The sequence below is a fragment of the Bacillus sp. CH_48 genome (assembly GCF_038008465.1).
Taxonomy (GTDB): domain Bacteria; phylum Bacillota; class Bacilli; order Bacillales; family Bacillaceae_G; genus Bacillus_A; species Bacillus_A thuringiensis_S.
The window spans coordinates 2,741,733-2,856,432 of the sequence record NZ_JBBOZF010000001.1; the positions used below are offsets into that span (position 1 = coordinate 2,741,733).

The following is a 114,700-nucleotide window of genomic DNA, read 5'->3' on the forward strand; positions in this document are numbered from 1 at the left end:
CTTTTGAACGTTTTCTACAGTCAGAGGAAGGTCATTCTCATAAGCATTGATTACCTTATGCTCTGCACCGTGATACTGAAATACCCGCTTAATAAGTGGGGTTAAAGAAATAAAGTATATATAGCTCAATAATAGCATGAGCTTAATGACACTTTCGACAATGATTTGCCCAGTATGAGATGGGAAAATCGGTCTTGTTAATTCAGCTAATAGTGCAGGAACTGCTGTGAAAATGACTTTACCGAATATGAAAGATAAAACGCCAACAGCTGCAACTCCTAATACCATCGTTAATTTTGATTGTTCTTCTTTTTTATTAGCAATTTGTTCATCATCTTCTGGGTGGACGTCAAATCGTTCAGAAGCGAAGTTTAAATGCTTTGCTCCATTCGCACTTGCATCCACAATAGCGGCAATCCCTCGTAAAAATGGAATTTTTTTTAGGATAGATAATACTTTATTACGAACGCGTGGTAATCGATAAAATTCAATCGATTTATCTTTACGACGAACCGCTGTAACAGTATATTCTCTACCGCCAAACATAACTCCTTCTATGACCGCTTGCCCGCCATATATTTGTTTTGACTCTTCTGCCATGTTAACACCAACCTGTATTTGTTTCTCTCTTATGTAGAAAAAGAGGCAATTGTCATACTGGGTTCTGTCGTTTTGAAATAAGACAATCACCGAGTTTCCTTTATTTTATCGGCAAATACAAGTAGATGACAAGGGAAAATATTATGAGAGTCGGACATTTCTTATTCTTTTTATAGACAAATTTCGCAGGATTTAAACATGCTTCAAAATAGTTTCGGGCATACTATTGAGCGGAGGTGTCGATGTGAGTCAAGAACAATTAGGAACAAGGAATTTTGTGCAGATCGGTTTGTTTGGTGGAATCTTTTGGGGCGGGATATGGTATTTCCTTCATATATTTTCATTCACGGAGGCGGGACCGAATTATTTCCTTTTACCATTTGCGTTTGGAAGTTGGAAAGAGGGGGTATGGGGCAATGTGTCCGGAATAGTGTGTATGGGACTTCTTTCAATTTTGATTGCCTTTTTATATAAAGCATTTTTTGCAAAGTTTGAAGGGATTATTGCGGGAATTATTTATGGGCTATTTTGGTGGGCATTACTGTTTTTGGGGATGGGTTTAATGGCTCCTGTTATTAAAAGTGCGCTCCATTTGCCAAAAGAGACAATTGTAACGACAATATGTATTTTTATATTATATGGTGTGTTTATAGCATATTCTGTTTCTTATGCAGTAAATAGCAATAAAGTAGAACAAGAAGGGCAAGAGAAGACGAACTATTCAAATAAGTAACTCCTATGTTAAAATATTGTATAGATATTAATATTAAGGAGTTTTAAGAATATGAAAAAGTTACTCCTCGTAAACGGTCCTAACCTAAATCGCCTCGGTGTTCGTGAGGTAAATGTATATGGAAAGGGCACGCTAGCGACACTTGAAGCAGATATGAAGCAAGAAGCAGAAACAATGGGAGTGGAGTTAGAATGTTTCCAATCGAATCATGAAGGTGCCATTATCGACATTATTCATGAAGCGGAAGATATATATGAAGGGATCATTTTAAATCCGGGAGCATTTACGCATTATAGCTATGCGATTCGTGATGCCATTGCGAGCATTTCGATTCCTGTTATTGAAGTACATATTTCTAACATTCATCAGCGTGAATCATTCCGTCATGAATCTGTGACGGCAGCTGTTTGTGCAGGTCAAATTGTAGGATTTGGTTTTTATGGCTATAAGTTAGCGTTATTTGCATTAATGGAGAAATTGAGGGGGGCATAGAGTAATGGAGAAAATTGAAGGATTACGAAGTGCATTTGATGAGGCTGGCATTGACGGTATTTTGTTAACAAATGAACATAGTCGTAGATATATGGCTAACTTCACAGGAACAGCAGGCGTTGTTCTTATTTCAAAAGATCGTGCTCAATTTATTACAGATTTCCGTTACGTCGAGCAGGCAAGTAAACAAGCGGTTGGATATGAGGTTGTACAGCACGCAGGATTGATCATTGATGAAGTGGCAAAGCAAGTGAAAGAGCTTGGAATTCAAAAACTTGGTTTTGAGCAAGATACTCTTACATATAGTTCTTATTCAGTGCATAAGGAAGCGATTGATGCTGAATTTATCCCGACTTCTGGACTTGTAGAAAAGTTACGCTTGATAAAGACTGATTCAGAGATTAAGATATTAAAGGAAGCTGCACAGATTGCAGATGCTGCCTTTGAGCATATTCTATCATTCATTCGCCCGGGAGTATCTGAAATTGAAGTGTCAAATGAACTTGAATTTTTCATGAGAAAACAAGGAGCAACATCTTCTTCGTTTGATATTATCGTTGCTTCAGGTCTTCGTTCGGCATTACCGCACGGCGTGGCATCTGAAAAAGTGATAGAAACAGGAGATTTCGTTACATTAGACTTCGGCGCTTATTACAAAGGATATTGCTCTGATATTACTCGTACGATTGCAGTCGGTGAACCATCTGATAAATTAAAAGAAATTTATAATATCGTTTTAGAAGCACAACTACGTGGTGTGAACGGTATTAAAGCTGGTTTAACAGGTCGCGAGGCTGATGCGCTAACGCGTGACTACATAACGGAAAAAGGATATGGTGAATACTTTGGACACACTACTGGTCATGGAATAGGTCTTGAACTCCATGAAGCACCAGGTTTAGCGTTCCGTTCTGATACAGTACTTGAACCAGGTATGGCTGTAACAGTAGAGCCAGGTATTTATATTCCAGGTATTGGCGGCGTACGTATTGAAGATGATATCATTGTGACAAGTGAAGGTAATGAAGTAATTACGAAATCACCAAAAGAACTTATTATTTTGTAATACACAGGAGGATTTTTTTACATGATTTCAGTAAACGATTTTCGTACAGGTTTAACAATTTCAGTGGACAATGCCCTTTGGCAAGTACTTGATTTCCAACACGTAAAGCCAGGTAAAGGTGCTGCATTCGTTCGTTCTAAACTACGTAACATTCGCACAGGTTCTGTTCAAGAGAAAACATTCCGTGCAGGTGAGAAAGTAGAAAAAGCACACATCGAAAACCGTCGTATGCAATACTTATACGCAAGCGGTGAGGCTCACGTATTTATGGATAACGGAACTTATGAGCAAATCGAACTTGGTGAAAAACAAATCGAGCGTGAGCTTAAATTCCTAAAAGAAAACATGGAAGTAGCAATTATGACTTACCAAGGCGAAGTACTTGGTGTTGAACTTCCAAACACAGTTGAATTACAAGTTACAGAAACAGAGCCTGGTATTAAAGGTGATACTGCTTCTAACGTAACAAAACCAGCTACATTAGAAACTGGTCTTGTTGTACAAGTACCAATCTTCATTAACGAAGGCGAAATGCTTATCATCAACACTGGTGAAGGTAAATACGTTTCTCGTGCATAGTAAAAAAGCACTCGTGATAATTCACGAGTGCTTTTTTTATAGGAAATAGGGTAGATAGTAAATAACTGTTATTATAAAACTGACTAAAACAAGTGAAAGAGTACCCATAATAGATGGAGTCAAAACAATTTGAAATGGTTTTATTTCGCCAGTCTCAACGCCAGTTAATGTTTTACTTATTGCGTGATCTGTAATGTTATTTCTATGGTTACTCATAATAATTAACCACATAATTGCAAATATTGCTAAACTACCAAGGAAAAAGGTCTCTATAAATGACCAACCGACCAATAATGAAAAAAGATAAATAAGAGCTAATTCTACTACAACGGTTAAACTAACTTTCAATACCTTCATATTTTGCCACCTCATTCTGTAATTTCAACCAATTTAAAAAATTTTCACGTGACACGACATGCAGAGAGCAAGGTGACTTTACTTCTTTCTCTAGTGCAGCGTGTTCGTCTGGAAACTTGTTTTCCACATGCAATGAAATATAAGGTAGTTTTTCTTGTGCTTTTAAAGAGCGGATATTATTCGTTTTAGCACCAGCAAATACGTAGGAAAGTTGTAAGTCTAAAAAGGCGATTTTAAAGATTTCTTTTTTAGCAGCCTCGTTATAGCCTTTTCTCCAGTACGGATAGCCGAGCCAACTACCAATGTGAGATTGCTTTTTCTCATTATTAATATGTTTAAGTGTGGTGAGGCCAATTATTTCATTTTATTCATTCACAATCATTCTCGATAAGGATTTCTTTTGACGCTCTTCTTCTATTGCGAAAAGAAGAAATGTTTTCGTGTCTTCGATGTTTTCTACCGTTATCCCCAATGCATTTTTTATATGTGGATCACTTGATAGCTCGAAAATCACATTTGTATAGCATAAATCTAGTGGTAATAAAGTGACGTGCTGCATGGTTTAACCCCCTTTTAAACTAAATATACCATAATATACCATGAAATAATATGAATATTCAGATTGTAATTCAGACTTTAGAGAAAAATTATGTTTTTACTTCTGAAATAGACAACCTCTGCATATGGTTGTACAAATATATTCTTTTTTAGAATACGAAGTTAGTAACTGTTACGGGAGAAGGTGGAAGAATGAAACAGTGGCTAGCGGCAATGGAAACATCCGTGCTTGTTATGGGGGCACTTCGATTATTTTCAGGTAGTGCGGAGATATTTGCTGCTTTGCTTATGCTTTATGTGAATGATGCGAAGAAAGCGTTGTTTATAAATGGTATGTTGGCGTTTGTTGGACCTACCGTATTAATTTTAACAATGACAATTGGGATAGCGAGTGTAGCAAGTGAAATTTCTTTCTTGAAGCTCTTTTTTCTAGCGCTTGGAATTTGCTGTATTTTTATCGCATTACTGAAATAGTAAGTCGAGTATAGTGGGGAGAAGCCGATGAAAGAGGTATTAGAAGTTTTACCAAAAACGATGAAGTACTTAATTGAAGAATGTGAGCAATACGATGCTTTAGAGGAAATTCGTGTTCGAATTGGAAGACCGCTAGAGTGTATTGCACACGGAAAGGTGTTTTTTTATGACTATATCACTACTGCAGAGGATGCTATTTACTTATTGAATAAGTTAAGTCAATTCTCAATTTATACGATGGAAGAGGAATTAAAACGTGGGTATGTGACGCTTCGCGGGGGGCATAGAATCGGGTTAGCGGGAAAAGTCATTACAGAAAAAAGCGCAGTGAAAATGATTCGTGATGTCTCTTCCTTTAATATTCGTATTGCTCGTCAAAAAATAGGGATTGCTGAACCGCTTTTGCCATATTTGTATGAAAAAAGATGGTTAAACACGATGGTAATTGGCCCTCCGCAAACGGGAAAAACGACGCTTTTAAGAGATGTAGCACGTTGCATGAGTCAAGGGGTAAGTGCTTCGGAAATTCCTTCCTGTAAAGTGGGGATCGTTGATGAACGGTCAGAAATTGCCGGCTGTGTGAAAGGGATCCCGCAATATGATTTTGGTACCCGAGTCGATGTGTTAGACGCATGTCCAAAGGCAGAAGGAATGATGATGATGATTCGTTCTATGAGTCCTGATATTTTGATCGTAGATGAAATTGGTCGTAAAGAAGATAGTGAAGCAATTATGGAGGCAGTGCATGCAGGTGTTCAGCTTTTTATAAGCGCACACGGATTTTCCTATGAGGATGTTGTGAGACGTCCATCGCTCAAGGCAGTGCTAGAGCTTCGTATATTTGATAGGTTTGTGGAGTTGTCAAAAGCGAGGGGTCCAGGAACGGTTATGCAGGTGAAAGATAAATATGGAAAACCAGTGTTATCAAATAGAAAGGCTGAGGGCGTATGGTGAAAATATTTGGTGCAGTGTTAATCGTTGCGGTCAGCACCTTTTTCGGGTTTTCATACGCTAAAAGATACAGTGAAAGGCCGAGGCAACTTAGATTATTAAAATCAGCACTTCAATCATTAGAGGCAGAAATTATGTATGGACACACACCTTTATCAGAGGCTGCCGAGCGATTAGTTAAACAAATGCCGAAGCCATTAAATTGGATATTTCAAAGTTTCGCTAAAAAACTAGAAAGTGGAGAACAAACAGTAAGGGAAGCTTGGATAGATAGTTTGAAAGAGAATTGGAAGTTGACGGCGTTTCAACAAACCGAGTTTGAAATACTGCAGCAATTTGGTGAAACGCTCGGGCAACATGATCGTGAATCACAACAAAAACATATTCGCTTATGTATTACACATTTGGAGAGAGAAGAAGAGGAAGCAAAAGCTTTACAACTGCAATACGAGAAAATGATCAAGAGCTTAGGGGTACTAGCAGGGCTACTTATTGTAATTTTACTGCTATAGGGGGGAGAAAGGCGATGTCCATTGATGTTGGATTAATATTTCAAATCGCCGGAATCGGCATTGTTTTAGCTTTCATTCATACTGTACTAAAAGAATTGAAGCGTGAGGATATTGCAAATTGGGTTATCCTTGTCGGTTTTGTCGTCATTTTATTTCATGTCGCATTTTTAATTAATACGCTATTCGACAAGATTAAAAGTGTCTTTCTCTTCCAGTAAAGGAGGCGGTTCGAATCGAAATTATACAAATTGTCGGATTAGGCCTCGTTGCTACGTTTTTAGCTGCTGTTTTGAACCAGCATAAATCTAGCATTACATCTTTATTTATTGTGTTCGTAGGTAGCGTGATGTTTCTTATTTTAATTGATCAAATTCATGCTATTTTACAAATGATTGAGAGAGTAGCGAGTGAAGCGAAAGTTAGTAACGTCTATGTGGAAACGTTACTAAAGATTATTGGAATTGCTTATATTGCTGAGTTTGGAGCCCAAATTACAAAAGATGCTGGTCAAGGTGCCATCGCTTCGAAAATTGAACTTGCTGGGAAAATCCTCATTCTCGTTATGGCAATTCCTATTTTGACGGTTGTAATTGAAACTATTCTCGGATTTTTACCGACGGGATAAGGGGGAGTGAATGTTGAGGAGGTTTGGAGCTAAGCTGCTATTTGCTTGCTTCCTTTTCTTTTCTTTACCGGTTGTTGTACAAGCTTCTCCTGTAGAAACAAACGTCGTTGATCAACAATTGGATAAGCTCGGAATTGAAGATGTGAAGCAATTTTGGGACGGGCTTGTTATAAAATATGGAGGCTATTTGCCAGAGAGTCAAAAAGGGAGTTTTATGGAGTTTGTAAAGGGAGAAAAAGAATTCTCTCTAAAAGAGTGGATGATAGGGTTATTAAAATATTTATTTCATGAGCTTGCAGCTAATGGAAAACTGCTTGGCACACTTATTATGCTCACAATCTTTAGTGCATTGTTGCAATCACTGCAATCCGCTTTTTCAAAAAGTAGCGTAAGTAAAATTGCTGATGCTGTTGTATATATGGTACTTATTATTTTTGCTTTAAATAGTTTTTATGTCGTTATGACATATGCAAGAGAAACGATACAAACAATGATAGATTTTATATTAGCATTATTGCCAATTTTGCTGGCGCTTATAGCAACTGGCGGGGGGGTTGTATCTGTATCGTTTTTTCATCCGGTTATCATTTTCTTAATGAATACGAGTGGGCTTCTTATGAATTATATCGTTCTACCACTTTTATTACTGGCAACGATATTAAGTATTGTAAGTACAATGAGTGATCAATATAAAGTGACGAAATTGTCCAAGCTTCTGCAAAATGTTAGCGTTAGGATTATCGGTATTTTTTTAACGATTTTTTTAGGAGTATTATCTGTACAAGGAACAGCAACAGCTGTTGCTGATGGAATAGCTGTGAAAACTGCTAAATTTGTAACAGGAAACTTCATTCCAGTAGTTGGAAGGATGTTTACAGAAGCGGCAGATACTGTTATTAGCGCATCAGGATTATTGAAAAACACAGTCGGAATTATTGGGCTCGTCATTTTATGCTTAATTGTTGCCTTTCCAGCGATTCAAATTTTCTGTATCGCATTTATTTATAAATTCGCAGCAGCAGTATTGCAACCGGTTGGCAGCGGAGCAATTATTCAATGCTTAGACATTATTGGACGAAGCATCATTTACGTATTTGCTTGCTTAGCTATCGTATCATTTATGTTCTTTTTAAGTATTACAATTATTATTGCTGCGGGGAATATTACACTTATGATGCGGTAGGAGGTGAAGAGTATGCAATTTGTTACAGAGTGGATTAGAAATATTATCGTTTTTTTGCTCTTAGCGACAATGCTTCATCTTATTCTTCCAAATTCGAATTTGCAAAAATACGTTAAATTTGTTGTAAGTCTTTTGTTAGTTGTATTAATTTTAACGCCTCTTTTTAAATTATTGCAGACAGATGTAAATGAAGTAATTGCAAATTTTAATGAAGAAAAGTACGTAGCAGAAGGATCTGTAAAAAATTCAATAGATTCGAAGAAAAAAGAAATACAAGCTCTAACACGTGCATATAGTTTAGAAGAGATGGCTACCAAAATGAAAAAAGAAGTAGGAAAAGAGTTTGAGAAAAAGTATGGTATGACTGTCTCTGAAATACAAATAGTCGCAGCAGAAAATACAGAAGAAGTAAAGTCGGCGAAAGATATTCAATCTGTTGTTGTGACGTTGAAAGAAAAAGAACGCAGTAAAAATGATGCAATCGAAACAGTAAAGCCAATTGAAATTAATACGAAAGAGCCTCCAAAAAAAGTGGAAGAAACGAATGTGGAAATGAAAGATTTCTTTTCAAGCAGGTGGCAACTAGAGGGTAAACAAATCCAAGTTCAAATGGAAGGGAGGACAGGTAGAGTAAATGGACAATAAAGATAAAAATTCGAAGTTCTCATTTTTTCGAAACTTATTGAATGGGGATCAAAAAGAAAGCAACGAGAAGGGTAAAAAGGTAACACCTAAGTTTTTACTTGTCCTACTCATACTTGGAATTTTGCTTATGTTTTCTAGTAGTCTATTTTCAAGTGAAAAAGAAGAAGTACCTGTATTTAAAGAACAAAAAACTCAAAACCAAGAAAAAGACGTACCAACTTTCGGACAAAAAAATAATGATAGTATGTCAAATGTAGAAAAATATGAAAAAGCGTATGAACAAGAATTAAAAGCTGCTTTAGAAGAAATAGCAGGAGTAAAAGACGTAACGATTAAAGTGAATTTAGATTCATCTGAAGAAAAAATTTTAGAAAAAAATACAGTGAAACGCTCACAAACAACAGGTGAAACAGATAAAACAGGCGGTAAGAGAGAAGTAGAGGACGAGTCTCTTGATGAAAAGACTGTCATTATACGTGAAGGGGATAAAGAAACTCCTGTTGTTTTACGAACAGAGAAGCCGAAAGTACGTGGTGTTCTTGTCGTAGCAAAGGGAGTGGATAATATACAAGTTAAAGCAATGGTAAAAGAAGCTGTGATAAGGCTGCTAGATGTACCAGCCCATCGCGTTTCAGTTTCACCGAAAAATTGATAGGGAGGAAATAAAGTGTTAAAAAAACAAACAGTTTGGCTATTAACGATGTTAAGTTTAGTTGTTGTACTATCTGTGTATTACGTGACAACTCCTGACAAAATGAATACAGCATCGCCGGCAACAGGTGAAAAGATTGGACAAGAAAAACAAGGTACTGATAAAGCAGTAACAAACGAAGCACCTAAAGAAAACCCGAAAAAAGAAAATACAAGCAAGGAAACAACAAATAAAGAAACAGACAAAAAAGAAAATACTAAAAAAGAAACAAGTAAAAAAGAGGGTAATGTATCAGTTCAATCAAGTGATGAGAATTTCACAGCCTTACGTATGCAAATGGAAGATCAACGTAGTGAAGCGAAAGCAAAATTACAAGAAGTGATGAATTCTTCGAAATCTTCAGCAACAGAAAAGAGTAAAGCGAAAGATAACTTTGATGCAATCACTACAATGGAAACGAAGCAAGAATTACTTGAGACAGTAATTAAATCTCAAGGAGGATATCCAGATGCTCTTGTAAGAGCTGATGGTACAGATATTAGAGTAACGGTTAAAGCGGCAAAACATTCACAGAAAGAAGCAAATAAAATTATTCAACTTGTAAGAAGTGAAGGCGGATCAAAAGATGTAGGTGTGAAATTTGATCCACCAGCGAAATAAGTGAAACTTTAATCCGTAGGGGGTTTCCCTGCGGATTATTACCTTTTACTAAGCAAAGGGTATGCAAATAGTGGAATAGAGTATGTAAGTACGTGTGAATAGAAAAAAGCTATCATTTTCGATAGCTTTTTTCTATTTTGTCTTTGTAGTTATTTTTACTATGTTCAACTCGGAATGGAGAAACACGTTGTGAGTAAAAGATTAATGGTTCATGGTACTGATGATTACTTTTTCCGGATTTGACGTGGATGCAAAGAACACATGCCCAAACGATTACGGCAGGTAAAAAGAGGATGAGCCATATCATATTTCCACACCTCAGCACAATATATTTTCTACACTTTGAACATACTATTCTTATATGAAGGAATGATGAACGGCGTGTAAACAAAAATTAATATTTGGTAAAAATATGTTATTGACTATAGATGTGGTGAAGAGTGGAGAGGGAATGGCGTGTTTGCTATGTAACGTTTTGCAAAAATAGTGAATGTTTTTTTGAAGTGGTCTTGCCAATTTCGTGTGAAACTTGGTATTATTACTAGGTAATAATTTTTTTATTGGAATAATATTTTTTACAGGAGTTTCGATTTATTATAAAGAAATATAAATTGGAATGTTTAAAAAATTTATCGTAAAATGGAAATAGTAAATATTTCTATTAGTTAATGAAATATATTTTCTAATAGAATACATCGTATTTTTACAGTCAATCTAGTTTTGTGACGAGAATCTGTAAAAACGGGACAAACAAGAGTATGGGAGTGGATTTTACATGTTTAAAATTCAAGAAGTTCGTGAATTAATTAAATTAATTGATAGCTCTAATATTGATGAATTTGAATACAAAAAAGACGGTACAACAATCAAAATGAAAAAGCGTGGTAATGAAGTTGTTGCTGTGCAAGCACCTGCAGCAAAACAAGCTATGCAACCAGTAGCGCCTGTTGAAGTTGAAACGACAGTAGCAGCAGCGCAAGCAGAAGCACCAAAGCAAGAAGAGAAGAAAACTGTTCAAGATGAAAACCTACATAAGATTACCTCACCAATGGTAGGTACATTCTATTCTTCATCTTCACCTGATACACCTCCATATGTAAGTATTGGGGATAGAGTATCGAAAGATTCTATCGTATGTATTGTCGAGGCTATGAAGTTATTTAACGAAATTGATGCTGATGTAGAGGGCGAAATTGTTGAAATTCTTGTTAATAACGGACAGCTTGTTGAGTATGGACAACCGCTATTTCTTGTAAAAGCGTAATAAGGGAGTCTTTGTGATGATAAAAAAAGTATTAATAGCCAATCGTGGGGAAATTGCTGTACGAATTATTCGTGCTTGTAAAGAAATGGACATTGAAACAGTTGCAATTTATTCAGAAGCAGATAAAGAGTCACTTCACGTACAGATTGCAGATGAGGCGTATTGTGTAGGACCAACGATTTCGAAAGAAAGCTATTTAAATTTGACGAATATTATTAGCGTTGCGAAGTTAACAGGCTGCGATGCTATTCATCCGGGATACGGATTTTTAGCAGAGAATGCAGATTTCGCAGAGTTATGCCGTGAATGTAACTTGATTTTTATCGGTCCAAGTCCAGAAGCTATTTCAAAGATGGGCACAAAAGACGTTGCTCGTGATACAATGAAAGAAGCAGGGGTTCCGATTGTACCAGGTTCACAAGGGATTATTAAAAATACCGAAGAAGCGATCGAGCTTGCTAATCAAATTGGATATCCAGTCATTATTAAAGCGACTGCAGGTGGCGGCGGAAAAGGTATTCGTGTTGCACGCCATGAAGAAGAGCTTATAAAAGGAATTCAAATTACACAGCAAGAAGCTAGTACCGCTTTTGGGAACCCTGGTGTATACTTAGAAAAGTACGTTGAAGATTTCCGCCATGTTGAGATTCAAATAATGGCAGATACACACGGAAATGCCATTCATTTAGGAGAGCGTGATTGTACAATTCAGCGCCGTTTGCAAAAACTATTAGAAGAAAGTCCATCACCTGCACTTGATGAAGATATTCGCAAGCAGATGGGTGAAGCGGCAGTTAAAGCGGCGGTAGCGGTTGATTATACAGGTGCTGGTACGGTTGAGTTTATTTATGAATATAAAACGAAAACCTTTTATTTCATGGAGATGAATACGAGAATTCAGGTTGAGCATCCAGTTACTGAAATGGTAACGGGAATGGACTTAATTAAAGAACAAATTCTTGTTGCTTCAGGAGAAAAGTTATCGTTACAGCAAGAAGAAGTACAATTTAATGGTTGGGCAATTGAATGTCGAATTAATGCGGAAAACCCTGCCAAAAAATTCATGCCATCTCCAGGTAAAGTAGAAATGTACTTACCACCAGGAGGATTTGGTATTCGCGTCGATTCAGCTGTATATCCGGGATATTCAATCCCACCTTTCTATGATTCGATGGTTGCTAAATTAATTGTTCACGGAAAAACACGTGAAGAGGCAATTGCAAAAATGAAGCGCGCACTTAGTGAATTTGTCATTGAAGGCGTACATACAACAATCCCGTTCCATTTGCAATTGCTAGATCATCCTGATTTTGTAAAAGGTGAGTTTAATACGAAATTTTTGGAAGAGCATGAACTTGTGACGCAGTGATACATTAAAGGAGGTTTTTTTCATGGCTGAACATATGTTAGATATGGGTCAAGATACAACTCTTGGTAAAGTAGAAATTGCACCAGAAGTAATTGAAGTAATTGCAGGTATTGCAGCTGCTGAAGTAGAAGGTGTAGCGGCAATGCGCGGTAATTTTGCTACAGATGTTGTTGAGAAGTTAGGTAAGAAAAATCATGGTAAAGGTGTAAAGGTTGAATTAGCAAACGAAGATATTATCGTTGACCTTTATGTTGTAATGTATTTTGGTGTAGCAATTCCAGTTGTTGCTCAAAAGATTCAAGACAATATTCGCCAAGCGCTCTTTACAATGACAGGACTTGAGCCAAAAGAAGTGAATGTTCACATCGTTGGCGTAACATTCGAAACACAAAAAACAGAAATCGAACCAGTGTAAGAATGAAAAGGTGCCTAGTAACATAGGCATCTTTTTTATCGTTTCATTTCTTCACAAATTACAATCCTCTAATTATTATACTATTTCAAAAAATAAGAAATAAAAAAGAAAATGTGTCGTTTTTCCAAAAAACGTACATTGTGATAAGATATGGAACTTGAAGTTAATCTTTTTATTATTTTTCAGCCTTGTAACCCGTGTGTGAAACGATAAATTGTGTTATTATCATTGTATTATAAGGTTGGAAAATCAATGAAAACTGTAAGAGTAAGTGAATTGACGGCTTATAAATTATAATAATATAACAAAGTATAAGGAAAGACTTGAAGCATAAAGGAGAGTTACAATGAAACGTAGGACGGCTAGAGAAAGAGCAATGCAAGCATTATACCAAATGGATATTACAGGTGAATTAGAACCGAAAGTAGCAGTGGAAAACACGCTAGATGAAGGCGAAGAAACAAATGAGTTTCTAGAGTCACTTGTAGTAGGTTTTGTAGAAAATAAAGAAGCAATCGATGAAGCGATTCGTCAAAACTTAAAAAAGTGGAAGCTTGAGCGTATTAGTATTGTTGATCGCAGTATTTTACGTGTAGCTGTGTATGAAATGAAATACATGGAAGAAATTCCACACAACGTAACAATTAACGAAGCAATTGAAATTGCTAAAACATTTGGGGATGAGGAATCTCGTCGTTTTATTAACGGCGTTTTATCTAATATAAAAGATACACTGTAAATTCTTTAAGGGGGAATCTTAAAATGGTAGCAGTAATCATCAAAGGAAATGAAGTTGCGGAGAAAAAACGAGCACAATTAACAGAAGAAGTTGTGAAGTTGAAAGAGCAAGGGATTGTACCAGGATTAGCAGTTATTTTAGTTGGAGAAGATCCAGCATCTCGTTCTTATGTAAAAGGAAAAGAAAAAGGCTGTGAACAAGTAGGGATTTACTCAGAGCTAATTGAACTTCCTGAAACAATTACTGAGGAACGCTTGCTTGCTGAAATCGATCGCTTAAATGGCGATGACCGTATTAATGGCATATTAGTGCAATTACCTTTACCGAAACATATTGAAGAAAAAGCTATCATTGAAAGAATTTCACCAGAAAAGGATGTAGATGGATTTCACCCAATTAGCGTGGGACGTATGATGACGGGACAAGATACATTCCTTCCATGTACACCGCACGGTATTGTAGAATTAGTAAAAGAAACGAATCTTGATATTTCTGGAAAACATGTAGTAGTAATTGGAAGAAGTAATATTGTCGGTAAACCAGTGGGACAATTGTTCTTAAATGAAAATGCAACTGTCACATATTGTCATTCTAAGACGCAAAATATGAAAGAGTTATCGAAGTTAGCGGATATTTTAATCGTAGCTGTTGGACGACCTAAAATGATAACAGCGGATTATATTAAAGAAGGAGCGGTTGTAATTGACGTTGGTGTAAACCGTTTAGAAACAGGGAAACTTTGTGGTGATGTTGATTTTGACAACGTGTTAAATGTTGCGGGTTACATTACACCTGTGCCAAAGGGTGTTGGTCCAATGACAATCACAATGCTTCTTCATAATACTGTTGAATCTGCCAAACGTGCAGGTGTCGTTTGTAAATAATTTGAGTCGGCTATGAGGAGAGAGAAATGGAGAAGCAATATTTAACCGTTACAGCGTTAACACGCTATATAAAAACAAAAATAGAATATGATCCGCATTTGCAGTCTGTTTGGTTAAAAGGTGAAATTTCCAACTTTAAAAATCATAGCCGTGGCCACATGTATTTTACATTGAAAGATGAAAATGCAAGAATCGCAGCGGTTATGTTTGCGGGTCATAATCGTAATATTAAATTCAAACCTGAAAATGGGATGAAGGTACTCGTGAAAGGGAAAATCTCTGTTTACGAGGCGAGTGGTTCTTATCAAATTTATATTCAAGACATGCAGCCTGACGGAGTCGGAAATTTACATTTAGCGTACGAACAGTTAAAAGTTCGTTTAGAAGAAGAAGGACTTTTTTCTCAAGTTTATAAAAAAGCAATTCCTCCTTACGCTAAAACAATAGGTGTGATTACGTCGCCAACAGGAGCAGCGATTCGTGATATTATAACAACGATTAAACGTCGTTATCCAATTGGGAATGTTATTGTATTTCCGGTACTTGTACAAGGGGAGTCAGCGGCTCCCTCGATTGTACAAGCGATTCGTACAGCGAATGAAATGGGAGAGATAGATGTACTAATCGTTGGCCGTGGTGGAGGTTCTATTGAGGAATTATGGGCTTTCAATGAGGAAATGGTTGCAAGAGCAATCTTTAAGAGTGAAATTCCTATTATTTCGGCAGTAGGCCATGAAACGGATTTTACAATCGCAGATTTTGTTGCAGATTTACGCGCGCCAACACCGACTGCAGCAGCTGAGCTGGCAGCACCTAACATTATAGAGTTACAAGAAAAGGTATTGCAAAGAACTCTGAGATTGCAAAGAGCGATGAGAGAGTTAGTACATAAAAAAGAAGAAAAACTACAAGTGTTGCAAAAATCGTATGCGTTCCGTTATCCAAGACAAGTATATGAGCAAAAGGAAGAGCAATTAGATAGAGCGCTAGAACAGCTTGTTTTAGCGAAAGAGCGCTATATTGATAAAAAGGTGAATCAGTTAAAGCAACTTTCATTTTATTTAGAGAAGCACCACCCATCTCAAAAAATTATGCAAACAAAGGTAGCTGTTGAAACGTTGCAAAAGCAATTACAACGTGAAATGCAAACGTTACTTCAAACGAAAGAATTTGCCTTTGTAAGAGCTGCTCAAAAACTTGAAGCGTTAAGTCCGCTTAAAGTAATGATGAGAGGGTACGGGCTTGTATATGATGAAGAGAAGCAAGTGTTAAAAAGTGTGAAAGATGTAAGCCTTGGAGATGCTGTTTCAGTTCAATTACAAGATGGAATACTAGATTGTAGCGTATCAGGCATAGAGGAGCGTGAATTGAATAATGGAAAATAAATTAAGCTTTGAAGAGGCAATTTCGCAACTTGAGCATCTTGTTTCTAAGCTAGAACAAGGTGACGTACCGTTAGAAGAAGCGATTTCTTATTTTAAAGAGGGCATGGAATTATCTAAGCTTTGTGATGAGAAGTTGAAGAATGTACAAGAACAAATGGCAGTTATTCTTGGGGAAGATGGAGAGCTTGAACCGTTTACTGCTGTAGGAGATGAAGCATAGTGACGATTGCTTTTGATACTTTTTTGAAAGAAAGTAAAACTTTCGTAGAAGAGAAACTTGTAAGCTATGCAAATGAATTACAATGTCCAAATGTACTTCGTGAAGCGATGGCATATTCTTTGGAAGCGGGTGGAAAACGTCTCCGCCCGTTACTTTTGTTTGCAACATTACAAGCGTTTGGGAAAGAAAGAAATCTTGGAGTAGGTGCAGCTTGTGCTCTTGAAATGATTCATACATATTCTTTAGTTCATGATGATTTACCTTGTATGGATGATGATGATTTAAGAAGAGGAAAACCCACAAATCACAAAGTATTTGGTGAAGCGATGGCAGTTTTAGCAGGAGATGGCTTATTGACGTATGCTTTTCAAGTAATTATGGCATATGAGCAAAAAGAAATTTCTGCCGAAAAAAAAGTAAGACTTGTACTTGAACTTGCAAAAGCAGCAGGACCAGAAGGAATGGTTGGCGGACAAGTGGCAGATATGGAAGCTGAAGGGAAACGCCTTACGATTGATGAATTGGAGTACATCCATAAACATAAGACGGGAAAACTGCTTGAATTTGCTGTGCTTGCGGGTGCGATACTTTCTGATGCGACAGAAGAGCAAGAAGAAAAGTTGCTTACGTTTGCCAAATATATCGGTCTAGCTTTCCAAATTCGAGATGATATTTTAGATGTCGAAGGAACCGAAGAAGAGATTGGGAAACCGATTGGTAGTGATCTTTCTAACGAAAAGAGTACATATACGACGTTGTTTACTGTAGATAGAGCAAAGGATATTTTAGAAGAAACAATTGCAGAAGCAAAAGGTGCGATTAGCTCCTTGCAATTACAAGATGAATATTTACTATCTATTTGCGATTTAATTGCAAAACGTAATAACTAATATAACAGCGTTTTCATTTGTTGAGTCATTTATCATTTTATGATATAACTGTAGGAAAAGGTTTTTCTTTTCTTGTTATTGGCAAAAATATATGTAGATTACATTGCCGTTATCACTTCGTGTTAGCGGCTATTTTTTTCATCGCCTAAAGAAATATGGTTTATAATAGGATTAGGGCGCAATAGACTGGTTAATAGCGGGACAAGACGAAAAATAGAAAAGAGAATTTCTTGTTTTGTGTAAATGTTTTTTATAATATTTGACATGTTGACAGATTATGAAATGAAAGTGAGTGATCCATGTGGATCTAACGCAAATTCAAAACCCTAGTTTTTTGAAAGATATGTCTATCAGTGAACTAGAGGGATTGAGTGAGGATATTCGTAAGTTTTTAATTGAAGAGCTCTCTCAAACAGGTGGACATATTGCGCCTAATTTAGGTGTAGTAGAACTCACAATTGCTCTGCATAAATTATTTGATAGCCCGCAAGATAAATTTTTATGGGATGTAGGACATCAATCCTATGTACATAAAATTTTAACTGGACGCGCGAAAGAGTTTGGTACATTAAGGCAATATCAAGGCCTATGTGGTTTTCCGAAACGTTGTGAGAGTGAGCACGACGTATGGGAAACTGGTCATAGCTCGACATCGTTATCGGCTGCAATGGGAATGGCTCTGGCACGTGATTTAAAGAAAACGAAAGAATATGTTATACCAATTATTGGAGATGGTGCTTTAACAGGCGGAATGGCTTTAGAGGCATTGAACCATATTGGACATGAAAAGACAGATATGATTGTTATTTTGAATGATAATGAAATGTCAATTGCACCAAACGTTGGTGCGCTCCATAATGTACTTGGTCGTTTACGTACCGCAGGAAAATATCACTGGGTAAAAGATGAATTAGAGTATATATTAAAGAAAATCCCAGCAGTTGGCGGGAAAGTGGCTGCGACAGCAGAGAAAATAAAAGATAGTCTTAAATATTTACTAGTATCTGGTGTCTTTTTCGAAGAGTTAGGCTTTACATATTTAGGTCCAGTCGATGGGCATGATTATGAAAAGCTATTCGAAACGTTGCAATATGCAAAGAAAACAAAAGGCCCAGTGCTTGTTCACGTTATTACGAAAAAAGGAAAAGGTTATAAACCGGCCGAGAGTGACGTTATTGGAACTTGGCATGGAACAGGACCTTATAAAATTGAATCAGGTGACTTTGTTAAGCCGAAAGAAGTTGCACCAGCATGGAGTGCTGTTGTTAGTGAAACAGTACTTAAGCTAGCGAGAGCGGATGAGCGTATCGTAGCAATTACACCTGCAATGCCTGTTGGATCAAAACTTGAGAAATTCCAAAAAGAATTCCCAAATCGTATGATTGATGTAGGTATTGCAGAACAGCATGCTACAACGATGGCAGCAGGTATGGCAACGCAAGGAATGAAGCCATTCTTAGCAATTTATTCGACATTTCTACAAAGAGCATATGACCAAGTTGTTCATGATATATGCCGCCAAAATTTAAATGTTTTCATTGGAATAGATCGCTCAGGATTAGTAGGAGCAGATGGTGAAACGCATCAAGGCGTATTTGATATCTCATTCTTACGTCACTTGCCAAATATGGTGCTTATGATGCCGAAAGATGAAAATGAAGGGCAACATTTAGTTTATACGGCGATGCAATATGAAGATGGACCAATCGCATTGCGTTATGCGCGCGGTAATGGACTTGGCGTTCATATGGATGAAGAATTAAAGGCGATTCCGATCGGTACGTGGGAGACGTTAAAAGAGGGTACACAAGCAGCTATTTTAACGTTTGGTACGACAATACCAATGGCGATGGAAGCCGCTGAGCGTCTTGAAAAAGCTGGAGTTTCAGTGAAAGTAGTGAATGCTCGCTTTATTAAACCAATGGATGAAGCATATTTACATGATCTTCTAGGAAAGAATATACCGATTTTAACGATTGAAGAAGCTTGTTTAATTGGTGGTTTTGGAACAGGAGTAGTTGAATTTGCATCTGAAAATGGTTACCATAGTGCATTAGTTGAACGAATGGGTATTCCAGACCGCTTCATAGAGCACGGAAGTGTAACAAAATTATTAGAAGAAATTGGTTTAACGACAGATGCTGTCGTAGACCGTATTCATACAATGATTCCATCAAAACAAAAAAGGGCGTAACAAATGAGCGTAAAAAAAGAAAGAGTAGATGTACTATTAGTAGAGCGAGGACTTATAGAAACGCGTGAGAAAGCAAAGCGCGCCATTATGGCGGGACTCGTATATGCAAATGAAATGAGACTTGATAAGCCAGGAGAGAAAATCTCGCAAGATACTGAGATTACGGTGAAGGGACAAGTTATGCCGTATGTAAGTCGTGGTGGTTATAAACTTGAAAAGGCATTAGAGACATTTCATCTTGATTTACAAGATAAAGTTATGATAGATATTGGTTCATCAACTGGTGGCTTTACAGATTGTGCGCTTCAAAATGGAGCGAAATTATCTTATGCATTAGATGTAGGATACAATCAACTAGCGTGGAAATTACGTCAAGATGAGCGTGTTGTTGTAATGGAACGAACAAATTTCCGTTACGTGACACCAGCAGACTTAGAACGTGGTTTACCTCAATTTGCAAGTATTGATGTTTCATTTATATCATTAAAGCTTATACTGCCAGTTTTAAAAACAATGCTTATGCCTAACGGAGATGTAGCGGCGTTAATTAAACCACAGTTTGAAGCTGGAAGAGAGCAAGTTGGGAAAAAAGGTATCGTTCGTGATAGAAAAGTACATGAAGCTGTTGTAGAAATGATTGTCGAGTTTGCTTTAAAAGAAGGCTATGATGTGGAAGGTTTAACATTTTCACCAATTACGGGTGGAGACGGTAATATTGAATTTTTAATTCATCTGAAATGGCATGGTGAACGTGAGAATGGCGAAAATCATTCTCCGATTTCTATAGAGCAAGTTGTTACAGAAGCGCATGACGTTCTAAAACAAAAAGGGAAAGGGGAATAACATATGTTGTTCCTCTTTTTGCTGTAATTGTATAATGATTGTAAAAACAATTGTGTACAAGAAACGAATTATAAGTTAACATAAATAAGTGAAGTATACCAATGTTTAAACTATGGTAAGAGATAGTGTGAGGTGCAAATGTATGAATAAAGGTCAGCGCCATATTAAAATCAGGGAAATTATTGCAAACAAAGAAATTGAAACACAAGATGAATTAGTTGATATTTTACGTAATGAGGGATTTAATGTAACGCAAGCAACAGTATCGCGCGATATTAAAGAACTGCACTTAGTGAAGGTGCCATTACATGATGGGCGCTATAAATATAGCTTGCCAGCAGATCAACGATTTAACCCGTTACAAAAATTAAAACGAAATCTAGTGGATTCATTTGTAAAATTAGACACGGCAGGACATATGCTTGTGCTAAAAACATTGCCTGGTAACGCTCATTCACTTGGAGCACTTATTGATCATTTAGAGTGGGATGAGATCATCGGAACCATCTGTGGTGATGATACTTGCTTAATTATTTGCCGTACACCTGACGATACAGGTGTTGTCTCTGATCGTTTCTTAAATATGTTGTAACAAAAAATCTTGTTTGCTTTCCATCGTAAAGTGGAAAGTGAACAAGATATTTTTATTGGTTAAAAATATGAATTTTCAATTGTAATATAATATTTTGTTTGCATAAAGTTAGAAAATAGATGGATTGACCCGTAAAACAAATGTTTGGTACAATGAAGCGGGTTAGAAGAGTATATACATACAAATATATAACATGATTATTTGAATGAAGAACTGAGAAAATCCTTTAGTAAGGGATTATTTTATAACGAGGTGAATGGGGCATTGTTATCGGAATTATCGATTAGAAACTTTGCTATTATTGAAGCATTAAATATTTCTTTTCAAAAAGGTTTAACGGTTTTAAGCGGTGAAACAGGGGCCGGAAAATCGATTATTATTGATGCGATTAGTTTACTTGTAGGTGGCCGTGGATCAGCAGAATTTGTTCGATATGGAACAGAAAAGGCTGAGATTGAAGGGCTATTTTATGTTGAAGATGAGAAGCATCCATGTATTGAAAAGGCAGAAGAGTTAGATATAGAAATAGAAGATGGCATGATTATTTTAAAGCGTGATATTGCTGCGAACGGAAAGAGTGTATGTCGTGTAAATGGGAAGCTTGTTACACTTAGCATATTAAAAGAAATTGGGAAATCACTTGTTGATATTCATGGACAGCACGAAACGCAAGATTTAATGAATGAAGAACGACATCTGTTTATGCTTGATCACTTTGATGGGGATCGAATCGTTAAACAATTAGACATATATCAAAATGTATACGCTGACTATGAAAAATTAAAAAAACAATTGAAATCGTTAAGTGAAAATGAACAACAAATGGCACATCGCTTAGATTTAATTCAATTTCAGCATGAAGAAATTCGCAAGGCAGATTTAAAGATGGATGAAGAAAATGAATTAACTGAGGAACGATTGCAAATTTCTAATTTTGAAAAGATTTATAAAGCGTTAGGTGATGCATATCGTTCGTTAAGTGCCGACGGACAAGGGTTAGATAATGTAAGAAGTGCAATGGGACAAATGGAAAGTATTACACATTTAGATGAAATGTATCAAGAGAATTATGATTCAATTGCAAATAGCTATTACTTATTAGAAGAGGTTGCCTATCAACTGAGAGAAAAGCTCGATATGATGGAATATGATCCAAATCGTTTAGATGAAATCGAAACACGTTTGAATGAAATTCGTATGCTAAAGAGAAAATATGGAAATACTGTAGAAGAGATTTTAGCGTATGCAGATAAAATTGAACAGGAAATTTTTACAATTGAAAATAAAGACGTTCATATTGAAACGACGAAGAAACAGTTGAAGGAATTAGAGAGTGTTATTCTGAAAGAAGCAACGTTGTTAAGTAATATGCGTCATGAGCTTGCAGAACATCTTACAAATGCAATTCATCAGGAATTAAAAGAATTATATATGGAAAAAACGAAATTTGAAGTGCGAATTATGAAGAGAGCAGGAAATGCAGAAGAACCCCTTGTGGAAGGTGCACCGGTAAGACTTACGGTGGATGGTTACGATCATGTGGAATTTTATATTTCAACGAACCCAGGAGAGCCGCTAAAACCACTTTCAAAGGTTGCTTCTGGCGGAGAGTTATCTCGTATTATTTTAGCTTTAAAAAGCATTTTTTCTAAGCATCAAGGGGTTGCATCTGTTATTTTTGATGAAGTGGATACGGGTGTAAGTGGCCGAGTCGCACAGGCTATTGCGGAAAAAATTTATCGAGTATCAGTAAACTCGCAAGTACTTTGTATTACGCACTTACCTCAAGTAGCTTCAATGGCGGATTCACATTTATTTATTCGAAAACAAGTAGCGAATGATCGGACAATTACATCAGTTACTGTTTTAACTATGGAGGATAAAGTAACAGAAATAGCTCGAATGATTTCTGGTGTAGAAATCACAGATTTAACGACAGAGCATGCGAAAGAATTACTTACGCAAGCGCATCATTTTAAACAGACAGCAGAGGCTATCCAGTAATGGATAGCTTTTTTTCTCAAATGACGATTTCTTAATTCTTCCGGTTATAAATAATGCACTGCAAGGAGAGATTAAAAAGTGAAGCCAAGAGGCTGAATGTGGGGTAGGAGCGAGGAGAGTGAACAAGTTGAAATTAGAAAAATTTCGAAAAATAATAGGTCTTTGTCTCCTTGTTTCTTTAGTTTTTATTGGATGTTTTAAACCGCTTCGAACGTTTATTTCATCACCGAAACAACTTGTTGTTTTTGAAGGACAACAATCAGAAATATCATCATTACCAGTTTTCAAAGCTTCATCCACAAATCGTCATGTATTTACAGTGAGTTCGAATGAACAAAAACAAGGACTTATGGTAAATTCTCATCAAAATGGTGAAGCTGATATGGTATTTCAGCTTGCTGGTTTTCCAGTGAAAAAAGTAAATGTGAAAGTGTTAAAAGATTTTAAAGTAATTCCAGGTGGACAATCAATTGGTGTGAAATTAAATACAAAAGGTGTACTTGTTGTAGGCCATCATTTAATTCAAACTGAAAAGGGTAAAATATCTCCTGGTGAAACAGCAGGTGTACAAATTGGAGATATGATTACTGAAATTAATGGTAAAACAATTGAAAGAATGAGTGATGTAGCACCGTTTATTCATAATAGTGGAGAAACAGGTGAACCGCTTAATCTTGTATTGTTAAGAGATGGAAAATATATTCGTACGAAGCTAACTCCACAAAAAGACAACGGTGAATCGTCTTATCGAATTGGCTTGTATATCCGTGATTCGGCAGCTGGAATTGGAACGATGACATTTGTTCATCCAGATTCTATGAAATACGGGGCACTTGGTCATGTTATTTCTGATAATGATACGAAAAAGCCGATTCAAGTCGAAGATGGACAAATTATGCGCTCGACAGTCACATCAATTGAAAGAGGTAGTCATGGGAATCCAGGGGAGAAATTAGCAAGATTCTCACCAGATCGTGAAGTGATTGGCAATATTACAATTAATAGTCCATATGGTATTTTTGGCAAATTAAATACGAATATGAAAAACGGTATAATGGATAAAGCGATGCCTATCGCATTATCTCATCAAGTAAAAGAAGGACCGGCAAAAATATTAACAGTTATTGATCAAGATAAAGTAGAAGCGTTTGATATTGAAGTTGTTAGTACAGTGCAACAAAAATTCCCAGCCACAAAGGGTATGGTAATAAAAGTAACAGATAAACGTCTATTAGCGAAAACGGGCGGTATCGTACAAGGGATGAGCGGAAGTCCAATTGTACAAAATGGAAAAGTAATTGGTGCTGTTACGCATGTATTTGTAAATGATCCAACATCAGGATATGGTGTTCATATTGAATGGATGTTACATCAAGCTGGAATTAATATTTATGATCAAGAGAAAAAAGCGAGCTAATATATATATTAGCTCGCTTTTTCTGTTGAAAAATTCGTTGAAATTTTGTAAAAGCTCCGCAAGAGGTGTTTTTTGTTGTAAAATAAAAGAAAAGGGTTGAACGTTTCGTTGTATTTCTATGATGGAATGTGTTGCGAAAGGGAATAAATGAACGATAAACATATTTTTTTGTGATTTTATCGGAAAGTAAGAAACTTTAAAAGGGAATTTTCACACAATTGTCGAACAATTCATGTAGCCTAGAAGGATACACATGTCGGAGAATCGATTCGGTAAGGGAGGAAAAGCTGTGGAGAAAATTAAAGTATGTCTTGTGGATGATAATAAAGAACTAGTATCAATGTTAGAGAGCTATGTAGCTGCTCAAGATGATATGGAAGTAATCGGTACTGCTTATAATGGTCAAGAGTGTTTAAACTTATTAGCAGATAAGCAACCTGATGTACTCGTTTTAGACATTATTATGCCACACTTAGATGGTTTAGCTGTATTGGAAAAAATGCGACATATTGAAAGGTTAAAACAGCCTAGCGTAATTATGTTGACAGCATTCGGGCAAGAAGATGTGACGAAAAAAGCAGTTGACTTAGGTGCCTCATATTTCATATTAAAACCATTTGATATGGAGAATTTAACGAGTCATATTCGTCAAGTGAGTGGTAAAGCAAACGCTATGATTAAACGTCCACTACCATCATTCCGATCAGCAACAACAGTAGATGGAAAACCGAAAAACTTAGATGCGAGTATTACGAGTATCATTCATGAAATTGGTGTACCCGCTCATATTAAAGGATATATGTATTTACGAGAAGCAATCTCCATGGTATACAACGATATCGAATTATTAGGATCGATTACGAAAGTATTGTATCCAGATATCGCAAAGAAATATAATACAACAGCAAGCCGTGTGGAGCGCGCAATTCGTCACGCGATTGAAGTAGCGTGGAGCCGTGGGAATATTGATTCTATTTCGTCCTTATTCGGTTATACAGTATCCATGTCAAAAGCAAAACCTACGAATTCTGAGTTTATCGCAATGGTTGCGGATAAGCTGAGACTTGAACATAAAGCTAGCTGAGAGTAGAAGTAGAAAAGGGTTTTTGTTTTAGTAAAACCGATGCATGCTGGAACTCTATACTCGACAGTAATTTTAAAACTAATAAACTTTTTAATGAAAGACCAATGAATGTTATAATTCGTTGGTTTTTTTATTTTGTTTAGAAAAAGAGATTATTTGATATTATGGAAAATAAAACCTATTTTTAGTAATATTACATGTAAGTGAGTTTTTTTATAAGACAATTAAATAGATATAGATAGGGGGAAGGGGAATGAAAAATAAAATTTCAACTTGGCTAGGAATAGTAGCAGCTATGGGAGTTCTTGCTATTGCAGTTACATTTGGGATGTTAGAACTTGCCGATAATCCAGTAGATAAAGAAGTGAGCGCTCAAATAGATAAAAAAGAAGACCAAACAATAGTAGGTAGAGAGGTAGATGGGGTCTTTGTTGATGTGTATGTTACTGAAAATTCTACTGAAAGAGAAGTCATTACAGCGATGCATCGCATGACTCATCAAAAAGTGGTGGCAGAACGAAAATCGGGCTCTATCCCAATGATTCAAAATAATGCTAAAAAATTAAAAGAAATCATAAATAAGAGTAGCTTTTCGAAGAAAAATGAGCTATTAGCAATTGCTAATAGATGGGCACAAAAAGATTTTAGTAAAATTGTAGAAGATCACAATTATTTCTCGGATGTTCAAGAAGATAACGTTTGTAAAGCAACTAGAGCGATGGATGCGGTAGAAGAGCAACATTATATTTTAACTACATTCGGGGAGGAAAAAGCGAAAGAACTATACGAATCAGGGGATGCTCCGCACGTTCAATAAAAAATAATATAAAGGGCTTCTAGTTTTTTATGATCGTGTTTAAGGACGCAATGGGGGCTTATAAATAAATAGTCTGCTTTCTTTATGATTTGTAACAAAAATAATAAAGGAACGGCTAAATCGCATCGTAGCACATCTGTTAAAGGATTTTAGCAGGGAAGTCATCCGTGATATAATAGAAAATAATAAAAAGCCCTGCAAAACAGGACTGTATTATTCTTCGTCTTTATTTTGTTTTTCTAATTCAACTAGCTTTTGAATTAAAATGTGTTGCGGCATATGCATGAGTTGTTCAAGTGGAACACCTAGTGCTTTTGATAAGCGGACTGCAGTATCTGGAGAAATTTGCAATGGTCTCATAGAAGTACCTCCTTTTTCGTATAGTATAGCATAAGATTGGGGGAGTGAGGATGACTCTTATATTTGCGCATCGTGGTGCGGCTGGAACGTACCCAGAAAATACAATGCTTTCATTTGAAGCGGCTGAGTCTTTTAGAGCGGATGGAATTGAACTTGATGTTCAATTAACGAAAGATGGAAAAGTTGTCGTCATTCATGATGAAACGGTGGACCGGACTACAAATGGAAAAGGTGCGGTTCGGAATTATGTATATGAGGACTTATGTAAGTTAGATGCAAGTTATAAATTTGGTGATAAAGTAGGTTTTTGTAAAATACCACTTTTAGAAGAGGTATTAGAGTGGCTTGAACAAACGAGTTTGCTACTTAATATTGAACTTAAAAATAATAAAATTCCATATAGAGGTTTAGAGGAAGAAGTTATAACGCTTGTACGGAAATTTAGTTTAGAGGATCGCGTTGTATTTTCTTCGTTTAATCACTACAGTATGAAACGGTGCCATATGATGGCTCCTGATATTCAAACTGCAATTTTATATCGCGAAGGTTTGCATAGTCCGTGGGCATACGCGAAAAAAATGGGGGCTACAGCAGTACATCCGAATTATCGTTACCTTCAAGATGCTATTGCTGAACTAACGATGGAAAGTGGTGTAGAGGTTCGCCCTTATACAATTAATGAAGAAACGCTTATGCGTAAATATTTTGATATGAATATATCGGCGATTATTACTGATTACCCTGAAACGGCAAGAACGTTATTGCCGATAAAAAAATGAGACCGCGTGTAACGGTCTCATTTTTTTATTTATAAATAGTGGGGCATTCCTATCTTCTGAAGCGAGCTTGTACTTTATTTCGTTTACGATCTCGGTGTACGACGAAGCCACCAAAAATATAAAACCCGAGCCCGAAGCAGAGAGCGCCGATTAAAAATTGTAACCACAGTATAGAGATTGGTGGAAATAGAATCCCGAATACAGTATCTCTCATTAACTTTATACCAAACACAGCTAATGAAATAGGGATGAGTGCTAATGATAGAGCAAGGTAACGCTGCATATAAACGCTCCTTTTCAGATTATTTTGTTTATTTTAATGATGTTATATGAAAAGGGGGTTTGTCAAGAGGGGGTTGAACGAGTAAGATAAGGGTGTGAAAAAATTTGCAGAGTTACTTCGAGAGGAAGTGTAATATATGAAACAAAAAGTATTAATTGTTGGTGCAGGTGAAGGCGGGAGCGCACTGCTGAATCTGTTATATAGTTCGAATATATTTCAAATTATAGGGATTATTGATATAAATCCGTTGGCAAAAGGATTACAAATTGCTAAGGAATATGGAATTGCAATTGGAGAAAGTGTAACTCCATTTCTTTCTATGCATATCGATGTAATATTTGATATGACAGGTGAAGATGATGTACATAAAGTTTTATTGGAAAAAAAGAAAAAAGACACTCTTCTTATACCAGGTGATATTGCAAAAATTGTTACAGGATTAGCGCATGAGAAGGAAGGGTTAATTGGGCGGTTAGAGGAACAAACGCAACAAGGAGAATTAATTTTAAATTCTACGCATGACGGCATGATCGTAATTGATCAAGAGGGACAAGTTCGTCTTTTTAATAAAAGTGCAGAGCGTATTATCGGATATAAAAAAGAAGAGGCGATAGGAAAATATATTTTAGAAGTTATTCCGACTAGTAAATTACTTCGCATTATACGTACGAAACAAATAGAAGTAAATTATGAACTAACATTAGAGAATGGAAAGAAAATTATTACAACGCGTATACCGATATTAAAAGAGGGCGGAGAGGTACAAGGGGCATTTGCAATTTTTAAAGATATAACAGAAGTTGTAGATTTAGCGGAAGAAGTTACAGACTTAAAAGAAATTCAAACACTATTAGAGGCGATTATTAACTCATCTGAAGAAGCGATTTCGGTTGTGGATGAAAAAGGAAGAGGTTTAGTCATTAACCCGGCATATACGAAATTAACGGGTTTAACAGAAGAAGATATTATTGGGAAGCCTGCTACAACTGATATTGTAGAAGGCGAAAGTATGCATATGAAAGTACTTCGAACGCGTCGTGCGGTGCGCGGAATACATATGAAGATTGGGCAAAAAAAGCGCGATGTAATTGTAAACGTAGCGCCAGTTATTGTGGATGGAATATTGAAAGGAAGCGTCGGCGTTATCCGTGACGTGTCGGAAATTCAAAAGTTAACAAATGAATTGAATAGAGCGAGGCAAATCATTCGCACATTAGAAGCGAAATATTCTTTTGATGATATTGTCGGAAATTCAGATGAAACAACTGCAGCTATCGAACAGGCGAAGCTAGGAGCGAATACACCGGCAACGGTACTGTTACGCGGTGAATCTGGGACTGGTAAAGAATTGTTTGCCCATGCAATCCATAATGGAAGTAATCGAAAATACAATAAGTTCGTCCGTGTAAACTGTGCGGCCATTTCGGAGACGTTGTTAGAAAGTGAATTATTTGGTTATGAGGAAGGGGCGTTTTCTGGAGCGAAAAGAGGCGGGAAACGTGGGTTCTTTGAGGAAGCGAATAACGGTAGTATTTTTTTAGATGAAATAGGGGAGTTATCTGCAAATACACAAGCGAAACTCCTTCGTGTATTGCAGGAAAAAGAAATTGTAAAAGTTGGTGGAACGAAAGCGATACCTATTAATGTTCGAGTAATTGCAGCGACACATGTGAATTTAGAAAAGGCTATTCTAGAAGGGAAGTTTAGGGAGGATTTATATTATCGATTAAATAAAATTCCAATTCAAATTCCATCTCTTCGTCAACGTAAAGGAGATATACCGAAAATTGCGGACAGGTTGATTCAAAAAATTAATCAAGATTATGGTCGTAATGTAGAAGGGCTCACTGATTCAGCTATTTTATATTTACAATCATACGAATGGCCAGGGAATGTGAGAGAACTTGAAAATATTTTAGGACGAGCGATTATTTTTATGAATTATAACGAGATATATATTGATGTACAACATTTACCACCATTACATAACGAAGAGCAGGTGGAGTCAAAGCAATCTCATTTATTACCTGAATTAGAAGAAAAGCCACTTGAACATTTAGTGACAGAGTTTGAAGGGAATATTATTCATGAATATTTGGAGAGATTTGATGGGAATAAAACACAAACTGCAAAAGCGTTAGGAATTTCCGTACGAAATTTATATTATAAGCTAGAAAAGTATGACCATGCAAAAAATAGCATGCAATAAATTGCGTACTGTGCAATTTATTGCATGGTATACAAAAAGCGACAAAATAAGACAGAATCTTTTGTTATTTTCCAAAGTATTGATTTTACTGCATTTTGAATGCGTTTTCATTATTGGTAAGACCACTTTTAAAAGTTGGCACGGTATTTGCTTTATAAATAGACGAGGGACGACGGAAAGGGTTGATTACAAAATATGAAGTTAGAATACTTAATTGATCAAGCAGCGGGACAGCCTAAAAAAACTGTAGCTGTAGCAGTAGCTGAAGATCATGAAGTAATTGAAGCTGTAGCGAAAGCAATTAAATTACAGCTAGCTCAATTTCGTCTATATGGAAATCAAGAAAAAATAATGGGGATGCTACAAGAACATGGTTTACAAACTTCAGAACATGTTGAAGTGATTGCAGCAATGTCTAATGCAGAGGCTGCAGAACTTTCTGTTAAAGCTGTGAGAAATGGTGAGGCAGACGTGCTTATGAAGGGGAACATCCCAACAGCGAATATTTTGAAGGCTGTGTTAAACAAAGAGTGGGGCCTACGTAAAGGTAGCGTACTTTCACATGTAGCAGCATTTGAAGTTCCAAATTATGATCGTCTTATTTTCGTTACAGATGCAGCGATGAACATCGCACCTGATGTAACACAAAAAGCTGCTATTATACAAAATACTGTAGAAGTTGCCCAGGCAATAGGAATCGACTTGCCAAAAGTGGCACCAATTGCAGCAGTAGAAGTTGTGAATCCAGCGATGCAGGCGACAATTGATGCAGCGATGTTAACACAAATGAATCGCCGCGGACAAATTAAAGATTGTATCGTTGATGGACCACTTGCTTTAGATAATGCAGTATCACAAATTGCAGCAGAGCATAAAGGCATAGTAAGTGATGTAGCAGGTAAGGCAGATATTTTACTCGTCCCAACGATTGAAGCTGGAAATGTGCTATATAAATCACTCGTATACTTTGCGGATGCAAAAGTAGGAGCAATGATTGCTGGCGCAAAAGCACCGGTTGTTTTAACATCTCGTGCTGATTCAGCAGAAACAAAAGTATATTCATTAGCATTGGCAGTTGCGACTGCTTCAAAATAAACCAAAAAGGGTAAAACATTAGGGGGAAACGACAATGACATTAGAAATCTTCGAATACTTAGAAAAATATGATTATGAGCAAGTGGTATTTTGTCAAGATAAAGAATCTGGTTTAAAAGCAATTATTGCAATTCATGATACAACACTTGGACCGGCTCTTGGTGGAACAAGAATGTGGACATATGATTCTGAAGAAGCGGCGATTGAAGATGCATTGCGTCTTGCAAAAGGGATGACATACAAAAACGCAGCAGCTGGTTTAAACTTAGGTGGTGCGAAAACAGTAATTATCGGTGATCCTCGTAAAGATAAGAGTGAAGCAATGTTCCGTGCACTAGGACGTTATATCCAAGGACTAAACGGACGATACATTACAGCTGAAGATGTTGGTACAACAGTAGATGATATGGATATTATCCACGAAGAAACTGACTTTGTAACAGGTATCTCACCATCATTCGGTTCTTCTGGTAACCCATCTCCAGTAACTGCATACGGTGTTTATCGTGGTATGAAAGCAGCTGCAAAAGAAGCTTTCGGTACTGACAATTTAGAAGGAAAAGTAATTGCTGTTCAAGGCGTTGGTAACGTAGCATATCATCTATGCAAACATTTACACGCTGAAGGAGCAAAATTAATCGTTACAGATATTAATAAAGAAGCTGTACAACGTGCTGTAGAAGAATTCGGTGCATCAGCAGTTGAACCAAATGAAATTTACGGTGTTGAATGCGATATTTACGCACCATGTGCATTAGGCGCAACAGTTAATGATGAAACTATTCCACAACTTAAAGCAAAAGTAATCGCAGGTTCTGCAAATAACCAATTAAAAGAAGATCGTCACGGTGACATCATTCATGAAATGGGTATTGTATACGCACCAGATTATGTAATTAATGCAGGTGGCGTAATTAACGTAGCAGACGAATTATATGGATACAATAGAGAACGTGCACTAAAACGTGTTGAGTCTATTTATGACACGATTGCAAAAGTAATCGAAATTTCAAAACGCGATGGCATAGCAACTTATGTAGCGGCAGATCGTCTAGCTGAAGAGCGCATTGCAAGCTTGAAAAATTCTCGTAGCACTTACTTACGCAACGGTCACGATATTATTAGCCGTCGCTAATCATTCATATATAACTTTTACAAAAGGTGTGGTTACCTCTTATGAGGTTTCCGCTTCCTTTTGAATTTATTAGTGGAGGTAGCAACATTGTCTGTAAATCGAATTCTTGTTATTAACCCAGGTAGTACATCCACAAAAATTGGTGTTTTTGATAATGAAAGACCCGTTCTAGAAGAAACGATTCGTCATGACGTAGAACAGATTGGAAAATATAAGCGAATTATCGACCAATATGAGTTTCGAAAAGAAACGATTTTAGAAGTTCTACATTCTCATGGTATTAACATTTCAAAATTAAACGCTGTTTGTGGACGTGGTGGATTACTTCGTCCAATCGAAGGCGGTACTTATACAGTAAACGATGCGATGTTAGAAGATTTGAAAAATGGCTTTAGCGGTCATCACGCTTCAAACCTTGGAGGCATTTTGGCATATGAAATTGCTTCTGGATTAAATATCCCTGCATTCATTGTGGATCCTGTCGTTGTAGATGAGATGGAGCCGGTTGCTCGTATAAGTGGCATTGCTGGTATGGAACGCAAAAGTATCTTCCATGCATTAAATCAAAAAGCAGTTGCTCGTAAAGTAGCTGAACAGTTAAATCACAAATACGAGGATTTAAATTTATTAGTTACACATATGGGCGGTGGCATTACAGTTGGTGCTCATAAAAAAGGAAGAGTAGTCGATGTGAATAACGGTTTAAACGGAGAAGGACCATTTAGTCCAGAGCGCGCTGGTACAGTACCAGTAGGGCAACTAGTAGAAATGTGTTTCTCTGGTGAGTATTACCGTGATGAAATGATTAAAAAACTTGTCGGACAAGGTGGACTTGTAAGTTTAATCGGTACAAATGATGCGATTAAAGTAGAGAAAATGGTTGAAAAAGGTGATCCTGAAGCAACTCTTATTTATAAGGCAATGGCATATCAAGTTGCAAAAGAGATTGGCGGAGCTAGCGCTGTACTTCACGGGAAAATCGATGCAATCGTATTAACTGGTGGACTGGCATACAGTAAAATTCTTGTCGATGAAATAAAAGAGCGAGTGGACTGGATTGCAGATGTTATCGTACATCCAGGCGAAGATGAGTTAGAAGCGTTAGCAGAAGGAGCACTTCGTGTGTTACGTGAAGAAGAAGCTCCAAAAGAATACGTTGTACGTGAAAAAGAAACGGTAGCTAGGGGTTGAGATAATGGCAAAAGAATATGATTTAGTCATCGTTGGCGGCGGTACTGGTGGATATGTTGCTGCAATTCGTGCATCACAATTAGGATTAAAAACAGCACTAGTCGAAAAAGAAAATCTTGGTGGTACTTGTTTACACAAAGGATGTATTCCTAGTAAAGCTCTTTTACGTAGTGCGGAAGTATATGCAACTGCTAAAAAAAGCGAAGAGTTCGGAGTTATTGCAAGCAATGTAGAACTAAACTTTGCGAAAGTACAAGAGCGTAAAGAGAAGATTGTAACGCAGCTTCATAAAGGCGTTCAACATTTAATGAAACAAGGTAAAATTGATGTGTTTGAAGGTATTGGTCGTATTCTTGGCCCGTCTATTTTCTCTCCTATGCCAGGGACAATTTCAGTTGAACTTGCAAGTGGAGAAGAGAATGAAATGTTAATTCCAAAAAATGTACTTGTTGCAACAGGTTCTCGTCCAAATTCATTACCAGGTTTAGAATTAGATGGAGAATACGTAATGTCTTCGGATCATGCCCTAAAAATGGAAACGCTTCCTAGTTCGATTATTATCGTTGGTGGCGGTGTAATCGGTATTGAGTGGGCATCTATGCTTGCTGACTTCGGTGTAGAAGTTACAGTATTAGAGTATGCAAAAACGATATTACCACTAGAAGATCAAGACGTTTCAAAAGAAATGCAACGTCTATTCAAGAAAAAAGGTATTAAAGTGGTAACTGGTGCAAAAGTATTACCAGAAACATTGGTAAAAGATAATGGAGTAACAATCCAAGCTGAACATAACGGTGAGAATAAAGAATTTAAAGCTGAAAAAATGCTTGTATCTGTTGGAAGACAAGCGAATACGCAAAATATTGGCTTAGAGAACACAGATATCGTTGTGGAAAAAGGATACATTCAAACAAATGAGTTTTATCAAACGAAAGAATCGCATATTTACGCAATTGGAGATGTAATCGGTGGTTTGCAACTTGCTCACGTTGCTTCTCATGAAGGAATTGCTGCAGTAGAACATATTGCAGGGAAAGAAGTTACACCAATTGATTACTCTATGGTATCAAAATGCGTATATAGCAGTCCAGAAGTTGCTTCTGTTGGCTTAACAGAACAAGAAGCGAAAGAAAAAGGCTATAAGTTAAAAGTAGGTAAGTTCTCATTCCGCGCAATCGGAAAAGCACTTGTATACGGAGAATCAGATGGTTTCGTAAAACTTGTAGTTGATGAAGAGACAAATGACATTCTTGGTGTTCATATGATTGGACCACATGTAACAGATATGATTTCTGAAGCTGGTCTTGCAAGAGTACTTGATGCAACACCTTGGGAAGTAGCACATACAATTCATCCGCATCCATCATTATCTGAGGCGATTGGTGAAGCAGCACTTGCTGTAGATGGAAGAGCGTTACACGCATAAAAATGTGGATTTAGGAGGTTATGAAAAATGGCAGAAGTAAAAGAAAAGCGCCATGAAGAGCTTGGCTTAAGTGATGAGCAAGTATTAGAAATGTTCCGTACGATGTTACTTGCACGTAAAATCGACGAACGTATGTGGTTATTAAACCGCGCTGGTAAAATTCCATTCGTAATTTCTTGTCAAGGACAAGAGGCTGCACAAGTTGGAGCGGCGTTCGCTCTTGATAGAGAGAAAGATTATGCATTACCATACTATCGTGATATGGGGGTTGTACTAGCATTTGGTATGACAGCTAAAGAGCTTATGTTGTCTGCTTTCGCGAAAGCTGGAGATCCAAACTCTGGTGGTCGTCAAATGCCTGGTCACTTCGGTCAAAAGAAAAATCGTATTGTTACAGGTTCATCTCCAGTAACAACGCAAGTACCACATGCAGTTGGTATTGCACTAGCTGGAAAAATGGAGAAGAAAGATTTAGTAACGTTCGTTACATTTGGAGAAGGTTCTTCAAACCAAGGTGACTTCCATGAAGGGGCAAACTTTGCTGGTGTACACAAACTACCTGTTATTTTTATGTGTGAAAATAACAAATATGCAATCTCTATTCCGGTTGAAAAACAATTAGCATGTAAAAACGTATCAGATCGTGCAATTGGTTATGGTATGCCTGGATATACAATAGACGGAAACGATCCGCTTGCAGTATATAAAGCTGTAAAAGAAGCAGCAGATCGCGGTCGTCGTGGTGAAGGCCCAACTTTAATTGAAACAGTATCATATCGTTTAACAGCACATTCTAGTGACGATGATGATCGTGTTTATCGTGATAAAGAAGAAGTAGAAGAAGCAAAGAAAAAAGATTCAATTATAACATTCGCGGCTTATTTAAAAGAAGCTGGTGTGTTAACTGAGGAATCGGAAAAACAAATGTTAGACGAAATTATGCATATCGTAAATGAAGCAACAGAATATGCAGAAAATGCTCCGTATGCAGCACCTGAAGATGCATTGAAGCACGTATACGCAGAATAGGGGGGAACGTTTCATGGCTGTAATGTCTTATATTGATGCTATTACATTAGCAATGCGCGAAGAAATGGAACGCGATGAGAAAGTATTCGTTTTAGGAGAAGATGTTGGTAAAAAAGGTGGCGTGTTTAAAGCGACACACGGTTTGTATGATCAATTTGGTGAAGATCGTGCGCTTGATGCACCGCTTGCAGAATCTGCAATTGCTGGGGTAGCAATTGGTGCAGCAATGTATGGTATGCGTCCAATCGCTGAAATGCAGTTTGCTGATTTCATCATGCCAGCAGTAAACCAAATTGTTTCTGAGGCAGCAAAAATTCGTTATCGTTCTAATAATGATTGGACTTGTCCAGTTACAATCCGTGCACCATTTGGCGGGGGGGTTCACGGTGCATTGTATCATTCACAATCTGTAGAAGCGATGTTTGCAAACCAACCAGGTTTAAAAATCGTTATCCCTTCTACACCATATGATGCAAAAGGCTTATTAAAAGCAGCCATTCGTGATGAAGATCCAGTATTATTCTTCGAACATAAACGTGCATATCGTTTAATTAAAGGTGAAGTGCCGGAGGATGACTACGTATTACCAATCGGAAAAGCAGATGTAAAACGTGAAGGTGATGATATTACAGTTATCACGTACGGATTATGTGTTCATTTTGCTCTTCAAGCAGCTGAAAAGTTAGCACAAGATGGCATCTCTGCACACATTCTTGATTTACGTACTGTATATCCATTAGATAAAGAAGCAATCATTGAAGCAGCTTCTAAAACAGGTAAAGTTCTTCTTGTAACAGAAGACAATAAAGAAGGAAGCATTATGAGTGAAGTGGCAGCAATTATTGCTGAAAACTGTCTATTTGATTTAGATGCGCCAATCGCACGTCTTGCAGGTCCAGACGTTCCAGCAATGCCATATGCACCAACAATGGAAAAATTCTTTATGGTAAATCCAGATAAAGTTGAAAAAGCAATGCGTGAACTTGCGGAATTTTAATCGGGGGGACTATACATGGCTGTAGAAAATATTACAATGCCTCAGCTCGGGGAGAGCGTTACAGAGGGCACAATTAGTAAATGGCTCGTTAATGTTGGCGATCACGTAAACAAGTATGATCCGCTTGCAGAAGTAATGACTGATAAAGTAAATGCTGAAGTACCATCTTCTTTCACTGGTATTGTGAAAGAGTTAATCGCTGGTGAAGGTGATACGTTAGCTGTAGGTGAAGTAGTTTGTGTGATTCAAGTAGAAGGCGCAGACGAAGTAGCAGCAACAGCTGTTGAGGAAAAAACGAAAGAAGAACCAAAGGCAGCAGCAATTACGCCTGAAAAAGCACCGAAAGTAAAACAACCAACTGATGGAAAACCACGTTTTTCACCAGCTGTGTTAAAACTTGCGGGTGAGCATAACGTTGATTTAGATTTAGTAGAGGGTACGGGAGCAAACGGCCGTATCACTCGTAAAGATATTTTAAAGCTAGTGGAATCTGGAAATATTCCACAAGCAGGTGCGAAGAAAGAGGAAGCTGTAGCGGTAGTAGTAGAAGCTCGCCCAGAAGCACCAAAAGCAGCACCAGTAGCGCAAAAAGTAGAAGCTGCGAAACCAGTTTCTGTACCTACAATGCCTGGAGATATTGAAATTCCAGTAACAGGTGTGCGTAAAGCAATCGCAGCAAACATGTTACGCAGTAAACACGAAGCACCACACGCTTGGATGATGATTGAAGTAGATGTGACAAACCTTGTGTCATACCGTAACTCAATTAAAGGTGACTTTAAGAAGCGTGAAGGCTTTAACTTAACGTTCTTTGCTTTCTTCGTAAAAGCAGTGGCACAAGCGTTAAAAGAGTATCCTCAAATTAATTCAATGTGGGCTGGCGATAAAATTGTTCAGAAGAAAGATATTAACCTTTCTATCGCTGTTGCAACAGAGGAAGAATTATTTGTACCAGTAATTAAGCAAGCGGACGAGAAAACAATTAAAGGTATCGCTCGTGAAATTACAGAACTTGCAGGAAAAGTACGCACGAAATCGCTAAAAGCAGACGAAATGCAAGGTGGAACATTTACAATTAATAACACAGGATCATTCGGTTCTGTTCAATCTATGGGTATTATTAATTACCCACAAGCGGCTATTTTACAAGTTGAATCAATTGTAAAACGCCCAGTAATTATGGATAATGGTATGTTCGGTGCTCGTGACATGGTTAACTTATGTTTATCACTTGATCACCGCGTACTTGATGGTTTAATCTGTGGTAAGTTCTTAGGACGTGTTAAAGAAATTTTAGAAAACATGTCAGAAAACAATACATCTGTATATTAATAAAAAGCTCGCTTATGCGAGCTTTTTATCGTCTTATTTCTTCATCTACATCCTACTATATGTATAAATACCTTTCCCAGTAATCTTACAATAAACGATTATGTATTAGGAATTTACGAAAATACATTGCTGATATATGGTATATGGATATAAAATAAGAAAAGAATAATTTTTTTGGCAAATCTTACTGATGAAACTGTAGTATAATATATTGTATTGTATGAAAAAGAGAGTTATTCTATATAAGTGTTTTATAGATAATGTGTAATCAGTCGTCAAAACATGAAGAATGTTGACTCCTGGTTTTTTATTTTGCTGTAACAATGTTTCAGGAGGATGTCATGAAAAGAAGTACCGAGTTTCTAAAAAGTTTAGATGTAAAATTAATTTTAATTTTGTGTGCACTATGTGTGACGAGTATAGCTGCTATATATAGCAGTCAGCAAACGGGACAGTATGGAGCTGCAAACTTTGCTATGAAGCAGGGGATTAACTACATAATTGGGGTTATATTGTTACTTCTTATTGCTAGCATTGACTTAGATCAGTTGCAAAAATTGTCTTGGCCGCTTTATATTGCTGGGTTTGCTTCACTTATTCTTTTGAAAGTATTACCACCATCAGGTTTTACACCTGAAAAATTAGGTGCAAAAAGATGGTTTGTTTTCCCAGTATTTGGACAAATTCAGCCGTCCGAGTTTTTCAAAATTGCATTGCTTCTTGTAGTAGCGAGTATAGCAGTGAAACATAATGCACAGTATATGGCAAGGACATTCCAAACAGATTTAAAGCTAGTAGGTAAAATTATGCTAGTGTCACTTCCGCCTATGGCGGTTGTATATAGTCAACCGGATACAGGTATGGTGTTCTTATATGCTGCTGCAATTGCATGTATTTTATTTATGTCAGGTATACAAAAGAAATTGATAGCATTATGTACAGTTATTCCGTTGACCATATTATCTGCTTTAATATTTATTTTCTTTAAGTATCAAGATTTTTTCTATAATAATTTAGTTACTTTACTAAAACCTCACCAACAGTCGCGTATTGTAGGTTGGTTAAATCCATTTGAAAATGCAGATCAAGGTTACCAAACGCAACAATCGATTTTAGCTGTAGGTAGTGGAGGAATGGAAGGTAAAGGGTTTGGGGGAGGAAGCGTCTATATCCCAGAGAAGCATACTGACTTTATTTTCGCTACAATTGCCGAAGAAGGTGGGTTTATCGTAGCAGCGTTAGTTGTCTTCTTGTTCCTATTACTACTATATCGAACAATTATTATTGGTTATTCCGCTGATAATTTATTTGGTACATTATTATGCGCTGGATCGATTGGTATATTAACAGTTCAAATATTCCAAAACATCGGTATGATCGTTGGATTAATGCCTGTAAAAGGTATTGCATTACCTTTCTTATCGTATGGGGGAAGTTCCTTATTCTCGAATATGATTATGATGGGGCTCATACTATCGGTACGGAAAACTTATAAAAAATATATGTTTTCAGTTAAGTAAAAAAAGCTGGTTCGTTTTTAAACGAATCAGCTTTTTTACATATATGCTCATAAACGTTGCAAACTAAAACAGGATAGCAGTTTGAGACGGGTAAGGAGTGCAAATTGATGCATATGCATATTTTTGAAGGAGCACGGCATCTTTCTAATAGTGAATGGGTTATTCGGGCTATTATAGCATACATATTTTTAATATTAGTTGCGAAAGCGATGGGGCAAAGGTCTATCGCACAACTTCGTTTTTTAGATGTTGTATTAGTGTTATTGCTTGGTGGGAATATTTCTAACGCATTGTCTGATGAAAAAGTAGGGTTACTGGGCTCGATGATTACAACGTTCATACTCGTTGTACTTCATATTATAAGCTCAGTTTTAATGCTGAAATGGGATAGATGGAGACGCTTTTTAGAGCCAGCACCTATCATTCTTATACACAATGGTTCCATTGATTTTAGCAATTTGAAAAAGGCGAGAATTACGGCGGAATATTTATTTTCGGAACTTCGCATGCGAAATGTGAGCGATATTCAAACGGTTAAATTAGCATTATGGGAAGCGAGTGGCGTTGTTTCTATATTTCAGTATCCAGAATATGAAGCAGCTTCACGGCGGGATCTAAAAGTGGCGGGGAGAAGGTCTCCAGTTTCTTTCATTTTAGTGAAAAATGGAAGGATTCAACAGGACGTTCTCGCTTTAATAGGAAAAACAGAAGAGTGGGCAAAAGAGTTTTTAGAGAAGAGTGCGGAAATTGAATCCATTATGTTAGCTACAGTAGATGAATCACATAAAATAAATATTTTGTTAAAAAAATGAAAAATATACGCATTTTGTCGTTTTGTACATATGATACAATAGTGTGGACAATGAAAAAGGAGGCGATACGGTGGGATATGTAGAAGAATTACGAAAAATAGTTGGTCATCGCCCTTTAATTTTAGTTGGTGCTGTTGTACTCGTTATAAATGAAAATGGTTATGTTTTATTGCAGCAGCGGACAGAGCCGTACGGAAAATGGGGGCTACCTGGCGGACTAATGGAGCTTAGTGAATCACCAGAAGAAACAGCTTATCGTGAAGTATATGAAGAGACAGGAATAAAAGTGAAGAACTTGCGACTAATCAATGTATTTTCTGGAGCGAACTACTTTACAAAATTAGCAAACGGTGATGAATTTCAATCTGTAACAACCGCCTATTATACGGATGAATACGAAGGGGATTTTGTTATGAATAAAGAAGAAGCAGTTCAGCTTAAATTCTTTTCAGTAACAGAACTACCTGACTATATTGTGGGATCGCATAAAAAAATGATTGCTGAATATATGAATATTATGGAAAAAAAGATATAATAAAAGTGAAAGAAATACAAAAACACAGCTCTGGTTGGTAGTCCAGACGCATGATTTCATGTCAGTAACCTTCCCCTCCGGGATGTCCCGTATTTCTAATTTTTTAAAGGAGGGGCTGTCAATGGAGTTGACAGTATATCATGATGGCCAATTTTTTGTTGGAATTATTACATGCAAAGAACAAGGGAAATTGTATGGAGCGAGGTATATTTTTGGAGCGGAACCGTCAGATGAAGAAGTGCTTATGTTTGTGAATGGTTCACTTTTAGAGCATTTTCAGCATTTTGCAAAATGTGGTGTAGAAGTTAAAGAAAAACAGCGTCCTAAAAATATAAAGCGTATCATACGACAAACAGCAAAAGAAACAAATGTTAAACGTTTTACTAAGGCGCAAGAGGCGATTAGTTTATCTTATGAATTGCATAAACAAGAAAAGAAAGTGCAGTCTAAGGAGAAGCGAGAAGCTGAAAAAGAAAGAAGACGTTTAATTAAAGTACAAAAAGCAAAGCAAAAACATCGTGGTCATTAAAGAAAAGGTGTTAGAGCAAGTGCTCTAACACCTTTTCTATACTTAAATACAAGTAAACTTACTTGTATTTCATAAACATTAACTGGTAAGATACAAATAGGTAGTTTTAGAGGAGGGAAAAGAGTGATTAATTTTAACTTTTTTATGAATGATGTTGTCCGCCAAGCGCGTGAAGAGATTGTCTCTGCTGGATATACAGAATTGACGACGCCGGAAGCGGTAGAAGAAGCGTTTAAAAGAAATGGAACAACACTTGTAATGGTAAACTCTGTATGTGGTTGTGCAGGTGGTATCGCTCGTCCTGCTGCTGCGCATTCCGTACATTATGATAAACGTCCTAACCACCTTGTAACGGTGTTTGCAGGTCAAGATAAAGAAGCGACAGCAAGAGCGCGTGAATATTTCGAAGGGTACCCACCTTCTTCTCCATCATTTGCTTTATTAAAAGATGGAAAAATTGTAACGATGGTAGAGCGTCATGAAATTGAAGGTCATGAACCGATGCAAGTTATTGCAAAACTACAATCGTATTTCGAAGAGAATTGTGAAGAACTATAAAAAATAATAAAAAAGGCGGCACGTCCACAATCAAGTGGATGTGCCGCCTTTTTTATTTATTATTTTAATTTCTGAGATATGCATAGTTATGTTATTTTATGCATTATTTTATACACGACAAAAAGCGTTTATATTGTTATTTTATTTATTTTTATTTTATATATTGCATAAAAATAAAAGTGCTGATACAATACAAACATCGAATAAATATTCTATTAAACTTTTAAATATACATTATTAGGGGGAAGAAAGATGAAGAAGTTATTATCAATATCGTTTGCACTTATTTTAATTGTAAGTATATTCAGCGCTTGTAGTAATGGGGAATCGAAAGAAACAAAAGGAAATAAGAAAGTACTCGTAATGGGGACTTCAGCAGATTATAAACCATATGAATACGTGGAAGCTTCAAAAAGTGATGAAATTATTGGTTTTGATGTTGATGTTGCTAAATATATCGGAAAAGAACTTGGGTATGAAGTGAAAGTGAAAGATATGGACTTTGGTGGTTTATTAGCATCTCTTAGTTCAGGAAAAGTTGATTTCGTAATGGCAGGTATGACGCCAACTGCAGAGCGTAAAAATAATGTTGATTTTACAGATATTTATTTTGTTGCGAAAAATATGGTCGTTTCTAAAAAGGATTCTAATATTAAATCTGTAGAGGATTTAAAAGGGAAAAAAGTAGGAGTACAAACAGGATCTATTCAAGAAGAGAAAGCAGCAGAATTTAAAAAACAAGTAGATTTCCAAGTTGAGGGACGTGACCGTATACCAGAAATCGTACAAGAAATTAAAGCTGGTCGTTTTGACGCTGCAATTATAGAAGACACAGTTGCTAAAAATTATTTAGAGAAAATGAAAGATTTAAAAGGAATTGAAATTAAAGAAGCGCCAGAAGAAGTTGGCGCAGCAATTGCCCTTCCGAAAAATAGTGATAAAACAGCTGAATTTAATAAAGTAATTAAAAAAATGCAAGAAAATGGAGAAATGGATAAATTAGTGAAGAAATGGTTTGGCAGCGAAAAATAAGCTGCCTTTCACTTTTCTTTGAGGGGAATGAAAAGGATGAACTTAGATTTTTCGGCGATTACGCCTTCGATACCATATATACTAAAAGGTTTAGAAGTTACTTTGAAAATTGTAGCAGTATCAGCTTTAGCAGGATTTATTTTAGGAACATTATTAGCACTTTGTAAAATTGCTAGAATACGAGCGTTAAATATAGCAGCAGATTTTTATACATCAATTTTTCGTGGTACACCACTTGTATTGCAATTAATGATTATTTATTTCGGCGTCCCGCAAATAATTGGTTATGAAATACCAGCATTCTTAGCAGCTGTACTTGCATTTAGCTTGAATTCAGGTGCATACATGTCAGAAGTGATTCGTGCTGGTATTCAAGCAGTTGATAAAGGACAAACAGAAGCAGCGATGGCTTTAGGGATACCGTACGGAAAAATGATGAGAAATATTATTTTCCCTCAAGCATTAAAAAATATATTACCAGCTCTTGTGAACGAATTTGCGACACTTACGAAAGAATCGGCTGTAGTAACAGTAATAGGCGCGACTGATTTAATGCGTCGTGCTTACATCGTAGGCGGTGAGACATTTAAATATCTTGAACCATTACTTTTTGTTGGACTCATTTATTATATGTTAGTCATTATTCTTACATTAGTCGGGAAGGCAATTGAAGGGAGAATGAAGAAAAGTGATTAAAATTGAAAACCTTCATAAATCATTTGGTAAAAACGAAGTATTAAAAGGAATTACAACAACGATTGAAAAAGGGGAAGTAGTTGCAATTATAGGACCTTCTGGATCAGGAAAATCAACATTTTTACGTTGTATGAATATGTTAGAAGCACCAACGGATGGTCACATTTGGATTGGAACGGAAGAAGTAACGAATTCGAAAACGAATGTTATGCATGTTCGTGAAAATGTCGGTATGGTATTTCAGCATTTTCACTTATTTCCTCATATGACTGTATTAGAAAATATTACGTATGCTCCTATCAATGTAAAAGGGGTAACGAAGCAAGAAGCTGAAAAGAAAGCGGAGAAACTTTTAGAAAAGGTTGGATTAGTAGATAAAAAAGATACGTATCCGAATCGTCTTTCGGGAGGACAAAAGCAACGTGTAGCAATTGCAAGAGCGTTAGCGATGGAACCGGAAGTTATGTTATTTGATGAACCGACATCGGCGCTAGATCCAGAGATGGTGAAAGAAGTGTTAGAAGTTATGAAATCGTTAGTTACGACAGGAATGACGATGGCTATCGTTACACATGAAATGGGCTTTGCAAAAGAAGTGGCAGATCGTGTTCTTTTCTTGGACGGAGGAAAGCTTGTAGAAGATAGTGTGCCAGAAGAATTTTTTGCAGCGCCGAAAAGTGAACGTGCGCAACAATTTTTACAAAAAATATTGTAATATGAAAAGGTTATGTGAATAATAAGTAGAAAAGGATGACATTGTGTCATCCTTTTTTTATACTAACTGTAAATACGTTTATACATATAGGAGTAATGATATGTTTAAAATTGGATATCGTACAGTAAAAACGGCAATTGGGACAGGCGCGGCAGTTTTTATTGCTCAGTTATTAGGATTAGAATTTTATAGTTCAGCGGGTATTTTAGTTATATTGTGTGTACAAAATACGAAACGTAAATCACTGCAAGTATCAATACATCGTTTTTTAGCTTGTATATTATCAATGGTGTTCGCGTTTTGCATTTTTGAAACAATTGGATATACACCACTAGCAATTAGTGTATTATTACTTACATTTATTCCGACTGCAGTTATGCTCAAAATTCAAGAGGGTATTGTCACGAGCTCAGTTATTGTTATGCACCTGTATTCATTGAAGCAAATTACATGGCTTATAGTTGGAAATGAAATTGCTATATTAACGATAGGGATTAGCGTGGCTCTATTAGTGAATATGTATATGCCGAGTAGTGAAAATAAGCTAAAAGAGTATCAAGATAAAATAGAGAGTAATTTTAAAACGATTTTGTTTGAAATGGTTGTGTATTTACGAAATCGAGAAAGTAGTTGGAGTGGAGCAGAACTCATTGAAACCGAGAATATGTTAAATGAGGCAAGAGATTTATCGTTTAAAAAACTTGAGAATGCATTTATGCGAGAAGATGATTATTACTATCGTTATTTTAATATGCGTATGCAACAATTCGAAATTTTAGAGCGAATGATACCACTAGCAGCTTCTTTATCGTGGACATATGAACAAGCTGACATGATTGCAGATGTTGTTGAAAACATTGGTAATGCTATTAGCCCTGAGAGTACTGGCGTTATTTCCTTAAGGCAGCTTCAAGAAATGAGGGAATTATTTAGAGACATGCCATTGCCAGCTACACGCGAAGAATTTGAGATACGTGCGAAACTTGTTCAACTTGTGTATGAAATGGAACAATATTTACTCATTAAAAGTCGCTTTAAGGGAAAGGATAATATAAAAGAACTTATATAGAAGGTAGGAATTATCTATGCCGTATCTTCTCTCTATCATATTATGTCTTTCTTTATCGCCGCTTTGGCCTCTTGGGGAGAATCCACGTGCCGGAGATCCTTTTATTATTGTAAATAAAGCAACGAATAAATTAGCTTACATTGACGATGGAAAGATTCAAAAGGTTTTTCCAGTAGCGACAGGGAAAACGAATGAATTAACTCCAGAAGGAACTTTTGATGTTGTAATGAAAGCGAAGGATCCATATTACATTGCGAAGGATATTCCAGGTGGATCGCCAAAAAATCCACTTGGATCAAGGTGGATTGGATTTAATGCAAGAGGAACTGATGGAAGTAAATATGGAATACATGGAACAAACCAACCGAGTTCAATTGGAAAGTATATTTCACAAGGATGTATAAGAATGAAGAAAAACGATGTGGAATATTTGTTTGATCGTATTCCAATTGGAACGAAAGTATGGATTGTGAAATCGAAAAAATCATTTCAGCAATTGGCAAAAGAAAAAGGAGCCGTTGCATATGAAAAAGCCAACGAAAAGGTTGGCTTTTTCTATTGTAATAAGTTGTCTTGACATGTGTACATAACCATGCGTTAATGAAAGTATAGAAAGATAAAATTAGATAAAGGGGTTGCTCATATGTACTTGAATCCAAAACTTTCGTATATGCAGTTTTTTATGGGATTTCTATTTGTTATTACATTCATATTGGCAACTTTTAATATATGTTCTTATCTTGTAGCGATTGTATGTATGGCATTACTTAATCTCACTTTTGTTATTGGAGCATTTCAGCAGAAACAATATACAAGTTTTGTAATAGCACTTGTAATGTCATTTTCCTTTAGTATTGTAGCGATTGTGTTTTATATAAAATAAACCATCTCGATGTCGAGATGGTTTATTTTTTCATGTGTAAAAAGTAAAAAAAGGACGAACACATCGCCCTTTTTACCAAAACATACTCGCGCCAGCAAGTAATGTTGTTACAAGCATAGAAATTAGCATCACATAAACCATAATTTTTTGAGCTTTTTTATGCATCGTTATACCTCCTTGCAAATCAGTACAATTTCATTGTAACGAGAAATGAAATTATGGACAAGGGGAGAGTGAGGACAAAATTCGGGAGGGGATTGCAAAATATAACAGGAAATTTGAGTGTGTATAGAGAATATAGTTAAAGGATATATTGTTAATTTTTAGTTGGGCAAGCTGAAGAATGGAGATACGATGATGAAAATATACGAAACAGATCGTTTATACTTAAGGGAAATAGATGAGTCGTATGCTGAAACAGTTCTTCAATATTACGACAGAAATCGTGAATTTTTAAAAGCTTGGGAAGAGTATAGACCGGATGATTTTTTTACGCTAGATTATCAAAAGAAAAAGTTGCAAAAGGATAGAAAAGAGTTCGAAGACGGGAAAATCATCAGACTATGGATTTTTAAAAAGGGTGATGATACAAAAATAATTGGGTGTATTTCATTTAATTTAATCGTTCGTGGCATTTATCAATCTTGTGTACTCGGTTATAAATTAGATAAAGCAGAGTTAAACAAAGGGTATACGACAGAAGCACTTAGAAAAGCAATTCAAGTTGCTTTTGAGGAATTTCAGTTACATCGTATAGAAGCTCCGATTATGCCTCGTAATTTAGCATCTATACAAGTGGTGACGAAGATAGGTTTTCAATATGAAGGCGTGTCTAGGAAGATGTTAATGGTAAATGGCGTGTGGGAGGATCATATGCGCTGGGTATTGTTAAATGAGTAATAGAAAGCAGATGGTTATCTAGACATGTAAACCATCTGTTTTTTGTCTTGTATTTCGAAACTTTTGCGAAATTCTGTTATAATTAGTAGTGTTACATACATAATGGTAGTGCAGGAGGCGCAGTCTTATGATTAATCAAGAACGTTTAGTAAATGAATTTATGGAATTAGTACAAGTAGATTCTGAAACGAAATTTGAAGCAGAAATCTGCAAAGTATTAACGAAGAAATTTACAGATTTAGGTGTAGAAGTATTTGAAGATGACACAATGGCTGTAACTGGTCATGGTGCAGGCAACTTAATTTGTACTTTACCAGCAACAAAAGATGGTGTTGATACAATTTACTTTACTTCTCATATGGATACAGTAGTTCCTGGTAATGGAATTAAGCCTTCTATTAAAGATGGATATATCGTATCAGATGGTACAACAATTTTAGGTGCGGATGATAAAGCTGGATTAGCATCAATGTTCGAAGCAATCCGTGTTTTAAAAGAGAAAAATATCCCTCACGGTAAAATTGAATTTATTATTACAGTCGGAGAAGAATCAGGTCTTGTTGGTGCAAAAGCTTTAGATCGTGAGCGTATTACAGCGAAATATGGCTACGCATTAGATAGCGATGGAAAAGTTGGTGAAATCGTTGTTGCAGCTCCAACACAAGCGAAAGTGAACGCAATTATTCGCGGGAAAACAGCTCACGCTGGTGTAGCGCCGGAGAAAGGTGTATCTGCAATTACTATCGCAGCGAAAGCAATTGCGAAGATGCCACTTGGTCGCATTGACTCTGAAACGACTGCAAATATTGGACGTTTTGAAGGTGGTACACAAACGAATATCGTTTGCGATCATGTACAAATCTTTGCAGAAGCTCGTTCGTTAATCAATGAGAAAATGGAAGCACAAGTTGCGAAAATGAAAGAAGCATTTGAAACAACTGCAAAAGAAATGGGCGGTCATGCAGACGTTGAAGTAAACGTTATGTACCCAGGATTTAAATTTGCTGATGGCGATCACGTTGTAGAAGTTGCAAAACGTGCAGCTGAAAAAATTGGTCGTACACCTTCTCTTCACCAAAGTGGTGGCGGAAGTGATGCAAACGTAATTGCAGGACACGGTATTCCAACAGTTAACTTGGCAGTTGGTTATGAAGAAATTCATACAACAAACGAGAAAATTCCTGTTGAAGAGTTAGCAAAAACAGCAGAATTAGTTGTTGCAATTATTGAAGAAGTAGCGAAGTAATGGAATAGAAAAAGCGTGTAAATCAATTGTGATTTACACGCTTTTTATTTTGACTCGATTGCTTTGACAAGACGTATAAGCCAATATAAGAAAAACTATGGAAGTATATACGTTGTTGCTATATGTACTAGACGAGGGAATAATCCTAACGTATTCATATTGAAAATCGGAAGTAGTAAATAATTAATTGCAATGATTAATATAACTACAAGGAATGTATAGTTGAGTTTGGCCCGCTATTTGCCGGGCAGTAAGCCCCCCACCTCAAAATTCAGCGAAAGCAAAGAAGTTAGGTGGGGATCGGGCTGCTTGTAAAAGTCCAATTGGTGAGGGCTAATAATCAGTGGGGGATGAATAACCCCCCCACTGATTAAAGTTTCACTTTATTAGTTGATTTCATCATAATCAGCCCCTTTCACATATATATCCTCTTTATATCGATTATAAAAAAGAACAAGTAATTATTATAACTATTGTGCAAAATTTGATATAATAAAAGAACGAACGTTCTGATCAGGGGGTGAGTACTATGCGAGAAATGTATCCGAAAAATGGTCGTGTTATTTTACATGTAGATATGAATTGCTTTTTCGCATCTGTTGAAATTGCTCATGATCCATCATTACAAGGAAAGCCATTAGCGGTTGCTGGAAATGAAAAAGAGAGAAAAGGAATTATAATAACATGTAGTTATGAGGCGAGAGAATACGGAATACGTACGACGATGCCCCTTTGGGAAGCGAAAAGATTATGCCCGCAATTAGTTGTAAGGCGTCCTAATTTCACATTATATCGCGAAGCTTCATTTCAAATGTTTCAAGTCCTTTCCCGTTTTACAGAAAAGATACAACCAGTCTCAATAGATGAAGGATATTTAGATATTACAGATTGCTATGCACTTGGTTCGCCTCTTGAAATAGCAAAGATGATGCAACAAGCACTATTAACAGAGTTACAGCTTCCGTGTAGTATCGGAATCGCTCCAAATCTTTTCCTAGCAAAAACAGCTTCTGATATGAAAAAACCTCTCGGTATTACCGTGCTTCGAAAACGTGATATTCCAGAAATGATTTGGCCACTTCCAGTTGAAGCAATGCATGGGATTGGAGAAAAAACAGCTGAAAAATTAAATGAAATTCATATACATACAATTGAACAGTTAGCGAAGGGAGACGAGCATATCATTCGCGCTAAAATTGGCAAGCACGGTATTGATTTACAAAAGCGTGCAAAAGGTACGGATGATAGGGAAGTGGATCCGAGTCAAATGGGCCAACATAAAAGTGTCGGTAACTCGATGACTTTTTCAAAGGATATGGATGAAGAGAAAGAATTACTTGATATGTTAGAACGGTTATCAAAATCAGTGAGTAAAAGATTACAAAAGCGAACCCTTGTCAGCTATAATATTCAAATTATGATTAAATACCATGATAGGCGAACAGTAACACGGAGTAAGCAATTGAAAAATGCGATTTGGGAAGAACGTGATATTTTTCAAGCAGCATCCCGTTTATGGAAGCAACATTGGGATGGTGATTCCGTTCGTTTACTAGGTGTTACAGCTACTGAAATAGAGTGGAAGACAGAATCGGTGAAACAATTAGATTTGTTTTCATTTGAAGAGGATGCGAAAAAAGAACCACTACTTGCTGTCATTGATCAAATTAATGATAAGTATGGAACACCAATTTTACAACGAGGTAGTCAACTACTACGTAAGCAAGAGAAGTCGTTTCAACAAAAGTTAGAAAATAAGTTTATGTAGAAGGTGTCATGAAGTAGTAAAATCATGACACCTTTCATTTTTAACTTGCTTCTAAATCTAATGAAGTTTTCCAACCAGCTGCAGTAACGCCAGATTCTAATAGCATTCTACTTACTATTTTTTCAATTAAGATAGCCGCATTTGTCTTGCAATGTAATGTAGCCTGTATACACACCTTTCGATTAGAATCTACGTCTTCGCTATACAACTCTTTTAAACCGAGCCCTTCTGTACTTACCATATGCATAAGTAAAAAACGAATATGTGCTTCATTTTCTTCTGAACAAGTAAGGGAAAGTAAGTAGTTTGTTTGTTCTGGTGATTCTTTTTTTGATTTTTTATTCATAAAAAGAGCAATTGGGCGAAGGAGTATATTTGCTAGTAACACGCCGGCTGTACCTAATATAGCTGCAACGAGGAAACCGGCGCCTGTAAGAGTACCGACAGCAGCTGCACACCATAAAGTAGCTGCCGTATTTAGCCCTCTAATACTAAAACCATCGCGGATAATAACGCCAGCCCCTAAAAAGCCAATGCCACTAACGACTTGAGCAGCAATGCGGGATGGGCTAGCATCATGATCAAGCATGACGGATAATAAAACAAATATACAGGCACCAAGTGATACGAGAGCATTTGTCCGTAACCCAGCCATTCTGTGTCTCCATTGTCTTTCCATTCCAATGCAAGCTCCTACAATACTTGCTATAACTAATCTGAATACAATGTCGTACCATACCATCATGGTCACCTCCATATATAAATATGTGTTATGTCTTTTAGAATGAGCGGGGAATATCCACTCATTCTTATTTTTACAACCAGCTACGAAACTTTTTAATATAAAGCTTTTTTAGGAATTGTGTTAAAAAAGCGTAGCCTAATAGTATTCCTACTAACCAAGGAAAGTAGTTAAGTGGCAATGCTTGTAAACCAACGGCTGCACCAAGTGGTGAGAATGGAATATAAATCCCGATTGCCATAATAAGAGCGGTTAATAAAACGACTGGTGTTGATGCAGTGCTTTGAATAAATGGAATCTTTTGTGTTCTTATCATGTGAACAATTAAAGTTTGTGTTAACAATCCAACGACAAACCAACCGGACTGGAATAATGATTGCTCGCTCGGTGTATTTGCACCAAATACATTCCACATGACTACGTATGTGATAATATCAAATACGGAACTAATTGGGCCGATACAAATAATGAAGTTTCGTAAGTTTGCAGTATCCCATTTTCGTGGTTTTTCTAGAAACTCTTTATCCATTTTGTCCCATGGAATAGAAAGTTGTGAAATATCATAAAGTAAGTTTTGAATTAAAAGGTGAATGGCAAGCATCGGTAAAAAAGGAATGAAAGCACTTGCTACTAACACGCTAAACACATTACCGAAGTTAGAGCTAGCTGTCATCTTAATATATTTTAAAATATTTCCGAATGTAGTACGTCCTTCTACAATCCCGGCTTCTAATATAGTTAAACTTTTTTCGAGTAGAATAATATCAGAAGCTTCTTTCGCAATATCAGTAGCAGTATCAACAGATATTCCGACATCAGCTTCACGTAATGCTACAGCATCGTTAATGCCGTCTCCCATGTAACCTACAGTGTGTCTGTTTCCTTGTAATGCGTGTATAATGCGAGATTTTTGCATTGGATTAAGCTTCGCAAATACAGTCGTTTCTTCAGCAAGTTTTGCTAATGCTTTATCTGGTAAAGAATCAATCTCGTAACCGAGGATTGGTTCGCCGATATCTAATCCAACTTCTTTACAAACTTTTCGTGTAACAATTTCGTTATCGCCAGTTAAAATTTTTACTTGTACACCATGCTTTTGTAATGCTTGAATTGCAGCTGCTGCAGATGGTTTCGGTGGATCTAAAAAGCCGATATATCCAGCGAGAATCATATCAGTTTCGTCTTTTACTGCGTACTCTTTATCATTTATGTTTCTATCTTTTTTATAAGCCACAGCAATAACCCGCATACCTTCACTATTCAATGTCTCGCTTAGTTTTTTGACATTTGAGCGTATTTCCTCAGTGAGTGTAACGATTTTTTTATCCACTTCAGTGTAGTTGCAAATTGATAAAATTTCTTCTACGGCACCTTTACAAACCATTGTATGTTCACCTGAAATATCTTTTACGATGACTGACATACGCCGGCGGGCGAAATCGAATGGAATTTCATCTAGCTTTTGAAAAGCTGATGGGTCAAATGTATTGTTTTCCTCTGTATGCTTAATAACAGCTTTATCTATTAAGTTTTTCAATCCAGTTTGATAGAAACTATTTAAATAGGCAAATTGCAAGACACGATTGCATTTATTTCCATTAGAATCTAAGTGACGAACAAGGACAACTTTATCTTCTGTTAAAGTTCCGGTTTTATCTGTACAAAGAATGTTCATAGCACCTAAGTTTTGAATAGAATTTAGCTGTTTTACAATTACTTTTTGTTTAGACATGTTAACGGCACCTTTAGCTAAATTAGCAGTTACAATCATTGGTAACATTTCAGGTGTAAGACCAACAGCAACGGCAATAGCGAAGAAGAAAGCTTCTTGCCAATCTCCCTTTGTGAATCCGTTAATGAGAAGGACGATAGGCGCCATAATAAGCATGAATGTAATTAAGAGCCAGCTTACTTTGTTTACACCTTTATCAAAGCTTGTTTCTACACGCTTTCCGATTACCTTATTTGCTAAAGAGCCGAAATACGTATCGGTACTTGTTGAGATGACAACAGCTTTTGCGCTACCACTTACAATATTTGTTCCCATGAAGCAAAGGTTTTCCATATCGAGTGGATTGTAATTTTTTTTCATGTTTTTCGGTAAGATATGCTTATTTTCTGTATGGTAGCAGTGTTCGTATTTTTCTATAGGAAGTGCTTCCCCTGTCAAAGAAGATTGATTAACAAATAAATCTTTAGCGGATACAACACGCACATCAGCTGGAACGATATCACCAGCTGAAAGGGAAATAATATCGCCAGGTACAAGCTCTTCAATTGGAATTTCTGTTGTGTAATTTCGATTTAAATTCGTTACATTTTTTGTTTCATGTACAAATCCATTTATTCTAAATACGCTCGCAGTTGTTCGAACCATAGCCTTTAAATTATCGGCAGCTTTTTGAGAACGAAATTCTTGGGAAAACCGAATCGTTGCACTAAGTAGTACCATTGCAGATACGACAATTGTTCCTTGTATGTCATCTGTGAAAAAGGAGAGTGCCCCAAGAGCTAATAAAACGAAAATAAATGGATTTTTAAATGCCAGCAGAAATTGAATGTACCACGGCGCCATTTTATTATGAGCTATTTCGTTCGGACCGTATAAAGAAAGTCTACGAGCCACTTCTTGTTTAGATAATCCATCTTGTGTTGTTTCTAGAAGTTTTAACGCAGAGATTACATCTTGTGTTGCAACCTCCACTAATAATTCGTTATTTGTTTTCATGCTATCTTGCTCATAAGCATGCTTTGTTTCTTGTCTTTGTAAATTAAACATCGGTAGTTCCTCCTCTGTCATGAAGGAGGAAACAATCTGTTACCTAACTAACTATTTGAAATGGTGAGGAACAGTTTCTTTCCTACCTACATGATGAAATATGAATGTAAAACGTATGGGTATCTGGGCCGAATCATCAATTGCCAACTGTTCCTCACCTCCGTACAATTTAGTAGTTTCTGAATATGCTATGTTTGTTTCATAGTAAGGTGCATATAGACGTAAAAAGACCTTTACTCAAAACGAGTAAAGGTCTGAATTCGCAGTTAAAAGAGTCCACAACAAAGACTGCTAGTAGACATAAATAAAAACAGTTTTTGTGTATGACAAAATACATGCACCTCTCCCTCGTTGAGTTTTAGCACTGTATAGCATAGGTACTGAAACCAGCTACGTTAAAAAAGGCCTTCATTCCGACCTTTCCTGTTGACCCATTGGCGTCTCTCGACATTTTTGGGCAGCAGCGTTTCTCTATACAGGAGCCTCACCTAACAGAGACCATATTCAATTACATGTTGAATGTTAGCACTGTAAAATCGTAGTGTCAATATCTTTTTTATCTGTGTTTTTAAAATATTAAATGGATTTATAATAGATATATGGGATGAAATACATGATATTAATTATAAATAATGTGGAAAATAAATATTTTTATAAAAGGGGAATTTGTAATGGTACCACAAAATTTTATTATAAATATTGAGAATCAAAAGTGGTTGTTTAATGAGCAGGAAGATTTATGTTCTCACGGGGAAATTTATTTAAATGTGGATGGAACGATTATTACGCGGACAGGTATGGATGAGGAATGGGGAATAAGTGAATCAGCTTTAGCTCTGTTACGAACTTTAGATAAAGAATATATTTGTGATATTGAAAATGAAGAGGGGCTTATTTTGCACGGATGTGGCACTATGCTCATGTTAGGATGCCCAATTTCAATTCATTGGACTATAAACCATATAGGTGAAAATGTGGTTTTAAAGGATTTTGTCAAAGTTATTTCTACTGATCAAAAGGCTATATACTATGAAGGGCTTCATATAGAATTGAATGAAAATGAATATAGAAAACAAATTGTTTCTTTTGCACTACAAGCAAAAGAATTATTTAATAAATCAAGTGAAAAGATAATTTTAAATGAGCTTGAGCGAAGTATGTATACCGACTTTTGGACGGAATATGATCATTTGTTAAATAAGTATAAATAAAAAAGCACTGTAACCAGTGCTTTTTTATTATAGATTACGAGATTGTAGGGTTTTCAAAAATAACAATCTCTGAACTGTTTGTAGTTGAAACGCGTTGGGCGTAATATGTTAAAGCTGAAGAAATATATGCTGGTAACGTATCATTTGTATGTGATGTTGTATATTCATGGATTAATTCCTTTAAAGTTGTCCATTCTAATTGTGCTGGGTGATCAGACACGAAAGAACTTACCCAGCGATCAAATGAAGATGAAAAATCAGTTTGTAAACGAAATACTTCTTTCATAATAAAACGCTCCCTTAAAATGTAGTATAATTATTTTACCACAAAACACGAACGATTGGTAAATTTTTTAAGTATAACGTTCGTGTTATATAGTTGTCTAGATGATTGGTTATGTAAATTCGATTTGCCATTTGAAATAACATTCCGTAAGATGAGAGATAGAGTATATTTAGAGCTGGAGGAAAGAAAGTGGAATTTGTATTTTTAGGAACTGGTGCAGGTGTTCCTTCAAAAGGAAGGAACGTTTCAGCAATTGCTTTACAATTGTTAGAAGAACGAGGACAGACTTGGTTATTTGATTGTGGCGAGGCCACGCAACATCAAATATTACATACATCGGTACGTCCGCGCCGCATTGAAAAAATATTTATTACGCATTTACATGGCGATCATATTTTTGGATTGCCTGGTTTATTAGGTAGCCGTTCATTTCAAGGAGGAACTACGCCTTTAACGGTGTATGGACCGAAAGGAATTAAACAATTTATTGAAGTGGCATTATCGGTAAGTACGACACATGTGAAATATCCACTTGAAGTTGTGGAGATAACAGAAGAAGGTACCGTATTTGAAGATAATGAATTTTATGTAGAAACGAAAAGATTGTCACACGGTATAGAATGTTTTGGATATCGTATTGTAGAGAAAGATATACAAGGTGCTCTTTTAGTTGATAAATTGCTTGAGATGGGTGTGAAACCAGGTCCAATCTTTAAACGTTTAAAAGATGGAGAAGTAGTTGAATTAGAGGATGGCACGATATTAAATGGAAATGAGTTTATCGGCCCACCTCAAAAAGGAAGAATTATTACTATCTTAGGTGATACGCGATATTGCGAATCGAGTAGGGAGCTTGCGCAAGATGCAGATGTACTTGTCCATGAAGCGACTTTCGCAGCAGAAGATGAGCAACAAGCGCATGATTATTTTCATTCCACATCTAAGCAAGCTGCGAGCATTGCACTTCAGGCAAATGCGAAGCGATTAATCTTAACTCACATTAGTTCTCGCTATCAAGGAGATACATATAAGGAATTATTGAAAGAGGCAAGAGAGTTGTTTTCTAATACAGAAATAGCGACAGATTTGAAATCATTCCCAGTAGAAAAATGATAATTTTGTAAAAAATGGTAACGATGGGTTACCATTTTTTTATGTCTAAAAAAATTTAAAAATAAAACTGTTATTATTTTATGCTTATACTTGGATGATACAGAAAATTAGAATGGTTTGAATATATACGATAAAAATACGAAATAATGATTATTTAGAAAAACTGTTATATAAGTCAGATGACATACAAGTGATACAAATAGCAGGAATGGACTTTTATTCAGAACTTTTAAAATTCAACAAAAGTAAGCGTTTTATAAAAAACAAGCTATAATGAGGGCAGATTATAATTTATGATAAGTCACATGCTTTTTAGTTATTATCGTAACAAGTGAAGTTGACTAAACCATGAGAGAGTAACATGAGAATTATAATAGGAAAGATATCACTTGTTTATGCTATGCTTGCAATGGCTTCTGTGTTAAACTTTGGATTGCTACCAGACTTTATTGTGGATTATCTTATATCATTTTTTTAATGAAAATAATACTAAGATTCTTATGTATTATGATAACTGGTATTATTTCAGGTTATATTGGATTACTTTTATTCAAAAATTATCCAATTCATACAGCAGAACAAATTCGTGGTACAACTGGAAAAGCGACAGATGTAGCAGCTTAATAGAATAGTAGAATAAATTTTTTTCATAGAGGTTTAGGGGGAGTTATGATGAAGTATCGCTCAGTATTTGATATTATCGGTCCAGTTATGATTGGACCATCAAGTTCACATACAGCAGGCGCGGCAAGAATGGGGCAAGTTGCTCGCCAGCTGTTTCGTCATGAACCAGAAAGAGTAAGCATTTCGTTATATGGATCATTTGCAAAGACGTATCGAGGGCATGGTACCGATGTAGCACTAATCGGTGGAATATTGGGATTTGAAACAGATGACTTACGTATTCCAGAGGCGCTAGAAATAGCAAAAGAGCGCGGAATTGAAGTGGAATTCATTGAAGAAGATGCCAATGCACCTCACCCAAATACAGCAAGAATTCGTTTGTATAAAGGTGAAGAAGAAATTGAAGTTGTTGCTTGCTCAATTGGTGGCGGTAAAATTGAAGTTGTAGAATTAAACGGATTCGATCTTCAATTATCAGGCACAAGTCCAGCACTACTTATTGTAAATAACGATCGCTTTGGTGCTATTGCAGCGGTGGCTTCAATCCTTGCTACACACGAGATTAACATTAGTACAATGAGTGTTTCTCGTAAAGAAAAAGGAAGAAGAGCGCTTATGGTTATTGAAACAGATGAATTATTAGCAGATGAAGTGATTGAAGAAATAAAAGCGCAACAAAATATTTGTCAAGTAACTATTATGGATTAATTGCAGGGGGGACACACCATGTTTCGGAACGCAGCGGAACTAGTGGCGCAAGCTAAAGAACAAAATGTAAAAATCGCAGAAATTATGATTCAATGTGAAATGGAAACAAGACGTATTTCACGTGAAGAAGTAATTGCTGGTATGGAAAAGAACTTAGTCGTGATGGAACAAGCAGTAGAACGTGGTATTCGCGGCGTGAAATCACCAACTGGTTTAACTGGTGGAGATGCTGTAAAAGTTCAAGCGTATATGAAGAGTGGAAAAGGCTTATCTGGAGATACGATTTTGGATGCAGTAAGCAAAGCTGTTGCAACAAATGAAGTAAACGCAGCGATGGGAATTATTTGTGCAACACCAACAGCAGGGTCTGCTGGAACAGTGCCAGGTGTACTATTTGCACTAAGAGAAAAATTGCAGCCTACACGTGAAGAAATGATTGAGTTCTTATTTACAGCAGGAGCTTTCGGTATGGTTGTTGCGAATAATGCTTGTATTTCTGGTGCGGCAGGAGGATGCCAAGCTGAAGTTGGTTCAGCAAGTGGAATGGCGGCTGCAGCTGCAGTTGAGATGGCTGGTGGAACACAAGATCAAGCAGCTACAGCGATGGCAATTTCATTAAAGAACATGCTTGGTTTAGTGTGCGATCCTGTTGCAGGACTTGTAGAAGTGCCTTGTGTAAAACGTAATGCAGCAGGAGCTGCGAATGCGATGATTTCAGCAGATTTAGCATTAGCTGGTGTAACGAGTACAATTCCATGTGATGAAGTAATTGAGGCAATGTTTAGAATTGGACAAACGATGCCAGTAGCACTTCGTGAAACAGCAGAAGGTGGACTTGCAGCAACGCCGACTGGTCGTCGCCTGCAAGAAGAGATTTTTGGGAAGAACAATAACTAAGTGTAAAAATAGAAAAAGGAGCTCAAGTTTATTTGAGCTCCTTTTTCTATTTTTCTTTTGTTAGTTGTTCTAATGTTTTTCCAAGATTATGTGATCGTTCCGTTGCCTGTGTAATACAAGAAATAAGTGCTTGTTGAAATTCATGTTCTTGTAATACTTCAATACCTGCTTCGGTAGTTCCACCAGGAGAAGTAATTTCCTTTCGCAAAATAGAAGGGTGCTTGTCACTTGCTTTTAGCATTTCAGCAGCACCAATCATCGTTTGAAGAATAAGTGATTTTGCAACATCTTCTTTTAAACCAATTTTTTTTGCAGCTTCTTCCATAGCTTCCACTACGTAATAAATATAAGCAGGTCCACTTCCGGATAATGCAGTGACAGCATGCATATCATCTTCCTCTACAACAGAGACGAGACCGATCGTTTCAAATAAAGATGTTGCAGTGCGAATATGTTCCGCTGTTGCATGTTTTGAAGGGGAGATAGCGGTAGCTGATTTTAGAATGGCTGCGGATGTATTTGGCATTGCACGAATAATTGGAACGTCTTTTTGAAGTAGTTTTCTAATTGAGTGAGTAGAAACACCTGCTAGTAATGAAATAATAAGCACGTTATTATTTATGTATTCTTTAAAAGGGGTAAGCGCCTCTGCAACATCCTTTGGTTTCATTGCTAGAAAAAGAATATTTGCATCAGTAAGTAATTCTTTTTTATTATGAGTACCTTTGACACCGTATTTTTTATGTAGCTCTTGTAATCTCGTCTCGTTAGAACGATTACTTACAGTAATTTGTTCACCTTTAACAACATTTGCATGTAACAAGCCACCAATAATAGCTTCAGCAATAGAGCCTGCACCGAGAAAGGAAATGTTTTGAATAGACATGATGTTCCTCCTTTAATTTTGGTTAGAAATTCTTATAAATGTACATACATTCGTTTTCTTATAGGAAACACCTCTTTTTATCTGAAAATAATGACAAATATATATAGAAGTTGTAAACTGAAGAAGTATTCATTTTTGAACCGGAAAGAGACAGGGGGGCTAAGCATGACGGCGATTCACCGAATGGAGATTCCTGTACCATTTGCAGTGGAAACTGTGAATGTGTTTTTAGTTGAGGGGGAGACATTAACATTAATTGATACAGGGACGAATACAGAAGAGGCAAGGAATGCGTTAGAAAGTCAATTAGGTGCATTAGGATATACGATAGAAGATATTGAAACAGTAGTCATTACGCATCATCATGCAGATCATTGTGGACTTTTAAATATATTTTCTGAGAAGACGAATATTATTGGACATCCTTGGAATGAGCCTTGGATCACACAAAATCCAGAATTTTTAAAGCGGTATCATGAATTTTTTAGAGAGACGGCCTTACAGTTTGGTGTGCCAGCAGCATTTTTGAAAGACGAGTCGTTATTGACGACGAGGACACTTAAATATTCTTGTAATAGATCGTTAACGCATACTGTGAGAGAAGGAGATCGTATTAATTCTTTGCCTGGATTTACAGTGCTTGAAACACCAGGCCATGCTTCTACTCATATTTCTTTATATAGAGAATCTGATGGAATATTAATTGGTGGAGATGCTCTCATTAGTCATATTTCTTCGAATCCAATACTAGAACCACCATATGAAGGGCAAACAGAGCGGGCACGCCCATTACTAAAATATAATCAAACATTACAGCGTTTAAGCGAAATGAATATTTCACGCATTTTATCAGGGCATGGGGAAGATGTTCTAAATGTGAAACAACTTATTGAAACGAGATTACAAAAGCAAGAAACACGTGCTTTTAAAGTGCTTGAGTTATTAAAGGAAAAACCAATGACAGCATTTGAAGTATGTGTAAAACTATTTCCGGTATTATATAAAGAACAATTACCACTTACTATTTCAGAAACGGTTGGACAATTGGATTATTTAGCATATAATCAACAAGTGATGATTGATGAGTCATCGCAACAATTGATTTATTATGCAAAGTAGGTGACAGCAATGACAGGACGTTTACAAAATAAAGTAATCGTCATTACAGGTGCTTCTAGTGGGATTGGTGAGCAAGTTGCAATGCAAGTTGCAGCACAGGGAGCGACTCCAGTATTAATGGCTCGAACAGAAGAGAAACTACAAGCGTTAGTAGACAAAATTAAAGAAACTTATAATACGCCTTGCTATTATTATGTATTAGATGTAAGTGAAGAGATGGAAGTACAGTCTGTTTTTTCAAAGGTATTACAAGAAGTGGGACGTATTGATATATTAGTAAACAATGCGGGATTTGGTATTTTTAAAACGTTTGAAGATGCGTCAATGGGTGAAGTAAAAGATATGTTCCAAGTAAATGTATTTGGATTAGTAGCATGTACGAAAGCGGTACTACCTTATATGGTAAACAAGAATGAAGGACATATTATTAATATTGCTTCACTTGCTGGAAAAATTGCAACTCCGAAATCGAGTGCTTATGCAGCAACGAAACATGCCGTATTAGGATTTACGAATAGTTTACGCATGGAATTAGCGAATACAGATATTTATGTTACAGCAATTAATCCAGGTCCGATAGATACAAACTTTTTTGAAATAGCGGATCAATCTGGTACATATGTAAAGAATATGGGACGTTACATGTTAAAACCAACATACGTAGCAGAACAAATCGTAAAGTCGATGCACACGAAAAAACGTGAAGTAAACTTACCGAAGTGGATGGGAATTGGCCCGAAACTTTATGCTTTATTCCCAGGTTTATTTGAGCGTGTTGCAGGTAAATCATTAAGTAAAAAATAGGAGATTTCCATATGGAAATCTCCTATTTTTTATTGTTTTCCAGTTACATAATCATAAACAATATCCTCAATTTCCTCGTATAAATCAATTTCAATATTTGAATGAGTCACCGTTTGAATATGTTTCACTAGCATTTCCTGATCTTCTTTTGATATTGGACTGCATTGATATTGTTGAAAACTTTTTATAATCATTTTCTCAATTAATTTTTCGTTCATATTTTTCCCCGCCTGTATGTACGTATGTATTGTTTTATTGTACTTGAAGTGAAATAAAAAAACTACTATGCACTATTTTTGTATAAAAATTCGGTTGAGTATATTATTTTTCTAATAAAATTAAGTTTTTTTAGATTTAAAAATTTATAAATATTTAATTGACTCTATAAATATACAATATTATAATCATACTTAATTTAAAGAATCGATATGAGGAGGAACTTATGAAAGTCGCAATTATTGGAGCCACTGGATATGGGGGCATTGAGTTAATTCGTTTATTAGAACAACATCCATATTTTTCGATAGCATCTCTCCATTCTTTTTCACAAGTTGGTGAGTGTATAACAAATGTATATCCTCATCTTCGAAATGTCCTTTTTCATACGTTACAAGAAATTGATGTGGAGACGATAGGAAAAGAAGCAGAAATCGTATTTCTAGCAACCCCAGCAGGAGTATCGGCGGAGTTAACTCCTAAGTTATTAGCAGAAGGTTTAAAAGTAATTGACCTATCTGGAGACTTTCGTATGATAGATCCTTCGTCATATGAACTGTGGTATAAAAGGCCAGCAGCGAAAGAAGAAATTCTTAGAAAAGCAGTGTATGGGTTAAGTGAATGGAAAAGGACTGGGATTCAAAAGGCAAATTTAATTGCAAACCCAGGATGTTTTGCTACAGCCACATTGCTAGCGATAGCGCCGTTAGTACGTAGCGGCATGATTGAAGAAGATTCGATTATTATTGATGCGAAATCAGGGGTATCAGGAGCAGGTAAAACACCAACAACAATGACTCACTTTCCTGAGCTATATGATAACTTGCACATTTATAAAGTGAATGAGCATCAGCACGTTCCAGAGATTGAGCAAATGCTTACAGAATGGAATAGTGGATCACAGCCAATTACATTTAGCACACATTTAATACCGATATCACGAGGAATCATGATTACACTTTATGCAAAAGTAAAACAAAAGATGGAAATAAAGCAACTTCAAAAATTGTATGAAGAAACGTATGAACAATCGCCTTTCATCCGAATTTGTACGCAACGGAAATTTCCAAGTCCAAAAGAAGTGAGAGGCTCAAATTATTGTGATATTGGCATAGCTTACGATGAAAGAGCTGAAAGAGTTACGGTCGTTTCTGTTATAGACAATATGATGAAAGGCGCGGCTGGGCAAGCGATTCAAAATGCAAACATAATAGCGGGACTAGAAGAGACAACAGGTTTACAACATATGCCGCTTTATGTATAAGGGGGACATGGTGATTAAAGTAGCGTCTATTACAAAATTAGAAAATGGTTCAATTGTAACGCCGAAAGGCTTTTCGGCAATTGGTACTGCAAATGGTTTAAAAAAGGAGAAAAAGGATTTAGGTGCCATCGTTTGTGATGTACCAGCATCATGTGCCGCTGTGTATACAACGAATCAAATACAAGCAGCTCCTTTGCAAGTAACGAAGGATAGTATAACGGCAGAAGGGAAGTTACAAGCAATTATCGTTAATAGTGGAAATGCAAATGCTTGTACTGGAATGAAAGGATTACAAGACGCATACGAGATGCGCGCATTAGGGGCGGAACATTTTGGGATGAAAGAAAATTACGTTGCAGTAGCTTCAACAGGTGTAATTGGTGTTCCACTGCCGATGGATATAATCCGAAAGGGAGTTGCAACTCTTATACCGACGAAGGAAGAAAGTGAAGCATATTGTTTTTCTGAAGCAATTTTAACGACGGATCTTATAACGAAAGAAACTTGCTATGAAATGATTATTGATGGGAAGAAAGTGGCGATTGCGGGTGTTGCAAAAGGTTCAGGGATGATTCATCCGAATATGGCAACGATGCTTAGTTTTATTACGACAGATGCTCATATAGAGCATGACGTATTGCAAACAGCGTTATCACAAATAACGAATCATACATTTAATCAAATTACGGTAGATGGAGATACTTCTACGAATGATATGGTCATCGTTATGGCAAGTGGATTATCAGAAACAAGGCCGATAAATATGGAACATACAGATTGGGAAACTTTCGTATGTGCTTTACAGCAAGTATGTGAAGATTTAGCGAAAAAAATTGCGCAAGATGGTGAAGGAGCTACGAAGTTAATAGAAGTAAATGTGCTAGGAGCTCAAACGAATGAAGAGGCAAAAAAAATTGCAAAGCAAATAGTCGGTTCGAGTCTTGTGAAAACAGCAATACATGGTGAAGACCCAAACTGGGGGCGAATTATTAGCAGTATTGGACAAAGTGAAGTAGCTATTCATCCGAACACAATTGACATTACTCTTCAATCTATATCGGTATTAAAAAATAGTGAGCCTCAAATATTTTCTGAAGAAGAAATGAAAGAGAGATTACAAGAAGATGAAATAGTCATTAATGTGTACTTACACTTAGGTGAAGAGACAGGATCAGCTTGGGGCTGTGACTTAAGCTATGAATATGTGAAAATAAATGCTTGTTATCGTACATAAGGAGAGAGAAGATGAGCGATTATATTGTAGTGAAATGCGGCGGTAGTATGTTGAATCAATTAAATGCTGTGTTTTTTGATTGTATAAAGAAATTGCAACAGAAGTATAAAGTGGTGATTGTTCATGGTGGTGGGCCAGAAATTGATGCCAAATTAAAAGATTGTAACATCAACGTAGAAAAAAGAGATGGATTACGCGTAACACCAAAAGAAGTTATGGATGTTGTTCAAATGGTGCTATGCGGAAGTACGAATAAAAAACTCGTAATGAATTTACAAAAGCATAATTTACTTGCTGTAGGTTGTTCAGGGTGTGACGGTAATTTACTTCAAGTTCAACCTGTCAGCGAGGAGATAGGATATGTGGGAGAAGTAAGTTATGTAGAAACAGCCTTATTAAAAGGATTAATAAATATGGGGTATATTCCTGTTATTGCTCCAATCGGGGTAAATGGTAATGAAATTTATAACATAAATGCGGACAATGCTGCAGCTGGGATTGCGGCCGCGTTAGGGGCAAAAGAGCTGATTTTTATTACGGATGTAGATGGAATATTACATGAAGGGAATTTGGTAAAGGAAACGGATGAATCTGAAATTGCAACTTTTATAGAAACAGGTGTTATTACAGGTGGGATGATTCCGAAAGTACAGGCGGCACTAGCATCATTAAAAATGGGAGTGCAAAAGATAAGTATTGTGAATGGTACAAAAGATTTTACTGAGGTTACGGGAGAGTGTATTGGAACGACGGTAACGAAAGGTGTGAGTATTGCATGACGAGTCATCTTTTTCAAACGTATGGCAGAAGAACTATTGAGTTTGTAAAGGGAACTGGAACGAAAGTTATTGATAATAAAGGTAAGCAATATTTAGATTTTACATCAGGAATTGGCGTATGTAATTTAGGACATTGTCACCCTACTGTTCTCAAAGGTGTACAAGAGCAACTTGATGATATATGGCATATATCTAACCTGTTTACAAACAGCTTACAAGAAGAAGTTGCGTCATTATTAACAGAAAATAGAGCATTAGATTATGTGTTTTTCTGTAATAGTGGGGCAGAGGCAAATGAAGCGGCTTTAAAGTTAGCACGTAAGCATACTGGAAAATCTCTCGTCGTAACATGCCAGCAGTCTTTTCACGGTAGAACATTTGGAACGATGAGTGCAACAGGCCAAGATAAGGTAAAAGAAGGATTTGGTCCATTACTTCCATCTTTTTTACATATCCCTTTTAACGATATTAAAGCATTAGAGGAAGTAATGAATGAAGAAGTTGCGGCGGTAATGGTAGAAGTAGTTCAAGGAGAGGGAGGAGTAATACCTGCTGATCTATCTTTTTTGAAAGAGATTGAAACATTATGTAATAAGTTCGGTTCCTTATTTATTATAGACGAAGTACAAACGGGGATAGGAAGAACTGGAACACTATTCGCTTATGAACAAGTGCGAATAGAGCCTGATATCGTTACCGTTGCAAAAGCACTTGGGAATGGGATTCCTGTCGGAGCAATGATTGGCCGGAAAGAGCTCGGAACGTCGTTTACTGCAGGATCACACGGTTCAACTTTTGGCGGGAATTACATCGCGATGGCTGCAGCGAAAGAAGTATTGCAAGTAAGTAAAAGACCATTGTTTTTAAAAGAAGTACAAGAAAAAGGCGAGTATGTATTAGAGAAGTTGCAAGAGGAATTACAGCATGTCGAATGTATTCAAAATATACGTGGTAAGGGGCTTATGATTGGGATTGAGTGTAAGCATGAAGTTGCAAGTTTTATAGAACAACTAGAAAACGAAGGACTTCTCGTATTACAAGCAGGCCCTAATGTTATAAGACTATTACCGCCACTCATTGTCACGAATGAAGAGTTAGAACAGGCAGTATATATAATAAAAAAAGTAGTTTGTACAAAAAACGTATCAATCATATAAGGGGGAAGTTTCATGTCAACTTTACAAGTACCGAAATTAAATACGAAAGATCTTTTAACACTAGAAGAATTAACGAAAGAAGAAGTTATTTCTTTAATTGAGTTCGCTATATATTTAAAAAAGAATAAGCAAGAGCCTTTATTACAAGGCAAAATATTAGGGCTTATTTTTGATAAGCATTCAACTCGTACTCGTGTATCTTTTGAAGCGGGAATGGTACAACTCGGGGGACATGGTATGTTTTTAAGTGGGAAAGAGATGCAAATGGGAAGAGGAGAAACCGTTTCAGATACTGCGAAAGTATTATCGCAGTATATTGACGGGATCATGATACGTACATTCTCACACGCGGATGTAGAAGAGCTTGCAAAAGAATCGAGTATTCCTGTTATTAATGGATTAACGGATGACCATCATCCTTGTCAAGCATTGGCAGACCTCATGACGATATATGAAGAAACAAATACATTTAAAGGAATAAAATTAGCTTACGTAGGTGACGGAAATAATGTATGTCATTCATTGTTGTTAGCTAGTGCAAAAGTTGGAATGCATATGACTGTTGCAACGCCTATAGGGTATGAACCGAATGAGGAGATTGTAAAAAAAGCGTTAGCGATTGCCAAGGAAACAGGAGCTGAAATTGAAGTTTTGCATGATCCTGAATTAGCGGTGAATGAAGCAGATTTCATTTATACTGACGTTTGGATGAGCATGGGGCAAGAGGGCGAAGAAGAGAAATATTCTTTATTTCAACCTTACCAAATCAATAACGAACTTGTTAAGCATGCGAAACAAACATATCGTTTCTTACACTGTTTACCTGCCCATCGTGAAGAAGAAGTAACAGGCGAAATTATAGATGGACCACAGTCTATCGTATTTGAGCAAGCTGGTAATCGATTGCATGCTCAAAAAGCGTTATTAGTGAGTTTATTTAAAAATGTAGAAGAGCCTTCCTAAAAGGGAGGTTTTTTTATATTAAAATGTCGGATGTATATTTGGTTAACCATTTCGATATCATTTATAATAAAAGAGAAAACTAAATTTGTTTTTCAGAGTGTGTAAGGACATACTACATATAAAAATATAGTTAAAGAGATGATGAGGGTGAAAACAACTAAGAAAACATATTCGTTTTTTCAGCGGATGTGGAGAATATTAAAGTTTCAATATTATAAGTTGCTTCGATCGCCAGAAGGCGCAAAGAAAGTATCGTTAGGGTTTGCTATAGGATTCGGCTTAGAAATGTTAGTCATTTATACGGCATCGCTCGTATATGTAATATTTTATCCAATCGTCAGGTTAGCAAAGGGATCTTTTCCTGCGGCAGTTATTGGCAATATTATTGGGAAAATATCGTTTCTCCCAGTATTTTTATTTCCGCTTGCGTATGCGCTAGGAAAAATGATTTATCCATTCCATGTACAGAAAATTCATCATGAACCATTTACGGTATCGGACTTGTTTTCAAGTCACATTTTTACGATATTAAAGAGCTTATTACAAAGTGAAGTGTATGTATTAATTGGAATGACGATTTTAGGAGTTGTGTTTGGTCTCATTTCGTATTTCGTTGTGCATTATTTATACGAAAAGAACCGTAAGTTACGCTTGAAGAAAAGGAAGAAACGAGTGAGGGAACCACTTGTACAATTATAAACAATGTCACATCCATTTTCTCCTTTGAATATGTTTAAGAAAAAGGAGGAGAGGATAATGTATTATTATTACGTATCTCAAGTATATCCATATGTAAATTATTATCCGGTTTATGATACGAGTAGACAATACGAATTATATCGGCAACAACAATTACAGCAATTATCACAAATACCACAATTACCACAACAACAGCCTACACAGGAAAAAAAACCATATTTAACAACATGGCCATATTCCAATGTGTACTATGGTAACTATTACGAATCATAAAGCTGCTTCTATTTAGAAGCAGCTTTATACGTTTGTTTTCAAAATTAAATTTTGAATGGTTTGAAGAGAATGAATGAGCTTTTCGCGCTCTTCCTCAGATAATGTTTGGAAATTTTCTTTTAGTTTGTCTAAAATGAATTGCTGATACTGATTTACTAATAATTTCCCTTCAGCTGTTAGGGAAATTAAAATGACCCGTCGATCTTTTTCGCTATAATGACGCTCTATTAGTTCTTCTTGAATAAGTTTGTTTAATAGAGGTGTCATGTTAGGCCGTGAAATCGCTAGCCGCTTGCCGATTTCGGAAACTGCTAATGTGCCGTTTTCATGCAAAAGCAGTAATACTTGTGTATGTGATGGCGGCATATGTCTTTGAGAAGAAAATTCTCCAGGAAGCATAAATTTGCGATAAAAAAGAGGCACTAGCGAAAGAAGATGATCAACAATACGTTCCCACTCGCGTGATTCCATATAAAGGCCCCCTTCCACTATCATTGTAACAAAAAAGACATGTTATAAAAATAGAATTGTTTCATGGGAATTTTAATATTTGTAGGCCAATACTTTTTTTGTAAATGAATCGGCAATAATCGTATAGCCTTTATCATTTGGGTGTACTTGGTCAAAGAGCAATTCTTTTTTATCATTCGATATTAATTTACGAATTGGCAAAACGATAGATGGTTGATTCACTTTTGCAATGGAATAAACGGATTCATTCCAGCCGTCTAAAAACATATCTGCATAACTTGCGATGGAGTCATCGAGTTGTAACGGGTTATAGAGTTCAGAAAGAATGAGTAAAGCATCCGGATTTTGATCTCGGACTGTCTTTACAATATTTTTTACATCCGCTTCAAAATGAGCTTTTTCTTTATTTAACATTTTAATACCGTCTATAACACCGACATCACGATTTAAGCGAAATAAATTATTTCCCCCAATATTAATTGTAATGATATTTGCTGCTCTAATTTTTTGCTTTACATCTTCTGATTGAACTTTTTTAGCGAGACGATCTGTTGTAAGACCGTTTATCCCAAGGTTTTCTACAGTAATTGGTTTATGAATTTGTGCTTCTATTTGTTTAGAGGCTAATTCAGCAAATCCACCTTGTGTTGATCCATATCCTTTGGCGAGCGAATCACCTAGTACGAGATGATAAAAGGAATCGTTTGTTTGCTTATCAATCCAACTTGGAGTAGATGTTTTTTCTTCGGGTTCATTTTGTTTTGTCTCGTCGTTCTTTTCAAAATAAGAATAAGAAATGATCAGAAGGAGGAGACAAACAATTGTTAAGATGACTTTTTTCATAAATTCATCCTCCTTGTAATTGGTAATTGTATCATATTCAGCAGTATTAGCAATGTAAGGGCATATTATATGTTTATGAAAAGTTTATAATAACTTTACAGAAAATTTGTTGAAGTTTGTCAAAAAATATTGACGATAGGAAAGAACTTTATATATGATAATGTCAGATAAGGTGAAATTTTAATTAGTGGGAGCTTTATTTCCTATTAATTGTTAGTCTTCATCAATCGAGCGTTTAAGGGGACTACTCGTTAGCGCAGGGTGAAATGAAAATTGTGTCTCTAATAGAAGAAAAAAGGTATGTGGTTAGAGACAGATAGGGATTCATTTCATTATTTCTGGTAATTGTATAAGGGGGATTTTTTGTGAAAAAGTCAAAAAAAATGCTAGCTGGAGCAACTCTTGCGATTGGTGTAATGGCACCGCAAGTAATGCCAGCAACAGCTCATGCAGATGAGAACACTGGGGAGAGTACAGTTAACTTACGAATTCTAGAAACATCAGATATTCACGTTAACTTAATGAATTACGATTATTATCAAACGAAAACAGATAATAAAGTAGGTCTTGTACAAACGGCAACACTCGTTAATAAAGCACGTGAAGAAGTGAAAAACTCTGTCCTATTTGATGATGGGGATGCATTACAAGGGACACCGCTTGGGGATTACGTAGCGAATAAAATAAAAGATCCGAAGAATCGTGTGGATCCTAGTTATACACATCCATTATATCGTGTAATGAATTTAATGAAGTATGACGTCATCTCTCTTGGGAATCATGAATTTAACTACGGTTTAGATTATTTAAAGGAAGTGACTAGTAAAACAAAAATTCCGGTTATTAACTCGAATGTCTACAGAGATGACCATGATGGTAATGATGAGAATGACGAGCATTACTTTGATAGACCATATCATATTTTAGAGAAAGAAGTAGTGGATGAAGCAGGCCAAAAACAAATAGTGAAAATTGGTGTAATGGGATTTGTTCCACCACAAATTATGAATTGGGATAAAGCGAATTTAGAAGGACAAGTTAAAGCGAAAGATATAGTTGAAACAGCGAAGAAAATGGTACCAAAAATGAAAGCAGAAGGTGCAGATGTTATCGTTGCACTAGCTCATTCCGGTGTTGATAAAAGTGGATACAACGTTGGTATGGAAAACGCGTCGTATTATTTAACAGAGGTTCCTGGCGTAAATGCAGTATTAATGGGACATTCACATACTGAAGTGAAGGATGTATTTAATGGTGTTCCAGTTGTAATGCCGGGTGTTTTTGGTAGTAACTTAGGTATTATTGATATGCAATTGAAGAAGGTAAATGGAAAATGGGAAGTGCAAAAAGATCAGTCTAAGCCGCAACTTCGTCCGATTGCTGATAGTAAAGGTAATCCATTAGTAGAATCTGATCAAAAATTAGTTAATGAAATTAAAGATGAACATGAAAAGACAATCGAATATGTAAATACACATGTAGGTGAAACGAAAGCACCAATTAATAGTTATTTTTCATTAGTACAAGATGATCCTTCCGTACAAATTGTGACAAATGCGCAAAAATGGTATGTAGAACAAGAACTTAAAAAACCAGAATACGAAAAGATTAAAGATATTCCAGTTTTATCTGCAGGAGCACCATTTAAAGCAGGTGGCCGAAACGGTGCGACATATTATACTGATATTCCAGCTGGAACGTTAGCAATTAAAAACGTTGCAGATTTATACGTGTATCCAAATACGTTATATGCTGTAAAAGTAAATGGGGCACAAGTGAAAGAATGGCTTGAAATGTCTGCAGGTCAGTTTAATCAAATTGATCCAAAGAAAACAGAAGAACAGCCGTTAGTAAATATAGGCTATCCTACATATAACTTCGATATTTTAGATGGCTTAAAATACGAAATTGATGTAACACAACCGGCGAAATACGATAAAGATGGAAAAGTTGTAAATGCAAATGCTAATCGTATTGTAAATATGACATATGAAGGTAAGCTAGTAGCTGACAAGCAAGAGTTCATCGTCGCTACAAATAACTATCGTGGAAGTAGCCAAACGTTCCCAGGTGTAAGTAAAGGGGAAGTTGTATACCAATCACAAGATGAAACACGTCAAATCATTGTGAAGTATATGCAAAAAATAAAAGATATTGATCCAGCAGCTGATCAAAATTGGACATTTAAACCGATTGTTGCAGATAAATTAAATACAACATTTGATTCTTCACCAAATGCACAAAAGTATATAAAGAAAGATGGAAAGATTTCATATGTTGGACCATCTGAAAATGAATTTGCGAAATATGCAATTGATATAACGAAGAAAAATGATGATAAAGAAACTGGTGAAGGAAATCCAACGACACCGCCAACAGGTGGTGGAGAAAATCCAACAACACCGCCAACAGGTAATGGAGAAAACCCAACACCACCAACAGAAGAAGGTAATAATGGTAATGAACCAAAACAAGATGGAAATAATACCGGATCTGGACAAACTACAACAGATGATCAAAATACAAAAGAAACAACAACAACTGTAAGTGAAAATAAAGAAGCTGAAAAAGATGAACGTGATTTACCGAAAACAGGTGCAAGTATTGCTTCTACAATTGGAGCTGGTCTTGCGTTTGTTGGAGCGGGATTACTTATGTTATTTAGAAAAAAGAAAGCGAATAGATAGTAGAGAAATATAAAAAGGATTACCAATTTGGTAATCCTTTTTGTTATATTATGAAACTGGTACTGCTTTTTCTTTTTTCCATGAAAGACCGAATCCAGTAAAGCCGACGATAATGGTTACGACTGGACACGCTAAACAGAAGATTGCGTATGGCAGGTAATCGAATGTTGGAACGCTAAGAACGTTTGTTAAGAATACGCCACTTACACCCCATGGTACGAGTGGATTAATTACTGTACCAGCATCTTCTAATACTCGTGATAAATTACGACGTTCTAAACCGACTTCATCGTATTTATTAGCAAATGCTTGTCCTGTTAAAACGATGGATAAGTACTGCTCACCGAGTAAGAAGTTTACACCAATTGCAGTTGAAGCAGTAGAAATAATTAAGCGTGTACTAGTTTTTACGAAGCTAGAGATAATATTCATCAGCTGCGCTATAATACCCATTCCTTGTAATAATCCTCCCATACAAAGAGCTAGGAAAATAAGAGCAATTGACATCATCATACTTTGCAGGCCACCGCGAGATAATAAGCTATCAATATCTTTGATACCAGTTTTAGAAACGTAACCGTCTTGCATAATTTTTATTAAATCAGCTAAAGAAGTGCTAGGTTTAAAAATAAAGAGAATAATAATCCCTACCACAATTCCTGCAAGTAATGTTGGAACTGCGGGTACCTTTTTAAATGCGAATAGGAACAGTAATAAAATAGGAATCAGTGTAACGATAGAAATCGTTGCATTTTTTTCTAATGTGTTAATAAATGCTGAGAAATCAGCGTTTCCACCAGATCCGCTTCCTAAAATGAAAAATGCGATAAAAGCAATAATGAAAGCTGGCACTGTTGTCCAAAGCATGTTACGAATATGTTCAAATAAATCTACACCCGTTACAGCAGGCGCTAAGTTTGTTGTATCAGATAAAGGAGACATTTTATCTCCGAAGAATGCCCCAGAAATAATTGCCCCAGCAATAAGAGCTGGATCGTATCCAAGGGCAGTACCCATTCCCATAAAGGCAAGTCCTACAGTTGCAGCAGTTGTAAATGCACTACCGATACTCGTTCCAACAATTGCACAAACAACAAAAACAGTTGGAACGAAAATTTTTGGAGATACAAGTTGGAAGCCGTATACCATTAAAGTCGGAATAGTTCCAGCTGCGATCCAAACGCTAATTAATACGCCTACAAGTAAGAAAATAAATATAGATGGAATACCAGCTGAAATACTACTAATCATCCCTTTCTCCATAGTAGACCAAGAGATTTTCTTCAGGAATCCAAATGCTAATAAAAGAACGATACCAAATAAAATTGGGATGTGTGGTGAAACTTCTAATTGAATAACACTAAAACCAATACAGAAAAAGATAAAAATTGTTAAAAGAACAGACTCAATTTTTGAAACCATTGTTTTCCCCTCCTAAGTAATGTGAAATAGCTCTTTTTTATATAAAATTCGCCAATATTGTATATTTCCTTCTAAATTTTAGAATTTTGTGACAAATTACCGGTAATTGTTGGTTCTTCTATATGATGCGGAAATGATTGGATAAAAAAACGTCCCTGCATATAATTATGCAGGGACGAAGAAATCGCGGTACCACCCTAGCTTGTGAAATGAATGTATCACAAAATAAAGGGTCATATGATATGCGCTTATAAAATAAAAAACGCCCCTGCAATATATGCAGGGACGAAAAATTCGCGGTACCACCCTAAATTGTGAAACAGTGTCGTTTCACCACTCTTTAGACATAACGGTCTATAACCGTCTTTCACTACTCCTCACGTTTCGTAAAAGAAGCTCCAGGGGGTAATTCATAATTCGCTCTGTACTGGTTCGCACCGACCACCAGCTCTCTGAAATCAGAAATCGAAATACTACTAAATCCTATCATCGCCGATTCATATGATGTTAGTTAAATTTTTATCACATTTTCATCTTAAATGTCAATAAAAATATTAAATGTTTTTTTAGGGAAATAAAGGAGAATTGTTTTAAAGCTCTAATTTTGTACGTTATAATGAATTTGAAAGGGGAGGAAAGAGTGAAGAAAAAAATAATTCTTTTTACCACCTTACTAGTCGTTGGCGGAAGTGCTGGAATTTACACAGCTTTTGCGGCTGAATCAGAGCAGTTGAAACAAAAACAAATACAACAGTCAGAAGTGAAGAAAGTAAAAGAAATAGAAGAGAAGAAATCAATGGAAAAAGCAGCAGAGAAACTAGGAGTTTCTACTGAGGGGAAAACAAAAGAAGAGGTTACGAAAGAAGTAAATACCGCTAGGTTTGAGAAGCGTCATGATTTATTAATTGAGCACGCTAAACAACTTGGAATTGATACAGAGGGAAAAAAAGATGAAGAAATTATTTTAGAAATTGGAAAGATACAGCATGGAAAGTAGAACAACTTATCGTATGATAAGTTGTTCTTTTTTAAGAACTATTTGATTTTAAAATAATTGACAGTCATTCGGATTTAATGTTAACTATATTTATAAACAAGTTAACATTAGGAGTGACAGTTGTGACAATAAATAGTAGAACGATTGAAAAATCATCTTATACATATGAAGAATTAGCAGAGAAAAATAAAGCTTACGTATGGCACCCATTTACACAAATGAAAGATTATTTAGAAGAAGATCCTGTCATTATTGAACGTGGAGAGGGAAGAAAGCTATACGATGTAAATGGTAATGAATATTGGGATGGTGTTTCATCTATATGGTTAAATGTTCACGGACATCAAGTACCGGAATTAGATGAAGCAATTCGTGAGCAATTAAATAAAATTGCTCATTCTACTATGTTAGGACTTGCTAACGTTCCATCTATTTTATTAGCAGAAAAAATTATTGAGGTTGTACCAGATGGATTGAAGAAGGTATTCTATTCTGATTCAGGTTCTACCGCTGTTGAAATTGCAATTAAGATGGCTTTCCAATATTGGCAGCATAAAGGGAAACCAAAGAAACAAAGATTCGTTACATTAAAAGAAGCATATCACGGTGATACAATTGGAGCTGTTTCAGTAGGGGCAATAGACTTGTTTCACCAAGTGTATAGTTCGCTCTTATTTGATACGATTAAAATGCCGTATCCATATACATATCGTTCTCCTTACGGAAATAATAAGGAGGAAATTGTAAAAAGCCATTTAGCAGAAATGGAAGAATTGTTGAAAGAAAAGCATGAAGAAGTAGCTGCCATCATTGTAGAGCCATTAATGCAAGGTGCTGGTGGAATGATTACAATGCCAAAAGGATATTTAAAAGGACTGCGCGATTTATGTACAAAGTACAATGTATTATTTATTACAGATGAGGTAGCGACTGGATTTGGGCGTACAGGGAAAATGTTTGCGTGTGAACATGAAAATGTGACGCCAGACATTTTAACTGCTGGTAAAGGTTTAACAGGTGGATATTTACCAATTGCAGTTACCGTAACGACAGATGAAATATATAATGCCTTCTTAGGAGAATATGAAGAACAAAAAACATTTTTCCATGGACATAGCTATACAGGCAATCCGTTAGGGTGTGCCGTAGCAATCGCGAATCTAGAACTATATGAAAAAACAAATTTAATAGAAGAAGTGGCACGTAAAACGGATTATGTGGCAGCGCAATTAGAAAAGCTCTTTGCGTATAAACATGTAGGTGATATTCGTCAGTGCGGATTAATGGTTGGTATCGAGCTTGTGAAGAATAAGGAAACGAAAGAAGCTTTTGACTGGACAGAAAGAGTCGGTGTTCAAGTATGTAAACGCTCAAGAGAGCTAGGTATGATTTTACGACCGCTAGGTAACACGATTGTATTTATGCCGCCACTTGCTTCTACTTTTGAAGAGATTGATGATATGTTACGCATCTTATATAAGGCAATCTCGGATGTTACGGAGGGAGAATAATGAGTGGTTTTTTCATAACAGCAACTGATACTGAAGTTGGAAAAACAGTAGTTGCAGGTGCTATAGCAGGTGTATTTAGAGAATTAGGATATAACGTAGGGGTATATAAACCGTTGCAAAGTGGGCATGTTGCATCAAACCCTGAGGGAGATGCGGCAAGGTTAAAAGTATTATCAGGTGTACCGACACAAGAAAATGAAATTTGCCCTTATTTTATTGAAGAACCACTTGCTCCGAGACTTGCCATGAAAAGAGCTGGAAGAGTAGTAAAGTTAAAAGAAATTACTGATTACTATAATGAACTATTAAAAGAGTTTAATAGCTTATTTGTAGAAGGAGCAGGTGGGCTTGCTGTCCCATATACAGAAGATGCTTTAGTAATTGATTTTGCAAAAGAATTACAGTTGCCTCTTATTGTAGTAGCTCGTCCTACATTAGGAACAGTAAATCATACAGTGTTAACGATTGCTTACGCAAAGGCGCATGGCTTAACCGTAGCGGGTGTCATTTTATCAGGTTGCAAAGAATGTGAAATGGAAAGAGTGCAAGAAAATAAAGAGATGATTGAAGAGTTGAGCGGGGTACCAGTTTTAGGATTATTACCATTCTTTGAAGGTGAGTTTACGAAAGAAGAAGTATTGGAATCTGCAAAAGAATATATTATGATTTCAAAATTAGAGGAGTTTATCCAAAATGAATCAAACGTGGCGGGCGCACCTTCAATCTAAATTACAACAATTACATAAGCAAGGGCAGTATCGAAATTTATATGTAACAGAGCAGGCAGAAGAGACTTGGCTTATTCGAGATAAAAAAAGGATGTTAAATTTAGCGTCAAATAATTATTTAGGGTTAGCTGGAGATGAAAGGTTAAAAGAAGCTGCTATTGCCTGTACAAAAAGATATGGAACTGGAGCGACTGCCTCTCGTCTCGTTGTAGGAAATCATCCATTATATGAAGAGGTTGAGAGAAGCATATGTGACTGGAAAGGTACTGAAAGAGCTTTAATTGTAAATAGTGGGTATACGGCAAATATAGGTGCCATATCTTCTTTAGCCTCTCGGCACGATATTGTTTTTAGTGATAAGTTAAATCACGCAAGTATTGTTGATGGAATCATATTAAGCGGGGCAGAGCATAAAAGGTATCGTCATAATGATTTGGATCATTTAGAGAAGCTTTTGAAAATGGCTTCGCCTGAAAAGAGGAAATTAATCGTAACAGATACCGTTTTTAGTATGGATGGTGATACTGCGTATTTGAGAGATTTAGTACAACTGAAAGAGAAATACGGAGCAATCATTATAGTCGATGAAGCACATGCGAGTGGAATATATGGAATCGGCGGAGCTGGATTATCTCACATAGAAAAAAATCTTTCTCAAAAAATTGATATACATATGGGGACGTTTAGTAAGGCTTTAGGGTGTTATGGTGCGTATTTGACAGGTGATGAAATTTATATAGAGTATTTACAAAATATGATGAGAAGCTTTATTTTTACTACAGCTTTACCACCAAGCACGTTAGGAGCGGTGCAAAAAGCAATTGAAATTGTAAAAGAAGATAACGAAAGAAGAGAGAACCTTATAGCAAATGGAGAATACTTCAGAACTAAATTAAGGGATGCTGGTTTTGATATTGGGAATAGTTCAACTCATATTGTACCGATTGTAGTCGGTTCAAATGAACATGCTTTACGGTTTAGTAAAAGGTTGCAAGAGGCAGGGATTGCGGCTATTGCAATTCGTCCGCCAACTGTGCCGGTTCATAGTTCTCGAATTCGCTTTGCAGTTACATCGCAACATACAATAGCTGATTTAAAATGGGCTATTGATCGAATTATTCACATTGCGAAAGAAGAGGAGATTTTCGTATGAACGAGCTAAAGATTATTTTTATTCCCGGATGGGGAATGGAAGAGAATATTTGGGATTTAGTAATTCCGTATTTTAAAGGATATCCTGTTCAATGCATAGATTGGCGTAATGTGAAAGAACGAAGTGAATTTGCGGAACGAATTATAGATGTAGCGCATAATGACAACGTAATTTTAGTTGGATGGTCACTAGGAGCGTTAGCAGCAGTTGAAGCTTATAAAAAGATTAAGGCAAAAGGCATCGTATTAATTGGTGGTACTGCTAAATTTACAAGTACGAGCGATTACAGTAACGGATGGAATGCTTTGCATGTAGAACGGCTGAAAAGAAATTTGGCGAGAAGGAAAGAAGATACGCTCAAGCGGTTTTATGAAAATATGTTTACGAAAGATGAGCTAAAAGAGAATAAAAACTTTGAAGACATTGTAGACCGTTTTAAAGGTGATTCTATTCAGTCTTTACAACTAGGTTTAGATTATTTAATAGAAACAGATATGAGAGAAGAACTAAAAGAAATTAAAGTACCTATACTACTTATTCACGGAGAACAGGATGTAATATGCCCATTGTCTGCGGCACGTAGTATGACGGAGAATAGCAGCAGCGAGCTGAAAGTAGTAAGTGAAGCAGGGCATGCATTATGTGTAACGAATTTTGAATATTGTGCAAATGAGATAATTCAATTTGTAGAGGGGATACGACATGATCAACAAAACGTTACTACAAAAACGGTTTAATGGGGCAGCCGTATCTTACGATCGATATGCAAATGTACAAAAAAAGATGGCACATTCATTACTTTCAATCTTAAAGGAACGATATAGTGAAACGGCATCAATACGTATTTTAGAACTGGGATGCGGGACGGGGTATGTAACAGAACAATTATCAAAGTTATTTCCGAAAGCACATATTACAGCAGTTGATTTTGCTGAAAGTATGATTGCGATTGCGCAAACTAGACAAAATGTAAAAAATGTAACGTTTCACTGTGAAGATATTGAGCGATTACGATTAGAAGAATCATATGATGTCATTATTTCAAATGCTACATTTCAATGGTTAAATAATTTACAACAAGTGTTAAGAAATTTATTTCAACATTTGTCTATAGATGGCATATTACTCTTTTCAACGTTTGGACATGAAACATTTCAAGAATTGCATGCTTCGTTCCAACGTGCGAAAGAAGAAAGAAATATAAAAAATGAAACATCGATTGGTCAACGTTTTTATTCAAAAGATCAGTTGCTCCATATATGTAAGATAGAAACAGGGGATGTGCATGTTTCTGAAACATGTTACATAGAGAGTTTTACAGAAGTTAAGGAGTTTCTGCATTCTATTCGAAAAGTAGGAGCAACTAATAGCAATGAAGGATCATATTGTCAAAGTCCCTCACTCTTTCGTGCGATGCTGCGCATATACGAAAGAGACTTCACGGGAAATGAAGGGATAATGGCAACGTATCATGCTTTATTTATGCATATAACAAAAGAGGGGAAGAGATGAAATGAAACAAGTACAAACAAAAAGGGATTGGAAAAAACTTGCATACGACGTAGTGGAAGAAAAGATGATTACGAAAGAAGATGCAATAGCGATATTAGAAGCTGATGATACAGAAGTTTTAGAAATTATGAATGCAGCTTACATTATTCGCCATCATCACTTTGGTAAGAAAGTAAAATTGAATATGATTATTAATACGAAATCTGGATTATGTCCTGAAGATTGTGGATATTGCTCACAGTCTATTATTTCAGAAGCACCAATTGATAAATATGCATGGTTAACGCAGGAGAAAATTGTAGAAGGGGCACATGAAGCAATACGCCGTAAAGCAGGTACATATTGTATTGTAGCGTCTGGTCGTCGTCCGACGGATAAAGAGGTAAATCACGTAATTGGAGCAGTTAAGGAAATTCGTGAAACGACAGACTTGAAGATTTGTTGTTGTTTAGGTTTCTTAAATGAAGATCAAGCAGGACGTTTAGCGGAAGCAGGCGTGCATCGTTATAACCACAACTTAAATACACATGCAAATAATTACGATAGTATTTGTTCAACGCATACGTATGATGATCGTGTTGATACAGTTCAAAAAGCGAAACAAGCTGGTATTTCACCATGCTCTGGAGCGATTTTTGGCATGGGAGAAACAATTGAAGAGCGTGCTGAAATTGCATTTGAATTACAACGTATAGATGCAGATTCTATCCCTTGTAATTTCCTTGTTGCTGTAAAGGGGACACCTCTTGAAGGGCAAAAAGAGTTAACGCCAGTAGAATGTTTAAAAGTACTGGCAATGATGCGTTTTGTAAACCCAACAAAAGAAATTCGTATTTCAGGAGGACGTGAAATCAATTTACGTTCTGTACAGCCAATCGGTTTATTTGCAGCAAATTCTATTTTTGTCGGGGACTACTTAACGACAGCTGGACAAGAGCCGACTGCGGACTGGGGTATGATTGCAGATTTAGGATTTGAGATTGAAGAATGTGCATTATAAGATAGATGAAAAAGCAAACTTGTAAAAGGGTTTGCTTTTTTTGTAAATAAAATGTAATAAATAGTTGTGAACGCTTGGTATTATTGGTTTTTGAGCGAAAAAAAGAATTTTTGTGGACGAATTTTCCAAGCCCTAGTTGTACATAGTAAATATGTAATTTATATTGGGTTGGAGGATTTTACATGTACAAATACATATTAGCGATTATGACTTGTTTAATTTTAATAAAAGCAATAAGTTCTGATCCAGTTAAGGCTGCTGAAAATCCTGAACAAAAAGAGATGCAACAAAGAATCGAACAACACTTTCGAACGAAAGCTGAACATTTTGGATTGAAAACGGAAGGAAAAGATTTAAAGGAAGTTAGAAAAGAAATTACTATTATAGAAGAAGCGAAAAAAAGAGAGAATGTATGGAGAACAGCACAAGCTCTTCATATAAAAACAGAAGGAAAAACGATGAATGAATTAATAAAAGATGTACAAAAAAAGGTGAAAAAATAAAAAGAGGCCGCAGCCTCTTTTTTTATGCCCATTGTTTTGATAAGTGAGCCATTTCAATTGCAGCAACAGCTGATTCATATCCTTTATTACCAGCTTTCGTACCTGCGCGTTCAATCGCTTGTTCAATTGTTTCTGTCGTTAATACGCCGAAAATAACTGGGATGTCCATTTGTAGTGATAAAGACGCAACACCTTTTGCTACTTCATTACAAACGTAATCGTAGTGAGTTGTAGCACCTCGGATTACAGTACCTAATGTAATAACAGCATCATACTTTCCGCTACTAGCCATCTTTTTAGCGATTAAAGGAATTTCAAATGCACCAGGAACCCAAGCAACATCAATATCATTTTCTTCTACACCGTGACGCTTTAATCCGTCTAAAGCGCCGCCAAGTAACTTACTTGTAATAAATTCATTAAAACGTCCAACAACAACTCCAACTTTTAATCCTGTACCAACCAAATGACCTTCGAATACCATAATAAATCTCTCCTTTAATTATAAGTTTAGTAAGTGTCCTAATTTGTTTACTTTCGTTTGTAAATACGATTTATTCTCTTCTTTTGCTGGCATTTGCAACGGTACACGCTCGACTACTTCTAAATCGTAACCTTGTAAGCCAGCAATTTTTCTTGGGTTATTCGTTAATAATCGTAAACTTTGTAAACCTAAATCTTTTAATATTTGTGCACCGATACCGTAATCACGAAGATCAGCAGGGAAGCCGAGTTTTTCATTTGCTTCTACAGTATCAAATCCTTCTTCTTGTAATTTATAAGCACGAAGCTTATTAAGAAGCCCAATGCCTCTTCCTTCTTGTCTCATATAAAGAAGAACACCTTTTCCTTCACGCTCAATTTGAGCAAGTGCTGCATGGAGTTGTGGTCCGCAATCGCAGCGATGTGAACCGAATACATCTCCTGTTAAGCATTCAGAATGAACACGCACAAGTACCGGTTCACCTATTGAAATATCACCTTTTACAAGTGCGATATGTTCTTTCGTATCTAATGAGTTAGAATAGCCAATTGCGTGGAAAGTACCGAAATCTGTAGGTAATGTAATTTCCACCTCTCTCGTCACAAGTGTTTCATGATGGCGGCGGTAAGCAATTAAATCTTCTATTGTAATCATTTTTATATCAAATTGTTTTGCGCATTCTATTAAATCAGGTACACGTGCCATCGTGCCGTCCTCATTTATAATCTCGCAAATAACTCCAGCTGGTTCGGCACCGCATAGCTTTGCTAAATCAACAGCAGCTTCTGTATGACCTGCACGACGCAGGACACCGCCTTCTTTCGCAATTAATGGAAAGATATGTCCAGGTCGATTGAAATCAGTGCCTTTTGATGCGGGATTTAACAATTCTTGTATCGTAGTTGCACGTTCGTGAGCGCTAATCCCTGTTGTTGTAGAAACATGGTCAATGCTCACTGTAAACGCAGTATGATGTGAATCTGTATTATGAGATACCATTGGTTCTAATTGTAGACGTTCTGCGTATCCTTCCGTAATCGGTACACAAACGAGACCACGACCATGTGTAATCATAAAATTAATTGTTTCCGGTGTAATGTACTCTGCTAAAGCAATAAAGTCGCCTTCATTTTCTCGGTTTTCATCATCACATACGATAACGACTTTACCTTGTTTTAAATCTTCTAGAGCTTCTTCAATACGATGAAACATTGTGCTTCCCCCTTATAGAAATCCGTTTTCTTGTAAAAAACTTTCGGTCATTGAACCTACTCGTTTTGCAGGTTTAGTAATAAAGCGTTCGATATATTTACCAATCATGTCACACTCAATATTTACGATATCTCCGGCATTTTTTTCTCCAATGACAGATTCGCTTACTGTGTGCGGGATGAGTGAAATCGTTATGGAAGCTTCGTCTATATCAAATATCGTTAAACTCGTTCCATCAACAGCAATGGACCCTTTATGCAAACAATAGTGTAGCAATTCATCAGAAATTGCTATTTTATAATAGACGGCATTGTAATGTTGTTTTTTAGTTAAAATCGTTCCGATGCCATCAATGTGTCCTGAAACGAAATGTCCACCGAATCTTCCATTTGCAGACATTGCCCGCTCTAAATTTACTTTAGAGTGGGGTTTAAGCATGCGAAGCGATGTCGACTGCATCGTTTCAGGCATTGCATCAACTGTAAATGAAGTAGTTGTAAAGTTTGTTACAGTTAAGCAAATACCGTTAACCGCGATACTATCACCTAAGTGAACATCTGATAAAATTTTCTTTGCATCAATCGTTAATTTCATCGCTTCTCCGCTTTGTTGCATGTTTGCTATCGTTCCTAATTCTTCTACAATTCCTGTAAACATTCCGTCACCTCGTTTCGGGCATTCGCAACGATTTTTATATCATCACCAATTTGTTTCATCTCTTGAATTTTCAAGGAAAGCGCATCTTGTAATTTTGAAAAACCATTTCCTCCAAATAAAGTAGGAGCATCTTTTCCACCAATTAATTTCGGGCTTATATAGGTTACAATTTCATTGAAATTGTTTGTTTTTAAGAAACTTGCATGAATTGATTGGCCACCTTCAACGAATAGAGAAAGAATTTGTTTCTCTCCAAGAAAGGAAAGAAGGTCCTCGATTTCTATATGCTTCGTTTCCATTTGGAATATAGCTATATTTTTAGAATTATAAGAAGATATCTTCTCTTTCTTTACATCCTTACCGACAATAATCCATGTCGGTGCTAAACCATCTGTTATAACATGAGAAGATGGTGGCGTTCGTAAATGGGTATCTAAAACAACGCGAATAGGATGTTTCCCACCATTTGGAATTCTTGTTGTTAAATGAGGATTATCAGCTATAACTGTATTCACTCCAACAAGAATTGCATCATGTGTATGGCGATATTGGTGAACATCAGCACGTGCTTCTTCACCTGTAATCCACTTACTTTCACCAGTTACAGTTGCTGTTTTTCCATCTAAGCTCATCGCTGTTTTGATTGTTACAAAAGGGCGTTTCATTTTCATGTAGTGAAAAAAGTAGCGATTTAATAAAACTGCTTCTGCTTCAAGAACACCGGTAGTTACTTCAATTCTAGCTTCCTCTAATCTTCTTTTTCCGTTACCAGAAACGAGCGGATTACAATCGAGAGTAGCAATTACCACACGCTTAACTCCTTTTTCGATGAGCAATTCACAACAAGGTGGTGTTTTTCCAAAGTGGCTACACGGTTCCAGTGTTACATAAACGGTAGCGTCTTTGGCGTTCTGACCAGCCATTTGAAGGGCATGAACTTCTGCGTGTTCTTCACCAGCTCGTAAATGAGCCCCCATACCAACGATGTTTCCATCTTTTACAACAACAGCACCAACCATAGGATTTGGACTTGTTTGTCCTGATGTTCCTTCTGCTAACTGCAGGGCAATCCTCATATATTCTTGATCTGTCATTTTCTTCACCTCTCCTAAAAAAATCAAAAAACCCCAAGGATTTAATATCCTTGGGGTTTGGGAGACGTGATTTCTAGAAATATAGTTTGAATACGAAAGCATAGGAAAGAAACCTAACGATAATTGATATTTCTGCATAAGGAAAAAACCTAGCAAAATATCGAATTTTTAAACGCTAGTTGTCTCTTTTTATTTCAGTATAAAAAATAAGTATAGAAAATTAAACATATATAAAGAATCAAAATGAATCTTTAAAAATATGCATACTGAAATAAAAGTGTATTCACTATATAAAAAACTAGAAACATATCCTTCTCCCATCCAGACTATACTGTCGGCCCTAGAGTTTCACTAGATCCACCGTTTTCGAGTTGAAAACGGGTCACGGACTTAGAAGTTTTCACTTCATCACCGCCGGTTGGGAATTTCACCCGACCCCGAAGGATGCTGTTTGCTCAAATTATAGCACAAAAAAAATAAAAGGCTAGTAAAAAATATTCGAATGTGAAGAATTGTGTGAAAATATATGTGGGCTGGAATGGAAATAAAAGTATTAGAAATGTTGTAAGGAGAAGGGATATAACGGAGTTGCTAAAAAGAAAAAACATGCACAAAAAAATGTGCATGTCACATGTAAAATTATTCTGCCTCTGGTGCTCTAACAACAGACTCGAATTTACCTTTATGCGAAGCGTCGCAATAAGGCATATTTTTTGATAAACCACAACGGCATAAAGAAAATGCCGGTTTTGCTGGGAATACATTCCCTTGTGAGTCGACTAATTCCACGTCCCCTGTAACGCGAAAAGAGCCATTATCATTTACTTTAATTTGTACTTTTGCCAACGTTATCCCTCCTTCCCAAACGCTTAATTTCATCATATAATCAAGGGAAGTGCTTGACAATATAAAAAGAGCACTTTGTTTGAGAAAGAAGAGAGTGTTATAATAGTTTTCATAACTGACTAGAGTAAGGTGACGAGAGATGGATAAACAATTACATACATTACGAAACATTGCAAATGAGCGCACGTGGGCATCATTTTTGAATGATAATCATCCATATAGTTTGTTACATTGGTCCATTGCAGGTGTAGGGCAAGAGGCAAAGGATGTTTGGTTACTTCAAGATGAAGTAACATTTCAAACGACAGAATTCCCAACGTTAGATGATGCAATGCAATGGATTTCTGAAAATATGGAACAAGTTACAGACGTTTTAGCGCAATAAAAAAACAGGCTTATGCAAGCCTGTTTTTTGTTTCTTTCACATATGTGTTTAAAAATTGATCGATGGCTGCTTCGTACTCTTCTTTATTTTCGTTATAAGAGCAAGCGTGTGCACCACGTTCTGCAATATAAAGTTGTTTATTGTTTTCTTTTGCTTCATATAGTGATTTCGTCATATCAGCTAAAATATAATCATCATCTTTACTATGAATAAAGAGGACGGGATTGTTAATATTTTTTATACAATCAATTGGTGAAACTTCGCGAATCGTATAACCGTCACGCACTTTTAAAAAAGCATTTGCTAAAGGTAATAAAGGCCATTTTGGTAAATGGAATTCAACCTTTAAACGGTGCTGTAATTGTCCGTGAAAATCAGAGAAAGGACAATCTGCAATATAGAAATCAGCACCATCTTCTACAAGTCCTGCGTATTGAAGAAGTGTTGCAGCTCCCATAGATTCACCATGAATACCGAGTGTTATATTTGTTCCAAAGCGACTTTTTAGCCAGTCAACTACAGATTTTAAATCATGTTTTTCATAGTATCCATAGCTTGTTGTTTTTCCGCCAGTTTTACCATGACGACGATGATCATAAATAACGACATTATACCCTCTGTTTAAAAATAACCTTGCATATTTTACAGAGTTCATTTTATTTACAGTTACGCCGTGACAAAAAATCATAAACTTATTGGAATGACCAGCAGGAATGTAATATCCGTGAAGATCATATCCGAATTGTGAAGGAATATGAATTTCTTCTTTATGAAGAGCATCAAAATCTTCTATACGAAAATGTTTTTTCGTTTCTCTTTCGAGTACTTCTTCCTCTGTTTTTTTCTTTAAATACATCACTTTATTTGTAAAGAAAATCCCAAGGGCTGTTATCGCACCTAGTACAGTAAACAATGCTGCAAAAAAACGTTTCATACTTTACCTCATCCTCCAAATACCGTTACATGTGATACACTTATATTGTATCACAATGATATAAAAGGGGAGAAATAGGAAATGGTGCATATACAAAAAATTACGCCAACGATGAAAGAAACAATTCGAATGTTTATGTGTGAGAACTGGGGAAGTTCATTGATGGTTTCACGTGGTAAGGGGCATCAATTAGAAGAGTTGCCAGGATTTGTTGCGTTTTCTAATGACAGAATAATCGGAATTATAACGTATGAAGTGACTGGAAATATGTGTGAAATTATATCGTTAGATAGTATTGAAGAAAGAAAAGGAATAGGGAAGAAGCTTGTGGATTGTGTATTGCAAGTTGCAGAAGAAGAACGGTGCAGGCAGGTTTGTCTTATTACAACAAATGATAATATGAATGCGTTACGATTTTACCAAAAACGTAATTTTGTAATGACTAATTTATATGTGAATGCGGTAGAGGAGGCACGAAAAATAAAGAAAGAAATTCCACGCATTGGATATGATAATATCCCAATTTTACATGAAATTCAGTTGGAGTATCGTTTAGTGAAATGATGTAACAATTTTCAGAAATATGAGTTATTAATCTTGACGGATAGTGTAATTTAGGTTACCGTAAAATTGTAATCTATTACCATATTAAGGGGTGACGATGTGGCAACTATACGTGATGTTGCAAAATTGGCAGGTGTTTCAGTCGCAACCGTTTCACGAGTTATTAATGAAAAAGGATATGTTCATGAGGACACAGTAAAACAAGTAAAGGAAGCAATTGAAGAATTACGTTATAGGCCAAACAGTGCAGCGAAGCCACTATTTAAAGAGAATTCAACGATAATTGCATTACTTGTAGATAATCTATATGACCCATCAAACATCACTTTGCTACATTGTATTGAGGAAATAGCATATAAAGAAGGATATCAAATCATTGTTTGTAATATAGAGAATAAAGATAGATACATATATATGTTGAAGGAGAATAACGTTGCAGGTGTTATTTTAACAAAATCCGTTTTTAAAAGTATAGGAGAAATTCCATTTCCGTTTGTTGTGATTGATGAGCAACAATCACATGGAAATTATTATGAAAGTGGACAGAGGGCTGTTTCTTTATTAAAAGAGAAAGGGTGTCACTTTCTTGCATATTTCGGTGAGGGAGAAGAAAGTGAAGAAATGGAAGATCATATAGCAGGTTTTTTAGATACTGTTTGGGATGAAGGAATCTCTTATCGAGAAGAATGTGTACAAGGGTATACAAATAAACAATTTATTACATTATTGCGAAACAATCCGTATATAGATGGAATTGTAACCTCAAGTGATCAGATTGCTATTGAGTTAATTCGGTCAGCAAGATTTGTAAATATACATGTACCAGATAAATTAAAAATTGTTGGACCGAATGGGAGCATAGAGTGTGAATGGATAGGTTCATCACTACCGGCAATTGAAAGCTATGTCAAAGATAACGGAAAAGTAGCTTTTCAACAATTAAAAGGAAAAATAAAAAAGTAAAAGGTGCGTTTTATACGCACCTTTTTATAATGTAATTGCGGCAATAAAGCCAAATATAAGTAACGGTATATTGTAATGTAGAAAAGTGGGTACACATGTATCCCATATATGATGGTGCTGACCATCAGCATTTAAACCGGATGTTGGTCCGAGGGTACTATCTGATGCTGGAGATCCTGCGTCACCTAGCGCTCCGGCTGTACCAATAATTGCAATTGTAGCCATCGGACTAAATCCAAGCTGAATGCACAGAGGTACAAAAATTGTTGTTAAGATAGGGATGGTTGAAAAGGATGAACCAATTCCCATCGTAACGAGAAGTCCAATAACAAGCATAAGAAATGCAGCGAGTGGTTTGTTATTTCCGATTATATGTGCACTCGTTTGCACCAGAGATTCAACATGTCCTGTTTTTCGAAGAACAGCGCCGAATCCAGCGGCAGCAATCATAACAAAGCCAATAAAGGACATCATACGCATTCCGCTTGTTAATATCGCATCTGCTTCTTTAAGTGGTAGACTACCACTTACTGATAAGACGATAATACCTGCTAAAGCACCGAAAATCATTGATTCTGTTGTTAATTGAACAGTTAATGTAGCAATGATAGATAATAACCCGAAAGTAATGCTACGTTTTGTATAGGGAACAATCTCATTTTCGGTAGTATGAATTTGTTCTGTTTCATACGTACGAGGTTTTCGGTACGTAATGAATACCGCTACACATAATCCAATAATCATACCGAGTGCTGGGATAGTCATTGCTTTTGGAATAAGTGTGACATCAAATGTAAGACCGCTTTGCGCAGCGTTGGTTTGCAATACGTCATGATAAATTTTTCCGAACCCTGCAGGGATCCACATATAAGGAGTAATTAATCCAAATGTAATAATACACGTGACAAGTCTTCGATCCACTTTCAGCTCATTTAATACTTTTAAAAGTGCTGGAATTAAGATGGGGATGAAAGCAATGTGAACAGGAATCACATTTTGTGAGAAACAAGCCATCGTTAAAATAATGAATAAAATAAGTATTTTAGAATAAACTTGTTTTTTCGTGTCTTGTTCATTGCCAATCCATTTTAATGCAGTTTGAATCATAGCATCTGGAAGTCCTGTTTTGGAAAGGGAAATAGCGAAACCACCAAGCATTGCATAACTTAAAGCGATTGGAGCACTGTTTCCAAGACCAGTTGTAAAAGTGTTAATCGTTTCTGAAATACCGAGTCCGCCGATAATTCCGCCTGTTAAAGCTCCAACAATGATGGCGACAATGACCTGGACACGTAACAAACTAAGCAATAGCATAATTGCTACTGCGACGAGTACAGCGTTCATAATAAATGTAATCTCCCTAAATTTTTATTCTGTTAAGACAAGTAAATATGAAACATTTTGCTATGTTTATACATACTTGCGACATATTATTATAAAATGTTTTCTATGAAATGTAAAAGAGCCTTTTGTTACTAATGCTGAAAAGCTAGCTCTTGTTTAATTGATTGCAAAGAATTGGCGAATAATTCTGGTTCTTCTAGATCAGGAGAATGTGCTGAATTTGGGAACCAAATCATTTTTTTTATAGGCGCTTCAATAATATCGCAATATTCCTGAACGAGTGCATAAGGAGTTTGATAATCATAGCGACCAGAACAAAAATAAACTGGAATAGATAAACTTGAGATAGAAGAAAAGAAATCGATTGTCAGCATTTCTTCCCATAAAACGCCAGATTTTAAATTTCCTGCGAGAAACTTGAACCAATCTAATAGCGTATATTCAGGAGAAAAGAAACCTTTTCGTATGAAAGAAAAGGAAGATCCGTTTTGGATTGCTCCTCCGAATGTGCCAAGCCACTTTCTTTGAATAATAAGACGTCTCATATCTAAAAATGGTGGTTTTCCTAATTTTAAAAGGGAAGCTAATGCTTTTTTATGATCATGTTTTTTTGCAGAACTAATTAAATGTTGATATAGCAATTCTTCATTTTGTTTCATATGTACAATTTGCCCAATACCGATGTAAGCCTCGATATACTTTGGATATTGATGTGCTATGTTAAGCCCAATAATACTTCCCCAAGAATGACCAGCGAGAAATAGTTTTTGTTTGTTGAACCTTTTAAGTGCATATTGAATCACTTCTTTTGCATCGGAAACGAATTGTTTGATTGTAAAATTTGCTCCGAAATCTTTCATTGAAAAAGATTTACCTGCCCCGCGCTGATCCCAATTAATAACAATAAAGTGCTTCTCTAATTCTTTTTGAAAATGACGAATAAATCCGATTTGTGCCATGCCGGGTCCACCATGGCAGCATAATAAAATAGGCTGCTCTACGTTTTGCCCACGCATAAGGAGAGTTTGTTTTCGATTATTAATCATAACGCTTTCTATCGTAGCGATACTATTAGGAATGAGTTGTTTGTTTTCAGTATAGAACTGAGGGGTATAGCTACGCAAAAGCATATTGAAAACCTCCTTTTGTGAAATCGTATGAATCGCACAGGCTATTCATTTTGCATATACTGTTAGAAAATCATTGTAACATACCATACTAGTGTCATTTCAACACGGGAGGAGGGAAATTGTGACGATTGGAGAAATTATAGATGGTTTAAATAGGCGTGAATCCATCGCTATTATAGCAAAACGTCTTGAAATAAGCCCGTATACATTATCGAAGAAATTAAGATTGATTGGATACGAATATGATGGAGAGCAGAAGAAACGTATTTTTGTAGGAGATGGAGAAGAACCACGTCACTTACAACTCCAAGAAGCGACCGCCCTTCAATATGAGAAAACAGATTATCAATTATTAATTTATGAGCAATTACAAAGTATTTATGAATTATTAAGAAGAAGAGAAGAAGTAATTGCACCAATTATGAGTAAAAGTACAGAGAAAAAGAGACGCACCTTTTCTATTAATACAGAAATATTAGCAAGATTGGACCTTATATCAGAATCGAAAGGAATTCAAAAATCTAAAATTGTAGAAGAGGCGTTGCAACAATTTTTACAGCAATATGAATTTAACAAAACATCACATTTTGATAACTAAAGAAAAGGATACTATGTTCATTGGAAGAACGAGTATCCTTTTTATGATGCATATTACGTATAAATACAGGATTAGTGCAAATCTTTTATGGCGTGAAAAATGAAATTTCTTATTAGAGAAACACTTAATTTACTTTTTGGATTCTTCCATCAATAACTGGCTGAATTGGTTCTTTTAATTGTTTTACGTAATCGACTAACGCTTCAAAGTCGTTTGGACCAGTTTCTGCATTTTTACCATTTTTAAATGATATGAATCCGTCACCGCCAGAAGCTAAGAAAGCATTTGCAACTACGCTATACGTTTTAGATGGAGATAATTCTTCTCCGTTTGTTAAACGTATATTTGTAACTTTTTCACCGTTTGGTTTATTTGCATCCCACGCATATTGAATACCTGAAATTTGAAGCATTCTTGTTGTTCCTTTTTGCCATTGCTGATTTAAAATATCGCGAATGTCTTGACCTGTTAAATCTACTTTAATCAATTGATTTCCAAAAGGTTGAATGCCGTATAACTCACCCCACGTAATATCACCAGCATCTAAGTCATTACGAATGCCACCAGGATTCATGAGGGCGATTTGAGTTTGCATCGTTTGACGCTGAGCATCGGCAACTAAATTTCCAAGAGTGGACTCACCAGCATCATTTTGTTTACGGTCGATAGATGCTGTAGATTTTCCGACCACTTCATTTACAAGTGGTGCGATTTTTTCTTTATATTGATCTAGTTTTTTCTTTACTTGTTTATCAGGTTCTACACCTTCATGATACGTTGTAACAACTTCAGCTTTTTTCTTTATAATATCCTTTGTTTTACGATCAATTGTTACATCCACGTCTGAGAAAGCCGTGCCGTAAGAATTTGCTTGGACAATTAGCTTATTATTTACTGTACCATTTACATACGTATGACTATGTCCACCGAAAATAACATCAACTTCTGGGTCTGTTTCATTTGCAATTCGAGTAAGGTCGCCATTTGTTACCCCAGACTCATCGGTTGTTCCACCGACATGAGCAAGAACGACGATAGATTTAACGCCGAGGCGTTTTAATTGTTGTGTTGATTTATTAATTGCTTCTACTTCATCAGTAATTTGTACATTTTTAAGCATCGTAGGCATAACGACATTTGGTGTATCAGTTGTAACAACACCAATGAATCCTACAGGAACACCATCTACCATTTTTACAGTAAATGGTGGTAAAAATAAGCGGCCAGTTGATTTGTTATAGAAGTTAGCAGCTACATAGGGGAAGTTAGCCCCTTTGAAATTCCCTGTTTTTTCATGATATCCACCGTAAATGAGGCGTTTCATTTCATCAATGCCTTCATCAAATTCATGGTTTCCGATTGTACCAACATCAAATTTTAAATCATTTAAAAATTCAATCGTCGGTTCATCCTGTAATAATGCTGAAACTGGTGGACTAGCTCCGACGATATCACCAGCATGTACGAGAAGTGTATTAGGGTTTTGTTTTTTACGTTCTTTTAAATAAGTAGCTAAGTAATCAGCGCCACCAGCTTCTTTATTATTAATTTTTTTAACAGTATCTAGTTGTCCATGGAAATCATTAATACCAAGCATTTGTACGTCTATGTAGCGGTTTTGTTCAGCTGGATTCTGAGATGGGGGAGCGGCAAATACGCTTGAAAAAGTAATAGTGCTTAAAACAGCAACGGCAGGAATAATTTTTTTCCACATAGTTCATTTCTCCTTTTTTATAATCTGACATCATACGACATAATTTTAATAGATTCATAGGATTATAGCTACATAAAAATTTAGTCTTTTCGAAAAATTAACATATTTACAAAAAGTGGATAATAGAGTAAAGACCCTTTTTTATTGTCGATTGCATCGTGTATCTACTATAATGGAGAAAAAAGTAAAAGGTGAGTAGCATGAAGAAAAAGAAACAAAGACAAATGCAAAGACAATCGCAAGTGAATCCACCAAAGAAAGAAACACTTACATTAGGCGATCAATTAAATGATTCACTCATGCAACAATTAAAGAGTAAGAAGAAAGAGTTGCAAGTGAGAGAAGAGGAAAAAGAGGCAGCTGAACTGGAAAGAAAGCGCAAAGAACAAAAAGAACGTGAAAAGAATAAATCATTTGAAGAACTGCTAAGTGAAAGTAACCTTACTTGGAAAGACTTTAAATAATAAAAAAATGATCAGTGAAATTCACTGATCATTTTTTGACGAGCTTGTAAGAAAAGGGGAGTTATTATGAGGAAAATTGTAGTTGTTCCGCATGAAAATCATTGGAGTGAAAAATTTCAAATGGAGGCTGACAGATTAAAAACAGCGATGCCAGAAACGGTTAAAATTCATCATATTGGAAGTACGTCAGTGCCAGGACTGGCAGCTAAACCTATTATTGATATGATCATGGAAGTAGAAAGTATTGAAAGGGTAGATAGGTGGAATGAACGATTTATAGAGCTTGGTTACATCGTAAAAGGGGAAAATGGTATTTCAGGACGCCGATTTTTTATCCATGGAACGGAAGAAAAACGTTTGTATCATTTACACGTGTTTGAAAAAGGAAATCCAGAGATAGTAAGGCATTTAGCATTTCGTGATTATATGATGGCTCATTGTGAAGAAGCAGAGGCATATGCAACCTTAAAGAAAGAATTGGCCGAAAAGTATACATATGATGGCACGTTATATACGGAAGGGAAAAACGAGTTTGTGCGCAATGTGGATGAAAAAGCGAAAGAATGGAGAGAAAATAACGTGAATAAATGAGTTCACGTTATTTTTTAGCTATATAAAAGTGTTATGTAAACTGTACGTATGTTTTGACTTTTGGGATGAATCTTGTTGAAATAAAGTTGTGGCTTATAAAAAAATGTAACAATGAAAGGGAGACGACTGTGTATATTCCAACAACTACACTTCATAATGGCGTGAAAATGCCGATGATTGGTCTAGGCGTTTATAAAGCAAAAGAAGGCGACGAAGTAAAACAAGCAGTAAAAACAGCGTTAGAAGTTGGATACCGTTCGATTGATACAGCAACTGTGTACGAAAATGAAAGCGGTGTCGGAGAAGCGATTCGTGAATCAGGAATTCCAAGAGAAGACCTATTTATTACAACAAAAGTTTGGAATGACGATCAAGGATACGAGGAGACACTCGAGGCGTTTGAAAAAAGCTTAAAGAAATTACAAATGGACTATGTAGATTTATATTTAATACATTGGCCAGTAAGAGGGAAGTATGTGGATACGTACCGAGCGTTAGAAAAATTATATGAAGAAGGTAAAGTGCGTGCGATTGGTGTTTCTAATTTTCATAAACATCATTTAGAATTGTTATTACCAAATTGCAAAGTGAAGCCGATGGTGAACCAAGTAGAACTTCATCCGATGTTAACGCAATTTGAATTGCGTAATCATTGTCAAGGTGAGCAAATCCAAATGGAAGCGTGGAGTCCGTTAATGAGGGGCGGAGAAGTATTTCAGCATCCAATCATTCAGGCTATTGCTAACAAATATGAAAAAACACCTGCGCAAGTTATATTAAGATGGGATATTCAAAGCGGGATTGTTACAATTCCTAAATCTGTTACACCATCTCGTATTAAAGAAAACTTTACTATTTTTGATTTCTCACTAACTGAAGAAGAGATAAATCAAATTAACACGTTGAATCGCGATTTACATGTAGGCACAAATCCTGATAAATATGATACGTTATAAAAAAGACTGTCTCTTAATAAAGGAGACAGTCTTCTGTTTATCGGTAATTCGATATTTTTAACGATGCAAAGCATATGTGTCATATTTAACAATTTTTTGAAGTTGTACATATTCTTCTTTAGTTAAAGGTAACTGTTGGCTAGCTCGTATATTTTCCTGCAATTGTTGAAGAGAGCTTGCGCCAGGTATAACAGCTGCAACAGTCTTATTATGTAAGCAATATTGAATAGCTGTTCCTGTTAAAGAGCTTTCTCCAATCGTTTCTTTTACACTCGCTAGAGTTGTATGTAATTCATCGTAAGAATAAGAGAGGTAATCCTTTTCCTTTACTCTTTCTATTTTTCTTGCATTGTTATCAGTTAAAATTCCTTTTGCAAGTGGTCCGCGAGCAATGATGCTAATTTGGTGTTCATTCAGAAGCGGGAACCATTCTTCTGGACGACGATTTAAAAGGCTATATTCCATTAGTACACTAACGATGTTTGAGCGTTTTGCATATTCACGGATTACATTTGGACGTATAGAAGAAATACCGTAATGGCGGATAATACCTTCTTTTTTCAATTCTTCAAAAGCTTCAATTGTTTCATCTATTGGATCTTCAATCGTTCCGCCATGAAGTTGGTAAAGGTCAATATAATCAGTTTGAAGTCTACGTAAACTTTCTTTTACTTCAGCCTTTATGTAAGCTTTAGAAGGGTCCCAAGACCAGCCGTTTTTTTCTTCTGTCCAACGATTTCCAACCTTCGTTGTAAGAACAATTTTGTCTCGTTTCCCCTTCAAGGCTTTTCCAACAAATTCTTCATTTAATCCGTAATCATATAAATCTGCTGTATCAAAAAAATTAATTCCTAAATCGATTGCTTCATCGACAATACGCATAGCCTCTGTTTCAGATGTACCGAGAGACATACAGCCAAGGCCCATTTCTGTAACAAATAAATCTGAGTTTCCTAATTGACGTTTTTTCATAGGTCAACCTCCTTACCTTTATTGTACGAGAGGGAAAAGAGGTTGACAAACGTTTCCTTTTCGCTTTGCATTAACTGCCCGTAAAAGCTTAATTAATGTGAGCTTAACGGATTAATGTTTCATTTTATTTGCTGTAATCCACTCTTGTACAGTTGTATACTCTTTGCTATATTGTTTTAGCTTATGGCGAATTTGCCATGCTTTTCCGACTAACGTGATGCGATTTGGTAAAATATAAACTTTCATTTCTATCACGCTCCTTTCAATGTGGTAAAATGTATGAAGAAAGAATAGGAAATAGAACAGGGAGATGAAGTAGTATGAGTAATCTTACAGAGAGAACAGTAAAAACTGAGCCGATTTTTGATGGTAGAGTTATAAAAGTTCGTGTTGATGATGTAGTATTACCAAATGGAGAAATGAGTAAACGTGAAATTGTAAATCACCCTGGTGCAGTTGCGATTATTGCTATTACAGATGAGGGGAAAATTGTGCTTGTTGAGCAGTATCGTAAAGCGCTTGAAAAGGCGATTATAGAAATTCCAGCCGGCAAGTTAGAGCCTGGTGAAAAACCAGAGGTAACAGCAGTTCGTGAATTAGAAGAGGAAACAGGATATGTATGTGAAAATATGGAGCTTATTACTTCTTTCTATACATCTCCAGGATTCGCAGATGAAATTTTATATGTATATAAAGCGACAGGTTTGACAAAAAAAGAAAATAAAGCTGAGTTAGATGAAGATGAGTTTGTGGAATTAATGGAAGTATCGTTAGAAGAAGCGATTACTCTTATGAAAAATCTTCGTATTCATGATGCGAAGACGATGTTTGCAGTACAATATTTACAACTACAAAAATAAACACTCGCCAAAGGCGAGTGTTTTTTAATTGATTTTTGCATATACACGTGCATCACGTAAGCTACCGTCTGGTGCTAGGAAATCATTTTCCATTGTACCTTCTAGAATGAATTCTAAACGTTCTGCTAAGCTACATGCATTTATATTTGTTGCATCAGTACGAATTTCAATTCTTCTAGCGCCTAGTTTATCAAAGGCGAATTGGATAGCGCCTTTAACAGCTTCAGTCATATAGCCTTGTTTTGTATAAGCGCTATGCAACCAGAAGTGAAGTGAAAACTTTGGAATATCCCAGTTTTCAGGTTTTAGTGTAATTGCTCCGATGAATGTACCAGATACTTTATCGTATAAGTGAAAATCAAGTGTTTCACGAAGTAAAAACTGTCCGTGAGCTTCGCGAACAATTTCTTCAGCACTCTCTTCTGTTTCAGCGTTAATTGGTACCCACGGTACTAAGTCTTCTAGAGAAGCTTGGATTGCTTCATATACTTCTGCACCATCACCTGGAAATGGTTTACGAACTTGTAAGCGTTCAGTTTGAAATAATGTTGGAAAATCTAATAATAATGGTTTCAAGAGAAATCCCTCCTATTCTCTACTTTTTAGTTTAGCAAAGTAGAGCGGAATTTCAATGTTAATTCGTCATACTTTTTTCTTTCTTTCATACATTTTTAATAAGAGTGTGAACGGAGGGAAGAAAAATGTGGCGAAAAAATTGGCAAGACCGTGTAATGTCTCACATACAGGAAAACTCTTCATTATATATATTTAACGCTGTTTTATTATTGATGGGAGTAATATTTGGAGCCATTCTTGTGAATAGTTTACAAATCAATCAAAAACAAGATTTATCATTTTATTTACAACGTTTTTTTGGACAAGTCTCTAAAGGAGAATTTGCCATTGCGGGCGAAATGTTTCGAGAAAGTTACTTTTCGCAATTAAAATACATCGGATTTATTTGGATTTTAGGGATTTCAATTATTGGATTACCACTTATTTTTATTTTATTATTTGTAAAAGGAGTTGTTGTTGGATTTACAGTTGGTTTTTTAGTAAGTCAGCATGGATGGAATGGACTATTATTAGCATTTGTATCTGTTTTGCCACAAAATTTAATTATCATTCCAGTCTTTCTCATTATGACAACCATTGCTGCAAGTTTTTCTTTACGGATGATTAGGCATCAATTTATTAGAAAAATAACCGAGCCACTATTACCATTATTAATCCGGTATACATGTTTCTTTCTTGTAATTGGAGCGGTATTAGCAATGGCTTGTAGTGTGGAGGCTTACGCATCACCAGTTTTAATGAAAGAAGTTGTTGAGGCTATTAATAAAAAATAAATATTTTTTGAGAATAATTATCAATTTGTTTTTATTGTTTTTCTTTTGACAGAAGCCCTTCTTCTGATATAATGGTGTAAGAGTGGCGAGGAGGGAGTAGTACCGAATGGAAGAAAGAATTGAACGAATTAAGAAGCAATTACATGCAGCGAGCTATAAATTAACACCGCAACGTGAAGCAACAGTTCGTGTGCTGCTAGAAAATGAAGAAGATCATTTAAGCGCAGAAGATGTTTACCTCCTTGTAAAAGAAAAGTCGCCAGAGATCGGATTAGCAACCGTCTATCGAACTTTAGAACTATTATCTGAGTTAAAAGTTGTCGATAAGATTAACTTCGGAGACGGTGTTTCACGCTATGACTTACGCCAAGAAGGTGCGCAGCGTTTTCACCATCATTTGATTTGTACACAATGTGGTGCTGTACAAGAAATACAAGAAGATTTACTTGGTGAAGTGGAAAGGAAAGTAGAACGAGACTGGAGCTTTAAGGTGAAAGATCATCGTTTAACATTCCATGGGATTTGTAAAAATTGTCAAGAAAATGAAACGGATGAAAAATAACCTTTTCCTATTTATCTAGGAAGAGGTTTTTTATTTGAATAAGGTATAAATTGGTGAAAGCTTGGCATATGTTGTAATAACTTATATTTTGGAGGAATTTACAATGCGCCGAGCTTTAAAATTAACTTTTGATGGAATAAAAGTATTTTTATTATTTACAAGTTGTACGATTTTGTTTTATTTCGCTATACTATGGATAAATGAAGAATATGAAAGCTATCATCGTTATGAAAAACCTAAAGAAGAGACTGTAGAAAAAGTATCAGGGAATGAAGAACCGGCAAAGGATGCTTTCGTAAATAGAATGATGTTTTTCTATGAAAATGGGGAGTAGTGTAGAGTGGAAGATCAATTAAAAGATTTTATTCATTATATGGTTGTCGAAAAAGGATTAGCAAAGAATACAGTAGTATCTTATGAACGGGATTTAAAAAGCTACGTAAAGTATTTGCAAAATGTGGAACAGACGAAAACTTTTCATGAAGTGACCCGTTTACACATTGTTAACTTTTTGCAGTATTTAAAAGAAAACGGAAAATCTTCGAAAACATTGGCGCGTCATATTGCATCAATTCGTTCGTTTCACCAATTTTTACTTCGTGAACGAGCGGTAGAACACGATCCATCCGTACATATTGAAACGCCGCAAGGGGAACGGAAATTACCAAAAGTATTATCAGTTGATGAAGTAGAGGCGTTACTTCAAACACCAAAAATGACAAGTGCTTTTGGGATACGTGATAAGGCGATGCTAGAGTTACTGTATGCGACAGGACTTCGTGTTTCAGAATTGATTGCACTCAATTTAGAAGATGTACATTTAACGATGGGATTTGTTCGTTGCATAGGGAAAGGGAATAAAGAAAGAATTATTCCACTAGGAAGTTTAGCAACGGAAGCGATTCAAAAGTATATTGAAAAAGGAAGAAGAGAATTAATGGGGAAAAAAGTAGTAGATGCACTCTTTTTAAACCATCATGGTAATCGATTATCAAGACAAGGATTTTGGAAAATATTAAAACGATTAGCGAAAGAAGCAAATATTGAAAAAGAGCTTACACCTCATACGTTGCGTCACTCGTTTGCTACGCACTTATTAGAAAATGGAGCAGATTTACGTGCTGTACAAGAAATGCTTGGTCATGCAGATATTTCAACGACGCAAATCTATACGCACGTTTCAAAAACTAGATTAAAAGATGTATATAAACAGTTTCATCCAAGAGCATAGTTACTATGCTCTTTTTTCATAGATTCAGAAGGGAAGACCGTTTCACAGAAACTTCACAAACATTTCGTATATTGTTTTCAGCAGAAGACTGGAATATTACAATGTATTTCCTCTATACTAAATAAAGTATAAAGGAGGAAATGATGATGAAAAAACTGATTATAACTTTATTTATCGCGATGCTAGCGTTGGCTGGCTGTAATACAAACAAAGAAGAACCGAAAAAAGAACAGAAACTTGAAGCTGTAAAAGTAGCAGTCCAAACAAATCCGAAAGAAATTAAACCAGGTGAAAAAACAGAAGTACAAGCACTTGTTACACAAGGGAAAGAAAAAGTAACGGATGCCGATGATGTAAAGTTTGAAATTTGGAAAGATGGCGACGAAAAGCACGAGATGTTAGATGGTAAGCATAAAGGAAAAGGTGTTTATGCAGTAGAGAAAACATTCGAAACGGATGGAGTATACCATATTATCGCTCACACAAATGCACGTGAAATGCACGTTATGCCGGAAGTGAAAGTTGCTGTAGGAAATGCGAAAGTAGAAGATGCGAAAAAAGAAAATAGTGATCACAGTGCAGGACATGGAGATCATAAAAGTGACACAATGATCCATCTTATGGCTGGAGACATAAAGGCAAATGCTGAATCTACAATGAAAGTTCATTTAAAGCAAAAAGAAGAAGCATTAGCTGGTGCTGAAGTACAACTAGAGATTTGGAAAGATGGTGTTGAAAAACACGAATTTATTCCAGCGAAAGAAGGGAATAAAGGAGAGTATGAAACGAAACATACTTTCAAAGAGAACGGTGCTTACAAAGTGAAAGTGCATGTAAGAAAAGGCGAATTGCATGAACATAAAGAAGAAACAATAGAAGTAAAATAAAAAGTAGCTCTTTAGAGCTACTTTTTATTTTTAATATGAAGAAATAAATCATAAAAAAATTAGCACTTCGTTGCAGAATGAATTACAATAGAAGTGTGAAGAAAATGAGAAATTCTACGAAAATGTATTAAAAAGAAAGCGTAAACATGTTATGATATCAGTATCAGATGTCTGACATCTGACTTAGAAAAAACTAGAAATGTTTTTGAGTCGTTTCAAGTAAAACGAAATAGGTTAGAGAATGGTTTAAAGAAGTACTGTTTGACAATGAGAATTCTTATGGATAACAGTTTCACTTTATAGCGTTTTGAACATACTACAAGAAGTAGAACTGAACTTATAGGAGGTCGCAGTTATGAATAAATATAAACGTATATTCCTAGTCGTAATGGACTCTGTGGGAATCGGTGAAGCACCAGATGCTGAGCAATTTGGTGATTTGGGATCTGACACAATTGGTCACATTGCTGAACATATGAATGGTTTACAAATGCCTAACATGGTGAAATTGGGTCTTGGTAACATTCGTGAAATGAAAGGTATCTCTAAAGTAGAGAAACCACTTGGATATTACACAAAAATGCAAGAGAAATCTACTGGTAAAGATACAATGACAGGTCACTGGGAAATCATGGGCCTTTACATTGATACACCATTCCAAGTGTTCCCGGAAGGATTCCCGAAAGAATTACTTGATGAATTAGAAGAAAAAACAGGCCGTAAAATTATCGGTAATAAGCCAGCTTCTGGAACTGAAATTCTTGATGAACTTGGCCAAGAGCAAATGGAAACCGGCTCTTTAATCGTTTATACTTCTGCTGATAGCGTATTGCAAATTGCAGCACACGAAGAAGTAGTGCCACTTGATGAGTTATATAAAATCTGTAAAATTGCACGTGAATTAACATTAGATGAGAAATACATGGTAGGTCGTGTTATTGCTCGTCCATTCGTTGGTGAACCTGGAAACTTTACACGTACACCAAACCGTCATGATTATGCATTAAAACCATTCGGCCGTACAGTAATGAATGAATTAAAAGATAGTGACTACGATGTAATTGCTATCGGTAAAATCTCTGACATCTATGATGGTGAAGGGGTAACGGAATCACTTCGTACGAAGTCTAACATGGATGGAATGGATAAGCTTGTAGATACATTAAATATGGACTTTACAGGTCTTAGCTTCTTAAACTTAGTTGACTTTGATGCATTATTCGGCCACCGCCGTGATCCACAAGGATACGGAGAGGCTCTGCAAGAATATGATGCACGTCTTCCAGAAGTATTCGCAAAACTACAAGAAGATGATCTATTATTAATTACAGCAGACCACGGTAATGATCCAATTCACCCTGGTACTGACCATACACGTGAATATGTACCATTATTAGCATATAGCCCAAGTATGAAAGAAGGCGGACAAGAGTTACCACTTCGTCAAACATTTGCTGATATTGGTGCAACAGTAGCAGAAAACTTCGGTGTGAAAATGCCAGAATACGGAACAAGCTTCTTAAACGAGCTAAAGAAATAGGGGGATAAACAAATGAATCGTGAACTTATTACAAAATCAGCTTCATACTTAAAAGAGAAATTTCAAGAGACACCACAAGTAGGACTAATCCTTGGATCAGGACTTGGTGTATTAGCAGACGAAATTGAGAACGCAGTAACAGTACCTTACAGTGAAATCCCTGAGTTCCCAGTATCAACTGTAGAAGGCCATGCAGGTCAACTAGTATTTGGCACACTTCAAGGTGTAACAGTAGTAGCAATGCAAGGACGTTTCCACTTCTATGAAGGATACGACATGCAAAAAGTAACATTCCCAGTTCGTGTTATGAAAGAACTAGGTGTAGAAACGGTTGTTGTAACAAACGCAGCTGGTGGTGTAAATACATCATTCGAGCCAGGCGATCTTATGTTAATTTCAGACCACATTAACTTCATGGGTACGAATCCATTAATCGGACCAAATGATTCTGAAATGGGCGTACGTTTCCCTGATATGTCTACATCATATACAGTAGAACTTCGTGAAATGGCGAAACAAGTTGCAGCAGACTTAAATATTAAAGTACAAGAAGGTGTATACGTTGGAATGACAGGTCCTGTATATGAAACACCTGCTGAAATTCGTATGCTTCGTACACTTGGCGGAGATGCAGTTGGTATGTCAACAGTACCTGAAGTAATTGTAGCACGTCATGCTGGAATGAAAGTATTAGGTATTTCTTGTATTTCAAATATGGCAGCTGGTATTTTAGATCAGCCACTTCATCACGATGAAGTAATTGAAACGACAGAACGTGTTAAAGCTAACTTCTTAGCATTAGTAAAAGCAATCGTCAAACAAATGAAGGGGTGACTTCACAATGAGAATGGTGGACCTAATTGCAAAAAAACGTGACGGACATGCATTAACGACAGAAGAAATTAACTTTATTGTTGAAGGATATACAAATGGTGATATTCCTGATTATCAAGTAAGTTCACTTGCAATGGCAATTTTCTTCCAAGATATGAACGATCAAGAGCGTGCTGATTTAACGATGGCAATGGTAAATAGCGGCGATACAATTGACTTATCAGCTATTGAAGGTGTAAAAGTAGATAAGCATTCGACAGGTGGTGTTGGTGATACAACGACACTTGTATTAGGTCCATTAGTAGCTGCTTTAGACGTACCAGTAGCGAAAATGTCTGGACGCGGTTTAGGACATACTGGTGGTACAATTGATAAATTAGAAGCAGTTCCAGGATTCCATGTGGAAATTGAAAACGATGAATTCATGCGACTTGTAAATGAAAACAAAATCGCTGTTATCGGCCAAAGTGGTAACTTAACACCTGCTGATAAAAAGTTATATGCACTTCGTGATGTAACAGCAACAGTAAACTCAATTCCGCTTATTGCAAGTTCGATTATGAGTAAAAAAATTGCTGCTGGTGCAGATGCAATTGTTCTTGATGTAAAAACTGGAGCAGGTGCATTTATGAAAACGGATGAAGATGCAAAACGTTTAGCAGAAGCAATGGTACGCATCGGTAATAACGTTGGTCGTAATACGATGGCAGTTATTTCTGATATGAGTCAACCACTCGGTGAAGCTATCGGTAACGCACTAGAAGTACAAGAAGCAATTGATACATTACAAGGTAAAGGGCCAAAAGATTTAGAAGAGCTATGTTTAACACTTGGAAGCCAAATGGTGTACCTTGCTGGACAAGCTTCATCTTTAGAAGATGCACGTGAAAAGCTAATTGAAGTAATGAACAACGGAAAAGCGCTAGAATCATTTAAAACGTTCTTATCAGCGCAAGGCGGCGACGCATCTGTTGTTGATGACCCTTCTAAATTGCCACAAGCACAATTTAAAATTGAAGTGGAAGCGAAAGAAGACGGATATGTATCAGAAATCGTTGCAGACGAAATCGGAACAGCAGCAATGCTTTTAGGAGCAGGACGTGCAACGAAAGAGTCAGAAATTGATTTAGCAGTTGGTCTAATGCTGCGCAAAAAAGTAGGCGATAGCGTGAAGCAAGGTGAATCCCTTGTTACAATTTACGCGAACCGCGAAAATGTTGAAGATGTAAAAGCGAAAATTTATGAGAACATGAAGATCTCTAAAGAACACGTAGATGCACCAACTTTAGTACACGGTATCGTAACGAAGTAATAAAAAAAAGCTGAGGAGATTTCTCCTTGGCTTTTTTTACTATTTTTTGTTTATAATAATAATGGGTGAAATTATGATTAGAATTTGTGCAGTAACAAAAACAGATGAAGTATTATATGATGTTTCTCTAGAAGAAACAAAGAAAGACCATATTGTATGGTATTGGCTAGATTTATATAAGCCAACGAAAGAAGAGTATACATATATTCTGCAAGACCATTTTAAGTTCCATCCCCTTGCAATTGAAGACTGTCTAGAATATGTACAAAGGCCAAAAGTTGATTTTTATGATGGATATAACTTTTTAGTTCTTCACGCGTTTGGAGAAGATGGGCTAGAACCACATGAAATTGATTTGTTTGTTAGTGATCGCTATATTGTTTCTTTCCATTTTTCTCATAATAATGCAATTGAAAGAGTATGGAAAACACTTGGTGAGAAGAGGCGGATTAAGAAAGGACCTTTACATGTAGCACATACAATCACTGATCAAATTGTAGATGATTATTTCGCACCTGTATATTACATTGAAGATCATTTAAATGCGATTGATGATAATTTAACAGGTGAGACAGCAGGAGCCGTGCTAGAAGAAGTATTTGATATTAGGGCAGATTTATCTAAGTTAAGACGTACAATTATTCCAATGCGTGATTTATTGTATCGTATTTTGAATTCCACTCGTTTTTACGGTATAAGTGATCATGAGATTTATTTTAAAGATATACATGATCATTTACTTAAACTTACGGAAATGATTGAGGCAAGTCGAGAGTTAACGGCGGATATTCGGGATAGTTATTTTTCATTAAACTCACATCATATGAATAACATTATGAAAACATTAACTGTATTCTCGACTATTTTCATGCCATTAACATTTATTGCGGGAGTATATGGAATGAACTTTACGCATATGCCAGAGCTTGGTGGACAATATAGTTATTTTATTTGTCTTCTTCTAATGGCATTAATTGGCGGCGGAATGATGGCATGGTTTTATAAAAAAGGATGGTTTAAGTAAAAAACACCGAGGATTTCCTCGGTGTTTTTTCTTAACCAATAGCATGTAATACAAACATAGCTAAGAATAAGCATGTAATGATATACATAGATGGTGCGACTTCTTTACGCTTTCCAAGAGCAACTTTTAAGATAGGGTAAGCAATAAATCCGAACGCAATGCCATCAGCGATACTATATGTGAGCGGGATCATAACGATAATTAAGAATGCTGGAAATCCTTCTGAAAAGTCGTTCAGAGGAATTTGTTGAATGCTTGTAATCATCAGACCGCCAATAATAATTAAGATTGGTGCAATGGCACTATCAGGAATTAATTTGACAAATGGAAGAGCAAACAGTGATGCAAAGAATAGCAACCCAGTAACGATAGACGTCAGACCTGTCTTACCACCTGCAGTAATACCTGCGGCACTTTCTACTGTTGAAACGGTAGGGCTTGTGCCAAATAGACCACATGTCATTGCTGAAATTGCATTGGCTTGGTAAGCACGTGGGAATTTACGATCATCTTCTAATAAACCGTGCAGAAGTCCCATGTTCTCAAAAATAAGCACCATGCTTAAAGAGAATGTTGCAATCCAAAATGGTAAGGAAGAAAGTTTCCCAAATGACATAGCTCCAAACACATCACCGTAATTAGCGAATGAGAATGAACTATTTCCCATTTGACTCGTATCCACAAGACCAAATAACCATGAGATACCAGTTCCTATTGCAATCGTCCATAAAAAGTTTCCACGTACGTTACGAATAAATAATACAAGTGCAATGATAAGAGTAAGTAATGTCGCAAGAACGACAGGATTACTTAATTTCCCCATTGCCACAGCAGTATTTGGGTTCGAAACGACTAAACCACCTTTTTGCAATCCGATAAACGCTAAAAATAATCCAATGCCGACAGTAATCGCTTCCTTTAATGACTTTGGAATTGATACTGATAGCACGCGAGCGATTGGTGTAAAAGCGGCAATTGCAAAAATAATACCAGAGATAAAGACAGCAGCTAATGCTTCTTGCCAAGTTAGTCCAAGCGTATGCACAGCTGTGTACGTGAAGAATGCATTTACACCCATACCAGGGACAAGAATAGCAGGTGCATTTGCCCAAAATGCCATGAGTAGACATCCGACAAATGAACTAAAAACAGTTGCTAAAATTCCAGCTTCAAGAGGAATGCCAGCATCTGATAAGATGGACGCATTTACAATCATAATATATACGATTGTGAAAAATGACGTAACTCCAGCTAAAACTTCTTGTTTTGGTGATGTTTCGTGTAAACCTAATTTAAATGTTCTTTCAAGTATTCCTTTCATGTTAAACCTTCTTTTTCATATCCCTCTCCCACCCGTGATATCTCTTTTGTAAGAGCTCACCGTCCTTTATTATATCAGAACATCATGTTTTTACAACAAGTAAAATGATAACGTTTACTTGTAAAGAGAATTCGTTATAAATACGTAAAAATAGCCCGTATGGATGAAATGATTTCTAATTCACCAGATTGAATGGGCGGGGCTGCTTGTGCATGTAAAGTAGCATAAGACGTAACCTCCCGTGGTAATTGGGCAGATTCTTCAACGAATGAGAGGGGAACAGGATTAATATTTAGATTATATGTACTCGCAATAGCACGAGCTTTTTCTACTGCCTGGTGCAGAGCTTGAATGAGAGCCTTCTCATAATATTTATTTGGATGAGATACTCGGAAACGTAAACCTTTTGCTACATTTGCGCCATTTGATACGGCTATATCATATACTTCCCCAGCTTTTTGTACATTTAAAACGGTAATTTCATACAAATGCTCCACACGGTATCCTTGGAGCAATGCTTTATCATTTACATATTCGTATTGAGGAGTGATCGTATAAGAAATCGTTTCTATATCTTTATCGGCAATACCAAGCTGTTTAAGTGCATCCAGTAATTGTTTTGATTGTACTGCATTTTCTTCCTGCGCTTGTTTTACATTTTTACTATCAGTTCGAATGCCAAGCGTTAATATAACAACGTTTGGTTTTGCTTTGACAACGCCTTCGCCTTGTACAGTAATAGTAGCTTCTTTACCAGTATTAGCTGTGCGTACGTTGTGTAAATAAGGATTTATTCCACCCTGCATTTTCCATCACCATCCTTTTTATATGTATATGTGTGAACAAAAAAGAAATTTATATGAAAAAAGTTACATAAATGAGAATGTTGAGGAAAGAAATCATATACAATATAGGTATTTATAGATTATAATATGTGTAAATATGATAAAAAAGGGACGAGGCTATTGAACGAAAAAAGAGAAACGCTGATTTTAGATTTATCTGCATCATTTCGAAAAATGATACGTTTATTACAAAATGATATTAATACACGTTTTGCAGAACATATGCCATATAATGAATTTTCTGTATTACGTGCGTTATTTTTAAACAGTCCACAGATGGCTTCGCAAATTGCGAGTGAAGTAAACGTAACCTCCAGTCATATTACAGCTGTTACAGATCGACTTGTACGAAAAGGATTAGTAGAAAGAAAACGTTCTAATTCAGATCGTCGTATCGTGTACTTAGAAATTACAGAGCACGGAAGAGAAGTAACTGAAAAACTTGAAGCTGTGCGTAAAGAATATTATAAAGAGAGATTTAAAGGTTGGAGCGACCAAGAAATAGAAATGGTCTTAGAACTATTTGGCCGCGTATTATAATAAATGAGGATAGGAAGCGAAAGCATTCCTATCCTTTTTCTTTTGAATAAAAATATTTTGAAACTCCGATACTTTAATTAAAAGATCGGAGGAAAGATTATGAAATATATTGCTGCACTTACCATTTTATTTGGTAGTTTTTTCTATTTTCAAACATTCACGTACGCAGATACGCCTATCCAAGTGGTGCGAAAAGAAGTGAAGTACATTGAAACTGATAATACAGTTTTATATTCGAAATTATGGGTTCGTTCTATGCAAAACGCAGTATTATTTCACCATAGCGATAATATTCGTAATCGGGACACATTACGTAATGTAACAAGTTCATCGCTTGTTAAAGCGAAGCAACTATCTTTTCAGAAAGCAGCACTTTATATACCGAGACTATCGCAATACGTATCAAAAATAGGGAAAGAAAACATTCAAGTGTACTACATTGCGATTCACTATAATGTGAAAAAAGAAAATGCATATCAATTAGATGGTATGAACTATTTTCTACAAGTATTTGTAAAAGAGCGTGGGGAATGGAAAATTGCCGAAAGTGTAGTTGCACCGACAGAGCAAATTGTGCAAAATGGTGATGGATTTGGGATGAAAGAAGAGATGGTGTATGGGGATAGGAGAGAGAATGTGAAATAACCTCCTCTTTAAGAGGAGGTTATTTCGTATGAAGTAAAAACTTTTTATTGACCAAATAGTTAAGTATTACATAGCTAAATAATCCTATTATTATGAATCCGGTGTAATAATTTAATAGAGGATCATTTTTTCCACCTGTTATCCGACCTCCTAATAAGGCAAAACATATTGTGGCACATGGTATAAATAAAACATGTAGTTTAGTGAATAATAATATTTTACCGCTATTTTCATTTGGAGTTCGATCATATAAAAATACTCCTAATGGTAAAAGAATGAGAATATAAAGAATCGGTGTGGAAATCTTCCAGATGGGCATGAATTGATGGTGTTCCTTAACGGATTCTTTTGAATTATTATTGCCATCTTCTTTTACTTTGGGATTAAATGTATAAGATATATAAGTATTATTAGTAGGTGCGAAAACTTCAATATTTTCTATATATGATGCATAATTCGTTTTTTTAAGGAAAAATTCAGTTGTAGATACATTTGTGTGAATCCAAGCAAAGTGAAACAGTAACATGCCTATTCCAGATGGTAATATAATGAAAATTAAGCTTAATATACTATGCGAAATGACATTGCCAGCAATTGTTCCGATAAAAATAGCTATTGTAAAAATTGCCATCCATGTAATGGTAACATAACATAATAATGTACCCATTGGCCCAAAAGATTGGTGTTGGCTAAAAAGATTAATTTTTAGGATGAAATACAATACGATGGCATTAATACCTATTATGAATATAATTGCGGTTGTCCCGAACAGCCACTTAGAAAGAAAAAGCTCTTTTCTTGTGAATGGCATTGCAAATAACAGATAGTCTGTTTGATTATGTCTTTCCCAACTGATTAATGAACAGGCAAGTAATATGAAAATTGGAATGAAGGGGATAATAAGAGTATCCCCATTTAAACTATAAAAGAAATAGCCATCTTCGTTTGGTTTAACCTGTAAATCCCTAAAATAGTTAATAGGTAAAAACCAAAAACTACTACAAGCAAAGAGTAAAAGAATGTACTTACTTTGTTTGTAATGATGGAGCCATAAAGCTTTATGAAACATGTAATCCCTCCAGTACAAAATTGTGATAATGATGAGTTTATTTAGCGTTCCAAGAGAACTTCCATTTCAATAGTTTGGATAGAAGAAAATAGCTCATTGTGCTTGCGCCAAAAAATCCAATGTAAAAATTAAGTAATGATTTATCTCCCCTTAAGACTAAACCAGCAACGATTCCTATAAAGAAAACAGCAAGGCCTATAACTATTTTTTGTAAATTCGGATAAAGTAAGAAGCTACCGTTTCGCTCATTGACTGAACGAACATATAAATACATACCCAAGGGTAATAAAATAATGGTATGTATAATAGGCGCAATCAATAATTTTGCTGAAGGGATTTTTGTAAAGTTTGGTTCGTTATGACGCACTCCATCAGAATCGGTATAGGCACTTTGTGGATTATAATCAAATCTAATACGAAAATCTTCTACTGGACCAGAAATACGGATGTTTTCCAAAAAACGGTGCATAATTCCATTGTTTTCATGAAAATCTATATTCGAGTGAACAGCAATGACTCCTGAAATAAGTGCTGGAATTAACATTGGGAACATGAATAGAGCTGCAGTGAGAAATCCTTGCGATATAACATTCCCAGCGATTGTTCCTATACATAAGGCAAGTGTATAAATAGCGATTAATACAATTAACATGTATATAAAATAACTATGGAATGGGGAGAATACTTGATATTTATTATGAAAAGTCAACTTTTTCATAATAGCAAATAGTCCCCAGTTTAAAATGACAACAGCGGCGATATTACAGATTCCAAACAACCACTTTGTTATATAGAGGTGTGAACGTTTAAAGGGCATAGACCATAACAAGTCGCTAGCGTTATTTTGTCTTTCCCATCCAATTAACGTACAAGCTAGCAAGATAAGCACAATACCTAACAGTGTGACGGGATTTATGAGTGTTAAATCAAAATTGTAATGATATACATAGTTCCACTTTTTATTGTCATTTAGAAATTGTTGCTGTTGAATAGAAGTCATATAGTAGTAATATGACAAAGTATAGAAGCTGACGAGCCAAAATAACCATACAACATATTTACTTTGTTGATATGTTCTTAGCCATAGTGCTTTTTGAAACATAGGATCTCTCCTTTAAAAAACTTTATAATTTGTTAGGCGTGATAATATAACATAAGTAATGATTCCAGTGAGAAACAAACAAATATAGTAGTTAAGTAAGAAATTAAATTGATTTAGTTTATAGCCACCTAGTAATGCAAAGTAAATGGTTGTCCCCCATATCCATATTCGTAAATGTTTTTGGAAAATAAATATCTTTTGAGTGTTTTCATTTGGTGATCGTGTATATAAATATGTTCCAAGTAGTAAGTAAACTATTGTATAAAAAATAGAGACTAACATCGATTTAGCTGAATAATAGTGATAAGATGCTGGATCTCTTAAAATAGTTGAGTTCTTTTCTTTTTTACGTGATTCAGGATCATAATGGTAATAAATCGTGAAATTATATATTGGTGCAACTATATTTGTTTTTTGATTAATTTCGTAAAGTTGTTCATCTAACTTATAATTTTTAGTATCGGTAGCTTCTAAGTGATTTATCGTAAAAGTGTACACTAGTGGAATAAATGTAAGCCCCATTAGTAACCAAGGAATACAAAAAACAACCTGCGAAACAACGCTGCCAGTAAAAGTACCGATGCATAGTGCAGCTGTATATACTGCTGCATAAGAAACAATCGCATAAAGAAAGTATCGATGAAATGGACTAAATGATTGATAATCAAAATGAATAGTTGTTCTATAAATAACATACATAAGAATCCAATTTATAAGTAACGAGCTCACAATACAAAAGGAACCGAAAGCCCATTTAGATAAGAAGACATCTTTTCTTTTAAAAGGCATCGTCATAAGTAGTGTATTAGATTGGTTGCTACGTTCCCATCCTATCAATAAGCAGGCTAAAGCAATGATAAGAACAGTTAACCAAAAACTATTACCTTCGCCTGGCGAAAAGGCATAAAAATAATAATACTGTTTACCTTTTTCTTGTAATTCGTAATACTCAGCAAGTTGTCTCTGAGCACTTTTATAGTAGCTAAAAGATAACAAGTAAAGCGAACTAAAGAAAAACAGTAACGCAGCATATTTCCCGCGCTTCCAATTCCACATCCACAACGCTTTATGAAACATACCCATCCTCCTCCAGTGTCGTAACGAAGACATCTTCAAGTGACATTGTTAGTTCTTCAATGAGTATAGGTTGCTCTTTATAAAACTTCTCCAGTGTTGTAGCTACATTTCCCTCAATTAAGATTGTATATACTTTTCCCGTTTGGTTTAATATTTTAATATTGCTTAAGTTTTCTAGTTTTTGAGGTAATGAGCGTTCATAGGCTACTTGGATTTTAGCAAATTGTGATTTTGCATCGTCTAGTGATGTAATAGAAGATACAGTATGTCCTTTTAAAATAATGATTGTATCTGCAATTTGTTCAACTTCATCTAAATGATGGGTAGATATGAAAATGGTAATCTCTTTTTCTGCAACTTCTCCAACGAGAAACTGTAAAATCTGTCTTTTAACGATAGGATCAAGTCCGTTTGTTGGTTCATCTAAAATAATATATTCTGCCTGTGCAGCAACAGCTAAAATGATGGCAAGCAGTGCTTTCATTCCTTTTGAATAACTACGAATTCGTTTGTTTGGTAAATTGAAACGTTCTAGTAGTTCGTAGAAATATGGTTCATCAAATGCTGTATAAACTGCTTTATAAAACTTCACGATTTCTTTTACTGTATAACCGTTCAGTATGTTAGTAGAATCCGGAACATATACGATTTTTTGTTTCGTTTCAGGATTTTTATGAATGTCGATATCCTCATATGTAACAGTTCCCTCATCTGGGTCTAAAATACCGACTATCGTTCGTAATAAAGTTGTTTTCCCCGCACCATTTCTTCCAAGTAATCCGACGATACTACCTTTTTGTAATGTGAAAGAAACATCGTCTAAAATTGTTTGATTATCAATTGTTTTCTTCAAGCTTGTCACTTTCAACATCCGTATTTCCTCCAATCTCTTTATAGTATGAATCTATCCAATCATGAATTTTATCTTTCGTAATACCAAGATAAGAGGCTTCTAATAGTAATTGATGAAATTGCTTTTCAACCATAGCGATTTTCCTTTCGTCTAATGTTGGGGTAATCGATTGGGATACAAATGTTCCTTTTCCTCGTAACGTTTCAATAATTCCTTGTCGCTCTAACTCTTGATACGCTTTACTCACTGTATTTGGATTTATAACGAGTAAAGAAGCGAGCTCGCGTACAGAAGGAAGTTTATCACTTGGAGCCAACATGTTTTTCAATACGAGTTCTTTTATATTTTGAACAATTTGTTCCCATATCGGAGTGTTGCTTCTTGGGTCAAGTTGAATATGCAAGAGCAATGTCTCCTTCCTCATATGCATTAAGTGTACTACTGTGTGTAATACACTTAATACAATATAGGGGACGAATGTATTTGTCAAATGAAAATAATAGAAAAAATTGGTATTAAAAAAAGAGAAATTGGAAAAAATAGGTCTGATATAGAATGGAGGGTTAGTCATGAAGCGAGTTTTTGGAATACTTGTTTGTTTCATGTTATTGCTTTCTGGAACTTCAGTGAGTTTTGCGCAATCTGAGAAAACGAAGCAGGAGAAAACAGAAGAAACAACGCCGAAGTTAGCGGAACAAGCGTCGTCAGCAATCGTAATTGAGCAAGATACAGGTAAAGTTTTATTTGATAAAAACCCAAATGAAAAATTACCACCTGCTAGTATGACAAAGATTATGACAATGCTTTTAATTATGGAACAAGTTGAAAAAGGAAAACTAAAACTGACCGATAAAGTTAGAGCGAGCGAACATGCAGCTTCAATGGGTGGATCGCAAATCTTTTTAGAACCTGGGGAAGAGATGACTGTAAATGAGATGTTAAAGGGTATTGCAATTGCATCTGGAAATGACGCATCTGTTGCAGTAGCTGAGCATATCGCAGGTTCAGAAGAAGGATTTGTAAATATGATGAACAAAAAGGCGAAAGATCTAGGGTTGAAAAATACACATTTTCAAAACCCAACAGGTCTTCCGGCCAAAGACCATTATTCGACAGCAAATGATATGGCTATAATGGCGAGAGAATTGATGAAGTATCCACTTATTCGTAAATACACAGGTAAGTACGAAGATTATTTACGTGAAGATACGGATAAAAAGTTTTGGCTCGTTAATACGAATAAGCTAGTACGTTTTTATCCTGGCGTAGATGGAGTAAAAACAGGTTTTACGACAGAAGCGAAATATTGTTTAACAGCATCGGCTCAAAAAAATGGCATGCGTGTCATTTCAGTTGTCATGGGAGCACCAACATCAAAAGAACGGAACAACGAAGTGACGAAGCTTCTTGACTATGCATTTGGACAATATATGACAAAGAAATTGTATACGCGCGGCGAAAAAATTAAGACAGTTCAAGTAGGAAAAGGGAAAAAAGAAAAAATAGATTTAGTTGCGTCAGATAATGTTTCTCTTCTTATGAAGAAGGGCGAGAGTATGGACAAGGTAAAACAAGAAGTAATTGCTGAAAAGAAAGTAAAAGCACCGATTAAAAAAGGTGACGCGCTTGGCACACTTGTTATTAAAAAAGATAAAGATGTTTTATTAAAACAAACAATTGTAGCAAAAGAAGATGTTGCTGCAGCGAGCTGGTGGGAGTTATTTAAAAGAAGTTTTGGGATGTTTTCAACATCAAAATAGCGGCAAATAGTTTGCCGCTTTTCTATTCGTATGCCAGTGAATAATGCTGAAAGGTTTCACTTTATGACGAAATAGTTCTTCTTTTGTCAGCAGGAAG

At 36.1% G+C, this 114,700-nt stretch carries 126 protein-coding genes, 1 pseudogene, 2 riboswitches and 1 other annotated feature (1 of these 130 running past the window's edge); of the genes and pseudogenes, 93 read left to right on the forward strand and 34 right to left on the reverse strand.

Going from position 1 to position 114,700, the window contains the following annotated elements:
* Nucleotides 1-600 carry the 5' portion of a DUF1385 domain-containing protein gene (locus N2V92_RS13845; RefSeq protein WP_000807119.1) on the reverse strand. Its footprint begins 321 nt before the window's first position, so only the first 600 of its 921 coding nucleotides appear in the window; the start codon lies at nucleotides 598-600; the stop codon falls past the left edge of the window.
* A gap of 244 nt (nucleotides 601-844) precedes the next feature.
* Between N2V92_RS13845 and N2V92_RS13850 the strand changes: the two genes are divergently transcribed.
* From N2V92_RS13850 to efp, 4 genes are read left to right on the forward strand one after another with little or no spacing between them, the layout of a single operon-like run.
* Nucleotides 845-1,333, forward strand: a complete 489-nt coding sequence (locus N2V92_RS13850; protein WP_000076885.1) for a YqhR family membrane protein — start codon at nucleotides 845-847, stop codon at nucleotides 1,331-1,333.
* A 51-nt stretch (nucleotides 1,334-1,384) separates the two neighbouring features.
* Entirely contained in the window at nucleotides 1,385-1,825 is a 441-nt protein-coding gene (gene aroQ, locus N2V92_RS13855; protein WP_000735141.1) for a type II 3-dehydroquinate dehydratase, read from the forward strand.
* 4 nt (nucleotides 1,826-1,829) lie between these two features.
* A complete protein-coding gene (gene pepQ, locus N2V92_RS13860) occupies nucleotides 1,830-2,891 on the forward strand; it encodes a Xaa-Pro dipeptidase (RefSeq protein ID WP_000411021.1) in 1,062 nt (353 codons plus the stop codon).
* Between the two features lie 21 nt (nucleotides 2,892-2,912).
* Nucleotides 2,913-3,470: an elongation factor P gene (gene efp, locus N2V92_RS13865; RefSeq protein WP_000626513.1), complete on the forward strand. Its 558-nt coding sequence runs from the start codon at nucleotides 2,913-2,915 to the stop codon at nucleotides 3,468-3,470.
* A 36-nt stretch (nucleotides 3,471-3,506) separates the two neighbouring features.
* On the opposite strand, the gene N2V92_RS13870 is transcribed toward efp, so the two are convergent.
* Together N2V92_RS13870 and N2V92_RS13875 are read right to left on the reverse strand one after the other, a co-directional pair.
* Entirely contained in the window at nucleotides 3,507-3,827 is a 321-nt protein-coding gene (locus N2V92_RS13870) for a hypothetical protein (protein WP_000866225.1), read from the reverse strand.
* Nucleotides 3,808-4,386: pseudogene (locus N2V92_RS13875) on the reverse strand (GNAT family N-acetyltransferase). The gene N2V92_RS13870 and the pseudogene N2V92_RS13875 overlap by 20 nt, the downstream one beginning before the upstream one ends.
* Nucleotides 4,387-4,577: 191 nt before the next feature.
* Here N2V92_RS13875 and N2V92_RS13880 point away from each other — a divergent pair.
* Genes N2V92_RS13880 through N2V92_RS13920 form a run of 9 tightly spaced genes read left to right on the forward strand, consistent with a single transcriptional unit; the run spans nucleotide 4,578 to nucleotide 10,087 of the window.
* On the forward strand, nucleotides 4,578-4,859 hold the full coding sequence (locus N2V92_RS13880; RefSeq protein WP_000816050.1) for a YqhV family protein: 282 nt from the start codon (nucleotides 4,578-4,580) through the stop codon (nucleotides 4,857-4,859).
* 27 nt (nucleotides 4,860-4,886) lie between these two features.
* On the forward strand, nucleotides 4,887-5,813 hold the full coding sequence (gene spoIIIAA / locus N2V92_RS13885) for a stage III sporulation protein AA (RefSeq protein ID WP_000665903.1): 927 nt from the start codon (nucleotides 4,887-4,889) through the stop codon (nucleotides 5,811-5,813).
* A complete protein-coding gene (spoIIIAB, locus tag N2V92_RS13890; protein WP_000238701.1) occupies nucleotides 5,807-6,322 on the forward strand; it encodes a stage III sporulation protein SpoIIIAB in 516 nt (171 codons plus the stop codon). The genes spoIIIAA and spoIIIAB overlap by 7 nt, the downstream gene beginning before the upstream one ends.
* Nucleotides 6,323-6,336: 14 nt before the next feature.
* The gene (gene spoIIIAC / locus N2V92_RS13895) at nucleotides 6,337-6,540 is read left to right on the forward strand and encodes a stage III sporulation protein AC (RefSeq protein WP_000020914.1); all 204 of its coding nucleotides are present in this window, start codon (nucleotides 6,337-6,339) and stop codon (nucleotides 6,538-6,540) included.
* A 23-nt stretch (nucleotides 6,541-6,563) separates the two neighbouring features.
* Nucleotides 6,564-6,947: a stage III sporulation protein AD gene (spoIIIAD, locus tag N2V92_RS13900; protein ID WP_079245909.1), complete on the forward strand. Its 384-nt coding sequence runs from the start codon at nucleotides 6,564-6,566 to the stop codon at nucleotides 6,945-6,947.
* 10 nt (nucleotides 6,948-6,957) lie between these two features.
* A complete protein-coding gene (gene spoIIIAE / locus N2V92_RS13905; protein ID WP_170264796.1) occupies nucleotides 6,958-8,130 on the forward strand; it encodes a stage III sporulation protein AE in 1,173 nt (390 codons plus the stop codon).
* Nucleotides 8,131-8,142: 12 nt separating this feature from the next.
* Entirely contained in the window at nucleotides 8,143-8,775 is a 633-nt protein-coding gene (spoIIIAF, locus tag N2V92_RS13910) for a stage III sporulation protein AF (RefSeq protein WP_001161037.1), read from the forward strand.
* A complete protein-coding gene (gene spoIIIAG / locus N2V92_RS13915) occupies nucleotides 8,765-9,427 on the forward strand; it encodes a stage III sporulation protein AG (RefSeq protein ID WP_000368884.1) in 663 nt (220 codons plus the stop codon). Before spoIIIAF ends, spoIIIAG begins: the two co-directional genes overlap by 11 nt.
* Before the next feature lie 15 nt (nucleotides 9,428-9,442).
* A complete protein-coding gene (locus N2V92_RS13920) occupies nucleotides 9,443-10,087 on the forward strand; it encodes a SpoIIIAH-like family protein (protein ID WP_016077257.1) in 645 nt (214 codons plus the stop codon).
* Between the two features lie 112 nt (nucleotides 10,088-10,199).
* Here the strand turns inward: N2V92_RS13920 and N2V92_RS13925 are convergent, their stop codons facing one another.
* On the reverse strand, nucleotides 10,200-10,394 hold the full coding sequence (locus tag N2V92_RS13925) for a hypothetical protein (RefSeq protein WP_003309905.1): 195 nt from the start codon (nucleotides 10,392-10,394) through the stop codon (nucleotides 10,200-10,202).
* A gap of 468 nt (nucleotides 10,395-10,862) precedes the next feature.
* On the opposite strand from N2V92_RS13925, the gene accB reads away from it, so the two are divergent.
* The 15 genes from accB to N2V92_RS14000 all read left to right on the forward strand — a co-directional run bounded on the left by accB (nucleotide 10,863) and on the right by N2V92_RS14000 (nucleotide 26,204).
* Complete coding sequence (accB, locus tag N2V92_RS13930) at nucleotides 10,863-11,351, forward strand: acetyl-CoA carboxylase biotin carboxyl carrier protein (RefSeq protein ID WP_000472862.1); 489 nt, start codon at nucleotides 10,863-10,865, stop codon at nucleotides 11,349-11,351.
* A 16-nt stretch (nucleotides 11,352-11,367) separates the two neighbouring features.
* Complete coding sequence (accC, locus tag N2V92_RS13935) at nucleotides 11,368-12,720, forward strand: acetyl-CoA carboxylase biotin carboxylase subunit (RefSeq protein WP_000592870.1); 1,353 nt, start codon at nucleotides 11,368-11,370, stop codon at nucleotides 12,718-12,720.
* Nucleotides 12,721-12,742: 22 nt separating this feature from the next.
* Nucleotides 12,743-13,135: an Asp23/Gls24 family envelope stress response protein gene (locus N2V92_RS13940; RefSeq protein ID WP_000807630.1), complete on the forward strand. Its 393-nt coding sequence runs from the start codon at nucleotides 12,743-12,745 to the stop codon at nucleotides 13,133-13,135.
* A 346-nt stretch (nucleotides 13,136-13,481) separates the two neighbouring features.
* On the forward strand, nucleotides 13,482-13,874 hold the full coding sequence (nusB, locus tag N2V92_RS13945) for a N utilization substance protein NusB (protein WP_000830247.1): 393 nt from the start codon (nucleotides 13,482-13,484) through the stop codon (nucleotides 13,872-13,874).
* Nucleotides 13,875-13,897: 23 nt separating this feature from the next.
* A complete protein-coding gene (gene folD / locus N2V92_RS13950; protein ID WP_000226733.1) occupies nucleotides 13,898-14,758 on the forward strand; it encodes a bifunctional methylenetetrahydrofolate dehydrogenase/methenyltetrahydrofolate cyclohydrolase FolD in 861 nt (286 codons plus the stop codon).
* A gap of 26 nt (nucleotides 14,759-14,784) precedes the next feature.
* Nucleotides 14,785-16,143: an exodeoxyribonuclease VII large subunit gene (xseA, locus tag N2V92_RS13955; protein ID WP_000415249.1), complete on the forward strand. Its 1,359-nt coding sequence runs from the start codon at nucleotides 14,785-14,787 to the stop codon at nucleotides 16,141-16,143.
* Nucleotides 16,133-16,363 (forward strand): exodeoxyribonuclease VII small subunit, encoded by a 231-nt coding sequence (gene xseB, locus N2V92_RS13960; protein WP_000428424.1) that lies wholly within the window; start codon nucleotides 16,133-16,135, stop codon nucleotides 16,361-16,363. Before xseA ends, xseB begins: the two co-directional genes overlap by 11 nt.
* Nucleotides 16,363-17,253 carry a (2E,6E)-farnesyl diphosphate synthase gene (ispA, locus tag N2V92_RS13965; protein ID WP_000150374.1) on the forward strand — a complete coding sequence of 297 codons (891 nt, stop codon included), beginning with the start codon at nucleotides 16,363-16,365 and terminating at the stop codon, nucleotides 17,251-17,253. Before xseB ends, ispA begins: the two co-directional genes overlap by 1 nt.
* Before the next feature lie 301 nt (nucleotides 17,254-17,554).
* Nucleotides 17,555-19,447 carry a 1-deoxy-D-xylulose-5-phosphate synthase gene (gene dxs, locus N2V92_RS13970; RefSeq protein ID WP_000366457.1) on the forward strand — a complete coding sequence of 631 codons (1,893 nt, stop codon included), beginning with the start codon at nucleotides 17,555-17,557 and terminating at the stop codon, nucleotides 19,445-19,447.
* A gap of 3 nt (nucleotides 19,448-19,450) precedes the next feature.
* Nucleotides 19,451-20,290 (forward strand): TlyA family RNA methyltransferase, encoded by an 840-nt coding sequence (locus tag N2V92_RS13975; RefSeq protein ID WP_000111874.1) that lies wholly within the window; start codon nucleotides 19,451-19,453, stop codon nucleotides 20,288-20,290.
* Nucleotides 20,291-20,432: 142 nt separating this feature from the next.
* Complete coding sequence (argR, locus tag N2V92_RS13980) at nucleotides 20,433-20,882, forward strand: arginine repressor ArgR (protein WP_001032580.1); 450 nt, start codon at nucleotides 20,433-20,435, stop codon at nucleotides 20,880-20,882.
* Nucleotides 20,883-21,146: 264 nt separating this feature from the next.
* The gene (gene recN, locus N2V92_RS13985) at nucleotides 21,147-22,886 is read left to right on the forward strand and encodes a DNA repair protein RecN (protein WP_000947759.1); all 1,740 of its coding nucleotides are present in this window, start codon (nucleotides 21,147-21,149) and stop codon (nucleotides 22,884-22,886) included.
* A gap of 118 nt (nucleotides 22,887-23,004) precedes the next feature.
* Nucleotides 23,005-24,303 (forward strand): SpoIVB peptidase, encoded by a 1,299-nt coding sequence (gene spoIVB, locus N2V92_RS13990; RefSeq protein WP_002000940.1) that lies wholly within the window; start codon nucleotides 23,005-23,007, stop codon nucleotides 24,301-24,303.
* Nucleotides 24,304-24,592: 289 nt separating this feature from the next.
* Complete coding sequence (gene spo0A / locus N2V92_RS13995; protein WP_014894889.1) at nucleotides 24,593-25,387, forward strand: sporulation transcription factor Spo0A; 795 nt, start codon at nucleotides 24,593-24,595, stop codon at nucleotides 25,385-25,387.
* A gap of 253 nt (nucleotides 25,388-25,640) precedes the next feature.
* A complete protein-coding gene (locus tag N2V92_RS14000; RefSeq protein WP_000791083.1) occupies nucleotides 25,641-26,204 on the forward strand; it encodes a PRK06770 family protein in 564 nt (187 codons plus the stop codon).
* A gap of 213 nt (nucleotides 26,205-26,417) precedes the next feature.
* Here N2V92_RS14000 and N2V92_RS14005 read toward each other — a convergent pair whose 3' ends face one another.
* The gene (locus N2V92_RS14005) at nucleotides 26,418-26,564 is read right to left on the reverse strand and encodes a YycC family protein (RefSeq protein WP_001247671.1); all 147 of its coding nucleotides are present in this window, start codon (nucleotides 26,562-26,564) and stop codon (nucleotides 26,418-26,420) included.
* A gap of 50 nt (nucleotides 26,565-26,614) precedes the next feature.
* On the opposite strand from N2V92_RS14005, the gene N2V92_RS14010 reads away from it, so the two are divergent.
* Nucleotides 26,615-27,343: a glycerophosphodiester phosphodiesterase gene (locus N2V92_RS14010; RefSeq protein ID WP_000172594.1), complete on the forward strand. Its 729-nt coding sequence runs from the start codon at nucleotides 26,615-26,617 to the stop codon at nucleotides 27,341-27,343.
* Between the two features lie 49 nt (nucleotides 27,344-27,392).
* On the opposite strand, the gene N2V92_RS14015 is transcribed toward N2V92_RS14010, so the two are convergent.
* Nucleotides 27,393-27,626 carry a DUF2627 domain-containing protein gene (locus N2V92_RS14015; RefSeq protein WP_001190195.1) on the reverse strand — a complete coding sequence of 78 codons (234 nt, stop codon included), beginning with the start codon at nucleotides 27,624-27,626 and terminating at the stop codon, nucleotides 27,393-27,395.
* A gap of 136 nt (nucleotides 27,627-27,762) precedes the next feature.
* Here N2V92_RS14015 and N2V92_RS14020 point away from each other — a divergent pair, with 136 nt between their 5' ends.
* From N2V92_RS14020 to N2V92_RS14110, 19 genes are all read left to right on the forward strand, one after another.
* Nucleotides 27,763-29,835, forward strand: a complete 2,073-nt coding sequence (locus N2V92_RS14020) for a sigma-54 interaction domain-containing protein (RefSeq protein WP_000810981.1) — start codon at nucleotides 27,763-27,765, stop codon at nucleotides 29,833-29,835.
* A gap of 195 nt (nucleotides 29,836-30,030) precedes the next feature.
* On the forward strand, nucleotides 30,031-30,930 hold the full coding sequence (gene yqiS, locus N2V92_RS14025; RefSeq protein WP_000764674.1) for a phosphate butyryltransferase: 900 nt from the start codon (nucleotides 30,031-30,033) through the stop codon (nucleotides 30,928-30,930).
* A 34-nt stretch (nucleotides 30,931-30,964) separates the two neighbouring features.
* Nucleotides 30,965-32,065: a leucine dehydrogenase gene (locus N2V92_RS14030; protein ID WP_000171355.1), complete on the forward strand. Its 1,101-nt coding sequence runs from the start codon at nucleotides 30,965-30,967 to the stop codon at nucleotides 32,063-32,065.
* An 87-nt stretch (nucleotides 32,066-32,152) separates the two neighbouring features.
* Nucleotides 32,153-33,256 carry a butyrate kinase gene (gene buk / locus N2V92_RS14035; RefSeq protein WP_000115782.1) on the forward strand — a complete coding sequence of 368 codons (1,104 nt, stop codon included), beginning with the start codon at nucleotides 32,153-32,155 and terminating at the stop codon, nucleotides 33,254-33,256.
* Between the two features lie 4 nt (nucleotides 33,257-33,260).
* The gene (lpdA, locus tag N2V92_RS14040) at nucleotides 33,261-34,682 is read left to right on the forward strand and encodes a dihydrolipoyl dehydrogenase (RefSeq protein WP_001051295.1); all 1,422 of its coding nucleotides are present in this window, start codon (nucleotides 33,261-33,263) and stop codon (nucleotides 34,680-34,682) included.
* A gap of 27 nt (nucleotides 34,683-34,709) precedes the next feature.
* Nucleotides 34,710-35,711, forward strand: coding sequence for a 3-methyl-2-oxobutanoate dehydrogenase subunit alpha (gene bfmBAA, locus N2V92_RS14045; RefSeq protein WP_000852551.1), 1,002 nt, complete (start codon nucleotides 34,710-34,712; stop codon nucleotides 35,709-35,711).
* A 13-nt stretch (nucleotides 35,712-35,724) separates the two neighbouring features.
* Complete coding sequence (bfmBAB, locus tag N2V92_RS14050) at nucleotides 35,725-36,708, forward strand: 3-methyl-2-oxobutanoate dehydrogenase subunit beta (RefSeq protein WP_000290071.1); 984 nt, start codon at nucleotides 35,725-35,727, stop codon at nucleotides 36,706-36,708.
* Nucleotides 36,709-36,723: 15 nt separating this feature from the next.
* On the forward strand, nucleotides 36,724-38,040 hold the full coding sequence (locus tag N2V92_RS14055) for a dihydrolipoamide acetyltransferase family protein (protein ID WP_000257646.1): 1,317 nt from the start codon (nucleotides 36,724-36,726) through the stop codon (nucleotides 38,038-38,040).
* A gap of 341 nt (nucleotides 38,041-38,381) precedes the next feature.
* Nucleotides 38,382-39,560, forward strand: coding sequence for an FtsW/RodA/SpoVE family cell cycle protein (locus tag N2V92_RS14060; protein ID WP_016077258.1), 1,179 nt, complete (start codon nucleotides 38,382-38,384; stop codon nucleotides 39,558-39,560).
* A gap of 107 nt (nucleotides 39,561-39,667) precedes the next feature.
* Nucleotides 39,668-40,372 (forward strand): DUF421 domain-containing protein, encoded by a 705-nt coding sequence (locus tag N2V92_RS14065; protein WP_000550956.1) that lies wholly within the window; start codon nucleotides 39,668-39,670, stop codon nucleotides 40,370-40,372.
* A 70-nt stretch (nucleotides 40,373-40,442) separates the two neighbouring features.
* The gene (locus N2V92_RS14070) at nucleotides 40,443-40,907 is read left to right on the forward strand and encodes an NUDIX hydrolase (RefSeq protein WP_000542552.1); all 465 of its coding nucleotides are present in this window, start codon (nucleotides 40,443-40,445) and stop codon (nucleotides 40,905-40,907) included.
* 121 nt (nucleotides 40,908-41,028) lie between these two features.
* On the forward strand, nucleotides 41,029-41,436 hold the full coding sequence (locus tag N2V92_RS14075; RefSeq protein WP_000424202.1) for a YjdF family protein: 408 nt from the start codon (nucleotides 41,029-41,031) through the stop codon (nucleotides 41,434-41,436).
* 144 nt (nucleotides 41,437-41,580) lie between these two features.
* Nucleotides 41,581-41,994 (forward strand): BrxA/BrxB family bacilliredoxin, encoded by a 414-nt coding sequence (locus N2V92_RS14080; protein WP_001979317.1) that lies wholly within the window; start codon nucleotides 41,581-41,583, stop codon nucleotides 41,992-41,994.
* Between the two features lie 252 nt (nucleotides 41,995-42,246).
* The gene (locus N2V92_RS14085; protein WP_000735462.1) at nucleotides 42,247-43,026 is read left to right on the forward strand and encodes a transporter substrate-binding domain-containing protein; all 780 of its coding nucleotides are present in this window, start codon (nucleotides 42,247-42,249) and stop codon (nucleotides 43,024-43,026) included.
* 36 nt (nucleotides 43,027-43,062) lie between these two features.
* Nucleotides 43,063-43,722 (forward strand): amino acid ABC transporter permease, encoded by a 660-nt coding sequence (locus N2V92_RS14090; RefSeq protein ID WP_001046915.1) that lies wholly within the window; start codon nucleotides 43,063-43,065, stop codon nucleotides 43,720-43,722.
* On the forward strand, nucleotides 43,715-44,437 hold the full coding sequence (locus N2V92_RS14095) for an amino acid ABC transporter ATP-binding protein (RefSeq protein WP_000590207.1): 723 nt from the start codon (nucleotides 43,715-43,717) through the stop codon (nucleotides 44,435-44,437). Before N2V92_RS14090 ends, N2V92_RS14095 begins: the two co-directional genes overlap by 8 nt.
* A 100-nt stretch (nucleotides 44,438-44,537) precedes the next feature.
* Nucleotides 44,538-45,506 (forward strand): aromatic acid exporter family protein, encoded by a 969-nt coding sequence (locus N2V92_RS14100; RefSeq protein ID WP_016077259.1) that lies wholly within the window; start codon nucleotides 44,538-44,540, stop codon nucleotides 45,504-45,506.
* Between the two features lie 16 nt (nucleotides 45,507-45,522).
* A complete protein-coding gene (locus N2V92_RS14105) occupies nucleotides 45,523-46,083 on the forward strand; it encodes a L,D-transpeptidase (RefSeq protein ID WP_016077260.1) in 561 nt (186 codons plus the stop codon).
* Nucleotides 46,084-46,149: 66 nt separating this feature from the next.
* Nucleotides 46,150-46,389, forward strand: a complete 240-nt coding sequence (locus tag N2V92_RS14110; protein WP_000281167.1) for a DUF3894 domain-containing protein — start codon at nucleotides 46,150-46,152, stop codon at nucleotides 46,387-46,389.
* Nucleotides 46,390-46,461: 72 nt separating this feature from the next.
* On the opposite strand, the gene prli42 is transcribed toward N2V92_RS14110, so the two are convergent.
* Nucleotides 46,462-46,554 (reverse strand): stressosome-associated protein Prli42, encoded by a 93-nt coding sequence (prli42, locus tag N2V92_RS14115; RefSeq protein ID WP_000549037.1) that lies wholly within the window; start codon nucleotides 46,552-46,554, stop codon nucleotides 46,462-46,464.
* A 189-nt stretch (nucleotides 46,555-46,743) separates the two neighbouring features.
* Here prli42 and N2V92_RS14120 point away from each other — a divergent pair, with 189 nt between their 5' ends.
* The 3 genes from N2V92_RS14120 to N2V92_RS14130 all read left to right on the forward strand — a co-directional run bounded on the left by N2V92_RS14120 (nucleotide 46,744) and on the right by N2V92_RS14130 (nucleotide 50,303).
* Nucleotides 46,744-47,289, forward strand: coding sequence for a GNAT family N-acetyltransferase (locus tag N2V92_RS14120; RefSeq protein ID WP_014894891.1), 546 nt, complete (start codon nucleotides 46,744-46,746; stop codon nucleotides 47,287-47,289).
* Nucleotides 47,290-47,416: 127 nt separating this feature from the next.
* Nucleotides 47,417-48,535 carry a tripeptidase T gene (locus N2V92_RS14125; protein WP_000609803.1) on the forward strand — a complete coding sequence of 373 codons (1,119 nt, stop codon included), beginning with the start codon at nucleotides 47,417-47,419 and terminating at the stop codon, nucleotides 48,533-48,535.
* A 529-nt stretch (nucleotides 48,536-49,064) separates the two neighbouring features.
* Nucleotides 49,065-50,303 (forward strand): DNA polymerase IV, encoded by a 1,239-nt coding sequence (locus tag N2V92_RS14130; protein ID WP_001208861.1) that lies wholly within the window; start codon nucleotides 49,065-49,067, stop codon nucleotides 50,301-50,303.
* Between the two features lie 40 nt (nucleotides 50,304-50,343).
* On the opposite strand, the gene N2V92_RS14135 is transcribed toward N2V92_RS14130, so the two are convergent.
* Together N2V92_RS14135 and mgtA are read right to left on the reverse strand one after the other, a co-directional pair.
* Nucleotides 50,344-51,045 (reverse strand): MgtC/SapB family protein, encoded by a 702-nt coding sequence (locus tag N2V92_RS14135; protein WP_016077261.1) that lies wholly within the window; start codon nucleotides 51,043-51,045, stop codon nucleotides 50,344-50,346.
* A 73-nt stretch (nucleotides 51,046-51,118) separates the two neighbouring features.
* Nucleotides 51,119-53,824: a magnesium-translocating P-type ATPase gene (mgtA, locus tag N2V92_RS14140; protein WP_016077262.1), complete on the reverse strand. Its 2,706-nt coding sequence runs from the start codon at nucleotides 53,822-53,824 to the stop codon at nucleotides 51,119-51,121.
* A gap of 335 nt (nucleotides 53,825-54,159) precedes the next feature.
* Nucleotides 54,160-54,327: riboswitch (M-box (ykoK) riboswitch) on the reverse strand.
* Nucleotides 54,328-54,495: 168 nt separating this feature from the next.
* On the opposite strand from mgtA, the gene N2V92_RS14145 reads away from it, so the two are divergent.
* Complete coding sequence (locus N2V92_RS14145; RefSeq protein ID WP_000249065.1) at nucleotides 54,496-55,035, forward strand: hypothetical protein; 540 nt, start codon at nucleotides 54,496-54,498, stop codon at nucleotides 55,033-55,035.
* A gap of 34 nt (nucleotides 55,036-55,069) precedes the next feature.
* Here N2V92_RS14145 and N2V92_RS14150 read toward each other — a convergent pair whose 3' ends face one another.
* Nucleotides 55,070-55,321 (reverse strand): DUF3932 family protein, encoded by a 252-nt coding sequence (locus N2V92_RS14150; RefSeq protein ID WP_000665709.1) that lies wholly within the window; start codon nucleotides 55,319-55,321, stop codon nucleotides 55,070-55,072.
* Nucleotides 55,322-55,510: 189 nt separating this feature from the next.
* Between N2V92_RS14150 and rnz the strand changes: the two genes are divergently transcribed.
* From rnz to sdaAA, 3 genes are all read left to right on the forward strand, one after another.
* On the forward strand, nucleotides 55,511-56,434 hold the full coding sequence (gene rnz, locus N2V92_RS14155; protein ID WP_042595645.1) for a ribonuclease Z: 924 nt from the start codon (nucleotides 55,511-55,513) through the stop codon (nucleotides 56,432-56,434).
* Nucleotides 56,435-57,106: 672 nt separating this feature from the next.
* Entirely contained in the window at nucleotides 57,107-57,766 is a 660-nt protein-coding gene (sdaAB, locus tag N2V92_RS14160; protein WP_000877451.1) for an L-serine ammonia-lyase, iron-sulfur-dependent subunit beta, read from the forward strand.
* Between the two features lie 18 nt (nucleotides 57,767-57,784).
* Complete coding sequence (sdaAA, locus tag N2V92_RS14165) at nucleotides 57,785-58,663, forward strand: L-serine ammonia-lyase, iron-sulfur-dependent, subunit alpha (RefSeq protein WP_000489454.1); 879 nt, start codon at nucleotides 57,785-57,787, stop codon at nucleotides 58,661-58,663.
* A gap of 46 nt (nucleotides 58,664-58,709) precedes the next feature.
* Here the strand turns inward: sdaAA and proI are convergent, their stop codons facing one another.
* On the reverse strand, nucleotides 58,710-59,549 hold the full coding sequence (gene proI / locus N2V92_RS14170) for a pyrroline-5-carboxylate reductase ProI (protein WP_000027254.1): 840 nt from the start codon (nucleotides 59,547-59,549) through the stop codon (nucleotides 58,710-58,712).
* Nucleotides 59,550-59,714: 165 nt separating this feature from the next.
* On the opposite strand from proI, the gene N2V92_RS14175 reads away from it, so the two are divergent.
* The gene (locus N2V92_RS14175) at nucleotides 59,715-60,668 is read left to right on the forward strand and encodes an MBL fold metallo-hydrolase (protein ID WP_016077263.1); all 954 of its coding nucleotides are present in this window, start codon (nucleotides 59,715-59,717) and stop codon (nucleotides 60,666-60,668) included.
* 9 nt (nucleotides 60,669-60,677) lie between these two features.
* A complete protein-coding gene (locus N2V92_RS14180; protein WP_000147794.1) occupies nucleotides 60,678-61,472 on the forward strand; it encodes an SDR family NAD(P)-dependent oxidoreductase in 795 nt (264 codons plus the stop codon).
* Between the two features lie 29 nt (nucleotides 61,473-61,501).
* On the opposite strand, the gene N2V92_RS14185 is transcribed toward N2V92_RS14180, so the two are convergent.
* Nucleotides 61,502-61,690 carry a YqzH family protein gene (locus N2V92_RS14185; RefSeq protein WP_001003222.1) on the reverse strand — a complete coding sequence of 63 codons (189 nt, stop codon included), beginning with the start codon at nucleotides 61,688-61,690 and terminating at the stop codon, nucleotides 61,502-61,504.
* A gap of 224 nt (nucleotides 61,691-61,914) precedes the next feature.
* Between N2V92_RS14185 and argC the strand changes: the two genes are divergently transcribed.
* The 7 genes from argC to N2V92_RS14220 all read left to right on the forward strand — a co-directional run bounded on the left by argC (nucleotide 61,915) and on the right by N2V92_RS14220 (nucleotide 68,057).
* A complete protein-coding gene (gene argC / locus N2V92_RS14190) occupies nucleotides 61,915-62,952 on the forward strand; it encodes an N-acetyl-gamma-glutamyl-phosphate reductase (RefSeq protein WP_016077264.1) in 1,038 nt (345 codons plus the stop codon).
* 10 nt (nucleotides 62,953-62,962) lie between these two features.
* Nucleotides 62,963-64,186, forward strand: a complete 1,224-nt coding sequence (gene argJ / locus N2V92_RS14195; protein ID WP_000598385.1) for a bifunctional glutamate N-acetyltransferase/amino-acid acetyltransferase ArgJ — start codon at nucleotides 62,963-62,965, stop codon at nucleotides 64,184-64,186.
* 11 nt (nucleotides 64,187-64,197) lie between these two features.
* A complete protein-coding gene (argB, locus tag N2V92_RS14200) occupies nucleotides 64,198-64,965 on the forward strand; it encodes an acetylglutamate kinase (RefSeq protein WP_001286792.1) in 768 nt (255 codons plus the stop codon).
* The gene (locus tag N2V92_RS14205) at nucleotides 64,962-66,122 is read left to right on the forward strand and encodes an acetylornithine transaminase (protein ID WP_000200545.1); all 1,161 of its coding nucleotides are present in this window, start codon (nucleotides 64,962-64,964) and stop codon (nucleotides 66,120-66,122) included. The genes argB and N2V92_RS14205 overlap by 4 nt, the downstream gene beginning before the upstream one ends.
* 12 nt (nucleotides 66,123-66,134) lie before the next feature.
* Entirely contained in the window at nucleotides 66,135-67,085 is a 951-nt protein-coding gene (argF, locus tag N2V92_RS14210) for an ornithine carbamoyltransferase (RefSeq protein WP_000105794.1), read from the forward strand.
* 138 nt (nucleotides 67,086-67,223) lie between these two features.
* Nucleotides 67,224-67,784, forward strand: a complete 561-nt coding sequence (locus N2V92_RS14215; protein WP_003279874.1) for a DUF2062 domain-containing protein — start codon at nucleotides 67,224-67,226, stop codon at nucleotides 67,782-67,784.
* Nucleotides 67,785-67,841: 57 nt separating this feature from the next.
* On the forward strand, nucleotides 67,842-68,057 hold the full coding sequence (locus tag N2V92_RS14220; RefSeq protein WP_016077265.1) for a hypothetical protein: 216 nt from the start codon (nucleotides 67,842-67,844) through the stop codon (nucleotides 68,055-68,057).
* Between the two features lie 24 nt (nucleotides 68,058-68,081).
* On the opposite strand, the gene N2V92_RS14225 is transcribed toward N2V92_RS14220, so the two are convergent.
* Together N2V92_RS14225 and N2V92_RS14230 are read right to left on the reverse strand one after the other, a co-directional pair.
* On the reverse strand, nucleotides 68,082-68,528 hold the full coding sequence (locus N2V92_RS14225; RefSeq protein ID WP_000445819.1) for a MarR family winged helix-turn-helix transcriptional regulator: 447 nt from the start codon (nucleotides 68,526-68,528) through the stop codon (nucleotides 68,082-68,084).
* A 72-nt stretch (nucleotides 68,529-68,600) separates the two neighbouring features.
* The gene (locus N2V92_RS14230; RefSeq protein WP_000755844.1) at nucleotides 68,601-69,371 is read right to left on the reverse strand and encodes a GDSL-type esterase/lipase family protein; all 771 of its coding nucleotides are present in this window, start codon (nucleotides 69,369-69,371) and stop codon (nucleotides 68,601-68,603) included.
* A gap of 365 nt (nucleotides 69,372-69,736) precedes the next feature.
* Between N2V92_RS14230 and cpdB the strand changes: the two genes are divergently transcribed.
* On the forward strand, nucleotides 69,737-72,058 hold the full coding sequence (gene cpdB, locus N2V92_RS14235) for a bifunctional 2',3'-cyclic-nucleotide 2'-phosphodiesterase/3'-nucleotidase (RefSeq protein WP_042595635.1): 2,322 nt from the start codon (nucleotides 69,737-69,739) through the stop codon (nucleotides 72,056-72,058).
* Between the two features lie 48 nt (nucleotides 72,059-72,106).
* On the opposite strand, the gene nhaC is transcribed toward cpdB, so the two are convergent.
* Complete coding sequence (nhaC, locus tag N2V92_RS14240) at nucleotides 72,107-73,480, reverse strand: Na+/H+ antiporter NhaC (RefSeq protein ID WP_042595633.1); 1,374 nt, start codon at nucleotides 73,478-73,480, stop codon at nucleotides 72,107-72,109.
* A gap of 278 nt (nucleotides 73,481-73,758) precedes the next feature.
* Nucleotides 73,759-73,979, reverse strand: a binding site (T-box leader).
* A 141-nt stretch (nucleotides 73,980-74,120) separates the two neighbouring features.
* Here nhaC and N2V92_RS14245 point away from each other — a divergent pair.
* The 8 genes from N2V92_RS14245 (at nucleotide 74,121) to N2V92_RS14280 (ending at nucleotide 80,884) form a co-directional block, all read left to right on the forward strand.
* On the forward strand, nucleotides 74,121-74,477 hold the full coding sequence (locus N2V92_RS14245) for a hypothetical protein (RefSeq protein WP_000726908.1): 357 nt from the start codon (nucleotides 74,121-74,123) through the stop codon (nucleotides 74,475-74,477).
* 77 nt (nucleotides 74,478-74,554) lie between these two features.
* Nucleotides 74,555-75,988, forward strand: coding sequence for an adenosylmethionine--8-amino-7-oxononanoate transaminase (bioA, locus tag N2V92_RS14250; RefSeq protein ID WP_042595631.1), 1,434 nt, complete (start codon nucleotides 74,555-74,557; stop codon nucleotides 75,986-75,988).
* The gene (gene bioD, locus N2V92_RS14255) at nucleotides 75,988-76,716 is read left to right on the forward strand and encodes a dethiobiotin synthase (RefSeq protein WP_042595629.1); all 729 of its coding nucleotides are present in this window, start codon (nucleotides 75,988-75,990) and stop codon (nucleotides 76,714-76,716) included. The genes bioA and bioD overlap by 1 nt, the downstream gene beginning before the upstream one ends.
* Nucleotides 76,682-77,869, forward strand: coding sequence for an 8-amino-7-oxononanoate synthase (bioF, locus tag N2V92_RS14260; protein ID WP_001077300.1), 1,188 nt, complete (start codon nucleotides 76,682-76,684; stop codon nucleotides 77,867-77,869). Before bioD ends, bioF begins: the two co-directional genes overlap by 35 nt.
* Entirely contained in the window at nucleotides 77,866-78,606 is a 741-nt protein-coding gene (locus tag N2V92_RS14265; RefSeq protein WP_001004158.1) for an alpha/beta fold hydrolase, read from the forward strand. The genes bioF and N2V92_RS14265 overlap by 4 nt, the downstream gene beginning before the upstream one ends.
* Nucleotides 78,572-79,381 carry a malonyl-ACP O-methyltransferase BioC gene (gene bioC / locus N2V92_RS14270; RefSeq protein ID WP_000608912.1) on the forward strand — a complete coding sequence of 270 codons (810 nt, stop codon included), beginning with the start codon at nucleotides 78,572-78,574 and terminating at the stop codon, nucleotides 79,379-79,381. The genes N2V92_RS14265 and bioC overlap by 35 nt, the downstream gene beginning before the upstream one ends.
* A 1-nt stretch (nucleotide 79,382) precedes the next feature.
* Nucleotides 79,383-80,381, forward strand: coding sequence for a biotin synthase (gene bioB, locus N2V92_RS14275; RefSeq protein WP_000815856.1), 999 nt, complete (start codon nucleotides 79,383-79,385; stop codon nucleotides 80,379-80,381).
* A 182-nt stretch (nucleotides 80,382-80,563) separates the two neighbouring features.
* The gene (locus tag N2V92_RS14280; protein ID WP_000280032.1) at nucleotides 80,564-80,884 is read left to right on the forward strand and encodes a hypothetical protein; all 321 of its coding nucleotides are present in this window, start codon (nucleotides 80,564-80,566) and stop codon (nucleotides 80,882-80,884) included.
* A 22-nt stretch (nucleotides 80,885-80,906) separates the two neighbouring features.
* On the opposite strand, the gene ribH is transcribed toward N2V92_RS14280, so the two are convergent.
* The 5 genes from ribH to N2V92_RS14305 form a co-directional block, all read right to left on the reverse strand.
* Nucleotides 80,907-81,368, reverse strand: a complete 462-nt coding sequence (ribH, locus tag N2V92_RS14285; RefSeq protein ID WP_000230895.1) for a 6,7-dimethyl-8-ribityllumazine synthase — start codon at nucleotides 81,366-81,368, stop codon at nucleotides 80,907-80,909.
* An 18-nt stretch (nucleotides 81,369-81,386) separates the two neighbouring features.
* Nucleotides 81,387-82,580 (reverse strand): bifunctional 3,4-dihydroxy-2-butanone 4-phosphate synthase/GTP cyclohydrolase II, encoded by a 1,194-nt coding sequence (gene ribBA, locus N2V92_RS14290; RefSeq protein ID WP_000469006.1) that lies wholly within the window; start codon nucleotides 82,578-82,580, stop codon nucleotides 81,387-81,389.
* A 12-nt stretch (nucleotides 82,581-82,592) separates the two neighbouring features.
* On the reverse strand, nucleotides 82,593-83,237 hold the full coding sequence (ribE, locus tag N2V92_RS14295; protein ID WP_016077267.1) for a riboflavin synthase: 645 nt from the start codon (nucleotides 83,235-83,237) through the stop codon (nucleotides 82,593-82,595).
* The gene (gene ribD, locus N2V92_RS14300) at nucleotides 83,219-84,331 is read right to left on the reverse strand and encodes a bifunctional diaminohydroxyphosphoribosylaminopyrimidine deaminase/5-amino-6-(5-phosphoribosylamino)uracil reductase RibD (protein WP_042595623.1); all 1,113 of its coding nucleotides are present in this window, start codon (nucleotides 84,329-84,331) and stop codon (nucleotides 83,219-83,221) included. Before ribD ends, ribE begins: the two co-directional genes overlap by 19 nt.
* A gap of 305 nt (nucleotides 84,332-84,636) precedes the next feature.
* A riboswitch (FMN riboswitch) is annotated at nucleotides 84,637-84,780 on the reverse strand.
* A gap of 190 nt (nucleotides 84,781-84,970) precedes the next feature.
* Nucleotides 84,971-85,177, reverse strand: a complete 207-nt coding sequence (locus N2V92_RS14305; protein ID WP_001151582.1) for a CDGSH iron-sulfur domain-containing protein — start codon at nucleotides 85,175-85,177, stop codon at nucleotides 84,971-84,973.
* A gap of 139 nt (nucleotides 85,178-85,316) precedes the next feature.
* Here N2V92_RS14305 and N2V92_RS14310 point away from each other — a divergent pair, with 139 nt between their 5' ends.
* Complete coding sequence (locus tag N2V92_RS14310; protein WP_000360793.1) at nucleotides 85,317-85,562, forward strand: DUF2552 family protein; 246 nt, start codon at nucleotides 85,317-85,319, stop codon at nucleotides 85,560-85,562.
* 10 nt (nucleotides 85,563-85,572) lie between these two features.
* On the opposite strand, the gene N2V92_RS14315 is transcribed toward N2V92_RS14310, so the two are convergent.
* Nucleotides 85,573-86,496 (reverse strand): alpha/beta hydrolase, encoded by a 924-nt coding sequence (locus N2V92_RS14315; protein ID WP_000819241.1) that lies wholly within the window; start codon nucleotides 86,494-86,496, stop codon nucleotides 85,573-85,575.
* An 81-nt stretch (nucleotides 86,497-86,577) separates the two neighbouring features.
* Here N2V92_RS14315 and N2V92_RS14320 point away from each other — a divergent pair, with 81 nt between their 5' ends.
* Nucleotides 86,578-87,060 (forward strand): GNAT family N-acetyltransferase, encoded by a 483-nt coding sequence (locus N2V92_RS14320; RefSeq protein ID WP_000233419.1) that lies wholly within the window; start codon nucleotides 86,578-86,580, stop codon nucleotides 87,058-87,060.
* A 99-nt stretch (nucleotides 87,061-87,159) separates the two neighbouring features.
* A complete protein-coding gene (locus tag N2V92_RS14325) occupies nucleotides 87,160-88,023 on the forward strand; it encodes a LacI family DNA-binding transcriptional regulator (RefSeq protein ID WP_000201358.1) in 864 nt (287 codons plus the stop codon).
* 24 nt (nucleotides 88,024-88,047) lie between these two features.
* Here the strand turns inward: N2V92_RS14325 and N2V92_RS14330 are convergent, their stop codons facing one another.
* A complete protein-coding gene (locus N2V92_RS14330) occupies nucleotides 88,048-89,367 on the reverse strand; it encodes a Na+/H+ antiporter family protein (RefSeq protein WP_000994811.1) in 1,320 nt (439 codons plus the stop codon).
* 131 nt (nucleotides 89,368-89,498) lie between these two features.
* The gene (locus N2V92_RS14335) at nucleotides 89,499-90,497 is read right to left on the reverse strand and encodes an alpha/beta fold hydrolase (protein WP_042595620.1); all 999 of its coding nucleotides are present in this window, start codon (nucleotides 90,495-90,497) and stop codon (nucleotides 89,499-89,501) included.
* 121 nt (nucleotides 90,498-90,618) lie between these two features.
* Between N2V92_RS14335 and N2V92_RS14340 the strand changes: the two genes are divergently transcribed.
* Nucleotides 90,619-91,095, forward strand: coding sequence for a ribbon-helix-helix domain-containing protein (locus N2V92_RS14340; RefSeq protein ID WP_000151934.1), 477 nt, complete (start codon nucleotides 90,619-90,621; stop codon nucleotides 91,093-91,095).
* Between the two features lie 124 nt (nucleotides 91,096-91,219).
* Here N2V92_RS14340 and N2V92_RS14345 read toward each other — a convergent pair whose 3' ends face one another.
* Nucleotides 91,220-92,809, reverse strand: coding sequence for a bifunctional metallophosphatase/5'-nucleotidase (locus N2V92_RS14345; RefSeq protein WP_000265545.1), 1,590 nt, complete (start codon nucleotides 92,807-92,809; stop codon nucleotides 91,220-91,222).
* Between the two features lie 200 nt (nucleotides 92,810-93,009).
* Between N2V92_RS14345 and N2V92_RS14350 the strand changes: the two genes are divergently transcribed.
* From N2V92_RS14350 to N2V92_RS14360, 3 genes are all read left to right on the forward strand, one after another.
* On the forward strand, nucleotides 93,010-93,273 hold the full coding sequence (locus N2V92_RS14350) for a YqkE family protein (RefSeq protein WP_000727553.1): 264 nt from the start codon (nucleotides 93,010-93,012) through the stop codon (nucleotides 93,271-93,273).
* A 66-nt stretch (nucleotides 93,274-93,339) separates the two neighbouring features.
* Nucleotides 93,340-93,864: a GrpB family protein gene (locus N2V92_RS14355; protein ID WP_042595616.1), complete on the forward strand. Its 525-nt coding sequence runs from the start codon at nucleotides 93,340-93,342 to the stop codon at nucleotides 93,862-93,864.
* A 128-nt stretch (nucleotides 93,865-93,992) separates the two neighbouring features.
* The gene (locus N2V92_RS14360) at nucleotides 93,993-94,820 is read left to right on the forward strand and encodes an aldo/keto reductase (RefSeq protein WP_000275862.1); all 828 of its coding nucleotides are present in this window, start codon (nucleotides 93,993-93,995) and stop codon (nucleotides 94,818-94,820) included.
* A gap of 57 nt (nucleotides 94,821-94,877) precedes the next feature.
* Here the strand turns inward: N2V92_RS14360 and N2V92_RS14365 are convergent, their stop codons facing one another.
* Nucleotides 94,878-95,792 (reverse strand): aldo/keto reductase, encoded by a 915-nt coding sequence (locus tag N2V92_RS14365; RefSeq protein WP_016077273.1) that lies wholly within the window; start codon nucleotides 95,790-95,792, stop codon nucleotides 94,878-94,880.
* A gap of 111 nt (nucleotides 95,793-95,903) precedes the next feature.
* Nucleotides 95,904-96,038, reverse strand: a complete 135-nt coding sequence (gene mciZ, locus N2V92_RS14370; protein ID WP_000870291.1) for a Z-ring formation inhibitor MciZ — start codon at nucleotides 96,036-96,038, stop codon at nucleotides 95,904-95,906.
* Between the two features lie 74 nt (nucleotides 96,039-96,112).
* Here mciZ and N2V92_RS14375 point away from each other — a divergent pair, with 74 nt between their 5' ends.
* The gene (locus N2V92_RS14375; protein WP_000067931.1) at nucleotides 96,113-96,652 is read left to right on the forward strand and encodes an NUDIX domain-containing protein; all 540 of its coding nucleotides are present in this window, start codon (nucleotides 96,113-96,115) and stop codon (nucleotides 96,650-96,652) included.
* Between the two features lie 24 nt (nucleotides 96,653-96,676).
* On the opposite strand, the gene N2V92_RS14380 is transcribed toward N2V92_RS14375, so the two are convergent.
* Entirely contained in the window at nucleotides 96,677-97,228 is a 552-nt protein-coding gene (locus N2V92_RS14380; protein WP_016077274.1) for a GNAT family N-acetyltransferase, read from the reverse strand.
* Between the two features lie 155 nt (nucleotides 97,229-97,383).
* Between N2V92_RS14380 and spoIIM the strand changes: the two genes are divergently transcribed.
* The 9 genes from spoIIM to corA all read left to right on the forward strand — a co-directional run bounded on the left by spoIIM (nucleotide 97,384) and on the right by corA (nucleotide 105,391).
* Nucleotides 97,384-98,001 (forward strand): stage II sporulation protein M, encoded by a 618-nt coding sequence (spoIIM, locus tag N2V92_RS14385; protein ID WP_223308695.1) that lies wholly within the window; start codon nucleotides 97,384-97,386, stop codon nucleotides 97,999-98,001.
* Between the two features lie 106 nt (nucleotides 98,002-98,107).
* Nucleotides 98,108-98,563, forward strand: coding sequence for a ferric iron uptake transcriptional regulator (gene fur, locus N2V92_RS14390; RefSeq protein ID WP_000392657.1), 456 nt, complete (start codon nucleotides 98,108-98,110; stop codon nucleotides 98,561-98,563).
* Between the two features lie 103 nt (nucleotides 98,564-98,666).
* Nucleotides 98,667-98,897 carry a YqzK family protein gene (locus N2V92_RS14395; RefSeq protein WP_001250432.1) on the forward strand — a complete coding sequence of 77 codons (231 nt, stop codon included), beginning with the start codon at nucleotides 98,667-98,669 and terminating at the stop codon, nucleotides 98,895-98,897.
* A gap of 6 nt (nucleotides 98,898-98,903) precedes the next feature.
* Nucleotides 98,904-99,794, forward strand: a complete 891-nt coding sequence (xerD, locus tag N2V92_RS14400; protein ID WP_000390088.1) for a site-specific tyrosine recombinase XerD — start codon at nucleotides 98,904-98,906, stop codon at nucleotides 99,792-99,794.
* Between the two features lie 146 nt (nucleotides 99,795-99,940).
* The gene (locus N2V92_RS14405; protein ID WP_000733454.1) at nucleotides 99,941-100,681 is read left to right on the forward strand and encodes a FixH family protein; all 741 of its coding nucleotides are present in this window, start codon (nucleotides 99,941-99,943) and stop codon (nucleotides 100,679-100,681) included.
* 355 nt (nucleotides 100,682-101,036) lie between these two features.
* Nucleotides 101,037-102,221: a phosphopentomutase gene (gene deoB / locus N2V92_RS14410; protein ID WP_001046081.1), complete on the forward strand. Its 1,185-nt coding sequence runs from the start codon at nucleotides 101,037-101,039 to the stop codon at nucleotides 102,219-102,221.
* 12 nt (nucleotides 102,222-102,233) lie between these two features.
* On the forward strand, nucleotides 102,234-103,055 hold the full coding sequence (locus N2V92_RS14415; protein WP_001078446.1) for a purine-nucleoside phosphorylase: 822 nt from the start codon (nucleotides 102,234-102,236) through the stop codon (nucleotides 103,053-103,055).
* 7 nt (nucleotides 103,056-103,062) lie between these two features.
* Nucleotides 103,063-104,367 (forward strand): pyrimidine-nucleoside phosphorylase, encoded by a 1,305-nt coding sequence (locus N2V92_RS14420; protein ID WP_001243069.1) that lies wholly within the window; start codon nucleotides 103,063-103,065, stop codon nucleotides 104,365-104,367.
* A 61-nt stretch (nucleotides 104,368-104,428) separates the two neighbouring features.
* Complete coding sequence (corA, locus tag N2V92_RS14425; RefSeq protein WP_002026281.1) at nucleotides 104,429-105,391, forward strand: magnesium/cobalt transporter CorA; 963 nt, start codon at nucleotides 104,429-104,431, stop codon at nucleotides 105,389-105,391.
* Between the two features lie 31 nt (nucleotides 105,392-105,422).
* Here corA and N2V92_RS14430 read toward each other — a convergent pair whose 3' ends face one another.
* A complete protein-coding gene (locus N2V92_RS14430; RefSeq protein ID WP_000676243.1) occupies nucleotides 105,423-106,712 on the reverse strand; it encodes an NCS2 family permease in 1,290 nt (429 codons plus the stop codon).
* A gap of 134 nt (nucleotides 106,713-106,846) precedes the next feature.
* Nucleotides 106,847-107,518 carry an SIMPL domain-containing protein gene (locus N2V92_RS14435; protein ID WP_001161431.1) on the reverse strand — a complete coding sequence of 224 codons (672 nt, stop codon included), beginning with the start codon at nucleotides 107,516-107,518 and terminating at the stop codon, nucleotides 106,847-106,849.
* A gap of 159 nt (nucleotides 107,519-107,677) precedes the next feature.
* Between N2V92_RS14435 and N2V92_RS14440 the strand changes: the two genes are divergently transcribed.
* Nucleotides 107,678-108,097, forward strand: a complete 420-nt coding sequence (locus N2V92_RS14440; protein WP_001003307.1) for a MarR family winged helix-turn-helix transcriptional regulator — start codon at nucleotides 107,678-107,680, stop codon at nucleotides 108,095-108,097.
* 99 nt (nucleotides 108,098-108,196) lie between these two features.
* Complete coding sequence (locus N2V92_RS14445) at nucleotides 108,197-108,742, forward strand: hypothetical protein (RefSeq protein ID WP_016077277.1); 546 nt, start codon at nucleotides 108,197-108,199, stop codon at nucleotides 108,740-108,742.
* Nucleotides 108,743-108,761: 19 nt separating this feature from the next.
* Here N2V92_RS14445 and N2V92_RS14450 read toward each other — a convergent pair whose 3' ends face one another.
* The 5 genes from N2V92_RS14450 to N2V92_RS14470 are packed head-to-tail and all read right to left on the reverse strand — an operon-like array spanning nucleotide 108,762 to nucleotide 113,246.
* A complete protein-coding gene (locus N2V92_RS14450) occupies nucleotides 108,762-109,811 on the reverse strand; it encodes an ABC-2 transporter permease (RefSeq protein ID WP_000468503.1) in 1,050 nt (349 codons plus the stop codon).
* Between the two features lie 37 nt (nucleotides 109,812-109,848).
* Entirely contained in the window at nucleotides 109,849-110,913 is a 1,065-nt protein-coding gene (locus tag N2V92_RS14455) for an ABC transporter permease subunit (protein WP_000486556.1), read from the reverse strand.
* Nucleotides 110,914-110,925: 12 nt separating this feature from the next.
* Nucleotides 110,926-111,990 (reverse strand): ABC transporter permease, encoded by a 1,065-nt coding sequence (locus N2V92_RS14460; protein WP_000468519.1) that lies wholly within the window; start codon nucleotides 111,988-111,990, stop codon nucleotides 110,926-110,928.
* Nucleotides 111,980-112,861: an ABC transporter ATP-binding protein gene (locus N2V92_RS14465; protein ID WP_000922124.1), complete on the reverse strand. Its 882-nt coding sequence runs from the start codon at nucleotides 112,859-112,861 to the stop codon at nucleotides 111,980-111,982. The genes N2V92_RS14460 and N2V92_RS14465 overlap by 11 nt, the downstream gene beginning before the upstream one ends.
* The gene (locus N2V92_RS14470; RefSeq protein ID WP_000548027.1) at nucleotides 112,827-113,246 is read right to left on the reverse strand and encodes a GntR family transcriptional regulator; all 420 of its coding nucleotides are present in this window, start codon (nucleotides 113,244-113,246) and stop codon (nucleotides 112,827-112,829) included. The genes N2V92_RS14465 and N2V92_RS14470 overlap by 35 nt, the downstream gene beginning before the upstream one ends.
* Before the next feature lie 166 nt (nucleotides 113,247-113,412).
* On the opposite strand from N2V92_RS14470, the gene dacF reads away from it, so the two are divergent.
* A complete protein-coding gene (dacF, locus tag N2V92_RS14475; RefSeq protein ID WP_000832002.1) occupies nucleotides 113,413-114,603 on the forward strand; it encodes a serine-type D-Ala-D-Ala carboxypeptidase DacF in 1,191 nt (396 codons plus the stop codon).
* Nucleotides 114,604-114,700: the final 97 nt, after the last annotated feature.

Bases quoted from the DNA above. Each gene is read 5' to 3' on its own strand.
- ribD (WP_042595623.1), bottom strand. From the start codon at position 84,331: ATGACAGATCAAGAATATATGAGGATTGCCCTGCAGTTAGCAGAAGGA.
- spoIIIAG (WP_000368884.1), top strand. From the start codon at position 8,765: ATGGACAATAAAGATAAAAATTCGAAGTTCTCATTTTTTCGAAACTTA.
- spoIIIAC (WP_000020914.1), top strand. From the start codon at position 6,337: ATGTCCATTGATGTTGGATTAATATTTCAAATCGCCGGAATCGGCATT.
- spoIIM (WP_223308695.1), top strand. From the start codon at position 97,384: ATGTCTCACATACAGGAAAACTCTTCATTATATATATTTAACGCTGTT.
- N2V92_RS14150 (WP_000665709.1), bottom strand. From the start codon at position 55,321: ATGAAAGAAGTATTTCGTTTACAAACTGATTTTTCATCTTCATTTGAT.
- N2V92_RS14320 (WP_000233419.1), top strand. From the start codon at position 86,578: ATGGTGCATATACAAAAAATTACGCCAACGATGAAAGAAACAATTCGA.
- N2V92_RS14225 (WP_000445819.1), bottom strand. From the start codon at position 68,528: ATGGAATCACGCGAGTGGGAACGTATTGTTGATCATCTTCTTTCGCTA.
- N2V92_RS14355 (WP_042595616.1), top strand. From the start codon at position 93,340: ATGAGGAAAATTGTAGTTGTTCCGCATGAAAATCATTGGAGTGAAAAA.
- N2V92_RS13975 (WP_000111874.1), top strand. From the start codon at position 19,451: ATGAGCGTAAAAAAAGAAAGAGTAGATGTACTATTAGTAGAGCGAGGA.
- nhaC (WP_042595633.1), bottom strand. From the start codon at position 73,480: ATGGTTTCAAAAATTGAGTCTGTTCTTTTAACAATTTTTATCTTTTTC.
- N2V92_RS14315 (WP_000819241.1), bottom strand. From the start codon at position 86,496: ATGAAACGTTTTTTTGCAGCATTGTTTACTGTACTAGGTGCGATAACA.
- N2V92_RS14080 (WP_001979317.1), top strand. From the start codon at position 41,581: ATGAATGATGTTGTCCGCCAAGCGCGTGAAGAGATTGTCTCTGCTGGA.
- deoB (WP_001046081.1), top strand. From the start codon at position 101,037: ATGAATAAATATAAACGTATATTCCTAGTCGTAATGGACTCTGTGGGA.
- N2V92_RS14460 (WP_000468519.1), bottom strand. From the start codon at position 111,990: ATGTTTCATAAAGCGTTGTGGATGTGGAATTGGAAGCGCGGGAAATAT.
- spoIIIAF (WP_001161037.1), top strand. From the start codon at position 8,143: ATGCAATTTGTTACAGAGTGGATTAGAAATATTATCGTTTTTTTGCTC.
- N2V92_RS14330 (WP_000994811.1), bottom strand. From the start codon at position 89,367: ATGAACGCTGTACTCGTCGCAGTAGCAATTATGCTATTGCTTAGTTTG.
- argR (WP_001032580.1), top strand. From the start codon at position 20,433: ATGAATAAAGGTCAGCGCCATATTAAAATCAGGGAAATTATTGCAAAC.
- ribH (WP_000230895.1), bottom strand. From the start codon at position 81,368: ATGGTATTCGAAGGTCATTTGGTTGGTACAGGATTAAAAGTTGGAGTT.
- N2V92_RS14075 (WP_000424202.1), top strand. From the start codon at position 41,029: ATGGAGTTGACAGTATATCATGATGGCCAATTTTTTGTTGGAATTATT.
- nusB (WP_000830247.1), top strand. From the start codon at position 13,482: ATGAAACGTAGGACGGCTAGAGAAAGAGCAATGCAAGCATTATACCAA.
- efp (WP_000626513.1), top strand. From the start codon at position 2,913: ATGATTTCAGTAAACGATTTTCGTACAGGTTTAACAATTTCAGTGGAC.
- yqiS (WP_000764674.1), top strand. From the start codon at position 30,031: ATGAAGTTAGAATACTTAATTGATCAAGCAGCGGGACAGCCTAAAAAA.
- N2V92_RS14280 (WP_000280032.1), top strand. From the start codon at position 80,564: ATGTACAAATACATATTAGCGATTATGACTTGTTTAATTTTAATAAAA.
- N2V92_RS14185 (WP_001003222.1), bottom strand. From the start codon at position 61,690: ATGAACGAAAAATTAATTGAGAAAATGATTATAAAAAGTTTTCAACAA.
- N2V92_RS14085 (WP_000735462.1), top strand. From the start codon at position 42,247: ATGAAGAAGTTATTATCAATATCGTTTGCACTTATTTTAATTGTAAGT.
- N2V92_RS14415 (WP_001078446.1), top strand. From the start codon at position 102,234: ATGAATCGTGAACTTATTACAAAATCAGCTTCATACTTAAAAGAGAAA.
- mgtA (WP_016077262.1), bottom strand. From the start codon at position 53,824: ATGTTTAATTTACAAAGACAAGAAACAAAGCATGCTTATGAGCAAGAT.
- N2V92_RS14030 (WP_000171355.1), top strand. From the start codon at position 30,965: ATGACATTAGAAATCTTCGAATACTTAGAAAAATATGATTATGAGCAA.
- N2V92_RS14105 (WP_016077260.1), top strand. From the start codon at position 45,523: ATGCCGTATCTTCTCTCTATCATATTATGTCTTTCTTTATCGCCGCTT.
- argB (WP_001286792.1), top strand. From the start codon at position 64,198: ATGAGCGATTATATTGTAGTGAAATGCGGCGGTAGTATGTTGAATCAA.
- spoIIIAA (WP_000665903.1), top strand. From the start codon at position 4,887: ATGAAAGAGGTATTAGAAGTTTTACCAAAAACGATGAAGTACTTAATT.
- accB (WP_000472862.1), top strand. From the start codon at position 10,863: ATGTTTAAAATTCAAGAAGTTCGTGAATTAATTAAATTAATTGATAGC.
- N2V92_RS14060 (WP_016077258.1), top strand. From the start codon at position 38,382: ATGAAAAGAAGTACCGAGTTTCTAAAAAGTTTAGATGTAAAATTAATT.
- N2V92_RS14420 (WP_001243069.1), top strand. From the start codon at position 103,063: ATGAGAATGGTGGACCTAATTGCAAAAAAACGTGACGGACATGCATTA.
- N2V92_RS14450 (WP_000468503.1), bottom strand. From the start codon at position 109,811: ATGTTTCATAAAGCTTTATGGCTCCATCATTACAAACAAAGTAAGTAC.
- N2V92_RS14405 (WP_000733454.1), top strand. From the start codon at position 99,941: ATGAAAAAACTGATTATAACTTTATTTATCGCGATGCTAGCGTTGGCT.
- ribE (WP_016077267.1), bottom strand. From the start codon at position 83,237: ATGTTTACAGGAATTGTAGAAGAATTAGGAACGATAGCAAACATGCAA.
- pepQ (WP_000411021.1), top strand. From the start codon at position 1,830: ATGGAGAAAATTGAAGGATTACGAAGTGCATTTGATGAGGCTGGCATT.
- spoIIIAB (WP_000238701.1), top strand. From the start codon at position 5,807: ATGGTGAAAATATTTGGTGCAGTGTTAATCGTTGCGGTCAGCACCTTT.
- bioF (WP_001077300.1), top strand. From the start codon at position 76,682: ATGAATCAAACGTGGCGGGCGCACCTTCAATCTAAATTACAACAATTA.
- N2V92_RS14090 (WP_001046915.1), top strand. From the start codon at position 43,063: ATGAACTTAGATTTTTCGGCGATTACGCCTTCGATACCATATATACTA.
- sdaAB (WP_000877451.1), top strand. From the start codon at position 57,107: ATGAAGTATCGCTCAGTATTTGATATTATCGGTCCAGTTATGATTGGA.
- N2V92_RS14365 (WP_016077273.1), bottom strand. From the start codon at position 95,792: ATGAAAAAACGTCAATTAGGAAACTCAGATTTATTTGTTACAGAAATG.
- N2V92_RS14395 (WP_001250432.1), top strand. From the start codon at position 98,667: ATGCGCCGAGCTTTAAAATTAACTTTTGATGGAATAAAAGTATTTTTA.
- bioC (WP_000608912.1), top strand. From the start codon at position 78,572: ATGATCAACAAAACGTTACTACAAAAACGGTTTAATGGGGCAGCCGTA.
- N2V92_RS14375 (WP_000067931.1), top strand. From the start codon at position 96,113: ATGAGTAATCTTACAGAGAGAACAGTAAAAACTGAGCCGATTTTTGAT.
- bioD (WP_042595629.1), top strand. From the start codon at position 75,988: ATGAGTGGTTTTTTCATAACAGCAACTGATACTGAAGTTGGAAAAACA.
- N2V92_RS14145 (WP_000249065.1), top strand. From the start codon at position 54,496: ATGGTACCACAAAATTTTATTATAAATATTGAGAATCAAAAGTGGTTG.
- bioB (WP_000815856.1), top strand. From the start codon at position 79,383: ATGAAACAAGTACAAACAAAAAGGGATTGGAAAAAACTTGCATACGAC.
- N2V92_RS14445 (WP_016077277.1), top strand. From the start codon at position 108,197: ATGAAATATATTGCTGCACTTACCATTTTATTTGGTAGTTTTTTCTAT.
- N2V92_RS14175 (WP_016077263.1), top strand. From the start codon at position 59,715: ATGACGGCGATTCACCGAATGGAGATTCCTGTACCATTTGCAGTGGAA.
- N2V92_RS13940 (WP_000807630.1), top strand. From the start codon at position 12,743: ATGGCTGAACATATGTTAGATATGGGTCAAGATACAACTCTTGGTAAA.
- bioA (WP_042595631.1), top strand. From the start codon at position 74,555: ATGTTAACTATATTTATAAACAAGTTAACATTAGGAGTGACAGTTGTG.
- N2V92_RS14120 (WP_014894891.1), top strand. From the start codon at position 46,744: ATGATGAAAATATACGAAACAGATCGTTTATACTTAAGGGAAATAGAT.
- N2V92_RS14125 (WP_000609803.1), top strand. From the start codon at position 47,417: ATGATTAATCAAGAACGTTTAGTAAATGAATTTATGGAATTAGTACAA.
- bfmBAB (WP_000290071.1), top strand. From the start codon at position 35,725: ATGGCTGTAATGTCTTATATTGATGCTATTACATTAGCAATGCGCGAA.
- N2V92_RS14110 (WP_000281167.1), top strand. From the start codon at position 46,150: ATGTACTTGAATCCAAAACTTTCGTATATGCAGTTTTTTATGGGATTT.
- N2V92_RS14180 (WP_000147794.1), top strand. From the start codon at position 60,678: ATGACAGGACGTTTACAAAATAAAGTAATCGTCATTACAGGTGCTTCT.
- ribBA (WP_000469006.1), bottom strand. From the start codon at position 82,580: ATGTTTCATCGTATTGAAGAAGCTCTAGAAGATTTAAAACAAGGTAAA.
- N2V92_RS13870 (WP_000866225.1), bottom strand. From the start codon at position 3,827: ATGAAGGTATTGAAAGTTAGTTTAACCGTTGTAGTAGAATTAGCTCTT.
- N2V92_RS14135 (WP_016077261.1), bottom strand. From the start codon at position 51,045: ATGGTATGGTACGACATTGTATTCAGATTAGTTATAGCAAGTATTGTA.
- N2V92_RS14220 (WP_016077265.1), top strand. From the start codon at position 67,842: ATGTATTATTATTACGTATCTCAAGTATATCCATATGTAAATTATTAT.
- argF (WP_000105794.1), top strand. From the start codon at position 66,135: ATGTCAACTTTACAAGTACCGAAATTAAATACGAAAGATCTTTTAACA.
- folD (WP_000226733.1), top strand. From the start codon at position 13,898: ATGGTAGCAGTAATCATCAAAGGAAATGAAGTTGCGGAGAAAAAACGA.
- N2V92_RS14265 (WP_001004158.1), top strand. From the start codon at position 77,866: ATGAACGAGCTAAAGATTATTTTTATTCCCGGATGGGGAATGGAAGAG.
- N2V92_RS14215 (WP_003279874.1), top strand. From the start codon at position 67,224: ATGATGAGGGTGAAAACAACTAAGAAAACATATTCGTTTTTTCAGCGG.
- N2V92_RS13880 (WP_000816050.1), top strand. From the start codon at position 4,578: ATGAAACAGTGGCTAGCGGCAATGGAAACATCCGTGCTTGTTATGGGG.
- N2V92_RS14345 (WP_000265545.1), bottom strand. From the start codon at position 92,809: ATGTGGAAAAAAATTATTCCTGCCGTTGCTGTTTTAAGCACTATTACT.
- corA (WP_002026281.1), top strand. From the start codon at position 104,429: ATGGGTGAAATTATGATTAGAATTTGTGCAGTAACAAAAACAGATGAA.
- N2V92_RS14335 (WP_042595620.1), bottom strand. From the start codon at position 90,497: ATGCTTTTGCGTAGCTATACCCCTCAGTTCTATACTGAAAACAAACAA.
- xseA (WP_000415249.1), top strand. From the start codon at position 14,785: ATGGAGAAGCAATATTTAACCGTTACAGCGTTAACACGCTATATAAAA.
- aroQ (WP_000735141.1), top strand. From the start codon at position 1,385: ATGAAAAAGTTACTCCTCGTAAACGGTCCTAACCTAAATCGCCTCGGT.
- xseB (WP_000428424.1), top strand. From the start codon at position 16,133: ATGGAAAATAAATTAAGCTTTGAAGAGGCAATTTCGCAACTTGAGCAT.
- prli42 (WP_000549037.1), bottom strand. From the start codon at position 46,554: ATGCATAAAAAAGCTCAAAAAATTATGGTTTATGTGATGCTAATTTCT.
- N2V92_RS13925 (WP_003309905.1), bottom strand. From the start codon at position 10,394: ATGATATGGCTCATCCTCTTTTTACCTGCCGTAATCGTTTGGGCATGT.
- N2V92_RS14455 (WP_000486556.1), bottom strand. From the start codon at position 110,913: ATGTTTCAAAAAGCACTATGGCTAAGAACATATCAACAAAGTAAATAT.
- N2V92_RS14310 (WP_000360793.1), top strand. From the start codon at position 85,317: ATGGATAAACAATTACATACATTACGAAACATTGCAAATGAGCGCACG.
- N2V92_RS14100 (WP_016077259.1), top strand. From the start codon at position 44,538: ATGTTTAAAATTGGATATCGTACAGTAAAAACGGCAATTGGGACAGGC.
- mciZ (WP_000870291.1), bottom strand. From the start codon at position 96,038: ATGAAAGTTTATATTTTACCAAATCGCATCACGTTAGTCGGAAAAGCA.
- N2V92_RS14015 (WP_001190195.1), bottom strand. From the start codon at position 27,626: ATGCAGCGTTACCTTGCTCTATCATTAGCACTCATCCCTATTTCATTA.
- bfmBAA (WP_000852551.1), top strand. From the start codon at position 34,710: ATGGCAGAAGTAAAAGAAAAGCGCCATGAAGAGCTTGGCTTAAGTGAT.
- dacF (WP_000832002.1), top strand. From the start codon at position 113,413: ATGAAGCGAGTTTTTGGAATACTTGTTTGTTTCATGTTATTGCTTTCT.
- N2V92_RS14465 (WP_000922124.1), bottom strand. From the start codon at position 112,861: ATGTTGAAAGTGACAAGCTTGAAGAAAACAATTGATAATCAAACAATT.
- lpdA (WP_001051295.1), top strand. From the start codon at position 33,261: ATGGCAAAAGAATATGATTTAGTCATCGTTGGCGGCGGTACTGGTGGA.
- N2V92_RS14005 (WP_001247671.1), bottom strand. From the start codon at position 26,564: ATGAGACCATTGCAAATTTCTCCAGATACTGCAGTCCGCTTATCAAAA.
- sdaAA (WP_000489454.1), top strand. From the start codon at position 57,785: ATGTTTCGGAACGCAGCGGAACTAGTGGCGCAAGCTAAAGAACAAAAT.
- N2V92_RS14065 (WP_000550956.1), top strand. From the start codon at position 39,668: ATGCATATGCATATTTTTGAAGGAGCACGGCATCTTTCTAATAGTGAA.
- N2V92_RS14130 (WP_001208861.1), top strand. From the start codon at position 49,065: ATGCGAGAAATGTATCCGAAAAATGGTCGTGTTATTTTACATGTAGAT.
- N2V92_RS14055 (WP_000257646.1), top strand. From the start codon at position 36,724: ATGGCTGTAGAAAATATTACAATGCCTCAGCTCGGGGAGAGCGTTACA.
- N2V92_RS14435 (WP_001161431.1), bottom strand. From the start codon at position 107,518: ATGCAGGGTGGAATAAATCCTTATTTACACAACGTACGCACAGCTAAT.
- fur (WP_000392657.1), top strand. From the start codon at position 98,108: ATGGAAGAAAGAATTGAACGAATTAAGAAGCAATTACATGCAGCGAGC.
- N2V92_RS14350 (WP_000727553.1), top strand. From the start codon at position 93,010: ATGAAGAAAAAGAAACAAAGACAAATGCAAAGACAATCGCAAGTGAAT.
- N2V92_RS14010 (WP_000172594.1), top strand. From the start codon at position 26,615: ATGACTCTTATATTTGCGCATCGTGGTGCGGCTGGAACGTACCCAGAA.
- N2V92_RS14205 (WP_000200545.1), top strand. From the start codon at position 64,962: ATGACGAGTCATCTTTTTCAAACGTATGGCAGAAGAACTATTGAGTTT.
- N2V92_RS14230 (WP_000755844.1), bottom strand. From the start codon at position 69,371: ATGAAAAAAGTCATCTTAACAATTGTTTGTCTCCTCCTTCTGATCATT.
- proI (WP_000027254.1), bottom strand. From the start codon at position 59,549: ATGTCTATTCAAAACATTTCCTTTCTCGGTGCAGGCTCTATTGCTGAA.
- N2V92_RS14020 (WP_000810981.1), top strand. From the start codon at position 27,763: ATGAAACAAAAAGTATTAATTGTTGGTGCAGGTGAAGGCGGGAGCGCA.
- N2V92_RS14430 (WP_000676243.1), bottom strand. From the start codon at position 106,712: ATGAAAGGAATACTTGAAAGAACATTTAAATTAGGTTTACACGAAACA.
- argC (WP_016077264.1), top strand. From the start codon at position 61,915: ATGAAAGTCGCAATTATTGGAGCCACTGGATATGGGGGCATTGAGTTA.
- N2V92_RS14000 (WP_000791083.1), top strand. From the start codon at position 25,641: ATGAAAAATAAAATTTCAACTTGGCTAGGAATAGTAGCAGCTATGGGA.
- accC (WP_000592870.1), top strand. From the start codon at position 11,368: ATGATAAAAAAAGTATTAATAGCCAATCGTGGGGAAATTGCTGTACGA.
- spoIIIAE (WP_170264796.1), top strand. From the start codon at position 6,958: ATGTTGAGGAGGTTTGGAGCTAAGCTGCTATTTGCTTGCTTCCTTTTC.